Origin of the sequence: Rhodoblastus sp. (assembly GCF_019449565.1) — a bacterium.
Classification (GTDB): domain Bacteria; phylum Pseudomonadota; class Alphaproteobacteria; order Rhizobiales; family Beijerinckiaceae; genus Rhodoblastus.
In genome coordinates, this window is record NZ_JAGRPM010000038.1 from 55315 (window position 1) to 168084 (window position 112770).

A 112770-nucleotide genomic window follows, 5' to 3' on the forward strand; every position below is an offset into this window, starting at 1 on the left:
CGAAACCGGCGGCATCGAATTGCTGTGGGAGGAAACAGGCTGTAGCTCGACCGCGATCTCCCATTTCACCGGCTTTGGAAAATCCTTCGTGCAGGTTCTGCTGCCCCGCGCCACGGGAGGGCGCTCGGACATCAACTGGACCTCGGATGGCCTGACTTGGCGTTTATGGATGCCCGAACATAATTTCGTTTCGAACCGGGCTTGATCGTAGCCCGCGCGCCCGGCGAGGGTCGCGCATCGAAAATCAGCGTTCGCTTTCCGCCTGGTTGCGAATTTTCCTCTTGAGTTCGTCGATTGCGACATCGCTCATTTCTTCCGCCGCGATGGCGGCGTTATTCGCCTGCCGAACGGACAGGATCAGCTCGTCGAGCTTGAGCTGAATCGCCGCGGTGTCGCGATCCTGAGTCGACTGAATCAAGAAAACCATAAGGAAGGTGACGACGCTCGTGCCGGTGTTGATTACCAGCTGCCAGGTGTCGCTGAACCGAAAAAGAGGACCGGTGAGCGCCCAGACGAGCACCACGGCAAGCGCCAGGCCGAAGGTCGCCGGCCTCCCCATCAAGTGAGCCGTCATTACGGAAAAGGCGCGAAAGCCCTCGCTGATTGGCGAAGGCTTCGTCCCTTCGGTCGAAGAGGAAGGAAGCGGCGTACGCATTTTGGCCTCCATGCCGGTGGGGCTGAAGCCCTGGAGCGCCAACGGCGACGACATCAAAATGTTCCGCGCCGCCTGCGACGTGACGCCCGCGTCGAACGCCGCCCGGGCGCAGCCCGCCGTCACGGGCGCAAAACGGCGTGTTATCGACCAGAATTCACGCCGAAACCTGATCCCGAACGGCGTTTGCGCGGGCAAATGCCGGTAAAGCATGCGGCGGCCAGGAAATCGTCGCCACCACCTTTCCGACAAACAAAAATCGCTTTTATGGGAACATTTCAGTATATTAAACGTTATATTGCAAACCATAAAGATATGGTGGCGCAAAGAAATAGACGCCAAATATATCAACACTCTGAGAAGAGGACATAAATCATGCGACATATTGCTGCTTTGAGTACGGTTACGCTTCTGTCACTCACCGGCCTCGCGATCTCGCAGACGAACGCGCCCGCGATGAAGCCTGCGGCCACAAGCGCCATCACCGTCAGCGATCAGGCACCGAATCAGGTGCTCGCCAGCAAGCTGGTCGGCGCGACCGTTTATTCGCCGAGCGACGAAAAGGTCGGAAGCATCGAGTATCTCGTGATGAACAAGTCGGGCCAGGTCGATGCGGTCGTCGTCGGCGTGGGCGGTTTCCTGGGCATCGACAAGAAGGATGTCGCCCTGACCTTCAGCTCGCTGAACGTCGCCTATGACGTCGATAATTCGGTCAAGAAGATCACCGCGAATGTGACCAAGGAGAGCATGAAAAACGCTCCGGCCTATTCATACCTGAAAAAGTCATAAGGACCTTCGCAACGCGATTTCATCTTCGCGATGAGATTGGCGGAAGAGGAAATGACGAAAGAGGGAATCATGTCCAGCACCACCGATAAAATTCGCGGCTTCGCTAATCAGATCGCGGGCAAAGCCAAGAAAGCCGTCGGCAATGCCGCCGATGACGACAAACTGCGCGTCGAGGGCGCCGCGCAGGAAGCCAAAGGCGAAGTCCAGCAGGCCTCGGGCGAGGCCAAGGACGCGATCAAGAAATTCATCGACGGGTGACGCCGCTGGCGTCGCCTCGCGCGACAAACGCCCTTGAGACGACAAGCCCGCGCCCGGCAAGGGCGCCGCGTTTTGTCGCCGCCCCAGCGCCGCTGTCGGCGAATTACCAAATGGAGAATTTCTATGAATCTGCAATCCGCAAGCAGCAGCCGCGGCGCCGAGACTGAGACCACCCGCCAGGCTCTGGCTTCCATTGGAGCGCGTCATATGCTGCCGGCACTCGACGATCTCGGGCAATATTGCATCTTTCTCGACCTGGACGGCACCCTGGTCGAGATCGAAGACCGCCCCGACGACGTTCGGGTTGACGCAGCGACTCTTCAGTTCATCGAGAGACTGCATAACAGGGTCGGGCGGGCGCTGGCGGTCGTTTCGGGGCGCGATATCTGCGTCATCGACCGCCTGCTCCATCCCCTCGTCCTGCCAGTCGCCGGCGTCCACGGCCTGCAACGCCGCGACGCCGCCGGCCGGCTGCATTCCCCAATCATCGACCAGGGGGCCGTCGAAACCATCGCGACCCGCGTCGAAGCCGCCTTTCTTTCCGAGCCGGGGGTCGTCATCGAACGTAAAGCCGGCGCCGTGGCCATTCACTACCGGCTTCGCCCCGATTTCGAAAGGCGATGCCAGGCCGTCGCCCAGAAGATCGTCCGCGACCGGGCGGACCTCAATCTGATCACCGGCAAGATGGTTTGCGAGATCAGGCTGCATGGCAACAACAAGGGCGGCGTCATCGCCAGCTTCCTCGAAGAGCGTCCATTCAAGGGCAGGAGGCCGATTTTCGCCGGTGACGACGTGACCGACGAATCGGGCTTCCTCACCGTCAACGCCTGCGGCGGGATTTCGATCAAGATCGGGGAGGACCTTACCGCCGCGCGCTATCGGGCGGCGAATGTTCAGGAATTGCGCAAATGGTTCGACACGATGATCGCCGCGCCTGGCGATCTCGCGCCGCCTAAGGCGGCCGGTCTCAAATGAGCGATCTCGACCTCGGAGTCATCGGAAACTGCGCGGTCGCGGCACTGGTGGATCGGGACGCCCGTGTGGTCTGGTATTGCCTGCCGCGTTTCGATGGCGACCCTGTTTTCCACGCCCTGCTCGGCGCCCCGAAAGACGCGCCGGACGATGGCGTTTTCGCCATAGAACTCGAAGACCATGTCCACAGCGAACAACATTATATCGAGAACACCGCCGTCCTTGTGACGGAACTGCACGGCAGGCAGGGTTCGCTGCGCATCACCGATTTTGCGCCACGCTTCGTCTGGCGGGATCGCCTGTTTTATCCCCAGGCCCTTGTGCGCCGGCTCACGCCGATTTCCGGCAGTCCGCGTATCAAAATTCGGCTCAGGCCGCGTTTCGAATATGGCTCGGTCGCCCCTGCGCGCACCTATGGATCGCATCATATTCGCTATGTCGGCCCGCAGACGACCATGCGCCTGACCACTGACGCGACGATCGATTTCATTCGCGACGAGACCTTTTTCAATCTCAGCGCGCCGCTCGATCTTTTCCTCGGCCCCGACGAAACCTTGCAGCTTGGCGTCAAGGAGACCGCCGATCGGCTGGAGGAGCGCACGCTCGTCTATTGGCGCACCTGGACCCATCGTCTCGCCACGCCATTCGAATGGCAGGACGCGGTCATTCGCGCCGCCATAACGCTCAAGCTCTGCACCTACGAGCCGACGGGCGCGATCGTCGCGGCGCTCACCACCAGCATTCCCGAGAGCCCCGGCACCCAGCGCAACTGGGACTATCGCTTCTGTTGGCTGCGCGACGCCTATTTCGTCGTGCGCGCGCTCAACCGCCTCGCCGCGGTGCGGAAAATGGAGAATTACTTTCGCTGGCTGATGAATATTGTCGCGTCCCTGCATGAGAACGACATCCAGCCCGTCTACGGGATCGGGTTGGAAAACAAGCTGATCGAGCGGGAGATTCCCGACCTGCCCGGCTATCGCGGCATGGGACCGGTGCGCGTCGGCAACCAGGCCTATGAGCATCTCCAATATGACAATTACGGCAATGTCATTCTGGGCGTCGCGCAAATGTTTCTCGACCGCCGCCTGCTTTCGCCGCCAAACAGGGCGGATTTTCAGCATCTCGAAGCGCTGGGCCGCAGGGCGCTCAAATTCTATGATCAGCCGGACGCAGGCATGTGGGAATATCGCACCCGCGCCAGTGTCCACACCACGTCCAGCCTGATGTGCTGGGCCGCGGCCGACCGTCTGGCGCGCATCGCCCTCCATATTGGCGAGACTCAGCGCGCAAGCGAATGGCGCGCCAGCGCCGACCGCATTCGGGAAGTCATTCTGGAGCGATCGTGGTCGAAGAAGCGGCAAGCCTTCGTCGATTCCTTCGAGGGCGAATATCTCGACGCCGGCGTGCTGCTGATGACGGAAGTGGATTTCATCGACCCGCGCGACCCCCGCATGGTTTCGACCGTCAAGCAATTGGAGAAGGTGCTCGGGCGCGGCCCGCACATGATGCGTTATGAAGCGGCCGATGATTTCGGCGCGCCCGGCACGGCCTTCAACACCTGCTCCTTCTGGCGCATCGACGCCTTGGCGCGCATGGGCCGCGTCGAGGAGGCGCGCGAATATTTCAGCGAATTGCTGAAATTGAGGAATCGCCTCGGGATGATGTCCGAGGACGTCGACACCAAGAGCGGCGAAATGTGGGGCAATTATCCGCAGACCTATTCGCTTGTCGGCATCGTCAATTGCGCCGTGCGCCTCTCCCGTCCTTGGGAGGCCATCATTTGACCAGGCTCGTCGTCGTCTCGAACCGCGTTTCCGATCCCGGCCCTGGCCAGGCCGCCGGGGGTCTGGCGGTCTGCCTGCTCGACGCCATGCGCGATCGGGGCGGGCTGTGGTTCGGCTGGAATGGGGATATTGTCGCGGAGGAGTGCGAAATCGCGATCTCTTCCGCGAAGCATGGCCGCTGCACGATGATGACCGCCCCGCTCACCGAGCGCGATTATCGTGAATTCTATCTCGGCTTTTCCAACGAAGTCCTGTGGCCGATCCATCATTACCGGCTCGATCTCGCCCGTTTCACACTCGAGGCCGGCGAAGGCTATCGACGGGTCAATGCCCGCTTCGCCGACCTGCTGACACCGCACCTGCGCCGCAGCGATCTCATCTGGGTCCATGATTATCATCTGATCCCGCTCGGCGCCGATTTGCGGGCGCGCGGCGTTGGCAACCAGATCGGGTTTTTCCTGCATATTCCCTTCCCCCCGCCGGATATTCTGACGGCCGCGCCCGAATATGAGCGGCTGGCGCAGACCCTGCTCGATTACGATCTCGTCGGCTTTCAGACCGCCTCCGACCAGGCGAATTTCTCCCGTTTCGTCAGCGAAGTTCTGGGCGGCGAGATCGTCGCGCCGGATATTGTGAGGCTTGAGGGCAAGGTTCTGAAGACCGGCGTCTTCCCGGCCGGGATCGACGTCGACGCCTTCGTCGCGATGGCGGAAGATCCCGAGGGCGCGAATAAAATTCGCCAATATGAGCGTCATGGCGCAACGCGCCTCTATGCCATAGGCGTCGACCGGCTGGACTACAGCAAGGGCCTGCCGGAAAAATTCCGGGCCTTCCGGCGGCTGCTCGATTCCTATCCCGAAAACGACAAGCCGATGACCCTGATCCAGGTCGCCTCGCCCACCCGCGATGATTTGCAGGCCTATATCGACATCCGCCACGAACTCGAAGCCCTGTCCGGCAAGGTCAACGGCAAGTTCGGCGATTTCGACTGGACGCCGCTGCGCTACATCCATCGCTCCGTGCCGCGCGAAACCATCGCCGTGCATTACCGCGCCAGTCGCATCGGCCTCGTCACGCCCTTGCGCGACGGCATGAATCTCGTCGCGAAAGAATATATCGCGGCGCAGGACGAAACCGATCCCGGCGTTCTGATCCTGTCACGCTTCGCGGGCGCCGCGGAGGATCTGCAGGAAGCCCTGATCGTCAATCCCTATGACATCGACGAGGTCGCGCATGCGATGCGGCGGGCGATTGAAATGCGGAAGGAAGAGCGCATCGAGCGCCATCAGATGCTCATGAAGCGTATTCGTCAGCACGACGCCTGCAACTGGATGGTGAGTTTCTTGCGCGCCTTGCGCTCCTGTCGCGGAATGGAGGATCCGCGCGACCAAGAAAAACAACTACGAGAAATTTGAAGCGCTGCTGTAGACCGCGCCGCGTCACGATCGGTCACATAGCCAAGTCTATGTCAATTTCTTTCAAGTCTGTCTCAATTTTTGGAGAGCCGAGCCCAAGGCTTTGAAACCACTTGCGGGCTTGAGCGTTATTCTAACAGCATAGGAGGCATTTCAGCATGAAAATCGGTCAGATCGCCCCACCAATGGAAAGTGTGCCTCCGAGACTCTACGGTGGGACGGAGCGCGTTGTTTCCTATCTCACGGAAGAACTCGTCAATATGGGCCATGATGTCACCCTTTTTGCGAGCGGGGACTCCCTGACATCGGCCAATCTTGTTTCTTGCGCTCCGGCAGCCTTGCGTCTCAACGACCAGGCGCGGGACGCGATTCCTTATTACGTGATGATGCTTGAGCGCGTGCGGCAGCAGGCTCACAACTTCGACATTCTCCATTTTCACATCGACTATTTTCACTTCCCGCTGTTTCGCTCGATTGCGCGGCGCACGGTGACCACCTTGCACGGACGGCTGGATTTGCCGGATTTGCCGGCCTTCTACAGCGCCTTCGAGGGCATGCCCTTGGTGTCGATTTCGGACGCGCAACGCGTGCCCCTTCCGAAGGTGGATTTCGCCGCGACCATTCATCATGGCTTGCCGCTGCAGTTTCACAGTCCGACCTTCGATCCGCGCGGAGGCTATGTCGCCTTCCTGGGCCGCATCTCTCCCGAGAAAGGTCCAGAACAAGCCATTCAGATCGCCCGGGATCTGGGGATTCCCCTCAAGATCGCCGCAAAGGTCGACAAGGTGGACGAGGCTTATTTTCGCGAGCGCGTCGCGCCCTTGCTCAATAGCCCGGGCGTCGAATTCATCGGCGAGATCAACGAGATGCAAAAAACGAAGTTTCTCGGCGAGGCGCTGGCGCTTCTGTTCCCGATCGACTGGCCCGAACCTTTCGGATTGACCATGATCGAAGCCATGGCCTGCGGAACGCCGGTGCTGGCGTTTCGAAGGGGCTCTGTTCCCGAGATCATCGACGAGGGCGTGACTGGCGTTATCGTCGACGGCATGGAGCAGGCCGCAGCAGCCCTGCCCCGGGTGCTGGGCCTTGACCGCCGCGCCGTCCGCCGGCGTTTCGAGGAACGGTTTTCGTCGCGCTCGATGGCGAAGAATTATGTGAACCTCTATCGCTCCCTGCTGGCGCCAGCTCCCGAGCTGGAGCTCGACAGGAAAAGGGAGGTTGTGGCGCAGCGAAGAGTCAGTACATCGGGGGCCGCGCTTTGAAAGAAGTCCCGGCGCCACACACCGCCGAGTCGCTTGATCCGGCGCCGGACGCCGATTTCTACATTCCGGCGACCGGCCCGACGCGGCATCGGCGCAATCTCAAACATGACGACACCTTCACCGTCGTCGACAGTCATGGCGACATCGGCGCCAGCGTCGGGGGCGCCGATGGGATTTTTCGATCCGACACCCGATATCTGTCCTATTTCGAATTCCTGCTTAATGGCATGCAGCTTCTGCTGCTGAGTTCGAATGTCCGGGACGACAACTCCAATCTTTCGGTCGATCTGACCAATCCCGACATTTATCGTGAGAACAAGCTCGTCCTGCACAAGGATCTCGTCCACATCGTCCGGACCTTGTATTTATGGCGCGGCGCCGCCTATCAACGCTTCGGCGTTCAAAACCATGGCGATGAGAAAGTATCGCTGCGGCTGGCCTTCGCTTTCGCCAGCGATTTCGCCGATATCTTCGAGGTGCGCGGCATAAGGCGCGAGCGGCGCGGCGTCGCCTCCGCCTGCGTGGTCGACGAGAAAACCGTCCTGCTGCGCTATGAGGGTCTCGATGGCCTCACGCGCTCCACCACGCTGCTTTTCGATCCGCCGCCCACCCAGCTGACCACCAGCGTCGCATCCTTTTCGATCGTGCTGGCGCCGGGTGAGCGGCTTTCATTATTCGCCACGATCTGCTGCGACGACACGTGTCAAACTCCGCCCGCGCCATTCCTTCGCGGACTGGTCGCGGCGGCGCGCGAGGCGAAAGCCATGAGCGCCAATATGGCCAGCGTCGAAACCTCCAACGACCTGTTCAATCAGATCCTGTGCCGCTCGGTGGCCGATATCAAAATGCTGACGACGGAAACCGCGCAGGGGCCGTTTCCCTATGCGGGCATCCCCTGGTATTCGACTACCTTTGGCCGCGACGGCATCATCACGGCAATCGAGCTGCTATGGTGCGACCCCGGCGTCGCGCGCGGCGTTTTGTGGCGTCTCGCGGCGTTTCAGGCGAAGGGCTTCGACCCGGTCAGCGACGCGGAACCGGGAAAAATCCTGCACGAAATGCGTTCGGGCGAAATGGCGATCCTCCATGAGGTTCCGTTCGCGCTTTATTATGGCAGCGTGGATTCGACGCCGCTTTTCGTCATGCTGGCGGGACTCTATTTCGAGCGCACGGGCGACAGCCAGACCATCCTGGAATTATGGCCCCATATCGCGGCGGCGCTGGCGTGGATCGATGGGCCGGGCGATCCCGACCGTGACGGCTTCGTCGAATATCATCGCCAAACCGATCAGGGCCTCGCCAATCAGGGCTGGAAGGATTCCCACGACGCCGTCTTCCACGCCGACGGGCAGCTGGCGCAGGGACCGATCGCTCTCGCGGAAGTGCAAGGCTATGTCTTCATGGCCAAGCAACTTGCGGCGCGCCTCGCGCGGCGGCTTGGCAATGAGGCTCTTGCGGACGCGCTCGACCGGCAGGCGAGCGAACTCGCGGCCCGTTTCGAAGAGCGTTTCTGGTGCCCGGAAATTGCGAGCTATGCGCTGGCGCTCGATGGCGCGAAGCGGCAGTGCAAAGTCCGGACTTCGAACGCAGGGCAGCTTCTTTTCACGGGCGTCATCTCGCGCGCGCGCGCTGCCCAAGTCACGGAATGTTTGATGCGGCCCGGCTTTTTTTCCGGTTGGGGCATTCGCACGCTGTCGCAGGCGGAACGGCGCTATAATCCCATGTCCTATCACAACGGATCTGTCTGGCCGCATGACAACGCTTTGATTGCGCTAGGTTTTGCCCGCAACGGGCTGTCGCGCCCGATCGAGCGTGTCTTCACGGGCCTGTTCGACGCCGCAACCTATATGGACGCCAGCCGCCTGCCAGAGCTGTTTTGCGGCTTCCAGCGCCGGAGGGGGCGCGGTCCGACGCTCTATCCCGTCGCATGCGCGCCGCAGGCCTGGGCCGCAGCCGCGCCTTTCGCACTGTTGCAGGCTTCGCTCGGACTCAGCTTCAATCCCGAATTAAATGAAATCCGGCTGCTGAATCCGCGCCTGCCATCATTCGTCGATGAAGTGATTCTGCGTCAACTTCGTCTCGGCAATTCAAGCGTCGATCTCGCGATCGGCCGTCACGGCGAAGAGGTCTCCCTCCGGGTGCTGCGACGCGAGGGACAGCTTCGCGTGACCGCCATACACACTTGAATTTTCGCTGAATATCGGGGCTGGCCGTTCTTTTCGGCGCCGGTCACGTCACCGCTCTGATTGGTTCCACGAATGACGTCTTTTGAATCAGCCGGCGCCTTCCGAATTGAAAGGACGCAGCTCGCCGGATGGATGAAGCTTAAGTCGCACGATAAGTCCCGGCGCATTGTCGATCAGTTCGACACGCGCCCCATGAAGAAGCGCGACCGCGGCGACGAGGCTGAGGCCTAACCCGTTGCCCGGGCTTTGGCGGCTTCGCTCGAGCCTGTAGAAGCGCTGGAACACACGCTGATGTTCGGATAACGGAATTCCCGGTCCGTCGTCGGCGACGGAAACGACCGAAACGCCGTCGCTCTTTTTGACTTCCACCGACACCTGGCCCTTGGGGCGACCATGCTTGACGGCGTTGTCGACGAGATTGGCGACGGCATCGAACAGCAGATCCCGGTCGCCCATTGCGACGACGTCGGGATCGCCAATGACTTTGAGATGAACTCCCGATTCTTCGGCCGCGGCGTCGAATAATTCGACGACCTCATTCGCTATGGCGAACAAGTTGACCGGTCGAAGCGGCGTCGATGGGGTGTTTGCTTCGATTTGGGAGATCCGCGTAAGCGAGGCGAACATCCGCAGGACGCCGTCAAGTTCGATGATGGCTTCCCCAATCACGGACTGGTCGCGCGCGGCTTCGCGCTCCCCATGATATGCTTTTTCGAGTCGTCCACGCATGCGGGCGAGCGGCGTGCGGAGATCGTGCGCCACATTGTCGCTCACCTGTTTCACTTGCTCCATTAATTCTTCGATGCGGTCGAGCGACCGATTGAGGTTTGCAGCCAGTTCATCCCATTCGTCATGCGTCCCGCGCAGCGGAATGCGCTGACCCAGACCACATTGCATGATTGCGCGGCTGGTCGCATTGACGGCCTCGATGCGCCCCACCGTTCGCCGCGTCACAGCCACGCTGGCGAAAACTGCCAGCGCGAAGATCAACAACAGGCAGAAAACGAAGGCCGCCTTGATTTTTTCGGTGAAGCGGCTGAGCTCGGCGATGTCCCGACCGACAAGCAGATGGCTGCCGTCAGGAAGCGTCGCGGCGGCTGCTCCCAATAGTGGCGCGCCATCGCGGGTTCTGAATTCCACCCATCCGACCGAGATTTTCGCGGACGGCGGCCACGCCGCGAGATTGCCGGCAACAGGCGCAAAAGACGGATCGGCGAGCAAATAGACATTGCTTTTGGATGCCGGGACGACAGCTTTCTGCGACAGCGCTGCGATCAACGCGTCTCGCCCCTTCGTCACAAAGACGTCCCGCAACTCGCCCATCTCGATTTCGGCCGCGTTTGCCGATTGGCTCGTGACATAGGTTGCCGTCGCCCGATAGACATAGGCGAACAGCCCGAGGACGATTGCGCCAAAGATCAGGATCGAGGCCAAAGCCTGCCTGAACGTGGAGGATCGCAGCGTCTTAGCCAGGAGCGCGGACACAGAACCCTATGCCTCGTATCGTATGAATGAGCGGATAAGCTTGACCGGCGTCGACCTTGCGCCGCACGCGGCCGACGTAAACGTCGATGATATTGGTCATGGGATCGAAATGCAGATCCCACACATGTTGCAGAAGCATCGCCCGCGGGACGACATGACCCTGGTTGCGAACGAGAAACTCAAGCACCTGAAACTCTCTCGGCAGTAAGTCGATCTTCTGGTTGCGGCGGCTAACCGCCCGCGACACCAGGTCGAGTTCGAGATCGCCGACGCGCAAGACGATTTCCTTGCCGGAGTTTTCGCTTCGCCGCACGAGCGCTTCGACACGCGCAAGGAGTTCCGCGAAGGCGAATGGCTTGACGAGGTAATCGTCGCCGCCGGCGCGCAAGCCGCGCACGCGATCGTCAACCTCGCCAAGGGCGCTGACGATCAGGGCGGGCGTGAAAACGCCCTCTTCCCTCAGCAGTCGGATCAGTGAAATTCCGTCGATCCCAGGGAGCATGCGGTCTATCGTCATTGCGGCGTAATCGACTGAACGGCCGCGCTTCAGACCCTCTTCCCCATCGAGCGCAAGATCGACGTTGTAGCCATGCGTCGCAAGCGAATCCACGAGCTGCTCAGCCGTCTCGCAGTCGTCTTCAATGACAAGAATGCGTGATGGTTTGCCGATCATTTCGCGGCATCTCTAAATTTGCGCCGGAAGCTGCTTGCGATGATGATCCTGTCACAACAATAGACATCCGAAAACTAACTTTTTTGTCAGAAACTGTCGGATTAGTCATTTGTAATTATTTGACTATTCTGGTTCCATCTGATTTCGCGATCTTGGGGCGCCGGTGCGCCCGTCTCGCTTATCGAGGATCGGGTCATGAAAAACCGACGGTTGATTGGCTTGGCCGCTGCGGCGCTCGGAGCGGCGATGATGGTTGCGGCGCCGGCGGAGGCGTTCCGCGGCGGCGGGGGCTTTGGGGGCATGCATGGCGGCGGAATGCATTTCGGCGGCGGCGGCTTTGGCGGGATGCGTGGCGGCGCGGCGCATTTTGGCGGCGGCGGATTTCGGGGGGGCGGATTTCGCGGGGGGATGGCGTTTGGCCCGAGAGGCGGAGCGCCATTTGTTCACCAGCGCGTCGCCTTCCATAATTTCGCCTTCCGGCGGCATCACCGTTTCAACAATGTCGTGTTCGTCGGCGCGCCCTTTGTCGGCGTAGGCTATTATGGGGATACGTGCTGGCGCCGCGTCTGGACTTATTACGGCTGGCAGTGGGCCAATATTTGTAATGACTACGGCTATTGAGCCGCCCGACCGGCCATGGCCACGATCAGAGGCTTGACGATGCCTGGATGGAGCGGTTGGCGCCCAAAGGCCGGTCACTGGGCGTCATTCGCCCTGGCGGCCGCAATTGGCGTAGGCGTCGTCCTGGGATCGTCCGCACGCTTCAGCGGCGCTGCGGCGGCTGAGATCGATCCGCAGGACGCCGAATTTCTCGCTACCATCAACAGGATCATCATGGAATCCGGCGCCCAGCCTGCGGCGCAGACGCATCACGCTTGCGATCGGATTGTGACGACCGCGATCAATATGGACGCCGTCGCCCAGAGCGCGACGGGACCGATCTGGGTCCGCATGTCGCCCCAGCAGCGCGCCGCATTTCGCGCGGCTGCGCGACGATGGGCGATCCGTGATTGTGTCCGGCAAAACCAGGGCGCCGAGGGAAGCCCTCTCCAATTGATTGGATTGAAGCAAGGCGAGGACAGCGCGCGTCTCCTCGCCACGCGTTCCAGCAAACCGGCCCACATGATCATCTGGCGTCTTCACGGCGCCGGAAAAGCACAGGCCGTGGATGTCGTGGTCGATGGCCGCAGCTCGGTCATTTCACTGCGGAACGAAACGAAGGCTCTTCTCGGCCGCAACAATGACGACATTGACGCCGCGACGGAGATGCTGGGCCGCTAAATGCGGGATCGTGTTTGAGAGACCTTTCGATATGACGGCTTCGTCTCCATTGATGCGCCTCGAGAATGTCAGCCGCAAATTCGATGACGGCGCGGTTGTCGCATTGTGCGACGTGAGCCTCTCGACCTATGCGAGCGACTGCATCGCCCTCCTGGGCAAGAGCGGCAGCGGCAAGAGCTCTCTCATTCATATGCTGTCCGGCTGCGACGAGGCGACGACCGGCAAAGTCTTTTGGCGCGAGGAACAGGTATGCGACCAGCGCGGGTGGCGAAGGCTTCGTGGGCGGCATATCGGCATCGTGTTCCAGGAATTTTATCTGCTGCCGACTTTATCCGCGATGGAAAATGTCGAATTGGCGCTGATGGACGGACGCTCGTCGCGCGAGCGCCGGCGCCGCGCCGCCGAACTGCTGGCGAGGGTTGGATTGGAAGCGCGCATGCGTCATCTTCCGGCGGCTCTATCAGGCGGCGAGCGCCAGCGCGTCGCAATCGCCAGAAGTCTGGCAAATACGCCGGCCTTATTGCTCGCCGACGAGCCGACTGGCAATCTCGATTCCGCCAATACCGCTTCGATCATGGAGCTCCTTCTGGAGATCCAGCAAACGCACGGCATGGCTCTGGTCATAGCGACCCATGACGAAAATCTCGCCGGGCGTTGTCGCCGCCGCGTCACGATCAGGGATGGGCGCATAGTCGACGACTCGAGCGCTCCGCTGGCGGCCCTTGAAATTGGGAAAGCGCGTCAGGAACGAATGAAGGGGACGTCGCCGTGAACCTGATTACGCTCGCGCTTCGCAACCTGCAACGGAGAGCCTCGCGTACGGCGGTCGTCTCGTTCAGCGTCGGCCTCGCTGTCGCCTCTGCTCTGAGTTTGGTCGCGCTTGCGGACAGCATCAGCCGTGGCGTCGCAGAAGGAGCGGACGAGCGCGGCGCCGACCTCACAGTTCTCTCACGCAACGCCTCCGATATTTTTTCCGGCTTCATTGCCGAAGATGTCCAGAACAGGCTGGCGTCGCTCCACGGCGTCCAGGCTGTCGCAGGCGAGCTCTTGATGTATGCGCCAGTCGATCATGATCAACAGAAAGTCCTGACCGGCTGGGCCGCAGACAGCTTCTTCTGGAATGGAATGCCAATCGCCAGCGGCCATGTTCCCGGGCCGCACGAAGGTCGGGGCGTCGTCCTCGGGGCCGGAGCAGCGGAATCCTTGCACAAGGATGTCGGAGACACGCTCGACATCCTCGACACAAGGTTCCGCGTCGTCGCGATCGCGAATTATCAGTCCGCGCTCAACCGCTCGATGATCTACATGGCCTTGTCCGAGATGCAGGAGATCGCCTACAGGCAAAATCAGGTCACGATGTTTGAGATCAAGCTTCAGCCGACGCTCCTGCCGGCCGCGATCGAGGCGATCAAGTCGGAGATCGGGCGAATGGATTCGCTATTCGCCACGCCGACAGATCAATTGCTCCAGCGCGACCGCAATCTTCTGGTCATGAAGGCCATATCGCGCTCGGTATCGCTGATCGCGCTCACGATGGGGGGGCTGAGCGTCCTCAATTCACTGCTGATGGCGGTGCAGGAGCGCACGCGGGAGATCGGTATCCTGTCGGCGATCGGATGGTCCAGGTCGCGAACAATGGCGTCGATCGTGTTCGAGGGCGTCCTGATCGGGATAGCGGGCTGTTTTATTGGGATTCCGCTGTCCTACGCCATATCGCTGCTGTTCAGATACCTCCCGGCCATTGGCGATATTCTATCTTTTCACCCCAGCCTCTCGATGACGCCTCCGACATTGCTGGTCTCAATCGCCCTCTGCGCGGTCGGATCGCTTTATCCTGCCTGGCGCGCGGCGTCGATGAGCCCGGCGGAAGCGCTGCGGCGACTTTGAATGCAGGCTGTCTCGGCGAGGCGGCCGCCGAGGACACACTGCTCGCAAAACGAGAGGAGAGAATGAAATGGCGTCTTTGTCGGACTACGAAATTCTTCTCGCTCCCGCGCGCAAACGCTTCGACGAAAGCTTTGGCGTGAGAAGCTTGCAGGCAATGGAGGATGCGGCCCGCGCGGAACTGTTCCTGATGTATTTCTGCGCCTTGGGCGCGCATATGACCCAGCCGGTAGAGGGCTGGATTCGCCGTGCGGGGGTTCGCTGCGAGCAGATGGGGTTCACGCAGGTCGGACGCGCATTGGCGCGTCATGCCTCCGCTGAGGCGGATCATCACCTCTTGATGATCGCCGATCTGCGGTCTCTCGCCGCGCGATGGAACGTAACCCACGCGCCCTCCGTCGACGCCGACGACATGCTCGATCAGGCGCCCAGCCCCGGCGTCATGACATATTGCCAGCTGCACGAAGAAAACATCGCGGGCGAAACGCCATTCGCTCAGGTCGCGATCGAATATGAAATCGAGATGCTGCCCTTGCGTTATGGCCAGCAGATTGTCGGGCGCTGCATCGAATTGCTCGGTCCAGACATTATTTCCTGCCTTAGTTTTATCACGAAGCACATCATGCTCGATGGCGCCCACACGGATCTCAATGCACGGGCGCTGAACGATCTGATCGAGCGCGCGCCCTGGAGTCTTTCCGCGCTCGCAGCAGCGGGGAAGGCGTCGCTAGACGCTTATGCAAGCTTCCTTGGCGACTGCGTGCGGCTCGCAGATGCGCGAGCGAAGGGCGCCCAAAGCCATTTCGTCCCTCGACCGTCGCTCAGTTGGCGGCTGAAGGAACCGCCCGGTTGGAAACTGGATCGGGACAATAATGGGCCAACTCTCGATTGGCTCGCTGAGGTCAGGGCTCTTCGCGGGAAGGCTTTTTACGAAGACGGCCGCCGGCCGGCGTTCAGAACTCCGGCAGGCGCCTTTCTCGATCCTGACCCAATTGATCGCCACGCCTTTCATGTCCTGGCCTATGATGGCGCCAAACTCGTCGGTTGCGTGCGCCTCTATCATCTCGATCGCGATGGACCCGCATGTCTCACCGAAAAAAGTCTCGGCGCGGAAATGTTTTCACAGATGCTGCGAACATTGGGAGCAAGACAAGATGAAATTGTGGAAATCGGTAGATGGGTCGTCGACCCCGAATATCGAGCGAAAAATCGCGATTTTGGACTGAGCGTTCAGTTGGCGGCGGCATCGGCCGTCGTTGCTGACGCTATCGGGAAAGCTTCCCGCGCGGAGCATGGCTTCGCGATTTGCGCCGCGGGAACAAAAGATCGTCAAGACAGGATGCTGACCCGGCTTGGCATGGCGCCGATCGCCGGAATCGGCCCCGTTTACTGCGAAAAATATCGCGACACTATCAGCGTGCTCTGTTGTTCCTCGGCACAGCGATTGTCTCCGCTGTTAACAGGGCTAATCGATAAAATGGCGGAAAAAATTGGACTGCTTAACGCCCTCGGGAATCCATTCCTTTTCGGACAGGAACCTGTCCGGCACCCAGATCCTAGTTCGCATCCTGCTGGATGACAAACTTTGCAATCAGTCTGAAATTCACGTGGCTCCGTCTGGCGTTGCGAGCGCAAGCGCGGCCAAGACTCGTTCTGTGATCCCGCGACACCTCGCGCCTTCGAATGAGAACGCTTCGTTCAGGCTGGCTCCGAGGCGTTGTTCGAGCGCCTTTCTGAGCCTGGCGCGAGCGCGATGCAGCCGGGTCTTTACTGTAGCCTGCGGCAAATCCAGCGCGGCGGCCACCTCATCGACGGTCATGTCCTCGACGGCGCGCATCATGAAGACCGTCCGAAACGGCTGCGGAAGATCGTCGATGGCGTTTTCGAGCATTTTACGGATCTGCGCACTTTCCGCGTCGTTTTCCGGATTGCCTCGGCTTGAAGGGAAAGCGATGACCTCGGCCGCGAGCCGCCCGTCCAGCTTTTCGATCTCGATCATGGGACGTTCCTTCCTTCGCCGCCCGAAAGCTTCGTTGAGGACAATCCGCACCAGCCAGGTCGACACCCGGGATTCGTCGCGAAAGCCGTCTGCGCCCGCAAAGGCATGCGTCCAGCCCGCCTGGACGATGTCCTCGGCCTCGACGTCGTTGCCGGCCACCGCACGCGCAACCCGATAAAGGCGGCGATTGTGCCGCTGCATCAAGGCGACAAATGCCGGCGTGTCGCCGACCCCCGTACGCGCCAACAGTTCGGCGTCTGAAACGGCGTCAAGAATCGTTGCCCGCACAGTGCTGTCTTTCATCGAACTCCCCCCGTCTGCTTGGCCCGCAATGTTGATCCGCGCACGGCGCACGAAAAAACGCGGAGCGGCCTCCATCGAAGATTTGACGGCCGCGCCGGGAAAAAGTTCCCGGGAACCTTTTTTCAGGACTGGCATCCAATGGCCGCTGTCAAAAATGGGCGGACCTTGTTGGCCCGCCTCTCCCCAAGGAGAACGACCATGATTCATGCACGAAGCATCCTCGCGGGCGCGGCCCTGTGCGCTTTGGCGTTCGCCGTGCGAGCGCAATCGCCTTCGCCGCTAACCGACCCGCAAATTGCTCACATCGCCTATACCGCGGGACAGATTGACATCGAGGCGGCGAACCAAGCGCTGCAGAAGTCGAAGGATAAAAACGTCCGCGCATTCGCGGAAGAAATGGCCAGAGATCATGCCGCGGTCAACAACCAGGCGCTTGCGCTGGTCAAGAAGCTCAATGTCAAGCCCGAGGACAACGCCACCAGTCAATCCCTCGTGCAAGGCGCCGACAAGAAAAGGGGGGAATTGGCTAAACTGAGCGGTTCAGCTTTCGACAAGGCCTATGCCGAGAACGAAGTCGCCTACCACAAGACGGTGAACGGCGCCCTTGCCAGTAGCTTGATTCCTTCGGCGAAAAACACCGAACTGAAGGGGCTCCTCGATACTGGATTGAAGCTTTTTACGGAACATGAAAAGCACGCCGAGCATCTTGTTGGCGAGCTGAAATAGGCCGGCGGCATGACAAAACCCAAATTCACAATGGCGTTGGCGGCGGCCCTTGTCGCCTTTATGGCGGCGGCGGACGCGAGCGCTGATCCTTCGACGCATTTGATCGTCGTGAATCATCTCGCATATGGCCGGGCGCCAGAAGGGCTGCGGATTGGCGACATCATTGAGTGGAGCAACGCCGATATCTTCCGGCATACCGCGACCGCCACGGACGGCAGTTTCGATATCGATCTGCCGCCCGGGGCAAAGGGCAGGACTGTGCTTAAACGAGAAGGCGCCATCCAATATTTTTGTCGCTTTCATCCTGGAATGAAAGGCGCGTTGAATGTCGGCCCCTGAGCCGAAGCAGAGCTCGCGCGTGGCAAATTCCGCCGTCAACCCGAAGCGGCCGGTCGGACAGATCCTGCTGCAATAGCCAGCGAAGCGGCCAATTGTGGCGAGCGCCGCATCGTGACGCCCGGAGCTCTGTTGCGCCGAGGCTGCGTGCAAGTTGAATAAACAAACTGCGCAAACTGCCGATTATTTATGCATATTGAGACTTCCCATTTTTCGCGTCAGCGCGTTACCCTAAGGCCTAGAGTTGGCGGCTAGGGTTCCGGTCTCATCAAGAGGCGCTGGTCCGAGAGCCGCCCCCCGAAGGGAGACATCCTTCGGGCGCACGGCGGGACAAAAGCCCGGGAGACCTCGTAAGCCAAGGGATTGGCAATACGATGGTCTTCGCCAATCCCTCTCCATGTCTGGATTTTTGAGGGATAGCCGTATGCGCAAGAACTCTTTCCTTCGCACGATTGTCGTTGCAGGCTCCGTCCTCGCCCTGAGCGTTGGCGGCGCGGCGGCAGAAGCCAAGAAAAGCTTCAAGGTCGCCTGGTCGATCTATGTGGGCTGGATGCCCTGGGGCTATGCCGCCGACTCCGGCATCGTCAAGAAATGGGCTGACAAATATGGCATTTCCATCGAAGTAAAACAATTCAACGACTATGTTGAATCGATCAATCAATATACTGCCGGCGGCTATGACGCCGTGACGATCACCAATATGGACGCGCTTTCCATCCCGGCGGCGGGCGGCGTCGACACGACCGCGATGATCGTTGGCGACTTCTCCAACGGCAATGACGCTGTCATCCTCAAGAACAAGACCAAGCTGACCGACATCAAGGGACAGAATGTCAATCTGGTCGAATTCTCGGTCTCGCATTACCTGCTCGCGCGCGCGCTCGACAGCGCCAAAATGTCCGAAAAGGACGTGAAGGTGGTCAATACCTCTGATTCCGACATGGCCGCCGCCTACAAAACGCCGGACGTCACCGCCGTCGTCACCTGGAACCCGATCGTCCTGGAAATCCTCGGTTCGCCGGACGCCCATAAAGTGTTCGATTCCTCGCAGATCCCGGGTGAGATCATGGATCTCATGGTCGCCAATACTGGCGTCCTGAAAGACAATCCCGCGTTCGGCAAGGCGCTGGTCGGCATCTGGTATGAGACTTTGACCAAAATGCTCGCCGACACCGCCGAGGGCAAGGCGGCTCGCGAAGCGATGGCCAAGGCTTCAGGCTCCGACCTCGCCGGCTTCGAAGCCCAGCTCAAGACCACCAAACTTTTCGCAACGCCCAAGGAGGCCGCGGCCTTCACGGAAAGCAAGGACGTTGCGACCACCATGGACCATGTGCGCGAATTCCTCTTCGCCAAATCCCTGCTCGGCAAGGACGCCAAAAGCGCCGGCGCCATCGGCATCGAACTGGCCGACAAGAAAGTCCTCGGCGACGCCAAGAACGTCAAGTTCCGCTTCGACCCGAGCTTCATGCTGCTCGCGGCTGAAGGCAAGCTTTGATCGGCAGTTCCTGACTTTTGTCATCGCGCGGGGAAGAGAATGCGTTTTCTCAACGTCAAACCCTCAAGGGGCCAAGCCCTCTTTCTGGCCGCCCTTCCCTTCGCGCTGACCTTCGGGGCCTATCTGCTGTTCTCGCATCTCCGGCTGGCGGAAAACCCCAACGACAAATTGCTCCCCTCCTTGGGGAGCATGATCCAGGCGGTGAACGATCTGGCCTTTCACGCCGATCCTCGAACCGGAAATTACATTTTGTGGCTCGATACGGCGGCGAGCCTGCGGCGGCTCCTCATCGCCCTGACGATCTCGACACTATCCGCCCTGATCATCGGCGTCGCCACGGGCTTGCTGCCCATGGCGGGCGCCTTGCTCAACCCCTTCGTCGCCGTGATCTCCATGGCGCCGCCACTGGCCCTTCTGCCCATTCTGTTCATCGTGATGGGGCTCGGCGAAGCGTCCAAAATCGCGCTGATCGTCATCGGCACCGTCCCGGTGCTCGTGCGCGATCTCGCGATGCGGGTGTCGGAATTGCCGCGCGAACAATTTCTGAAGGCGCAGACGCTCGGCGCCTCGACCTGGCAGATCGCCCTGCGCATGGTTTTGCCGCAAATGTTGCCGCGCCTGGTGGATTCGCTGCGGCTGCAACTCGGCCCAGCCTGGCTGTTCCTGATCGCGGCCGAAGCCATCGCGGCGGATGCCGGTCTTGGCTATCGCATCTTTCTGGTGCGCCGTTATCTGTCAATGGACGTGATACTGCCCTATGTCGCCTGGATCACGCTGCTGGCCTATCTCTCCGACGCCGCGCTGCGCTGGGTTCAGAACCGCGCCTTTCCCTGGTTCGCCGCAGCGAGGGCGTCATGAGCTTTATCCGCGTCGAAAATGTCTGGAAGGAATATGCCGACCAGATCGTCCTGGAGGACATTTCGTTCGAGATCGAGCGGCGCGCCTTCCTGATGCTGGTCGGTCCCTCGGGCTGCGGTAAAACCACCTTCCTGCGCATGCTGCTCGGCGAGGACGCGCCGACGCAAGGCAGAATCATTTTCGACGGCGCGCCGCTGGTCGCCGAACCCGACGCCAGTCGCGGCGTGGTGTTTCAGCGCTATTCGGTGTTTCCCCATCTCACGGCGTTGCAAAATGTCATGCTCGGCGCGGAGCTGGCGCAATCCCCGCTTCTCGGCAAGCTGTTCGGCGCCAAGCGGCGCGCGGCGGCCGAGCAGGCCCGCGCCCTGCTCGACGAGGTTGGCCTATCGGGCGCGGCCGACAAATATCCAGCTGCAATGTCGGGCGGCATGCAGCAGCGCCTCGCCTTGGCCCAGGCGTTGATGCGGCAGCCGAAAGTGCTGCTGCTCGACGAGCCTTTCGGCGCGCTCGATCCCGGTATTCGCTCCGACATTCAGGCCTTGATGAAAAGTCTGTGGAACGAGACCGATCTGACCGTCGTGATGGTCACCCATGACCTGCCGGAGGCCTTTCGCCTCGGCACGCGTATCCTCGCCTTCGAACGCCGCCGCAATCGCCCGGAAGAGCGTGAGCGCTATGGCGCAACCATCGCCAAGGACATCGAAATCTGGCCGCCGCGCGTCGCCGGCGCCGCCAAACCCTTCAGCCGCCCTGGCCGGGACGACCCGGCCAAGACAGGGGCAGAGCCGGGACGGCCCGGATTTCAAGCCTCGTGAGGAAGAAACATGATTCTGACCGAAGCGCAGAAGGCGGAAATCGCCGTCAATCGCGCGAATTATGAAAGGCTCAAGGCCGCGGGCCAGGGCGCCGCGCCGCGCGCTCTGCCTGAACTGACGAAGAAGGACGGCGCCCCCATTCTCGAAGGCGCGATCATCGCGCGCGAAACCGTTCCCGGCGGCTGGTATTTCTATGGCCGCATCGCACGCGGCGAGACTTTGCGCCTGTTCAGCGCCCACGGCCGCGCTTCGGTCTCCGTCGTCGCCTGGAACGCGCATGACGTCAGCGAACGGATCAACCACGCCGATAGCGTAAAGGTGCAATGGAGCGCGAGCCTGCGCAAAGGCCGCGTCATCCTCTCCGACATGGGCAAGGTGGTTTTCTCGATCGTCGAGGACACCAACGGCGCCCATGACGCTCTGGTCGGCGGCTCGACTGCCGCCTCCAACGCCAGGAAATACGGCGGCGACCATCGCAACACCCGCGACAATTTCATCCTCGCCGCCGGCAAGCTCGGTTTTTCACGCGCGGACATCCCATTGCCGGTGACGTTTTTCGCGCCGATCGATGTCGACGCCGATGGCCGCTTCGTCTGGAATGAATCAAGGCGCGCCAACAATGATTTCGTCGATCTGCGCGCGGAAATGGACCTGCTGATCGCTCTGTCCAATTGCCCCCACCCGCTCGATCCCGCGCCCGATTACGCTCCCGGGCTGCTGGAGCTGACGCGGTTTCGCCTCCCCGTCCCGCCCGATGATTTCTGCCGCACCGGCAGCGCGGAAGCGATCCGCGCCTTCGAGAACAACGCCGCCGCTCTGGCCTGAGGAGGGGATGATGAGCCAATTCACTTGCGTCCCGGCCGCCCGCGCCGCCGCCGAAGCGATTTACGATTTCGAAATTCCCGCGCAAAAGCCGTGGTCCCATATTGTGCGCAAGGGACAGGTTTTGCGCATTGTCGACAGCTATGGCCAGCAGGCCGTGGACACCCTGTTCTATCGCGCCGACGATTTCAGCGAGCGCTACAGCGCGCAGGACACATTGCGCGAACAGGGCTCGGCCTATGTCGTCGAAGGCACGGCTTTGATGTCGAACGAAGGCCGCGTGATGGCGCGCGTCGTCGCCAATACCGGCGGCGCCCATGACACGTCGGCGGGGGCCTGCTCTTGCGAGAGCAATACGGTGCGTTTCGGCCATCACGTCAAATACCAGCACGCTTGCCGCGAGAATTTCGTGATGGAAGTGACGAAGCACGGCATGTCGAAACGCGATGTCGCGCCCAACATCAATTTCTTCATGAACGTGCCGGTCGAGCCCACCGGCAATCTGGCCATTGTCGACGGCGAGTCGAAACCCGGCGATTATGTCGAGCTGGTCGCGGAAATGGACATTCTCTGCGTCATTTCCAATTGCCCGCAAATCAACAACCCTTGCAACGGCTTCCATCCGACGCCGGTGCGGGTTCTGATCTGGGACGCTCCGGAGGCCTGAATGTTCACGAAAGTCCTGATCGCCAACCGGGGCGAAATCGTCGGCCGGATCGCTCGAACCTTGTGCAAAATGGGCGTCAAGAGCGTCGCGGTCTATTCGGACGCCGACCGCTTCGCCCGGCCGGTTCTCGACGCCGACGAAGCTTTTCGGCTCGGCCCGGCGGCGGCGAACGAAAGCTATCTGCTGGCCGAGAAAATCATTGAAGCGTGCAAGCAGACCGGAGCGCAAGCGGTCCATCCCGGCTATGGCTTCCTGTCCGAAAATGTCGCTTTCGCCGAGCGTCTCGCGGCGGAAGGCATAAAATTCATCGGCCCGCGCCCGGACCATTTGCGCGCCTTCGGCCTCAAGCACACGGCGCGCGAAATCGCGGAAAAGGCCGGCGCGCCGCTGCTGCCGGGCTCCGGCCTGCTCGACGATGTCGAGCAGGCGCTAAAGGAAGCCGAGCTTATTTCCTATCCGGTCATGCTGAAAAGCACGGCGGGCGGCGGCGGCATCGGCATGCAGCTCTGCGAAGGCCCGGAATCGCTGCGCGAAAAATTCGAGAGTGTGCGCCGCACCGCCAAGGCCGGCTTTGGCGACGCCCGGCTCTATCTGGAACGTTTCGTCGCTTTGGCGCGCCATGTCGAAGTGCAGATTTTCGGCGACGGCAAGGGCCGCGTCGTCGCGCTCGGCGAGCGCGATTGCTCGCTCCAGCGCCGCAATCAGAAAGTGGTCGAGGAGACCCCGCCGCCCGGGCTTTCCGACGCCATGCGCCGCCGCCTGCGCGAGGCGGCCGTCGCGCTGGGCCAGAACGTCAATTACGAATCCGCCGGCACGGTCGAATTCATTTATGACGTCGCGCGGCAGGACTTTTACTTTCTCGAAGTCAATACGCGCCTTCAGGTCGAGCATCCGGTGACCGAGGCTGTCTTCGGCGTTGATCTGGTGGAGTGGATGATCCGGCAGGCGGCAGGCGAAGACGTGCTGTCCGGAGCCGAAAAGCTGACGCCGCGGGGCGCGGCCATGGAAGCGCGCATTTATGCGGAAAATCCCTCGGCGGGTTTTCGCCCCAGCGCCGGGCTGCTGACCGACGTGGTCTTCCCGTCCGACGCCCGCGTCGACGGCTGGATCGAAAAGGGCGCCGAAGTCACGGCGAATTACGATCCGATGCTCGCCAAGATCATCGTCCATGGCGCGACTCGCGACGAGGCTCTGGCGAAATTGCGCGCGGCCCTGGCGCAAACCCGCATCGCCGGCATCGAGACCAACCTGTCCTATCTGCGCGCCATAGCCGGGTCTGATTTTTTCGCGCGCGGCGATGTGGCGACCAATGTGCTGCCGCATTTCGCGTTCCGTCCGCGCTCGCTCGACGTGTTGAGCCCCGGCGCGCAATCGACCATTCAGGAACTGCCCGGCCGCCTTGGCCTGTGGGACGTCGGGGTGCCTCCGAGCGGCCCGATGGACGAGAAGAGTTTTCGCCTCGCCAATCGAATCGTCGGCAATCCGGAAACCGCAGCGGCGCTGGAGCTGACCGCGCGCGGCCCGGTCCTGCGCTTCAATGTCGACACCCTGTTCGCTTTGGTCGGCGCCCGGATGAGGGCTCGGCTGGACGGCGTCGAAATCCCCAATAATGCGCCGGTCGAGGCCCAGGCTGGACAGGTGCTTGAACTCGGCGCCGTGGACGGACCCGGCCTGCGCGCCTATCTTGCCGTTCGCGGCGGCTTCGACGCCCCCTTGTTCCTCGGTTCGCGCGCGACCTTCACGCTCGGCGGCTTCGGCGGCCACGCCACCGGCGCCCTGAAGGCTGGCGACGTTCTCCATCTCGCCGACGCGCCGGCGGGCGAAGCGCGGGCGCTGGCGCCTGAGGACGCGCCGCCGCTGACCCACGACTGGCGTTTGTCGGTGGTCTATGGCCCGCATGGCGCGCCGGACTTCTTCCTCGACGAGGATATAGAGACCCTGTTCTCGTCCGAATATGAGGTCCATTTCAACTCGGCGCGCACCGGCGTGCGCCTCGTCGGCCCCAAGCCGACCTGGGCGCGTCGCGACGGCGGCGAAGCCGGCCTCCATCCGTCCAATATTCACGACAACGCCTACGCCATCGGCTCGATCGACTTCACGGGCGACATGCCGATCATTCTCGGCCCCGACGGTCCGAGTCTCGGGGGGTTCGTCTGTCCGGCGGTCACCGCCCGCGAGGATATGTGGAAGCTCGGCCAGCTCAAGCCCGGCGACAAATTGCGTTTCATCGCGGTCAAGCGCGACGCCGATCCGATCACGGGGCCGACCGTTTTGCGCGCGCCGGAGGAGCTCGGTTCGCCGATCGTCGGGCGCAATGAGCAAGGCCCGACGCCGGTGGTCTATCGCCGGAGCGGCGACGATAATCTGCTGGTCGAATATGGGTCGATGAGCCTCGACATCGGCTCGCGCATGCGGGTCGGCCTGCTGGCCGATGCTGTGCGACATGCGAAACTCCCCGGCCTGATCGACATGACGCCGGGCATACGCTCGCTGCAAATTCACTATGACGGAACGGCTCTGTCGCGGCCGAAACTGCTCGACGCCTTGCGCGAGATTGAAGCCTCGCTGCCTTCGATCGAGCAGATGAAGGCGCCGAGCCGGATCGTCCGCCTGCCCTTGTCGTGGAACGATCCGCAGGCCGAACTGGCGATGCGCAAATATCAAGACTTGGTGCGCCCCAACGCCCCCTGGTGTCCGTCGAATATCGAGTTCATCCGCCGCATCAACGGCCTCGACGACGAGGCGGCGGTCAAGGAGATCATTTTCGACGCCTCCTACCTCGTCCTCGGCCTGGGCGACGTCTACCTCGGCGCGCCGGTCGCGACGCCGGTCGATCCGCGCCATCGGCTCGTCACCACCAAATACAATCCTGCCCGCACCTGGACTCCGGAAAACGCGGTCGGCATCGGCGGCGCCTATATGTGCGTCTATGGCATGGAAGGGCCCGGCGGCTACCAATTGTTCGGCCGCACCATCCAGATGTGGAACTCCTGGCGCAGCACCAGGGAATTCGCGCCGGGCGCGCCATGGCTGCTGCGCTTCTTCGACCAGATCCGCTTCTTCCCGGTCAGCGCCGAGGAATTGCTGGAGGCGCGCGCCGCCTTCCCGCATGGCGCATTTCCGCTGGAAATCGAGGAGACGGAATTTTCCTACGCCGATTATCAGGCCTTTCTCGCGCGCGAGGCCGGCGGCATTGCGGCCTTCAAGAACCGGCAGCAAGCGGCGTTTGAAGCCGAGCGCCAGCGCTGGCGCGACCAGAAAATTGACGAGGCGCCGCTTGACGACGCGGCGGCCGCGCTCGGCTCCGGCGGCGAGGTTCCCGACGGCTGCATCGGCCAATTTTCGGAGGCGCCAGGCAATGTCTGGAAACTGATGGTCGAGGAAGGCGCCCATGTCGAAATCGGCCAGCCGCTCGTGATCATCGAATCGATGAAAATGGAAATTTCGATCGCCGCGACCGCCCGCGGAATTGTCCGCGCCATACAGGCCAAACCCGGCCAGACCCTGCGCGCCGGCGACATCGTCTGCGCCCTGGAGGAAGTGTGATGCCCGCTCTGTTCACGCTCGACGCCTTGCGCGACCGTTACGCGGCGCGACCCGAAGACGTCCTCGATGTGGTCGAGGACGTGCTGGCGCGGATCGCCGCGAGCCGCGATCCGGCGATCTTCATTTCCCGCGTCGCTCCAGAAGAGCTGCGCGCCGCCGCCCGCGACCTGCTCACCCGCGCGCCCGATCCGGCGCGCCTGCCGCTATGGGGCGCTCCTTTTGTGGTCAAGGATAATATTGACGTCTCGGGAAGCGAGACCACCGCTGGCTGCCCGGCCTATGCCTATCGCGCCGAAGCCGATGCGACGGTGGTGGAAAAGCTGAAGGCGGCGGGCGCGCTTCTGGTCGGCAAGACCAATCTCGACCAATTCGCAACTGGCCTCAACGGCACGCGCTCGCCCTACGGCGCGCCGCGCTCGGTCTTCAACGCCGATTACGTGTCGGGCGGGTCAAGCTCTGGCTCGGCGGTGGCGGTTGCCTCCGGCCTGGTCGCCTTTTCGCTCGGCACCGACACCGCCGGATCGGGCCGGGTGCCTGCGGCGTTCAACAACATAGTCGGGATCAAGCCGACGCCGGGCCTCATCAGCGCGGCAGGCGTTGTTCCCGCCTGCCGCAGCCTCGACTGCGTCAATGTCTTCACCGCAAGCGTCGCCGATGGCGTCATGGTGCGGCGAGTCCTTGATGGGTTCGACGCCCGCGACGCTTATTCGGTTCCCCCGGCGCCAAAAGGCCTGCCGCCCAGGCCGCGCGTCGGCGTCCTGGCGGCCAAGGATCGTGAATTCTACGGCGACGCCGAAAGCGCGGCTCTATACCAGCAGGCGATCGCGCGCGCCGAAACGCTCGGCTGGGCGACTGTCGAATTCGATTACGCGCCGTTTCTGGCCATCGCCTCGCTCCTTTATGAAGGGCCGTGGCTCGCCGAACGCCTGGCGGCGATCGAGCCTTTCCTCCACGCCCAGCCGGAAGCGCTCGATCCGACGGTGCGCGGCCTGATCGAACAGGCGCGCAAATTCACCGCCGCCGACGCCTTTCGCGGCCAATATCGCCTGAAAGCCCTGCTGCTCGAGGCTGAAACGGAAATAAAAAAATGCGATTTCCTGCTGCTGCCGACCTCGCCGACGATCTACAAGGTCGAGGCGATGCTTGCCGATCCGGTGCGGCTTAACGCCCATTTCGGCCGCTACACCAATTTCGTGAATTTCTGCCGCATGGCGGCGATCGCCGTGCCTTCCGGCTTTCGCGCCGATGGACTGCCATTCGGCGTGACGCTGATCGCGCCGGGCCAATGCGACGACGCCCTGGCGCCCTTCGCCGCCGCCTTTCATGACGCCACGGGCTGCGGTTCGGGAGCGGCGAAAGAGCCGGTCCCGGCGAAGGTTGCGCCGGTTGCCGACGGGCGGATCGAGATTGTCGTGGTGGGCGCGCATCTCACGGGCCAGCCGCTGAATGGACAACTGACCGACGGCGGCGGCTTTCTGGTTGAATCCACGCGCACGGCTGGCGATTACCGCCTGTTCGTTCTGCCCAACTCGACGCCCGCCAAACCCGGCCTCATCCGCGAACCCGGATTTTCCGGAGCGGGACTGGAGGTCGAGGTTTGGTCGCTTCCGGCGGATTCCTTCGGTCGTTTCGTCAACGGCATCCCTGCCCCGCTCGGCGTCGGCAAAGTCACGCTGGCCAGCGGCCGCGTCGCGACCGGCTTCCTTTGCGAAGCCCACGCCCTGCGCGGCGCGCGGGAAATCACCGAACTCGGCGGCTGGCGCGCCTATCTCGCCACGCTGGCCTGAGAACCAAGCAGCAGGTGCGCGGCGAAAGGTCATGCGCCGCCGATGCTGTTCCACAGTTCGTCGGCGGCGCGATTGCGGCATTCAAGCGACCGGAACAGCCTAATCTCGAGCGGAATGTCGAACTGTTCGGGACCAGCGCGGACGAGACGTCGGCGGGCCATATCCTCATTGGCCAGAGTTTGCGGCAACCAGGCGACCCCGTGACCCTCGCGCGCCATCGTCATCAAGGTGGCGGCGAGGTGAGAGGTGAAGCCGGTCTCGACGTGAAAGATTTCACTCGTTCCCGTGGGATGCGCCGCCAGGATTCGGCCCAGGCCCGAGGCGTGGCTATAGGCGAGTCGCCGCGTCGGCCGCTCTGGCGTTCCGGGCAATGGCCAAGTCGGATGACCCTCGCCGTCAGGCGCGCACAATGGGACCAGCATGTCGTCGCCGACATGGACGCTTGGAAAGCGTTCGGCGTCGAATCGCGTCGGCGCTTCGCGGTGCGCGTGGCACAACAGGAAATGCGCCTCGCCGCCGAGCATGATCTCTTCGCAGGCTTCCATGCTGTCGGAGACGAGATTGAGTGCGCCGAAAGCCTCGAAGCGCATGTGCTTACGGATCCAGCCCGGAAAGAACGTGAAGGATAGCGCATGGGTCGCGGCGATCGACAGGGATAGCGTCTCCCTCTCGTCCACGGCGCGGGTGTCGCGCCTGATCCGGTTCAGATTGCGCAACAGGTCGGAGGCAAGCGGCTGGAAATAAAGCCCCGCCGGAGTCGGGACCGCTCCTTGCGCGCCACGCACGAAAAGCGGCGCGCCGATCCAGTCTTCAAGCGCGCGAATGCGCCGGCTGAAGGCGGGTTGCGTCACATTGCGGGCGTCGGCGGCGCGCGAAAAATTTCTCAGCTCCGCCAAAGCCAGAAAATCCTTGAGCCAGTCGAGTTCCATAAATCGAAATCGCGCCCCATGCCGTTCGCGCATGACCTGAACCGAACATGGCATTGGCCCTGAAGGGGTGTCCAGAATTAACTGATCTCCAAGCTCGCTACCTAGGCAACCGGCGGCAGGCGCGGCCTGCCGCCATCCAAGTCAACATCCAAAGGGGACCAATATGCGTATCGTTGATGTCTGCGAAATCACCAAGCCAATCTCCTCCCCCATCCGCAACGCCTATATCGACTTTTCGAAAATGACCGCGAGCCTCGTCGCCATCGTCACCGACGTGGTCAAGGACGGGCGCCGGGTGGTTGGCTATGGCTTCAACTCGAACGGACGCTATGGACAAGGTGGCCTCATCCGCGAGCGCTTCCGCAACCGCATCCTGGAGGCCGAGCCCGCGAGCCTGCTCAATGAGGCCGGCGACAACCTCGACCCTCACAAGATCTGGGCGGCGATGATGACCAATGAAAAGCCGGGCGGTCACGGCGAGCGCTCGGTCGCGGTCGGCACGCTCGACATGGCGATCTGGGACGCCACGGCGAAGATCGCCGGCAAGCCGCTGTTTCGCATGCTCGCCGAGCAGAAGGGCCGCGAGGCCAATCCGCGCGTCTTCGTCTATGCGGCTGGCGGCTACTATTATCCCGGCAAGGACGACACCGCCCTGCGCGCTGAAATGCGTGGCTACCTCGATCGCGGCTATAACGTCGTCAAGATGAAGATCGGCGGCGCGCCGATCAAGGAAGATCAACGACGCATCGAGGCGGTGCTTGCCGAAATCGGGAACCAGGCGCAGCTCGCGGTGGATGTGAACGGCCGCTTCGACCTTGAGACCGGCATCGCTTACGCCAAGATGCTGCGCCAGTATCCGCTGTTCTGGTACGAAGAGGTCGGCGATCCGCTCGACTATGCCTTGCAGGCAGCGTTGTCCGAATTCTATCCCGGTCCCATGGCGACCGGCGAGAACCTGTTCTCGCATCAGGACGCGCGCAACCTCTTGCGCTATGGCGGCATGCGGCCCGATCGCGATTACCTCCAGTTCGACTGCGCCCTGTCCTATGGCCTGGTCGAATATTTGCGCACCCTCGATGTCCTCGATCAATTCGGCTGGTCGCCATCCCGCTGCATCCCGCATGGCGGCCAACAGATGTCGCTCAACATCGCGGCGGGCCTCGGCCTCGGCGGCAATGAGAGCTATCCCGACCTGTTCCAGCCCTATGGCGGATTCCCTGATGGCGTGAAGGTCGAGAATGGCCATATCGTCATGCCGGAGCTTCCGGGCATTGGTTTCGAGGGCAAGTCTGATCTCGTCAAGGTCATGCGTGAACTGGCGGAATAAACCAGTTCAATATTCAACCGCCGCGACGAGCAAGTGAACGCCGAGTCAGACCGCGACGTCCGCCGCAATATGCGGATGCGGATCATAGCCATCGACTTCGAAATCATCGATCCCGTAGTCGTCGATGCTCGCCGCGCGACGCTTGAGAATCAACTTTGGAAACGGCCGGGGCTCGCGGGTTAGTTGCAGCCGAGCCTGATCCAGATGGTTCAGATAGAGATGAACGTCGCCGCCGACCCAGACAAATTCGCCTAGCTCCAGATCGCATTGCTGCGCGATCATCGCCTGAAGCGCGACGCCAGCGGCCCAGTTGAAGGGGTTCCCGAGCAGTACGTCCACGCTGCGCTGGAACAAGAGGCAGGAGAGCTTATCCTTGGATACGTGAAACTGATAAACCATGTGGCAGGGCGGCAGGGCCATCTGATCGATTTCCGCGACGTTCCAGCCGTGGAACAAAATGCGCCGGCTCGTCGGGTTGTTCTTCAAGGCGTCGATCACACCCGCGATCTGGTCGAATTCGCGGCCGTCCGGCCCCTGCCAACGGCGCCATTGCTTGCCATAGACCGGCCCCAGATCGCCCCAGCGCGCGGCGAAGGCGTCGTCTTCGACGATGCGTTTCTCGAAAACGTCCTGGCTCACGTTCTCGCCGGTTTCCTTGCGATAGCGGGCGAGCGGCCAATCCGTCCAGATCCGCACATTTTCCTTGAGCAGCGCCTGAATATTGGTCTTGCCCGTCAGAAACCACAGCATCTCCTTGATCGCGGTTTTCCAGTACACCCGCTTGGTCGTCAGGATCGGCGCATAAGACCCGACATCGAAGCGCGCCATCGCGCCGAAAATCGAAAGCGTGCCGACGCCGGTCCGGTCAATGCGTCGATCGCCATGCTCCAGAACCTGCTGGAGCAGTTCGAGATATTGATATTCGGGGTGGCGGTTCAACATGCGTCACTCACTTCCATCGGCGCACGCGGCCGAGGCTCCGCCGTTTCGGACCGGCAGTTTAGCGATTCGGCGCGCCGAGGAAACCCGCTCAGGGCTCGATGAGCTTCCTGTACACATGCCAGGAGGCGTGGCCGAGCAAGGGCAGCACCAGAGTCAGCCCCAGCAGGCCGGACAACAGGCCGAAAGCCAGAAACAGCGCGATGAGGAGGGCCCAGGCCAGCAACGGCCAGGGATTCATCAGCACGGATTTCACAGAGGCGATCATCGCCGTCACGAAATCCACATCGCGGTCGAGCAGCAGCGGGCAGGACACCACCGAGATCGAGAAAACGACAAAGGCGATGCCGCCGCCGATCACATTTCCGACCAGGATAAAGGTGATGCCCTTGGGCGTGGACAAGGCCTCCTGAACGAACTGGGCGGGGTCCGGCATATGAGCGCCATAGAACATCAGATAGAGGAAGAAGGAATAATCAATCCAGAGGATGAAGGAAAACAGCGAGATAAGGCACATCCAGCCAAGATCGCGTCCGCCGCTGGTCTTGACGGAACGCAGCACCGCGCCCCATGAGAGCGGCTCGCCAACCTCCAGCCTGCGGCTGACTTCATAGAGCACAGCCGCCGAGAAGGGCACCACCAGCGCGATGCCGGTGAGGAAGGGATAGGTGAAATAGTTCAAGCCGGAAAGCTTGGCGAAAAAGATCGCAATCCAGCCGCAAAGCGTGTGCAGCAAGCCGACGGTGAGGCCGTATTTCGGCGCGGCTTTCAAGTCGTCCCAGCCGGCGACCAGAGAATTGAAAATATCGTCCTTCTGCAGCTGGCGGACGACCACCTCGCGCCGAACGCGAGTCCCGGACTCCCCCGCCGCCGCCTGGGCGTTCTCCTCCATGCCTTCCCCCTGAGTTCCGTCATTTCCGCCCGCTTTTTGCGGGTCTGGCTCTCGACAGATTGCGGCGCCCACGCCAAGGCGGCAAGGGGTCCAGCGGACTTCGCCGGGGTTCGCGAGCAATCAAAAGGGATGAAAGGGCAGAATTTCCAATTCTCCCCTTTCGCCGGAGGGGCGGCTTCTCTATATTCTCCCTGCCGCCCTCGGGCGGCTATGGTGATAAATTGGGATCGGAATAAGCCTTTCGGACCCGGGGGCGGTACCCGGCGCCTCCACCCCGGCCCGTCTGTGATCAGGCGGGCCGCGGCGGGGGCGAAATAGGATCGACGAGGGTGTAAAGGGTCTTCTTTTGCCCGGCATGATACCGCCGTTATCGGGTCAAACCTATAGTTGCCAATGACAACTATGCTCCGGTGGCCGTCGCTGCGTAATGCGGTGATAGTACCGAAATTAAAGTCCTGAGGCTTAGCCGTTTCAGGCGGGGCTCGGAGGCGCCTGGCAACAGAAGCCTCCACTTCCTTCATGCCGGCGCGCGCGGCGGCGAGGCCGGATGTCACCTGGACGTCGCCCTCTGACACTGCGGCCCGGCGAGCGAAAGATGCGACGCCGTCAATGTCGACCGATTTGATTCGATACGATCTTCAGGTTCAGGACGCGCTGCGCGGCGTGGTCCGCAAGGTTCTGGCCGACGCAGCGCGCGACGGCTTGCCCGGCGAGCATCATTTCTACATCACCTTCCGGACCAATGCGCCGGGCGTGAACCTGTCGTCGCGGCTGCGCGAGCAATATCCCGATGAAATGACCATCATCCTGCAATACCAGTTCTGGGATTTGCGGGTCGATGACGAGTCCTTCGAAGTCGGGCTCCATTTCAAGAACATTCCCGAGAAGCTGCACATCCCCTTCGACGCCATCTCCGGCTTCTATGATCCCTCCGTGCAATTCGGCCTGAAATTCGAACCCCAGTCGGATGATGACGACGATCTGGAAGACGAAGAGGAAACCATTGTCGGCCCCGCCGCCAACAGGCCGCGTCCGGTCCCCGCGCCCGAAGCCGCCAAGCCGAAATTGCGCGGCGCGGCCTCCGAGCCCGACGTGATTCCCGCCACCGGCGCTCCCGCCGCCGAACCGACCCAGGCTGCGAAGAATACTGCGAAGGACGATGGCAAGGCGTCGAAGGCAGCCGCCCCGGACGCTTCCGGCGAGGAATCGAAAGTCGTCTCGATTGACGCATTCCGCAAGAAGACCTGAACGCGGCAGGAAGGCCTGACCATGGGAGACATCGTCAATTTCCGCCGCGCCCGCAAGGCCCAGGCGCGCCGCAAGGACGAAGAGCAGGCCCAGGAAAACCGCGTCCGTTTTGGCTTGAGCAAGGCCGAGCGTCAGTTCGCGGAAAAGGCCAAGAGCCTCGCCGAACGTCGGCTCGAAGGCCATCGCCTCGAAGCCGAAATCAAACCCGAGTCTGGCGATTCCAAATGACCGCATCGCCGGCGCCGCGCGAGGCTCCGGGCCGCATGCGCAAACATTCGCTGGTCATCGCCGGCCACAGCACCAGCATCTCGCTCGAATCCGCCTTCTGGGACGCCCTGCGCGAGCAGGCGCGCGAGCGCGGCCTGTCGGTCGCGGCTTTGGTCGCGGAAATCGACGCAACACGCGGCGAGGCCAATCTCTCATCGGCCCTGCGCGTGCATATTTTGCAGGCTTTTCGCGACAAGGCGACGCGCGGCTGAAGCTTCAAGGCTCGGTAGCGGCTGGCGCGGGCTGGGCCGGAGCGTCTGGAACAGCCGGCTGCGCCGAAATGGCCCTCAACCTTTCCAGATCCTGCCGTTTCTGCATTTCGATCCGCGCATGTTCGCGATCCAGCGCGCGCATGGCGACCGCATTGACGAAAGAGGTCGCATCGACGCGGCGGGACGGCATGCGCCATGGCCCGCTCCAAACCACAGCGCCGCGCGGCGCAGGGGCATCCCAGCCCTCCGGAAGCTCCTGCGCGGCGGACGAAAGAGCGAGCGAAAAGCTGGCGTCGCGCAGATCGAACCCGGCTTCTAGCCCCTGCGCGCCCGCGTCGGCCGGCGTGAAGGCCGCCTGCCCGCCCGCGAGACGGAACGTGAAATTCGCCTCGCTTCGCCGCTGGGCCTCGCGCGCAAAAGCCGCGTCAAGGCTTCGGGCGACCTCCTTGGCGTCGAAGGGCGCTTCATTCGCCTCGCTTGCAGCCAAAGCCTGATCCGGCGCGCGCAGCGCGGCGCCCTCTATGGCGAGGTCGAGCAGCCGCGCGGCGCCATCCCCGGCCAGCGATCCGACCAAAGCGGCGGCATTGGCGCCATTGCCCGCGAAATTGAGCTTGAAGCCGAGCCGCGCCGAAAGAGCCGAATTTTTCAGATTGAGATTCTCGCCCTTCGCCTCGCCGCTCAGCGTGACCTGCGCGCCTTCGCGCCGCAGGTTCAGACCGCCGCCAATGACGCCGCCGAAGCCCTCGACGACGGCCTGTGCGACCGACAACTCTCCGGGCCCGAGCGTGAGATCGAAGCGCGCCCGCGCGCCAAAGGGCTGCAAATCGGCGGTTTCGATCGCCAGCCTTGCGCGCGGCGGATCGAAAATCACCGGGGCGAAGGACAGGCTTGGCCACAAGGCCCCGGCCTTGACCGGCGCGGGCGGACCAAGCACCAGCGCCGCGAGCGCCGGCGCAGAAAGGCGGTCGAGCCGCAACGCGCCCTTGAGCCCTTCTCCTTCTGCGGAGAGATCGCCAGACAGCTTGGCGCCAGCCCATTCGCCATTGAGGCTTTGCAGTGTCAGGCCGCCGTCGCGCCAGGCCGCGCGCGCCGCAAGACGCAAAGGCGCGGATGCCGTCGGCGCGGCGGAAAAGCCGCTCAATATCTTGCCGGCGTCGCCCGAAAGCGTGGCGTCGCCAGCGACGGAGAAATCGCCCGCCGGGTCCGCGAGCGCGCCGCGAAATTCCGCGCGCAGCCCCGCGAGATCGGCGGAGGCCGTGACGTTCTGCCCGCCGTCGCGCGACGGATCGGCCTGCGTCCGCGCGGAAACCCGCGCCGGGCCGAGCCGCTGAGTCCAGACCGTCTGCGCGCCGAACTGGTTGAGCAGCGCGCTCGCCTCGGGCGCCGTGAGTTCGAGCGCGACATCGCGTTTTCCGCCCGCCGCAGGAACGAAAGAAGCCGCGAGCTTGGTCGCGCCGAGCGTTCCACTGAGCGTGAAGCCGCCGTCGCCCGCCTTGCCCGCGAGATCGGCGGGCGACAGGTTTTTCGCCCGCGCCGCCAGCGCCTTGCCGGCCGCGCCGGGCCAGAGCCGCGCCAGAGCCTGCGCCAGCGGCCCAAGTTCGCCCGCCTTCAGCCGCGCCTCGCCCTGAAGGCCCGAAAAATCCTTGCCCCACGCGGCGGAAGCGGTGAGATCGGCGCCGCCGATATTGCGTATCTCCAGCCGCTCCAGCCGCGTGGCCTCGCCCGCGCGCAACAGATGCGCCCTGATGCGCCCGCCCTCGCCCGACAGCACGCCCGCCCGCGCGGATTTGACCGTCTGCGCCTCCAGCGACAGGTCGAGATCGAGTCCGTCGAAACGCGTCCCCGCGAAATCGGGGCCGAGGTCGAGGTCGAGCGCCGGGGCGGACAGCCGCGCCCACAGCAGCGGGCGCGCATCGGCCTGTTCCGGACGGAAGCGGATTTCACCGGAAAGCCGCGCGCGGTCCAGCGCGAGGCTGGCGTTGGTCAGCGCCCACTCGCCGGGAGACGCCGCGAATTCGCCGCCTATGTCCAACGCGTGAAGATTGGCGCCCGCCAGCGCCTGGCTGGCTACGGGCGCGGCCTCGCGCAGGGCGGCGGCGAAGGCGGTGAAATCCGAGGCCTTCAGCTGCGCCCTGCCCCGCCAGCCGCTCTTGTCCAGCGCGGCGGAAATCTCGAGTTTGGCGCCGCCCGGCCCCACGGCCCGGACCTGAGCCGGCGCGCCCGCGCGCCAGAAAATCTGCGCCTGCGACCAGGCCATGCCGCGCCAATCCAGAGCCTCGACGCTGGCGCGCAGGTCGAGCGGCGCGCCGCGGTCCTTCGCAGCCAGCGCGGGCGCGGCGAAAAACTCCGCCCAGGGGCCAGACAGGCTGGGCGCATCGAGATTGAGGCCGAGCGTCCCGCTGCGCGTCTCATAGCGGGCGCTGCCGGAAACCTTGTCCGCGAGCGGGCCGTCGCCGAGACGGGCTGAAACCTCTTTCGCCAGCGCGCCATCGAGCCAGAGCAGGACGGAGCCCTGCGCCGTCCAGGGACCGGGCGCGGCCTTGCCCGCCGCCTTGGCCTCGCCTTCGAAAGCAGGCGTCACGGCGAGATCGACGCGGCCGTCGAGGTCCAGCTTTGCGCTCTCTCCAGGCCAGGTCAGGCTGGCCTTCAGCGGCAGGAGATTTTTCGCCACGACGTCCGATGCGAGGGAAAAGGCGAGCCGCTGGCCGCCCCGATCGAAACTGCCGCGTGCGCTGAACGGGCCTTGCAGCGACGGAATCTGCGCCGTGACATTCAGCCCCGAGAGCTCGACCGCCGTCGTCCCGACGCGCGAAACGGTCACATGCGCGCGCCGCAGGATCAGATTGTCGAATTGCAGCGCCGCCGCCTTGGGACGCCGCGCCTTGTCGGAATCGAGGGCGATTTCGGCGTCCTCGAACAGGGCGCGCGAAAATTGCAGCCGCCCCTGCAACAAGGCTGGCAAGGCGAGGGCGAACACGGCTTTTTTGGCGCGCAGACTGCCGAATTCGCCCAAGACTTCGAGGTTATCGGAGCTGAAACGCGGCGTCGGCAGGAAGCGCAGGGCAATGGGGCCGTCGAAGCGGACCCGCGCTCCAGCCGCCTGCGACAATTCCTCGGCGAGGCGCGGACGCATCGCATCGAAATCGACCACGAAAGGCGCGGCGAAAGCGGCGCTCAATACGACGATCAGAGCGATCCCGATATAGGTCAAGAGATCGCGCATGGCTCGCCCAAACCCCGCCGCGTCAGCCGCGCAGCTCCACGAAGGAATCGAGCACGAGTTTGCGGCCGGCCTTGTCGAAGTCAATCGTGAGCTTGGCGCCATCGACCGCCGCGACCGAGCCCGGCCCGAATTTTACATGGAAAATCCGCGCGCCGGGCGCGAATTTGCCCGCCGAATTCGACCGGGACAAAACCTCGCCCTCGATTGTTTTCGGCGCGCGGGATGCTTGCGCCGGAGCGGCGGCGGCGCGGCTTTGCGCCCGCTTCCAGCCCGGCGTTTCGACATGCGAGCCATAGGCGTCGATATTGGCGAAGCGCGATTGCGCATAAGCGCCATAGGAGCCGCCGCTGCGCGCCTCGTCCACCACCTGGACGTGATCGGCGGGCAAGTCGTCGATGAAGCGCGACGGCATCGTGCTCTGCCACAACCCGTGAATGCGGCGGTTGCTGGCGAAAATGATCTTCACGCGGCGGCGCGCCCGCGTCACGCCGACATAGGCGAGGCGGCGCTCCTCCTCCAGCCCGGCGCGGCCGCTTTCGTCGAGCGACCGCTGGTGCGGGAACAGCCCCTCCTCCCAGCCGGGCAGAAAGACCGTGTCGAATTCCAGACCCTTGGCGCCATGCAGGGTCATGATCGAGACGCGCGGGCCGGAATCCTTGTTGTCGACGTCCATGACCAGCGAGACATGTTCAAGAAAGGCGCCGAGATCGGGGAATTCCTCCATGGAGCGGATCAGCTCTTTCAGGTTTTCAAGCCGCCCCTCGGCTTCAGCCGTGCGTTCCTGCTTCCAGAAATCCGTATAGCCGGATTCTTCGAGAATCTGCTCGGCCAGTTCGTAATGCGGCTTGTGCTCGATCTGCGCCGCCCAGCGCGAAAAATCCGCCAAAAGCGCGCGCAGGGTTCCGCGCGGCTTGGGCCTCAGCTCTTCCGTCTCGACCAGGGCGCGAGCCGCCTGCATCAGCGGAATCTGCCGCAGGCGGGCGAATTCATGCACCGTCTGCAGGGTGCTTTCGCCAAGCCCCCTCTTGGGCGTGTTGACGATGCGCTCAAAAGCCAGCCCGTCGGCGGGCTGCGCGACGCAGCGCAGATAGGCCAGCGCGTCGCGGATTTCGAGCCGCTCGTAGAAGCGCGGGCCGCCGATCACCTTGTAAGGCAGGCCGAGATTGATGAAACGCTCCTCGAACTCGCGCATCTGGAAGGAGGCGCGCACCAGAATGGCCATGTCATCCAGCGAAGCGCCCTGACGCTGCAATTGCTCGATGTCCTCGCCGACGACGCGGGCCTCTTCCTCCGAATCCCAGACGCCAGCGACGCTCGGCATCTCGCCTAAATCGCCGTCGGTGAACAGGGTCTTGCCGAGCCGGTCGCGGTTGCGGGCGATGAGATGGGAGGCGGCGGCGAGGATGTGGCCGGTGGAGCGGTAATTGCGCTCGAGCCGGATGACCTTGGCGCCAGGAAAATCCTTTTCAAAGCGCAGGATATTGTCCACCTCGGCGCCGCGCCAGCCATAGATCGACTGGTCGTCGTCGCCGACGCAGCACAGATTCTGCGGCTGGGACGGATCGCTCCGCTGGGCCAGCAGCCGCAGCCAGAGATATTGCGCGGCGTTGGTGTCCTGATATTCGTCCACGAGAATATATTTGAAACGCTGCTGGTACTCGCGCAGCACGTCGGGATTCTCGCGCAACAGGCGCAGGGATTCGAGCAGGAGATCGCCGAAATCCACGGCGTTGAGGATTTTCAACCGCTCCTGGTAAAGCGTATAGAGCGCCGCGCCCTTGCCATTGGCGAAAGACTGCGCCTCGCCCGCCGGGACATGGCGGGCGTCGAGGCCGCGGTTCTTCCAATTGTCGATCAGATAGGCCAGCGCGCGGGCGGTCCAGCGCTTGTCGTCAATGTTTTCCGCCTTCAGCACCTGCTTGAGCAGGCGCATCTGGTCGTCGGTGTCGAGAATGGTGAAATTGGATTTGAGATCGACCAGTTCGGCGTGACGGCGAAGGATTTTGGCGGAAATGGCGTGGAACGTGCCGAGCCAGCCCATGCCCTCGGCACCGGGGCCGATGAGCCCCGCGACGCGCTCCTTCATCTCGCGCGCGGCCTTGTTGGTGAAGGTGACGGCCAGAATTTCATGCGGCCGCGCGCGGCCCAGAGCCAGGATATGGGCGATGCGCGAGGTCAGAACCCGCGTCTTGCCAGTCCCGGCGCCCGCGAGCACCAGAACCGGCCCATCCAGCGCCTCCACCGCCTCGCGCTGTTCCGGATTGAGCGCGGTGAGCCAGTCGGGCGCTCCCCGGCCGGCGAGAGCGCGCGCGGAAATCCCGCCGGGGCGCGGGTGGAAAACGTCATCATCTGAGAACGGATCGGACAAAGCTTGGCCTTGAGCGAACGAAGGGCGAATCGTTAACCGCAATGTGGGACTGGAAGGCCGTCTTGTCGAATCGCGCGGCGAAGTTGGGCCGCAGCGTTCTTGTCAGTTTGGGACAAGCCGCGATCCGCTAAAATTTGAATCAATCTATTGGGCTAATTGAAGGACTCCCCTTTTATTCTGCCCGTTTGAGACCAGGCGGCCTTCCAGCGGACGCCCCGTAAGAAAGCACGACAGGGAGACACGCCGTGCAACGCAGCATCCTTCGACAGAAACTGAGCGCCTTCTCGCGCGAAAGCTCGGGATCGGTCCTGATGTTCTTCGGCCTGGCCCTTATGGGAATTTTCCTCATCGTGGGCCTGGTGCTCGATTATGGCAGAGCCCTCTCCGCCAAGTCCGTGCTCAACACGGCGACCGACGCGGCGGCGCTCGCGGCGCTCAGCGCCGCCCAGGCCGATTATATCGCTAACGCCAGCGCGAGCCAGATGATGACCGACGCCCAGGCCGCTGCGCAAAGAGCCTTCGTCGCCAATGCCGGGCGGAGCTATAATATTCTCAATGGCGCGCCGACAATCACTGTCCAGCGCAACGGCCAGGTCATCACCACCAATGTCAGCTATCAGGCCAGGTCGCCGAATCTGTTCGGCTCGCTGGCCAATGTCGCCAACATGAACCTCTCGCACTCGGCGTCCTCCGCGCTGACCTTGCCAAGCTATCTCAATTTCTATCTGCTGCTCGATGTCTCCGCTTCGATGGGCATTCCCTCGACCGACACCGAGATCAACCGGCTGGCGACGATCAATCCGGATTACCGCAACCGCTTCAGCGGCTTTCCCGGCTATGTCGGCGGCTGCACCATCGCCTGCCATTTCACCGCCTATAAGGCCTGCCAGAACGCCGCCATCGACAACCCCAATCAAGCCGCTCCCGCGGCGGTCTACTGTCAGGGCTACAATCTCACGCGCAATGGCGGCAACGCCATGAACACGCCGGTGACCTATTGCCCGACGCCCGGCACGTCAGCCTGCATCCAGCTCCGCCTCGACGCCGTCGCCTACGCCACGCAGCAATTGATCCAGACGGCGATCGACACCGAGGCGTCCGACCATATTCCCAACCAGTTCGGGGTCGGGCTTTACCCCTTCGTGCGCTGGATGCAGCCGTTTCAGGCGCTCTCGACCAATCTGACGACGGTCAAGAACGCCGCCGCCGGCCTGACCGCGCTGATCGACAACGGCAATGGCTCAAGCACCGTCAACCTGCCGACGAGCGGACTCGGCTCGGGCGGAACGCATTTCGAGAACGCTCTGCCCTCCATGAACACGACCATCACGACGGTCGGCGACGGCAGCAGCGCGACCTCGCCGCGCCCCTTCGTCTTCATGGTGACCGACGGCGCGCAAAACAACCAATATCAGCAGAACAACGGCTCATGGAGCGGCAGCAACAACGCCACGACCCTGGACACGACCAATTGCACGACCATCAAGAACCGCGGCATCACTCTGGCCGTGCTCTACGTCCCCTATGTCCCGATCCCCAATCCGACCACGATCTGGAACGACGAGGACCACGCCGCGAACAACAACATCCAGTATATCGAGCCCTCTCTCAAATCCTGCGCCTCGCCGAACTTCTATTTCAAGGCCTCGACCCCGCAGGACATCGCCAACGCCATGCAGGCCATGTTCAAAATGGCGGTGGCGACGGCGCATCTGACGCAATGATGAATCGGCGCGCAGCGCCGATCGCTCAGGCCTTCTTCAGGAAACTGGCCTTGAGGACCAGGCCCTTGACCTTGTCGGTGCGGCCCTCGATCTCCTCGGGATCGTCGGTCAGGTGAATCCCCCGCACCATCGTGCCGCGCTTGAGCACGGTTGACGAGCCTTTGACCTTGAGATCCTTGATGAGGGTGACATTGTCGCCCTCGTTCAAAATGGCGCCATTGGAATCACGCGTCTCGGACATGGGTTTTTCTCCTCTCTGCTCTTGCGCGGGTAAAGCGGTCCGGCGGGCGAATGTCCAGCGGGAATCGCGCGAAAGCCGCGCTTTTACGCCAAGATGACAGATCGGCGCGGGCAAGCTAAAGAGGCGCATGCTCTACACGCTGCTGGTCGCCCCCTTCCTCGATTTCGAATTCATGCGCCGCGCCCTCGTCGGCGCGATGGCGCTGGCCCTGGCGGGCGCGCCGCTCGGCGTCTTTCTCATTTTGCGGCGCATGTCGCTCTCCGGCGACGCCATGGCCCACGCCATCCTGCCCGGCGCGGCGATCGGCTATCTTGTCGCGGGACTTTCCCTGCCGGCCATGACCATCGGCGGGGTCGTCGCCGGCTTCGCGGTAGCCATCGGCTCCGGCGCCATCGCCCGCGCCACCGCCTTGCGCGAGGACGCCTCGCTGGCCGCCTTCTATCTGCTGTCGCTGGCGCTCGGCGTCGCCATCGTCTCGGTGCGCGGCTCCAATGTCGATCTGCTGCATGTGCTGTTCGGCAGCGTGCTCGCGCTCGACGACGCCACCATGCTGCTGCTCGCGAGCATCGCCAGCCTGACGCTGATCGGTCTCGCCGTGATCTATCGCCCGCTGGTGATGGACACGCTCGACCCCGGCTTTCTCGCGACGGTCAGCGGCGCGGGCGCCTGGACCCACGCGGTCTTTCTTGCTTTCGTCGCGCTGAATCTCGTCGCCGGCTTCCACGCGCTTGGCACCTTGCTGGCCGTGGGCGCGATGATGCTGCCCGCGGTCAGCGCGCGTCTGTGGACGCAGGACATCACCGGGATGATCCTGATCGCCGCTGGCTTCGGCCTGATCGGCGCCTATGCTGGCCTGCTGGCGTCCTTTTACTGGGGCCTGCCCTCCGGGCCAATGATCATCCTCGCCTGCGGCGTTTTCTATGTCGGATCGCTGATCGCTGGGCCGGCGGGCGGATTGTTGCGCCGCCTCACGCCTCGCTCGCATCTGGAAGGGTAGCGTCCCGATCCGATTGGATCGGGACGCTACTTTTTTGCTTTTACGCGTTTTCTTCACGCGAACCGGTACCCACTTCGCTTGAAAACGCTGACGTACAGACGCCGCACAGGCCCTGAATCTCGATCGCGACCCGCTCGGCCGTGAAGCCCCCACGCGCCGCCGCGCGAGACAGCAGCGTCTCGATTTCCTCGTCGCCAAATTCCAGCGTCTTGCCGCAGGACCGGCAGATCATGAAGCCGGCGCGGTGGCGATGGCCGCAGGAATGGCCCGAGCCATGTCCTGAATCCCGGCAGGCGACATAGGCGTTGCGCGTCTCCAGCCGGTGGGCCAGTCCCTCGTCGATCAATTTTTGCAAGGCGCGATAGACGGTCGGCGGCGCGACGCGGCCAAGCTCCTCGCGCAAGGCGTCGATCACGTCATAGGCCGAAAGCGGCTTTTCGGCCTGCGCGAGCAGGTCGCGGATGCGGCTCTGCGTTTCGTTCAAAGGCGCCGGCGCCATTCTGACCCTCTTGACGGATGTTATAATATACGCAAGTCTCTGCGCGAAGATAATGCCCCAAGGATAGGATGCAACCATGCGCCTGCAAAGAGTCCTGACCCGCGCTCTAATGCTGCTTCTCGCATTCTCACCATTGGCCGCCCGTGCGGAAGGTCCGGAAAAGCTGCCGGTCGTCGCGAGTTTCTCCATTCTGGCCGATTTTGTCCGTCAGATCGGCGGCGACAAGGTCGCGGTGAAATCGCTGGTCGGGCCGAATGGCGACGCCCATGTCTTTCAGCCGAGCCCGGCCGACGCGCAGAGCCTCGCCGGAGCGAAGCTGATCGTCGTCAACGGCCTTGCGCTCGAAGGCTGGATATCGCGGCTCATCGCGGCCTCCGGAGCCAAGGCCCCCATCGTCGTCGCAGCCAAGGGCGTCAAGCCGCGAGAAGGCGAGGAAGACGGCAAGAAAGGCGTCGATCCCCATGCCTGGCAGAACATCGCCAATGCGAAAATCTATGTCGAAAACATCCTCGCCGGCCTGATCGCCGCCGACCCCGCCGACGCCGACTTTTTCCGCGCCCGCGCCCAGCAATATGAGCTCGCGCTGAACGAGACCGACAGGAAGGTCCGCGCGGCCATCGCCTCGATTCCGCCCGAAAACCGCAAGATCATCACCACCCATGACGCCTTCGGCTATTTCGGCGAGGCTTATGGCTTCACCTTCATCGCGCCGCTGGGCCTCTCCACCGATTCGGAGCCGTCCGCCCGCGACGTCGCCAAGCTGATCACCCAGATCAAACGTGACAAAGCGCCCGCCGTTTTCTTAGAAAACATTTCTGATCCCCGTCTTATGAAGCGCATCGGTCAGGAATCCGGGGCGAAAATAGGCGGCGACCTTTATTCGGATTCGCTTTCGCCGCCCGACGGCCCGGCGGGCACTTACATTGCGATGATGGAACACAATATAGTCGAGTTGAAGAAGGCGCTGGCCCCCAACACCTGACCGGAGTTCGCATGTCCGTTGAAAAGATACCCGTCACCGTCCTCACCGGCTATCTCGGGGCGGGCAAGACAACGCTGCTGAACCGCATTCTCACGGAGGATCATGGCAAGAAATTCGCCGTGATCGTCAATGAATTCGGCGAAATCGGCATCGACAACGACCTCGTCGTGGACGCCGATGAGGAAGTGTTCGAAATGAACAACGGCTGCATCTGTTGCACCGTGCGCGGCGACCTCATCCGCATTATCGAAGGCCTGATGCGCCGCAAGGGCAAGTTCGACGCGATCCTGGTCGAGACGACCGGCCTCGCCGATCCGGCTCCGGTCGCGCAGACTTTTTTCGTCGACGCCGACGTCCAGAACGAGGCCCGGCTCGACGCCATCGTCACTGTCGCCGACGCCAAATTCCTGGCCGCCCGGCTCAAGGATGCGCCCGAGGCCAAGAACCAGATCGTCTTCGCCGACGTCATCCTGCTCAACAAGACCGATCTCGTGACGCCGGACGAACTCGAGGAAGTCGAGGCCCGCATTCGCGGCCTCAATCCCTATGCCAAGCTGCACCGGACCCGGAATTGCGACATTTCGCTCGACGCCGTGCTCGACCGCAAGGCTTTCGACCTCGACCGCATTCTGGAGCTGGAGCCGGAATTCCTGACCGTCGAGGAACATGACCACGATCACGATCATCATGGCCACGAGCATCAAGGTCATGGCCATGACCACGAACATCACGAGCATGGCCACGATCATGACTGCGGCCCGGATTGCGGCCATGACCACGAGCACAAACACGAGCACGAGCATAAGCATGACCACGGCCATCATGCGCCAAAGGTGCTGCATGACGACGAGGTGCGCTCGGTGGCGTTCCAGCTCGACGGTCCGGTCGATCCGGACCTCTTCCTGCCCTGGATCAACGAGGTGGTGCAGCGCGACGGCCCGGACATCCTGCGCTCCAAGGGCATTCTCGCCTTCCCCGACGAGCCCCGGCGCTATGTCTTCCAGGGCGTGCACATGATCCTCGACGGCGACCTCCAGCGCGACTGGAAGCCCGAGGAAAAACGCGCAAGCCGCATCGTCTTCATCGGCCGCAAGCTCAAGGAAGACGAATTGCGCACCGGCTTCATGGCCTGCGCGGCTTAATCCTAAAACAGGGCGGCGATCCCGAAAGCGAGCGCTGAAAGGATGAAGACGCCGCCCCAGACGGCGCGCGTCGCGTCCTTTTCCGGCAGGCTCGCGCGCAAACCGGGTATGCGCGCCCAGGCCGCGTAAAATGCGATGAGCCCCGCGAGCGCCGCAGGAAAGATTGCGGCGCCGCGCAGATTTCGCGAACAGGCGTCGAGCGCGACAAAGGCGGCGATTGCGGAAACCGGGACGAGGAAGCAAGCCGCCCAGCCGCCCGCGCGCGGCATCTCGCCCATCGCTGCGGCGATGATCAGCAGCAAGATGAGGGAAAGCCAGAGCCCCGCGAGGAGAAACATCCCCTCATAGGCCGCCGCGATCACCGCCTCGCCGCCGCCGGCCCTGATCGTCAGGGCGTCGGCAAGCACCGCGACCCAGAACGCGGCGGTCGCGGCCAGGACGAGCGCGAATCCCAACGGAAATCTCGCCTTGCTTTCGGGCATGTTGGCCGCCCTCCCCGCCGTTATTCCTCCGGCGCGTCCATGATCGGGTCGTGCTGGCTGGCGTCGAAGCCGAACATGTCCCAGCTCTTTTTCATGTGCGGCGGCAGCGGCGCGGTGACGTCGAGGACGCCGCCCTTGGGATGCGGCAGGATCAGCCGGCGCGCCAGCAGGTGCAACTTGTTCTCGACCCCGTCCGGCAGGTTGCGATTGGGGTCCGCGCGGCGGTAGGAATCTTCCTGCCCGTGGCCATATTTCGGGTCGCCGACGATGGGGCAGCCAATGGCCTCGGCATGGGCGCGCAACTGATGGGTGCGGCCGGTCAACGGTTTCATCGACAGCCAGGCGAGCCGGGGGCTGAGCTTGTCCACCACCGCGTAATAGGTCAGTGAATGCTGGGCGTCGTCGTCGCCATGCCTGGCGACGCGCATCTTCTCGATGTCGCGCCGCTCTTCCATGCCGTGACGGCCTTTTTCACGCGGCGGTCGGTTGTCGCCCATGGCTTCGCCCTTGGCGAGATAGAGCGAGATGCGGCCCTGCGCCGGGCGCGGCACGCCCTCAACCATGGCCCAGTAAATCTTCTTGGCGGAACGCGAACGGAAAATCTCGCCGAGATCGGCCGCCATTTTCCGCGTCTTGGCGATCAGCAGCACGCCGGAAGTATCGCGGTCGAGCCGATGAACCAGAACCGGGCGGTCGCCGCGCTCATTGGCGAGCGATTGCAACATGCCGTCGAGATGGACCTTGGTGCCCGATCCGCCCTGCACCGCGAGGCCGAAGGGCTTGTTGAGCACCATCAGGTCGCGGTCGTCGAGCAGGACCATGTCGCGGATGGCGCGGGCGTCGGCCTCGGAATAGACCGCCCGCTTGACCGCCGGCGCCTTCACGCCCTCGATGCTCAAGGGCGGCACGCGAATATTGGCGCCGGCCACGACGCGGGTGGAGGTGTCCACGCGCTTGCCGCTCAGCCGGACCTCGCCCTTGCGGCAGATCTTCGCCAGATGCGACAGCGATAGCGTCGGGATGCGCCGCTTGAACCAGCGGTCGATACGCATGCCGTCCTCGTCCTCGGTGACGATCAGGATTTGCACCGCTCCCGTTTCCTTGTCGGTCGCCGGAGCAGGAATTTCCTTCGCCTCGGCGGCGTGAAATTTCTCCGCCGATTCCCTGACGAGGCGCGCGGCCTTCACCGCATCGAAAGCGTCGTCCTCGGGCCGCGCCTTTTTCGGACGCGCGGCAAAAAAACGCTTGGGCTTGGGGGCTTCGCTTTTGGAGCCGAAGCTCTTGTCGGCGCCCAGCGTCCGCGCGCGCGGGCTGGGAGAGCGCGCCTTGCTTGCCCCTCCCTTGCCTGATGCTCCCTTGCTTGACGCTCCCTTGGGAGAGCCGGTCCGCACACGCGTCATGACAAAGCCCTCACCAAAGCAAGACCGCCGAAAACCCCGGCCAGAGCAAGAAGAACGGAGCCGCCGACATAAGCGGCCATCAGGCCCGTCTCGCCGCGTTCAAACAGCAGCGCCGCATCGAGCGAAAAGGCGGAAAAAGTGGTGTAGCCGCCAAGAATTCCGGTCAGCAGGAACAGCCGCACATGCTGGGTCCAACCCGCCCCCGCGCGGAAGGCAAGATAGCCCGCGATCAGGCCCATGACCAGCGAGCCGGAAATATTGATGACGAAGGTGCCCCACGGAAAATACGTCCCCCACAGCCGCGCTGCGAGGAGATTGACGGTATGGCGAAGACAGCCGCCGAGTCCGGCGCCGAGGAACACGAGAAGATAAGCCTGCATGGGCTTTCTATAGCCAAGCAGCGCGGCGGCGTCATTAAACCTTTTTTCAGCCCTCTTCCCGCTCCCGCCTGAGCTTTTCCCAATAATCCAGCCGCTTGCCGATCTCGCGCTCAAAACCGCGCTCGACTGGCCGGTAAAGCTTCTGCCGCCCCAGCTCCTCGGGCCAGTAGTTCTGGCCGGAAAAGGCGTCGGGTTCGTCATGGTCATAGGCGTAGCCAGAGCCATAGCCCTCGGATTTCATCAGCTTGGTCGGGGCGTTCAAAATCACCTTGGGCGGCATGAGCGAGCCGCGTTCGCGCGCGAGGCGCATCGCCGCCTTGTAGGCGTTGTAATTGGCGTTGGATTTCGGCGCCGTGGCGCAATAGACGACGGCCTGCGCGATGGCCAGTTCGCCCTCCGGGCTGCCGAGAAAATCATAGGCGTCCTTGGCGGCATTGGCGATCACAAGCGCCTGCGGATCGGCGAGCCCGACATCCTCCACCGCCATGCGCACTACCCGGCGAGCAATGAACAAAGGGTCCTCGCCGGCGTCGAACATGCGCGCGAGATAATAGAGCGCCGCGTCCGGGTCCGAGCCGCGCACGGTCTTGTGCAAGGCGCTGATGAGATTGTAATGGCCCTCCTGCCCCTTGTCATAGATCGGCGCGCGGCGCTGCACGATTTCGGTCAGGCTCTTCACGTCGAAAATTTCGCCGGGCCGGGCGGCGCGGAAAATCTCTTCCACCAGGGTCAAAGCGGCGCGGCCGTCGCCGTCCGCCATCCTAGCAAGGCTGGCGCGCGCCTCGGCGTCGAGCGGCAGTTGCTTGCCCTCGGCCTCCTCGGCGCGCTCCAGCAATTTCTCGATCGCCGCCGCGTCGAGGCTGTGGAAGGTCAGCACGCGGGCGCGCGAAAGCAACGCCGCGTTCAGCTCGAAGGACGGGTTTTCGGTGGTGGCGCCGATCAGCGTGACCGTGCCGTCCTCCATCACCGGCAGGAAGGAATCCTGCTGGGCGCGATTGAAACGATGGATTTCGTCGATGAAGAGCAGCGTGCCCTGCCCTATGCGGCGCCGCGCCCTCGCCTCGTCGAAAATCTTCTTCAATTCGCCGACGCCGGAGAAAATCGCCGAGGCCTGGACGAAATTGAGCTTCGTCTCATGGGCCAGCAGTCGCGCGACCGTGGTCTTGCCCGTGCCGGGCGGGCCCCAGAAGATCAGGCTGCCGAGCGAGCCCGATTCGATCAGCCGGGTCAGCGCGCCATTGGGGCCGAGCAAATGGTCCTGCCCCGCCACTTCGGCGAGGCTTTTGGGGCGCAGCCGTTCGGCCAGAGGACGCGGCGCGTCCCGCTCCAGTCCGGCGCTGGCGAAAAGATCGGTCATGCGCCTTTTTCGCGCGTCTCGCGCCAAGGAGCAAGCGGAGTGGCAAGCCGGCGATTGACGGCGCCGGGCTTCCGGCTCTAATCAGGCCGTCCGCGAAAGGAATCCCGCATGTCCGATCTCTCCCCCGCCGCGCTGGAAAAGCAGCTCATCGCCGAAGAAACGGCCAAAATGCTGATCGAGGTCGGCGCCGTCCTGTTCAATTCGGAAAAGCCCTTCATCTTCACCTCGGGCTGGGCCAGCCCCGTCTATACCGACATGCGCAAGCTGATCGCCTTCCCGCGCCTGCGCAACGTGCTGCTGGATTTCGCGGTGAAAACGATCCAGCGCGAGATTGGCTATGAAAGCCTGGACATCATCGCCGGCGGCGAGACGGCGGGCATTCCCTACGCGGCCTGGATTTCCGACCGCCTCGCGTTGCCAATGCAATATGTCCGCAAGAAGCCCAAGGGTTTTGGCCGCAACGCCCGCATCGAGGGCGAAGTGACAGACGGCGCCCGCACCCTGCTCGTCGAGGACCTCGCCACGGACGGCGCCTCCAAGGTCAATTTCTGCTCCGCGCTGCGCGAGGCTGGCCAGAAATGCGACCATACCTTCGTGTTCTTCTTCTATGACATCTTCCCGCAGGCGCGGGCGGAACTGCGCAAGGACGGCATCGAACTGCATCAGCTCACAACCTGGTGGGATGTGCTGAAAGTGGCGCGCGACACCATATATTTGCCGGACACGACGCTGGACGAAGTGGAGAAATTCCTCCACGCCCCGGCGGAATGGTCCGCCGCTCATGGCGGCGCGTCGGAATTCGGCAAGAAGGCCTGATCCGGATGCGGCGACTGGCCTTCGTTCTCGGCGCGACTTTTTCCTTGATCGGCGGTGCTTCTATCGCCGCCGGCGCCTCGTCCGAAGACCGGTTCTGCTCCGGCGCGTCCTTTTCCGACACGCCCACGCTGAACGTCGGCCGGATCAAGGCCGACGCCGGCAAGGTCAATTTCCGCAAGAATGGCGACGCCGCCAACGCCTGCCCCTCGACGGCGGCGGATTGCCAGGAAAAGGCCTATCTCGTGCCGGGCGATCTTGTCGTCCTCGGCGTGACGAAGGGCGATTTCGTCTGCGTCGATTACCAAACCGCCAAGGGAAGCCGCGGCGGCTGGCTTCCCGCCTCCGCCATCGAGCCGGCCCCTGCCGTGAGCGACCCAGCGAGCTGGACCGGCAAATGGAAGCGCATCGAGGCCGATATCAGCATTGAAAACTCGGGCGGCGGCCTCAAGGCCGAGGGGAACGCGACGTTCGGCGCGCTCGACCCCGGCCGCGTGAAACGCGGCGCGGTCAATCTCGGCGAATTCTCCGGTCCTCTGCGCGTCAAGGGCGGCGAGGCGGTTTTCACGGACAAGGACGCCGATCCCAAGGACCCCGACGCCTCCTGCCGCCTGCGTATGGTCCGCGCCGGAGAGGTTCTTTTCGTGCAGGACAATATGCAATGCGGCGGGTTGAACGTGTCCTTTTCCGGGCTCTACCGGCGCGCAGGCAAATAGTCGGCGCGCGCCGCCGCGCGTCTTCTTATATTTTGCATATTCGACCTTTGAACGGCCTCGGCCCCCGTCGCCTCTACTGGCAGGCCGCAGGACTTTCCGCCAATATCCCTGTCAGAACCGGCGCAAGATCCGGCATTCTGGAATGAGGGACGGATGAAAATTTTTGCACTCGCGGCGGCCGTGATCGCCTTTGTCGCAGCGCCGGTTCAGGCGCATGGGCCGACCCGGCAGAAGATCGTCGAAACGGTCGAGATCGCCAAGCCGGTCGATCAGGTTTGGGCCATCATCAAGGATTACGACGCCTTGTCGAAATGGCATCCGGCGGTCGCCTCCAGCGTCGCCGACAAGGGCAATGAGGTCGGCTCCGTCCGCAAGGTCGTGCTGAAGGCGCCGGGCGATCCGAGCTTCGACGAAGTGCTCGAAAAATATGATGCCGCCGAACACAGCTATAAATATGAAATTCCGAAGGTCGATCCAAAGATTCTTCCGGTGAACACCTATACCTCGACCATCAGTGTGCTCGACAATGGCAAGGGCGGCTCGACGGTCGAATGGAAGGGCGCCTTCTATCGCGGCTATATGCTCAACGATCCCCCGCCCGAACTGAATGACGAGGCCTCCGCCGCCGCCGTGCGCGGGGTCTATCGGGCCGGTCTGGACAATATCAAGGCCCTCGCCGAATCCGGCAAATGATCGCGCGTATCGGCTTCGCCCTGCTCGCCCTGATGGGCGCGGCGCGGGCGGAGCCCCTTGCTTACATAACCGACCAGGGCGCCGACGCGGTCTCCGTCATCGATCTCGCCCAAGGCCGCATTGTCGAAACCGTGAAAGTCGGGGAAAAGCCAGCCGGAGTGGCTGTCGCGCCAGGCGGAGGACGGATTTACGTCTCCAATCCCGAAGGCCACAGCATTTCGGTCCTGGCCCGGAGCACGGATGGAACCCATCAGGTTCTTGCCGAAATCGCCGCCGGCCAGGGGCCGCTCGGCCTTGCGCTCGACGCGACGGGTCAGCGCCTGTTCGCTGCCGACTGGTATACGGACCGCGTCAGCGTGATCGATACGGATAAGCTCGCCGTGACCGGGGAAATCAAGGTCGGCCAGTCGCCGTCCGGCATGGCCGTCAGCCCGGATAATCGCTGGCTCTATGTCGCCAATCGCGAGAGCGACAGCGTTTCAGTGGTCGATATGGCGAACCTGCGCAGCGCCGCCGAAATCGCGGTGGGCAAGGCGCCCTTCGGCGTGACCTATGATCCCAATGGCCCCGACGGGCCGCGCGTGCTGGTCGCCAATGTGCAGTCGGGCGACGTCTCGGTGATCGACACGGCCACGCGGCGCGAGACGCGGCGGCTGAAGGTGAAAAGCTTTCCCTATGCCGTCGCGGCGACGAGGGACGGCGCGCGCCTGTTCGTGACCAACCAGCATGACGACAGCGTCTCGGTCTTCGACGGTCGGAGCTATGAACCGCTTGCAACCATCGCCATCTGCGGCTTCCCGGAAGGCTTGGCGGTCTCGCCCGATCAAAGCGAGGCCATGGCCGCGTGCTGGATGGACGATGTTCTCGCAGTCATCGACGTGAAGAGCTTGAAGATGACCAGAAAAATCCCGGCCGGCGCCAGCCCCCGCGCCTTCGGACAATTCATCGCGCCCGACGCGCGATGAGTTCACCACATGTCGAGGGCGACGCGGGCTTCGTCCGACATGCGGCTCTGGTCCCACGGCGGGTCGAACACCATGCTGACCTCGACCCCCGCGACGCCCGGAACGGCGGAAACAGCGTTCTCGACCCAGATCGGCATCTCGCCCGCCACTGGGCAGCCCGGCGCGGTGAGGGTCATGTCGATCTTGACGAAGCGGCTCTCGTCGATATCGACACGATAGATCAGGCCCAGCTCGTAAATGTCGGCCGGGATCTCCGGGTCGTAAACCGTCTTCATCGCCGCGATGATCTCGTCGGTGAGGCGGTCCAGCTCTTCCGGCGCAATGGCGTCCTGCGCGGCGATGGTCGGCCGGTTCGGCTGAACTTCGACTTCGGGCTTGGCATGTTCATTCATTGCGAGCATCCGATCAAGCAAAGAGATGGGCGGCGCGATCCAGCGCCGCAACCAGGGCGTCGATTTCCGCGCGCGTGTTATAGAGCGCGAAGCTTGCCCGGCAAGTGGAGGTGACGCCGAAGCGCGCCAGCAAGGGCTGCGCGCAATGGGTGCCAGCGCGGACCGCCACGCCGGAGCGGTCGATCACGGTGGAGACGTCATGGGCGTGCGCCCCGTTCATCTCGAAGGAGAACAGGGCCCCCTTGCCCGGCGCCGTGCCGAACAGCCGCAGATAGGGCAATTCGCCGAGGCGCTGCGCGGCATAGGCGGTGAGATCGGCCTCATGGGCGTGGATGGCGTCGCGGCCTATGCGCTCCATATAGTCGAGCGCGGCGCCAAGGCCGATCGCCTCGACGATGGGCGGGGTGCCAGCCTCGAAGCGGTGCGGCGGGACGCCATAGGTCACATTGTCCATGGTGACCGTCTCGATCATTTCGCCGCCGCCTGCGAAGGGCGGCAGGCGCGACAGCCATTCTTTCTTGCCGTAAAGCGCGCCGATTCCAGTCGGGCCGTAAAGCTTGTGGCCCGTTACGACATAGAAATCGACATCGAGTTCGCGCACATCCACGTCGCAATGGACCGCGCCCTGCGAGCCGTCGACGAGGACCGGGATGCCGCGCTCATGGGCGAGGCGGACGATCTCCTTGACCGGCGTCACCGTGCCCAGCACGTTGGACATATGGGTGATGGCGACGATCTTGGTCTTGTCGCTCAGCGCCGCCTCGAATTTGTCGAGCGAAAAAGAGCCGTCGTCCTCGACATCGACCCATTTCAGCACCGCGCCCTTGCGCTCGCGCAGGAAATGCCAAGGCACGATATTGGAATGATGCTCCATGATGGAGAGCACGATCTCGTCGCCCTCACCGATATGGGCCAGCCCATAGGAGGACGCCACAAGGTTCAGCGCCTCGGTCGCGCCTCGCGTAAAAATGATTTCGTCGGTCGAGCCGGCGTTGAGGAAGGCGCGCATTTTTTCGCGCGCCGCCTCGAAGGCGTCGGTCGCGGCGTTGGCGAGATAATGCAACCCGCGATGGACGTTGGAATATTCATGCTCGAAGACATGAACCATGCGGTCCATCACCGCGCGCGGCTTCTGCGCCGAGGCGGCGTTGTCGAGATAGACCAGAGCCTTGCCATAGGGCCGCTCGGCCAGAATGGGAAAGTCCGCGCGGATTTTCTCGATGTCGTATGGGGCGATTTTCACCGACTGGTTCATGTGAATGCTCCATCGGCGAGAAGAAGAGCGAGATCGGCGCTGAGCAGGTCGCGCAGGCGCTCGTCCTTCAGATCATCGAAGGCCTCGGCGGCGAAGGCCTCGACCAGAATGGCTTGCGACTCGGCGCGCGGGATGCCACGCGATTCCATATAGAAAAGCTGGCTTGCGTCCAGCTTCGCGCAAGCGGCCCCATGGCCGCAGGCAACGTCGTCGGCGAAAATCTCCAGCTCGGGCTTGGACGACATCGCGGCGTCATCGGACAGCAGCAGCGCGCGGCAAAGCATTTTGCCGTCGGTCTTCTGCGCATGCGGCGGAACGACGATCTTGCCCTGGAATACGCCATCGGCCTGATCGGCGAGCACATATTTGAATGTCTCACGGCTGAGGCAGGCGGGCGCGTCATGATCGAGCGTCAAAGTGACGTCGGCATGCTCCCGCCCGCGCAGCAGGGTCGCGCCGCTCAGGTGGATTTGGCCATTGGCGCCGTCGCAGGAGACGAAATACTGACGGCGCAGGAAGGGCGCGCCAGCCAGCAGCGAGACGGCGCGCAATTGCGCCTCTGAGCCGAGACGCGCGACGAAATTCTGCACCTCGACCGCGCCGCCTTCCAGCGAGCGGCAGGCATAATCGAGTTGCGCGCCGCGCCCGAGCGAGACGAAAAGCGCGCTGTCGCCGAAGCCCTCAGCGCCCTCGGCGCGCGTCTCCACGAGCGAGGCGTGCGCGCCTTCGCCCAGCACGACGAGATGATGCGCGAAGCGGCTCAGCGCGCCCGAAGCGCTGTCGAGCGCGACCAGCTCCAGGATTTTTTCAACCTGCGCCCCGGCCGCGATTTCAATCGCGACGCCGCCCTGCGCGAAGGCCGCGTTGAGGTCGAGCAGAGCGTCGTCCGCTCCTCGCGAGAGACTCTTCAGCGCAGGCTCGTCCGCCTTGAGCGCACGCACGCTCAGGCCCGGAGTCGACGATAGGTCATCCGACAGTTCGCGAATGAAATAGCCGTCAACGGTGACGATGCTGAGCCGGTCGGAAGGCGCAAGTTTTTGCTTGGCGCGGGCCAGAGCCGCAGCGTCCGGCCGCGCCGCCAGCGGCGGGGCCGCGCGCAATTTGGCACGCAGATCGGTGTAATGCCAGGCCTCGTTGCGGCGCGACGGCAGGCCCGCGCGGGCGAAACGCTCCGCCGCCGCCTGGCGTTCGCCATCGACCGGCTCAAGCGCGAAGCGCGCAAGAAAGTCCTGCTCGGCTTGCGTGGGATTTTGCAATAGCGCGCCCATCACGCGGCCTCTTCGATGTAATCGGCATAGCCGCTCTTTTCGAGTTCGAGCGCAAGCTCCGGCCCGCCGCTTTTGACGATGCGGCCCCTGGACATGACATGCACCGAGTCCGGCGCGATATAGTCGAGCAGGCGCTGGTAATGGGTGATGACCAGCAGACCGCGATCCTTGGAGCGCAAGGCGTTGACGCCCTCGGCGCAGACCCGCAAGGCGTCAATATCGAGGCCCGAATCCATCTCGTCCAGAATGGCGAATTTCGGCTCCAGCAGCGCCATTTGCAGGATTTCCATGCGCTTCTTTTCGCCGCCGGAAAAGCCCAGATTGACCGGGCGCTTGAGCATGTCCAGCGGAATATTGAGTTTGCTCGCGGCCCCGCGCACCCGTCTCATGAAGTCCGGAATCGAAAGCTCGTCCTCGTTACGCGCCTTGCGCTGGGCGTTGAGCGCCGCCTTGAGAAAGGTCATGGTCGTGACGCCGGGGATTTCCAGCGGATATTGAAACACGAGAAACAGTCCGAGCGCCGCGCGCTCGGACGGCGTCTTGTCGAGCAGGTCCACGCCGTCGAGCCGGATCGAGCCTTCCGTCACTTCATAATCGGCCCGGCCGGCGATAACGTAAGAGAGCGTCGATTTGCCGGAGCCGTTCGGCCCCATGATCGCGGCGACCTCGCCATCGGCGACGGTCAGGGAAAGGCCGTCGATGATCTTCTTGCCGGCGATGGAAATGTGGAGATTGTTGATTTCGAGCATGGTTGAACCTTGAAAAAAGAGCGCGAGGGCGCGGGCGTCAGCCGACGCTGCCCTCAAGCGAAATGGCGATCAGTTTTTGCGCTTCGACGGCGAACTCCATCGGAAGCTGCTGCAACACGTCGCGCACAAAACCATTGACGATCAGCGCCGTCGCCTCCTCGGCGGAAAGGCCGCGCTGCATGCAATAGAACAGCTGGTCGTCCGAGATTTTCGACGTCGTCGCCTCATGCTCGAACAAAGCGGAGGAATTCTTCGCCTCAATATAGGGCACGGTGTGAGCGCCGCATTTATTCCCGATCAGCAGGGAATCGCATTGCGTGAAATTGCGCGCGTTGACCGCCTTGCGATGCGCAGAAATCTGGCCGCGATAGGTGTTCTGCGAATGGCCGGCGGCGATGCCTTTGGAAATCACCCGGCTCGACGTATTGGCGCCGAGATGCAGCATTTTGGTGCCGGAATCGACCTGCTGCCAGCCGTTGGAAATGGCGATCGAATAGAATTCTCCGCGCGAGTCATCGCCCCGCAAAATGCAGGATGGGTATTTCCAGGTGATTGCCGAGCCGGTCTCGACCTGTGTCCAGGAGATTTTCGAGCGGTCGCCGCGACAGTCGCCGCGCTTGGTGACGAAGTTGTAAATGCCGCCTTTGCCCTCGCTGTCGCCGGGATACCAGTTCTGCACCGTGGAATATTTGATCTCCGCGTCGTCATGCGCGATCAGCTCGACCACGGCCGCATGGAGCTGGTTCTCGTCGCGCTGCGGCGCGGTGCAGCCTTCGAGATAGGAGACGTAAGAACCCTTGTCCGCGATGATGAGCGTACGCTCGAACTGGCCGGTGTTCTTCTCGTTGATGCGGAAATAGGTCGAAAGCTCCATCGGGCAGCGCACGCCCGGCGGCACATAGACGAAGGAGCCGTCGGAAAACACCGCCGAATTGAGCGTGGCGAAATAATTGTCGGTGACCGGCACGACCGAGCCGAGATATTTCTTCACCAGCTCAGGATGGGTCTGGATCGCCTCCGAAATCGGGCAGAAAATGACGCCGGCCCTGGCCAACTCCGCCTTGAAGGTGGTCGCCACCGAAACGGAATCGAACACGGCGTCGACCGCGACCTTGCGCGCGTTCGGGTCCGGCTGCACGCCAGCCAGAAGCTCCTGCTCGCGCAGGGGAATGCCGAGCTTTTCATAAACGCGCAGCAGTTCGGGATCGACCTCATCGAGGGATTTGGGGCCCTCTGCGCTTTTCGGCGCGGAATAATAATAGAGGTCCTGATAATCGATGGGCGGATAATGCACGCGCGCCCATTTGGGCTCGGTCATGGTCAGCCAACGCCGGAAGGCGTCGAGTCGCCATTCCATCATCCATTCCGGCTCGTTCTTCTTCGCCGAAATGAAGCGGACCGTGTCCTCATCGAGACCTTTTGGGGCCTTATCGGATTCGATATCAGTGAAAAAGCCGTATTTATAAGCGTCGACGTCAAGCGTCTTTACCTTGTCGACAGTCTCCTGGACAGCCGCCATCTTGATTCTCCTCACCTAACGCGGGTTCAAGGCCCGCTGGTTGAGTCCATGTCTGAAGCGGATCAGGATTTGAGCCGTCGCCGCATTCTCTCGCGCACCTTAGCCAATATTTCCAGAAAACGCACGCCCTCTTCCCGGGTCGAACCCCAACCGAGGCTGATACGCAGAGCCGCGCGCGCCAGATCGGGCGAAACGCCCATGGCTGCGAGCACATGGGAGGGCGCCACCTTGCCCGACGAACAGGCCGAACCGGAGGAAAGCGCCACGCCTTCCACGTCGAAGGCCGCGACCAGCGTTTCGGCGGCGAGATCCGGCAAGGCGAAAGCCAGACTATTGGCGACGCGAGGCGCCTCTCTCCCGAATATGGCGGCTTCGGGCGCGATTTCCAGCACGCCGGCCTGTAAAAAGTCGCGTATTTCCGCTAGCCGCGCGGCCTCCGCCTCGCGCGAGGCCTCCGCCTCGACCAGGGCGGCGGCGAATCCCGCGATGGCGGCGACATTTTCCGTGCCGCCGCGCAAGCCCCGCTCCTGCCCGCCACCACGAATATAGGCCGCCTTGGGCGCCAGATCGCGCCGGGCATAGACGAGCGCGCCGGCGCCCTTGGGACCGCCGAGCTTGTGGCTTGAGAGGAACAGAACATCGGCGCCGGTCACCGCGAAGGCGCAGGGAATGCGCGCAAAACCCTGCACAGCGTCGTAAACCATGACGCCCCCTGCCGTGTGAACCAGCGCCGCCGCCTCGACGAAAGGCTGAATCACGCCAGTCTCATTATTCACCGCCTGAAGCGCAAGAACCGGACGCTGACCCGGCGCCTGCGCCAGACGGCCCCGAAGATCGTCGAGATCGAGCCTGCCCTGCGAATCGAGGCGGATAGTGGCGACATTTTCGGCCGGAAAGGAGTGACCCGCCTTGACGCAGATATGTTCCCCGGCGCCGATCAGCAGGCGATCGCCCTCGCCCGGACGCAAGGCGGTCGCGGCGGCTTCGGTCGCGCCGGATACGAACAGCACATGGTCAGGCTTGACGCCGAGGGCGCCGGCGACCGCGACCCGGGCCGATTCGATCAGCGCGCGCGCGGCCCGCCCCTCGGCGTGCACGCTGGAGGCGTTGCCGGCGTCGAGCGCGCGCAGCATCGCCTCGCGGGCAACGGGGCGCAGCGGCGCCGTGGCGTTATAGTCGAAATAGATCCGGTTCATCGGCCCGATGTGGAAAAGCTGCTCGACGAGGCGGCTTATCGCCCGCGGCGCGGCGCGACAACCGAATTAAAGGCCTGCGGCACGAAAAAGGCGCCGCCGCGATCGACGCGGGGCGCCATGTTTCGGGGAAGCCATCCGATCAGACCAGATGGATCAGTCGGAACAGGAATGTCTGGTCGCCAGCGATGTAAGTGCTGACGACGCTGATAACGCAGCCCAGCGCGATGATCGTCGCGGTCGTCCTCACGACATAGGCGCAGGACGCCACGAGGTCTCGTTCATCGCGCAAGGGCCTGGTCTGATCTTCAAACTGAAGAATGAAACGCCCCATCGCCTGTCTCCCGCCAGGAACGCGCCACAGCCGCCAATACTGCCATAATCAAGTCTGCCACATATCGTCAGATTTTGCGCGACAATTAGACGCGAAACTTAATCAAGCAAAGTTAGCTTTTAGCTAACAAAATAAAAGTTTCAAATGCTATTTTTATCAGATCAGACTCTAGTTAATCTCATGTAGAAGTCATAATGACTATTTTATTAAAATTATAAAAATAATCCTCGATTGGGCTTCAGACATTGACGATCTTTCGCCCGAAGTCGGTGCGCACCTGCCAACCATTGCGCACGAGCTCGGGATCGAGATGTTCTTCTTCCGGCCAGCCAAGGCAAAGGTAGGCAATGAATTTATAGGACGGCGGAGTCTCGAGCGCGGCGCAGACCTGCGCGGGATCGAGGATCGAGACCCAGCCAAGACCAAGCCCGGCGGCCCGCGCCGATAGCCACAGGCCCGCAATCATGCCGACAACCGAATAATCCAGCATTTCGGGCATGGTGCGGGAGCCAAGCCCGTGGCCCTGTTCGGTCGCATGATCGCAAAACACCGCAAGCTGCACTGGCGCGGCGTCGATGCCCGCGAGCTTCAGGCGCGCGTAAATCGCGGCGTGCTCGTCGCTCTGCGCCGCAAGCGCCTCCGCATTGCAGGCCATGAAATTGCGCCGGATTTCAGCGCGCTTTTCCGCGCTCACGACGCGCAGGAAGCGCCAAGGCTGGCTATTGCCGACCGAAGGCGCGATCTGGGCCAGATCGAACAGCAAGTCGAGCAGGTCCTCGGGCACGGGATCGGTGCGGAAGCGTCGGACGTCGCGCCTCCAGCGCATGAGTTCGGCGAGCTCGGCGCGGAAATGCGAATCGAAGACAGGTGTCCGCGTCATCATGCAACCTCGGCGACGCAATGGAAAAAGCTGCCCGAAACGAGCCCTCGTCGCGAGCCCGAGGGCGCCGGCGCGCCGCCATAGGCGTCGACCGCGACCGCCATGGGCGCGTCGTCGCCAAGCGCGGCGATACTGGCGTAGTGGAATTCATGGCCGCGAAATCTTTGCCCTTTCCGGCCCAGCGCGCAATCGGCCAAAAGAGTCGCGTCGCGGTAGCCGAGCGTCATTTTGCGGCGGGCGAAAGAGGTTTGCACGGACAGCAGCCCGGCCATGCGATGAATGGCGCCTGCGGCGTCGGTGAGGCTTTCGCCCAGCACCATATAGCCGCCGCATTCGCCATGGACTGGCCTTTCGCCTGCGAATTCGCGCAAGCCGGCGAAAAAACGCGCGCTCGCCGCGAGCCGTCCGGCATGAAGCTCGGGATAGCCGCCGGGCAGCCAGACGCAATCGGCGTCAAGCGGCGGCGGCTCGTCGGCCAACGGCGAAAAAAACGCAATTTCCGCGCCCCGCCCGCGCCAGCCGGCGAGGATATGCGGATAAAGGAAGGAAAAGGCCGCGTCGCGCGCGACGGCGATTCGCTGGCCCGGCGGCGCGAGCGCCACGCGCGGCGACGCCGCTGCCACAAAAGGCGCGGCGAGCGCGAGCACGGCGTCGAGATCGACATGGGCCGCGACGAAATCCGCGAGCGCGTCGAGCCTGGCCTCCAGCTCCGCCGTCTCCGCCGCCTGGACGAGGCCAAGATGACGCTCGGGCAAAACGACGTCCGCCTGTTTCGGCAAAGCGCCGAGAACCTTGAGGCCAGCGGCCTCGACACCCTCCCGCGCCAGCCGCAAATGACGCGGGCTGCCGATCTTGTTGAGCACGACCCCCGCGACGCGCAGGCGCGAGTCGAAACTCGCGCAGCCCTTGGCCACCGCCCCTGCCGATTGCGCCTGGCCCGAAGCGTCGAGCGCCAGCAGAACAGGCAGGCCCAAAGCGGCGGCGACATCGGCGGAGGCGCCCGAGCGGCCGGGCGGCGCCGGGACGCCGTCGAACAGGCCCATCGAAGCCTCGGCCAACAGCAGCTCGGCGCCATCGGAAGCCCGGGCCGCGAGCGCGGCGAGCAGATCTTCGTCCATGGCCCAGGAATCGAGATTGAGGCTGTCGCGCCCCAGCGCCGCCTGATGGAAGGCCGGGTCGATATAGTCCGGCCCGGACTTGGCCCCGGCCACCTTGACGCCACGCCGGCGCAGGGCGCGCATCAGGCCGAGCGTAAGCGTGGTCTTGCCGGAGCCTGAGCGCGGCGCGGCGATCAGCAGGCCGGAGGGGCGCATCACGTCGCTCATGCGAAAAAATCCTTTTGCGAGCGGGCTGCGGCGCGGTAGCACGAGATATGGACGAGAACGCCCCCAATCTGCGACGCGGCTGGACCACCGGCGCCTGCGCGGCCGCCGCCGCCCGCGCGGCTTTTGCGGCGCTGATGGGCGGCGATTTCCCCGACCCCGTGACCATCCGTCTTCCCGGCGGCCAAACGCCCGCCTTCGCGCTGGCGCTCACCGAACGCGGCGAAAATTTCTGCCGCGCAGGCATAGTCAAGGACGCCGGCGACGACCCGGACGTGACCCATGGCGCCTTGATCGTCGCGCGCGTCTCGCACGGGGCGCCCGGCGCGGGCGTGACCTTTTCGGCGGGAGAAGGCGTCGGAACCGTCACCAAGCCCGGACTTCCCCTGCCCGTCGGCGAACCGGCGATCAACCCCGTGCCGCGCCAGATGATCCGCGCGGCGCTCGCCGCCGAGGCCGCAGGCGGGGCGACCGACATTCACGTCGAAATTTCCGTACCCGGCGGCGGGAAGATCGCCGAGCGCACGCTCAATGGAAGGCTCGGCATTATCGGCGGCCTGTCCATTCTCGGCACGACCGGAATCGTCACGCCCTTCTCCTGCGCCGCGTGGATTTCCTCGATCCATCGCGGCATCGACGTCGCGCGCGCTCTCGGGCTGAAGACCGTCGCGGGCGCCACCGGCTCGACCTCCGAAGCCGCGGTCAAGGCGCTCCGTGACTTGCCCGAGGAAGCCCTGATCGACATGGGCGATTTCGTCGGCGGCATGCTGAAATATCTGCGCAAACATCCTGTCCGGCGCGTGATCGTCGCGGGCGGCATGGCCAAGATGACCAAGCTGGCGCAGGGCCTGCTGGACCTTCACTCCAAACGCGGCAGCGTCGATCTCGATTTTCTCGCGAGCTTCGCAGACGGCGAAACGGCCGAGGCCATCCGCGCCGCCAATTCCGCCAAGCACGCTTTCGAGATCGCCCAAAGCGCGGAGCTCGACATCGCGCGCGCCGTGGCGGACGCCGCCTGGACGACGGCGGCCCAGGCGCTGCGCGGCGCGCCGGGCGAATTGGAAATCGTGGTGTTCGACCGCGACGGCGGTCTTCTGGCGAAGACCGGTTTTCGCAAGATCGGCTGAGGCAAAGGCGATCATTCGTCCTCCACCACGCCATCCGGCCGGACATAGCCGCCGCGATAACGGCGGCGGTAATCTGGATCGTACAGCGCGCTCTCTCGAAAATTGCTCGCGCCCAAGGCTGGGCCGACGAGGATCAGCGCCGTCCGCGTCATCGGGTCTTCGCGAGTCGCCGCGACGATGGTCGCGAGCGTCGCCTGCACGATCCGCTCGTCGGGCCAGCTCGCGCGAAACACCAAAGCGATCGGGCAATCCGGCCCGTAAAAGGGCAGCAGTTCCGCGACGATCTTGTCCAGCACATGGATGGAGAGATGGATCGCCAGCGTCGCGCCGGTAGCCGCGAATGCGGCGAGCTTTTCCTTCTCCGGCATGGCCGAGGCGCGGCCCGAGGTGCGCGTCAGCACCAGAGATTGCGCGACTTCGGGCAGGGTCAATTCGCGCTGCAAGGCCGCCGCCGCCGCCGCGAAGGATGGCACGCCGGGCGTGACGTCATAAGCAATTCCCAAGGCGTCGAGGCGGCGCAATTGCTCGCCCATCGCGCTCCAAACCGAGAGATCGCCCGAATGCAGCCGCGCGACGTCGAGGTCTTCGTCGCGCGCGCGCAAAAATTCGGCGGCGATTTCATCGAGCGTCATCGGCGCCGTATCGACAATGCGCGCTCCGGGCGGGCAATAGGCGAGCAGTTCTTTCGGCACCAGCGAGCCGGCATAGAGACAGACCGGGCAGCGCGCGAGCAGGTCGCGGCCGCGCAGGGTGATGAGATCGGGCGCGCCGGGACCGGCGCCGATGAAATGCACTTTCATAGGTTCAACTCGTCTGCGGGCGCGGCAAGCGCGCAGGTGACATTGTTTTGCGCGCGGCGCGGCGCGATCAACACGGCCTTGGGTCCGCCGCCCATCAAGGCGGCGGCCTCCGCGACGCTGGCAAAGCCGGTTTTTGCTTGCGCCAGCGCGGAAGCCGTCGCGCCGCGCGCGAGAAACTCCTTTTGGCGCGCGGAAAATTCCACCTCGTCAAGGGAAACGACATCCACGCCGAGGCGCGCGGCGGCTTCGCGCAGCGCGGGCGTCTCCGCCTTGCGCGCAAGCGTGAAAATTTTCGCGCCGGCGTGCGGCGGCGCCTGTTCCAGCATCGCCCGCGCGAGGGCGAAAATGTCTTCCGCGCGCGCGCTGGTTGCGGCGCCGATCCCGATGGCGATGGCGCTTAACATGGCTTGTCGAAGGTCCATTGCACGATGGGCAAAGCAGGCCGCAGGGCGAAGAAGCCGCCGAGCTTTTCCGCGCGCGAAATCTGCGCCGAAATCAGATCGCCGCCAAGGGCGCCGTGACGCGCGATCAGCAGGGCCTGCGTCTCCAGCGTCACACCATTCGCGACGAGCCGGCCGCCCGGCGCCAGGGCGTCGAGCGCCGCGTCGAGAAGTCCCGGCGCCGTGACGCCGCCGCCGATGAAGATTTTTTGCGGACGCGGGAGATCGCGCAAGGCTTCTGGCGCCCGGCCTTCAATCACTTGCAGGTGCGGGGTTCCCAACGCCAAGGCGTTGCGATGGATGCGCGCCGCCCGCTCCGCATTGGCCTCGATGGCGATGGCGGCGTTTTTCTCATCAGCCAGAAGAAATTCGATCGCGACCGAGCCCGACCCCGCGCCAATATCCCACAGCAATTCGCCCTTGCGCGGCGCCAGAGCGGACAGGGTCAGCGCGCGGATTTCGGCCTTGGTGATCTGACCGTCATGTTCGAAAAACGCGTCCGGCAGTCCCGGCGCGCGCGACAGGATTTTCGCGTCACGATCCGCGACGAGATCGAGCGCGATGGTGTTCAGCGCCGCGACATCCTCAAGAGTAAAATCGCGCGCCAAAACCGCCCGCAGTTTTTCGCGCGGGCCGCCGAGATTTTCGCAAATGGTCAGGCGCGAGGCGCCGAAGCCGTGCCGCGCCAGCAGCGCCGCCAATTTCCCCGGCGTCGCGCCATCCCATGACAGCGCGATGATCTTCGCATTGTCGAAAAGATGCGGGATGATCCTTTCCAGCGGACGGCCGTGCAGCGTCACCAGCGCGCAATCCTGCTGCGCCCAGCCAAGCCGCGACGCGACCAGGCTAAAGGCTGACGGCGCCGGCAGGCAGCTCATCTCCTCCGCCGAAATGAAGCGCGCCAGCACGGAACCGACGCCATAGAAAAACGGATCGCCCGACGCCAGCACGACGACCTTCTCGCCGCGCCGCGCCAGAATTTGCGGATAGGCCTGATCCATTGGCGAGGGCCAGGCGCGCGTCTCGCAGGCGAGCGGCGCGACCAGCGCGAGATGGCGCGCGCCGCCGACGACCAGCGTCGCTTGCGCCAACGCCGCATTTGCGGCAGGAGACAGACCGTCGCGCCCGTCCTCGCCAAGACCGATCAAGGTGAGCCAAGGTCCAGCAAGAGACGTCGCGCTCATGAGCCTTCTCCAAGTGGAGCGCGCCGTTGCGCATATAGAAGTGGAGCGCGCCCTTGCGCAACTTGATCCGCATTTTGATTCTTGGCGGCACGACGCAAGCGAGCGAACTGGCCCGCGCGCTCGTCGGCCGCGCGGATATTTCGCCTTTGCTCTCGCTCGCAGGACGCACGCAGAACCCGGCGCCGGCGCCGATCCCCTGCCGCATCGGCGGCTTCGGCGGCGCCGAGGGGCTGGCGCGATTCCTGCGCGAGGAAAAGTTCGACGCGCTGATCGACGCCACCCATCCCTTCGCGGCGCAGATTTCCGCCAACGCCCGCGCCGCGAGCGCGACAAGCGGCGTTCCCCTGCTGGTCTTTTCGCGACCAGCCTGGGAGCCCGGCGAAGGCGATCAATGGCGCGAGGTCGCGACTATGGTCGATGCGGTGACCGCGCTCGGCGAAGCGCCGCGCCGCGTGTTTCTCACTCAGGGCCGCTTGCAGCTCGCGGCCTTCGCCGCCGCGCCGCAGCACTTTTATTTCGTGCGCGCCATCGACGAACCGGAGGAGCTGCGCCTGCTCCCGCAACACAAATTCATTTCCGCGCGCGGCCCCTTCACGCTTGAAGGCGAGCGCGAGTTGATGCGCGGCGAGGGAATTGAAATCCTTGTCTCCAAGAACAGCGGCGGCGGCGCGACGGCGGCCAAGCTGGTCGCGGCGCGCGAGCTGCACATTCCGGTCATTCTCGTCGCCCGACCTGAAGCCGAAGGCGCCGAGGAGGCCTCCCGGCTCGATGAGGTGCTGGACTGGATCGAGGCTCATCGCCCCGCCCCATAGCTGCGCGGCGTCAACAGCCACGGCTCGGCGTCGGGACGCTTAATGAGGCGTGTTTCCGACGAACCGATCAGCACCAGTGTCGCCATATCGACCAGCCCCGGATCGGCGGAGGCGAGGTCGCTCAGGATGACGCGCTCGTCCGGCCGCCCGATGGCGCGGGCGAAAGCGACCGGCGTCTCTCCGCTCTTCACCTCTCGCAACAGATTGAAAGCGTCGAAGATCTGGCGCGGCCGCGCCTTGGACGCGGGATTGTAGAGCGCGATAACGAAATCGCCTTCCGCCGCCGCGCGCAGGCGCCGCGCGATGATCTCCCAGGATTTCAGATTGTCGGAAAGCGAAATCACGCAGAAGTCATGGCCGAGCGGCGCCCCGAGACGCGCCGCCGCCGCCAGAACGGCGCTGACTCCCGGCACGATTCGAATATCCAGCGCGCGCCATTGCGGGTCGCCGGTCTCGGCCGCCTCCAGCACCGCCGCCGCCATGCCAAACACCCCGGCGTCGCCTCCGGACACCACAGCGACCTTGCGGCCCTCGCTTGCGAGCTGCAAGGCATGGCGGGCGCGATCGAGCTCGACCCGATTGTCGGTGGGGAAACGCTCCAGCCCCGCGCGTTCCGGCACGCGGTCCGTATAGGGCTTGTAGCCGATCAGCGCGTCCGCCTCGGCCAGCGCCGCGCCAGCCTCCGGCGCGAGCCATTTTTCAGGGCCGGGGCCAAGGCCGATGATGAATAATTTGCCGCCGTCCCTGCTCATGGTCTCCGCCCCTGCCCGCTCACGAGAACAATGGCGAAATAGGGCGCGGAATCATCCGGCTTGTCGCTGAGCTTCATGATTTTCTCGCCCGCCATGGCGCCGCGCTCGACATAGATGGCGCGTTCGTAATGGCCGCTGTCGCGCAGGGCCTGGCGGATCTTGGCGAAATTCTTGCCGACCTTCATGATCACCGCAGCGTCCGTGCGCCGCAGGCTTTCCGTCAATGCCTGTTGCGGCAAGGTGCCGGGCAGGATCGTCATGACGTCGTCGCCCCAGGTCATGGCCTCGCCCGCCGCAGCCCAGCAACCAGCCATGCCGGGGACGCCCGGAATGATGGTGACCGGAAAACGATCCTTCAACCTGATGTAAAGATGCATGAAGGACCCATAGAACAGAGGGTCGCCCTCGCTCAGAATCGCCACATCGCGCCCGGCGGCAAGCTCGGCGGCGAGGCTTTCCGTCGCCTCTTCGTAGAAATTTCGCAGCGCCTCATTATAAGCCGGATCGCTCACCGGAATTTCCGTCGTCACCGGATAGAGCAGCGGCATTTCCTGCGCGCTCGCCGGAATCCAGCGGTCGGCTATGGCGCGCGCATTGCCGCGCCGCCCCGCCTTGGCGAAGAAAGCGATGACCGGCGCGCTCTCGATGACGCGCACGGCCTTCACGGTCAGGAGTTCGGGATCGCCGGGACCGAGCCCGACGCCATAGAGCCGGCCCACGCTCATTCCTTTTCGCTCGCGAGCGCGTTGATCGCAGCCGCCGCCATTGCGCTGCCGCCCTTGCGCCCGCGCATGGCGATGACCGGCACACGGCCATCAGCAATCGCCGCATCCTTCGATTCGGCCGCGCCGACGAAGCCGACCGGCATGGCCAGGATCAAGGCCGGCGCAGGCGCTCCGGCGTCGAGCATTTCCAGCATGTGAAACAGCGCGGTGGGCGCGTTGCCGAACGCCACCACGGCGCCGGCGAGATGCGGGCGCCACAGTTCCATCGCCGCCGCCGTGCGGGTCGTGCCCATCTCTTTCGCGAGTTCCACAACGCGCGGATCGGCGAGAGAGCAGATCACTTCATTCTTGCTCGGCAGGCGCGCGCGGGTGACGCCGAAGGCCACCATATTGGCGTCGCACAGGATTGGCGCCCCGGCGGAAAGCGCTTCGATTCCCGCCTTGGCGGCGCCGGGCGAAAAGAACAGGTCGGGCGCGATGTCCACCATGCCGCAGGCGTGAATGACGCGCACGGCGACGCGTTCCTCGAACGGATCAAACCGCGCGAGATCCGCTTCGCGCCGGATGATCGCGAAAGAGTTTCTGTAAATTTCCGCTCCGTCGCGGATGTAATCGTAACCTGTCAAACCCGCATCCCTTGAGCGAGAGAAGTCAGCCGCGATCGCAGCGCGGCGAGGTCGAGCCCGCGCGCGGACGGTTTTTCGCGCGCCAAGCCAAAATCAATGAGCGCATAGCCATCAGCCTCCGCGACGAGCGTCAGCGCCGGCGAATTGAAGGCGCAGCCTTTTTCGCAGCCGGAAATGTGAACGCGATCGGCCTGCGCGGACCAGTACGGCGCGAGCGCCAGCGCCAGCGCCCGTACGTCGCCACGCGCGGAGGAACAGGCCGGGGCGCCGGGACAGGCGGCGAAGGCCAGCCGCGAATCCTGCGCATCGAGCAGAAAGCCGAGCGCGGAAAGCCGCGGGACAAGCTCGACCGCCGCCGCACGCTCCAGCCCCACGGCGAGGATCGCGCGCCACGGCGTCAGGCGTAATTCCGCCGCGCCGGAGGCTTGCGCCTGTTCGGCCAGAGCTTCCAGGGCGTCAGCGTCGATGCGCCCGAACAACAGGCCCGCGCCGACGAAATTTTGTCCGCCGCATGGCTGCGCGCCCAGGATGTTGTCGTATTGCGCCGCCGCCTCTTCACGCGTCGGCGGCGGCGCGACGACAGCGACACCCTCCAGCAAGGGCGCGACGCCAAGCCGCGCGACGACAGCGCTCATGCGGCGATCCTGTCCCCGCAGGCGCAGGAAATTGCGCGCGAGACTCTCGGCGACGACGCAAAGGTCTTGCGCCGCCAGTTCGCCCGCTGGCCTGCCGCCGAGCGACAGGGCGAGACGCGACGGCGCGCCGGGCAATGCAGCGAAGGCGATGTCCGTCTCGACGCCCCGCAGCGGCAGGAACCCGCCGCCATCGACGGAAAAGCCGAATTTCGCGGGCAGATCATGCAAGGCTTCTTCACGCGCCAGCAGGGCCTCCAGCGCCGCGACCAGCGGACGTGCGTCGAGCGGCGCCGATGGATCGAAACCGGCCAGCGGACTCGGGACGACATTGCGAACGGCCTCGGCGCGGGCGTCAGCGTCGAGCAGGCCAAGAGCACGCAATTCGTCCTGCAGGTCCGCAATATTTTCGCCCGCAACGCCGCGCATTTGCAAATTGGCGCGCGCGGAAAGATCGACGGCGCCATTGCCGAAACGACGCGCGAGATCTGCGAAAATCTTCGCGCGCTCGAAGGGCAGGATTCCATTGGTGAGGCGCAGGCGGAATATATAGCCGTCGCCGCTGAGCATGGGCGCGAGCGCGCCGGGACACCAGCCTTTGCGTAAGGTCTCGGTCATGAATCGCCCCTCATCTCGGCGAGGATCGCGGCTGTGGAATTGCGCCGCGATTGCCAAAGCCCGCGTCGCTCGGCTTCGCTGAACTTCTCCGCGATGGACGTCGCCGCGCGCGGATTTTCCTTTTCAAGAAAGGTCCGCACCGCCTCATCGCCGCAAACGGCGTCGAACAACAGGTCGAAATGGCGCGCCTTTACGGCGTCGGTCAAAGCAGCGAAGGCGAAGAGATTGTCGACCGTCTCGGCGATCTCCGCCGCGCCATTGGCGCCATGGCGCATCATGCCTTGGAGCCAGCGCGGATTGGTGGCGCGCGCATGGACGACGCGCGAAATCTCTTCTTCAAGACTGCGCACTTTCGCGGCGTCCGGCCGGGTGGCGTCGACATGATAAAGGCTAGGCGCAGCGCCCAGAAATTCCGCCGCCGCCGCGAAGCCGCCCTCATGGGTAGCGAAGGAATCGGCGTTGAGTATGTCCTGCCCCGCAAGATCCTGCACATGGACGAAGGCGTCGGCGGCGCGGATGCGCGCGGCGAAATCCCCGTCCCCCGCGAGCGGCGCGCCATCGCGCCCATAGCTTTGCCTATTGGCGGCGAGATATTTTTGCGCCAGCTCCGAGCGACTGCGCCACTCCGCGCTGGCGAAAGCGCCCGACAGATCGACGCCATAAGCGCCCGGCGCCGCTCCGAACACCCGGCGCGGTTCAGTCTCGCCGACCAGAGGATTTTCTTCCCTTGGCTCGTCGAGCTGCGCCAGGGCGCGCACGGCGGAATCGAAGGCCTCGATCTGCTGCGGAAATACGTCGCGGAACAGGCCGGAAATGCGCAGCGTCACGTCCACGCGCGGGCGGCCGAGCTGCGCCAACGGCAGGATTTCATAGCCGCTCATCCGCGTCGAGGCGGCGTCCCAGAGCGGCCTTGCGCCGAGCAAGGCGAAGGCCTGCGCCAGATCATCGCCGCCCGTGCGCATGGAGGCGCTGCCCCACAGGTCGAGCACGATGCGGCGCGGCCAGTCGCCGTGATCCTGGAGATAGCGCTCGATCACTTCGCTTGCGAGCTTCTGGCCGATCTCCCAGGCCGTGCGCGTGGGAATGGCGCGCGGATCGACCGAGAACAGATTTCGGCCGGTGGGCAGCACGTCCCTGCGTCCCCTGCCCGGCGCGCCGGACGGGCTTGGCGCCACGAAGCCGCCGCTGAGCGCATGGACCAGAGCGCCCATTTCCGCCGCCCCGCAGGCGTCGAGCCTTTCCGCGAGATCGCTTGCCTCGTAGCCGGAGAGCGTCTCCTCGCGCAGCGCGCCTTCGGGCGATTGGCCGAAGACATGCAGCCCGTCATTGATCCGCATTTCCTTGAGATCGCACAGCCAAGCGTCGAGCTGGATCAGCGCGTCCTCGCCCTCTCCTGCTCCGCATTCGCGCAGCAGTCCGGCGGTGTCCGCGCGTTGCAGGATCAGCTCGGCCAGCATTTTGGCGCGGCGCGGATCGAGCCCCTGCGCCTGTGCATATTCGTCGAACAGGCTTTCGAGTTCGGCCAGCGCGCCATGCGCCCCCGCCTTGACCAGCGGCGGCGACAGATGACTGACGATGACCGCCGCCGAGCGGCGCTTGGCCTGCGCCGCCTCGCCCGGATTATTGACGATGAAGGGATAGACCAGCGGAACCGGGCCGAGCGCGATTTCCGGGGCGCAATCCTCGGCCAGCGCGACGCTCTTGCCCGGCAGCCATTCCAGCGAGCCATGAGCGCCGCAATGGATCAGGGCGTCGATCTTCTCGCGCTCGCGCAGCCAGAGATAGAAGGCGAGAAAAGCATGGCGCGGCGGCAGCGCCATGTCGTGATAATCCGCTTTGCGATTTTCCGACGAGCCGCGATCGGGCTGGAACGCGACGACTAGCTTGCCGAAGCGAAGAAAGCGGAAAACGAAGGCGCCCTCGCGGACGGAGGCATCGCCTTCCGGCGCGCCCCAGCACGCCTCGAGCGCTGCAACGAAGTCCGGCGGCAAGCCCGCGAGAAAGGCGCGATAGGCGCGCAGCGACAAACACGCGGCGAGAGGCGCGGACTGCAAGGCTTCGAGCAGTTTTTCCGGGGTCGCCGCTGCGTCATAGCCCTCTGCGGCGAGGCGCCCGACAATCGCGCGCGCGCTCGCCTGCGTATCGAGGCCCACGGCATAGCCGGCGCGGCCGCCCTTGGCCGGATAGTCCGACAGGATCAGCGCCAGTTTCTTCTCGTGATTGCCGAGGCGGCGCAGGCGCGCCCAGCGCGCGGCGAGCGCGGCCACGAAACCAACGCGTGAGGCGTCCGGCTCATGGCGCGCCGGGGCGTATTCGAGTGCGTCGGCGCGGTCCTGCGCGCGCTTGAAGGAGATGGCGCGTGTGACAATGCGCCCGTCAACTTCGGGCAGCACCACATTCATCGCCAGATCGGCGGCGGACAGGCCGCGCCGGGACTCGCGCCATTGCTCGGCCTGCGCGCCGGAGAGGATGACCTGAAAAACCGGGGCGTCCGCCGCGTCGAGCACGGCGCCGCCGTCGAGCCGCGCGGAAAAGGCGGTCGCGTTGAGAATGACATCGGGCTTGTCCGCCGCGAGGCGTTCCGCGAGCAGCGCGCAGGCCGCCGGGTCTTTCAAGCTCGAAACAAAGCAGCTGACGACGCGAAAATTTTCGCGCGCAAGCGCCTCGGCGAGCGCCCGGATCGGCGCGTCATCCCCGGCCAGATAAGCGCTGCGATAGAACAGGACCAGCGCCGTCGGCGCGTCCGCCGGGGCGGGAACACAGCCCGGCGTAAAGAGGCCGAAGGGCGCGACCGGACGTGGCGGCGCAGCCACGCCTTCGCCGGAGATTTTCGTTGCGATGAAGTCGAGACAGGCCGAGATGTTCTCCGGGCCGCCTTCGCGAAAATAATCCCAGATTTGGCGCAACGCGTCGGGCGGAAGCGTCGAGGCCGCGTCGAGCCGCGCGTCTTCCATGCAGTCGCCGGGTACGACTGCGAAGCCGAAGCCGTGCTTGCGCGACGCGGCGGCAAGCTCCTCGACGCCATAGCGCCAGTAATCCATCCCACCGAGCAGGCGCACCAGCACGAAGCGCGCCTTGGCGCAGACCTTTTCGATATAAAGATCGACGGAAAAAGGATGTTTCAGCAAAGCGAGCGGCGCCAGCCGAAGGCTGGGATGGCGCGGCGCGTGGGCGCTGGCGAGCAGCGACAGGTCGCTGTCGGCAAAGGAGAGCGCGACGATATCCGCAGGCGATTGCTCGAGATCCACGGCCTGCGCCGTCTCGTCGAGCGATCGTTGATCCGTGCGGACAAGATGCATGATCTTAGGCCGATATTGCCGCTTCGACGGCGGCGCGATCGAAGCCCTTTTGGCCGATCACCACGAGGCGGCCCGAGCGGTTCTCGCCCGCGCGCCAGGGCCGGTCGAACTGATGCGAGAAACGGCCGCCCACGCCCTGCACCAGCAGGCGCATCGGCTTGCCGCTGACTTCGACGAAGCCCTTCATGCGCAGCACGTCATGATCGCGGGCAATAGCCGCAAGTTTTTCCGAAAGGGCGGCGGGATCGGCCACCGACGGCAGCGGCGCGACGAAAGAGTCGAAATCATCGTGGTCATGCCCCTCCTCGTCATCGTGATGCGAGGGGCGCGCGGCGAGATCGTCCTCCGCCGCAGCCGCAAGCCCGAGCAGCACATCGACGTCGAGCCGGCCTTCGCGCGTCGGCACGATCTTCACCGCGCGCGGCACGGCGGCGGCGATTTCCGCGCGCACTTTCTCAAGCGCGGCTTCATCGAGCAGGTCCGCCTTGTTCAGCAGGATCAGATCGGCGCAGAGCAGCTGATCCTCATAGACTTCCTCAAGCGGATTGTCGTGATCGAGCGATGGGTCAAGCGCGCGCTGGGCGGCGAGCTTTTCCTCATCGTCGGCGAAACGCCCGTCGGCCACGGCGGCGGAATCGACCACCGCGATGACGCCGTCTACCGTAAGCTTCGCGCGAATGTCGGGCCAGTCGAACGCCTTCACCAGAGGCTTCGGCAGAGCCAGGCCGGAGGTTTCGATGATGATGTGATCCGGACGCGGCTCGCGCGCCAGCAGGCCTTCGATGGCGGGCAGGAAATCATCCGCAACCGTGCAGCACAGGCAGCCATTGGCGAGCTCGACGATATTTTCTTCCGCGCAGGAATCGACGCCGCAATTCTTCAGGATTTCGCCGTCCACGCCGACATCGCCGAATTCATTGATGACCAAGGCGAGGCGGCGGCCGCGCGCGTTGGTCAGAACATGGCGGATCAAAGTGGTCTTGCCTGCGCCGAGGAAGCCGGTGACGATCGTAACGGGAATTTTCGAAAGGCGCATGTTTCGGGCTCCGGGAGGGCGCCCGGCGAGTGAACCGCCATCCGGCCAAACGGCCGGATCGCGACGAGAGCGCCCCGCCCGTCGCGTGGTCAGTTTGACGGCAGGTCTCCTGGCTCATGGGTTTGGCGCCCCCCGCCGCCTTCCCGGTCGCTGGACCAGTGGCTTTGTGGCGTTCGGCTTCCCATTCACAGTTGCGGGGGCAGCTGCGGTTTGGGGCGTGAGCCCGTCCGCATTCCCTTTCACACCCCTTTGCGCAAGGGGACCGTCTGATGGACTTGTTAGGCGCGGCGGACCCTCAAGTCAATCGCGCGCCGAAAAGGCGGCGCCCTGGCGGCCCTCAAGGGACAGGCCGGAGCCCCAAAAAGAAAAGCCTTCCGGTCCCGAGGGAAAACCGGAAGGCCTTCTGTCCAAACCAACGCGGCAAAAGACGCGCGGTGCAAATTCTCAATAGGCGCGGGCGGCCACGATGACCTTGGTGCCGATCTTGACGCGGTTGTAGAGGTCGATGGCGTCGATATCGCGCATACGAATGCAGCCTGAGGACACGTGCTGGCCGATCTTGTCCGGCTCGTTGGTGCCGTGGATGCGATACATCGTGTCCTTGTTGCCCTGGAAAAGATACATCGCGCGGGCGCCGAGCGGATTGTCGGGACCACCGGGAAGGCCGCCAGCCTCCGCCGTCGGACGCAGATGCGGCCAGCGCTCGAGCATATCGGCCGGCGGCATCCAGCGCGGCCATTCGGCCAGCTTGCCAATGGTGGCTTCGCCGGTCCAGCCCGCCGCTTCGCTGCCCGTCGCGACGCCGTAGCGGATCGCCTTCCCTTTGGGCAGCGAGTAATAGAGGAAGTTTTTGAAGGTATCGACGGTGACGGTGCCCTCGGGCTGGCCCGTCGGATCGTCCACAATATAGCGGCCATATTCGGCCGGCGGATTGCCCTTCGGCGCCAGCGACAGGAACTCGCGATCCCGCGTGGTGAGCGTCGGATCAGGCGTGCCGGCCATGTTGCAGCCCGCCAGGGCCGCAGAAATCAAGCCAATGCAAGCAATCGTCCGCAGGTTCATGGTTCGCCCCAAATCAACGCGCCGCCCCAGCGCCGTCACTTCATAACTTAATTACCATAAAGGGCCAGCTGGTCACGTCCGTACGACATCAAAAGCGTGAATTATCCCGCTTTGTGGCGATTTGGCCACAGTGTGGTCACAATGAGCGCTAATTCGCTAATGATCGAAAACATCATTCCGTATCATTTTCGGCATTGGCGAAAAGTGGCTTGTACTTTGGATCTAAGACCTAAACTTCGTTGGACAGGCGCAAGGAATAGGGCGATGTTCATCGCTAAACCGCGCCGCCCCAGCGCATTTTGATCTGTTCGCCCCATTTCCTTCCTGGTTCAGAGGCGCGATCCGGAAATGCTTGTGGATTTTTGTTTGTGAGCCTGAATTGAACACGCTTCTGCTGACACATCCCTCCGGCCTCGATCATGACAATGGCCCCGGCCATCCAGAGCGGCCGGATAGAGTCCGCGTCATCGAACGCATCCTCGAGCATGAAAAATTCATGACGCTGATCCGGGCGCAGGCGGACGACGGCACGCGCGAGCAGGCGTTGCGGGTCCATCCCGAATCCTACGTCCAGGCCCTTGAGCAGACTTCGCCACGCGACGGCTTCGCCCGGCTCGACAGTGACACGACCATGAGCCCCGGCACGCTGGCGGCGGCCTTTCGCGCCATCGGCGGCGCCTGCCAGGCCGTTGACGAGGTGATGCGGCGCGACGTCGACAATGCGTTCGTCGCCATGCGGCCGCCCGGTCACCATGCCGAACGCGCGACCCCGATGGGTTTCTGCTTCTTCAACAACGCCGCCGTCGCCGCGCGCCACGCCATCGCCGTCCATGGGGCGGAGCGGGTCGCCGTCATGGATTTCGACGTGCACCACGGCAATGGAACGCAGGACATTTTCTGGTCCGACCCCAATTGCATGTATCTCTCAACCCATGAAATGCCGCTCTATCCAGGCACCGGCGCGAGCAACGAGCGCGGCGAGTACAACAATATCGTCAACGCTCCGCTCAATGCCGGCGATACCGGAATGCATTTCCGCGAGGCGATGGAAGTCGCCATCCTGCCCCGGCTAGAGCAATTCCGTCCCGATCTGGTGATCATTTCCGCCGGATTCGACGCGCATCGGCGCGACCCGCTCGCCAATCTCAATCTGGTTGAGGCGGATTTCGCCTGGGCGACGTCGAAACTGATGGACGTGTCCGATCGCGTCTGCAATGGGCGTTTGGTGTCGTTGCTCGAAGGCGGATATGACCTCGACGGTCTGGCGCGCTCGGTCGCCGCCCATGTTCTGACGCTGATGGGCTCCTGACGCGGACGGCCATCCGAGGCAGCCTGTCACCATTCCACGAATTGCGCCAGCGGCGGCTGCGCCGCTCCCAGCACGATTTCGACGATTTCGGGCGGCCGCAGCAGCCGCACCGGCGCGACCGACTCGCCGAGCCCGCCCGAGATAATCAAATGGCGGTCGTCTCGCTGGAGATGTCCGTAAACATAATCGAAGCCGAAGCGAATATCGCCGACGACCGGGCCGAGCAGCGGCAGGTTGACCTGCCCGCCATGGGTATGTCCGCAGAGCGTCAGCGCAACCCGCTTGGGGACGGACGGGAAGATCATCGGCTCATGGGCCATCAGGATGATCGGCGCCGAGTCGGTCACCTTCCTCAGAGTTCCGTCGAGATCGTCCTGGCCGCCCTCGACGCCCCTCGGGCCTTCCCTGCCCCAGGCGTCGATCAACTGATCGCCGAGGCCGGCGATCCAGAATTTGCGCCCGTCCTTCGCCAGCGGAACAGCGTCATTCTCCAGCACCACGATCCCCGCCTGCCCCAACGCCCGGCGAATCGCCACGGCGCCGTCGGATGGCGTGGTCAGCAAGGGTCCATGCGCCCAATCATGATTGCCCAGCACGGCGAAACAGCCGAGCGGAGCGCGCAGGACCGACACGGCCTCGCCGGTCTGCTGCTCGTCGACCGCGCGGGTAATAAAGAAATGGCCGGCGTTGAAATCACCCAGCAATAAAACGGCGTCGGGATTCAGGGCGTTCGCAGCCTCGCAGATGCGGCGGATTCGCGCGGCGCTCATGAAGGGCTCGCCGGCGTGAATGTCCGAAATCACGGCCAGACGCAGGTTCAGGCCCGCCGGCCAATGGGCCGGGGTCAGGGAATAACGCTTGACCTGAAGCAGGAGATTGGGTTCGACCCCGATCGTATAGGCGGCTGTCGCCGCGCCGATCAATGGCAGCGCCAGCCCGCTGGAGAGAAAGCGACGACGATCGATCATTCAGGCTCCCGCGCCGCCAGCGGCCAGAGGAATTCCTTTCACGGAGACCTGATAGGGCGCGCGGGGCGGCTTGCCAACCCCGGCGCGAAGACGAAGCGATCGGTCCGGAGAAGCGTCTTCAGGCGGCGTTCCGCTGCTGAACTAGCGTTTTCACCGGACGCTCGGCGCGCGTCTCGGCGCGAACCGGCGATTCCTTTTCGGAGGTGAACAGCGCGGCCTCGACGGCGGCAAGGCCGATCTCGCGATACAGACGCGATTGCAGGTCGCGGGCGTCCTGGCGGCGGGGCTGCGGCGGAACAATGATCTCTTGCTCGCTCATGACGGGACTCTTCTGACTCGAACCAACTGGGAAAGAACTGGCCGCATGGTTGACGACCCTTGAATTCCATCGGCGACATTGAAGGCTTAAGATAAATTCCGCGTTAAGCCTGTCTCACGCGGCCTGTCCGGAAACGGCGCTTATCGCGCGGGCGGCGCGCGGAATCCACCGGTCAGGTCTTCAATCATGCCGGCGATTGCGATCGCCTCGCGGTCGGCATTGAGCGCGCAGACGATCTGGACGCCGCAGGGCAAGCCTTGCGGATTCAGCGCCACCGGCGCGACCGCCGCGGGCAGGTGCGAGAGCGACGCTACGCTCGCCCATTTCAGCAGATCGTAATAAGGCAGCTCGCCTGCGCTCGTCGGCAGGCGCCGCTCCATAGGGTCCGGCGACAAATCGTGCGGAAAGGCGAGGCAAGGCGCGGCTGGGCAGAGAATCGCGTCATAACGGCTGAAAAACGAGGCGAAAGCCTCGCGGATCGCGGCCCTGCGCTCCACCAGACGGGAAAAACTCGCCGCGTCGATCCGGGCCGCCCGCGCCCGGATCGCCGGATAGGTCTTGTCCTCGGGGGCGAAATCCCTGGCGCTATCGGCGAAGCGCGCCCGTTCGCCCGGCGTTAGACCCGCGAAGCCAATGGCGAAATTCAAGGTCGCATAAATTTCGAAGACTTCGGCGAAGGCGACGGACGGCCTCGCTTCCTCGACCTGCGCGCCGGCGCGACCAAGGACCTCCGCCGCAACCCGGACGGCGGCCTCCACATCGATATCGATGGGGGCGAAATCCGGATCGAGCCAGAGCGCCAGCCGCAGCTGGTCTGGCCGCGTTTTGCGCACCGGAGGAAAATGCCCGCATTCCGTCGCGTTCTGCGGGCCGGCAGTCAGGCAAAGAACGAGATCGAGATCGGCGGCCGAACGCGCGAGCGGTCCGGCGACGGCGAGATCCGGCGGATTTTTAAGCCGCATGGCCGGGAGTGGCGGAATATGTCCGGCAAGGGGAATGCGGCCCCAGCTCGGCTTGAGCCCAAACAGGCCGCAAGCATGGGAGGGCCAGCGGATCGACCCGCCGAGATCGGAGGCCAGATCGAATGCGCAGAACCCCGCGGCGACAGCCGCCGCAGCTCCGCCCGACGAGCCGCCGGGCGTTCGCGAGAGATCCCAGGGATTGGAAGTTACACCGAAGATCGCGTTATGGGTCTGGAAGTCCCCCGTCAGCCGGGGCACATTGGTCTTGGCGAAAATGACGGCGCCGGCGGCGCGCAGGCGCTCGACCGCAACGGCGTCCTGCCGTGGACAATATTCCGCGAGTTCCTCCATGCCGCAAGCGGTCGTCAGGCCCGCGGTCTCGAAACTGTCCTTGATCGTGATCGGCAGGCCTTCCAGCGCACGCGCCTCGCCGCGCGCATAGAGCCGCTCGGCTTCCGCCGCCTGCCGTTCGGCCGCCTCGATATCATAGGCGGCCAAGGCGTTGATGACTGGATTTCGCTGGAGAACCCGCTCCCAGACGGCCGCCAGCAGTTCGCGGGCGGAGAAATCGCGCCGGGCCAGGCCCTCGCGCCAGACGGCGGATGAAGCGGCGAAGAAGGCCTCGTCGAAACCGGTCGGCGCCGTCAAACCAGCGAGCCGGACGCGGTCCATCCGTCCTCAGGCGAAGAACTCACGCCCCCGCGCCTTCCGCCAGCGCGCTGTCTTTCTCGCGAACGAGTTCGCGCGCCTCGACCAGCAATTCCTCGAACAAGGCGAGCCGTTCGGGCGCGATCTTGCCAAAAGTCTGTTCCACGAAGGCTTTCTGCGTCTCGATGCCGCGCCGCGCCAGGTCGCGCCCTGCCGGAGTCAGATGAATCGCGTGGGAACGGCGATCGCCGGCCAGCGTCCGCCGCTCGACAAGGCCGCTGGCGACGAGACGGTCGATCAATCCGGAAATATTGCCCTTCGTGACATAGAGACGCGCCGCCAGTTCCTGCTGGGAGACGCCCTCGCGCTCGGTCAGCGTGGTCAGCACGTCGCATTGAGGGACGGAAAGATCGAGTTCGCGCAATCGATTGGCTATCGACAGGCGGGCGCGGGTTTGCAGGCGAATAAGTCGAAACCAGACCCTCAGGGCGTCGTTTTCTTGATTCATTTTCCTCCCCGGGGGCGTTTTGTTAACCCGCGACGCTAACGCTGCGAACCCGCTGAGGCAAGCTGGACTTTGCAAACGCCGAGGCAAGCTGGACTTGGGGATTTATCCGGCGGCGACGCGCAGATGCGCCTCCGTCAGCGCGACATGGGGAATCGGCTTGCCGTAGAAATAGCCTTGCGCCTGGGTGACGCCAAGCTGGCGCAGGACGAGATGCTGGCGCAGGGTTTCGACGCCCTCGGCCACCAGCTCCAGGTCGAGCTTTTCGGCAAGTACGCGAACGGCCGAGACGATCGCGACGGATTCGCGGCCATCTTCGATATGATCGATGAAGCTCTTGTCGATCTTGATCTTCGAAAAGGGATAGGAGTGGATATAGGACAGCGAGGAAAAGCCGGAGCCGAAATCGTCCAGCGACACGCCGACGCCCAGGCTGGCCAGTTCGACAATGGCGGCCCGGGTCAGTTCGGTGTCCTCCATCATGAGCGTTTCGGTGATTTCGAGGTTCAGGCGCGAGGCGGGAAGCCCCGTGCGGGCCAGTACGTCCTTGACCATCGCCACCAGTTTCTGCGGCTGGCGGAACTGCACGGGCGAGAGGTTGACCGCGACATAAAGCGAACCCGGCCATCTTACGGCGGCCAGACAGGCCTTTTCCAGAATCTGCTCGCCGATGCGGACGATCGCGCCGGTCTGTTCGGAACAGGGAATGAACTTGATCGGGGGAATCATGCCGCGCACAGGATGGGGCCAGCGCGCGAGGGCCTCGTAACCGAGCACCGTGCCGGTTTCGATATTGGCGATCGGCTGAAACCAGGGCTCGAATTCGTTGCGCGCGATCGCGGTTTCGATTTCCAGCTCCATGATGCGCGCTTCGTTGAAGCGGGCCTGCATTGAATTGTCGAACACGCAGACACGATTGCGGCCCTGGCGCTTGGCCTCGTATAGAGCGATATCGACCTTCTTGAGCAATTCCTGGGCGGCGACGCCGTGGTCGGGGTAATGAACAACGCCCAGGCTGCCGCTGATGGAGATCGAGGAAGCGTCGACCACCGCCGGCGCGTCACGCAAGGACGCGACGATCCGCTCCGCCAGCGCAACCGGCGCTTCGGAGTTTTCCTTGCCGCCGCCGCGCGCGAGGATAATGAACTCGTCGCCGCCCAGGCGTCCGACCAGATCCTCGGGATTGACTACCCGACGCAGACGCGCGGCCATTTCCACAATCACCGCGTCGCCGGTGTTGTGGCCGAGCATGTCGTTGATCTCCTTGAAGCGATCGAGATCGACGACGAGCAGGCTGAAAGCCACGCGAGAGCCGATGTCGCAGCGCTCGATTTCGCGATCGAGCGCTTCGGAGAAGGCGAAGCGGTTCATCAGGCCCGTCAGCATGTCGTTTTGGGCCATGTGGCGGGTGCGGAGGTTGGCGCGATAAAGATCGACCACCCGCTCGTGCGCGGCGAAGCCAAGGACGATCGCCATGACGACGAACACCGCGAGCAGAACAGCGTAGGCGGAGCCGTTCGTCACCGAAATGGTCGAATAGGCGACAATCATCGGCCCGCACATGCTCAGGACCTGGGCGATGAACAATTTCATTCGCCCTGCGCTGCGCAGGGCGAAGGCGACCGTGAAGCCGACCGCGACGGCGCTCGCCAGCGTCCAGTCCATCGGTTCGTTTGTCCGGGCCACGAGCAGGTAGTTCTCGAAGCCGATACATGCGGCGAACGCCGTCCACCAGAACAGGAACTGGCGATCGAAATAGACCAGACGCGCGCGTTCGAGCGCTACGCCCTTCAGCCGGCGATATTGCGTGTCGAGGCGTACCCGTTTGATGCCGATGAGCAGATTGAGCGCGGCGAAGAACCCGCAGAGCGGATCCCAGGTCAACATCCAGATGGTGACCGTCAGCACGGTGCTCATGCACATGGCCACGAACAGCGTGCTCTGGGCTGCGCATAGGGAATCGATCAGATGACGAAGTAACTCGTCATCGACACGCCTGTCGGTCAGGGTGGCCGCAGCCGTTTGAAACCATCGCCTTAGCGGAAGGAAGCGCTTGAGCATGCCCCAACCTTGGACGTGGAAGCTTAATAAAATCAAACGATCAGGCTTCACGCCGACGGTCGATGCGAAAAATTGCTGGGAGAAGGCTTAATTTGTTCCGAACGTAACATTCCATTTCTGAATCGATTGATGGTCCGCAAACGCCCGCGCGGCGCGCCTTTCCGGCGCAGAAAACCGCCGAAATCAGGGCGTCGCCGTAAAGATCAGGCCGCACTCTTGACGTGTCGCGTCGGCGTCGCCGGCGCTCCGGTCCACTCTGTGTGAGCCGGGATGGACTCGCCCTTCATGACGATGGTCAGTGGGCCAAGGCGGGCGAAATCGCCGACATGGGTGTCGTAAAGCACGGTCGAACCCGAGCCCACCGTCACGCCGTAGCCGATCGTGACGCGGCCGACCTTCATCACCCGGTCCTCGTAAAGATGGGTCTGCAGGGCGGAAAGCGCGTTGAGATTGCAGAAATCGCCCACTTCGATGCAATCGAATTCGGTGATGTCTGTCATGTCGAGTACGCAGCCCTTGCCGAATTTGGCGCCCAGCAGGCGCAAAGCCCAGGGCAGGAAGGGCGTGCAGCGCAAATGTTCAAGGACGGCCTTGCCGGCGAGGCCCCAATAGAGCACGGCCATGGCCTCGGTGCGCATCGCCCACCAGGACCACATCGGCTTGGTGACCGGCTCGTAGCGGCCCATCGTCGCCCATTTCACGCAGATCACGACGACCATCATGGCCAGCGCGATGAGGGTCGAGGACGCCACGAACATCCACAGGACTTGCCAATAGGCGCCCTCCAGCACGGCCTGGCCGAACCATTCAATCGCCCAGGTGCCGAAGGTGATGTAGAGCATGGTCGGCAGCGAAATATGCACCGCCTCGAAGGCCGCGCGGGCGAATTTCTTCCAGCGCGGCGCCTCATAGGTCCAGTTGGCGCCGCCCGCGTCGAACTTCTGGCGCACTGGCAGCTTGATCGGCGGCGAGCCGAACCAGGTGTCTCCGGGCGACATTTCCTCATTGGCCGGGGGCTTGGATTTGATGCCGATCAGCGCGCCGTCGGGAATATCGGCGCCCGGGGGCAGCACGCCGTCATTGCCGATGAAGACTCGAGAGCCGGTCCTGGTCTTTTCGAGACGCATCCAGCCGCGCCGCACGTCCTCGTCGCCGAGGATCACCTCGTCGGCAATGAAGCATTTGTCGCCGATTTCGACCAGATCATAGCGGCCCGGGATATTGGTCGAGATTTCGGAATCCTTGCCGATCTTGGCCCCCATCATCCGGTACCAGGTCCGCATATAGACTGTGGCGTATAGGGACGAGAGCGTCTCCAGCGTCACCTCGGTGGCGAGCGACACCGCCCATTTGCGCAGATAGAACCAGGAAAAGACCGAATAGACCCCTTCGCGCACGCTCGGCAGCACCGTCCAGCGCACGACGACGATGAAGGCGACCGTCACCAGAACCATCACAAAGGAAGTCGGCCAGGCCATGATCGGGATCGCGGCCATGTAGAGCATGCGGCTGGTCGCCGCGAGGCCCAGAAACTCGTCGATCCGGTCGAACACCCAGAAGGCAGGGAAAAGCGGCAGCAGCCCAACTGGCGGGATGGCCAGCAGCAGAAGCGCGTAGACGAAGGTCTGCAAAGCGCGCTTGCCCGACGAGACTTCGGCGAAGGGGCGCAGCGATTCCTTGTCCACAGAACCGACGCAGCGGCCGGGCGAACCGTCCCAGATTTCCCAGGCGCCGACGCGGGTAAAAGGCTCGAGCGCGGTCAGGTCGCGCAGCTCCGCGCCCTCCTCCAGCACCACGTCATGCTCCAGCGCGGCGGACGAGCCGATATAGCAATCCGGCCCGACCTCGATCGGCCCGACGATCATGTCGCCGCCGACAAAGCTGACATTGGCGAATTTGGTGCGGGCGCCGACGGTCGTGCCGGCGCCGATGGTCAGGAGATCGACGGCGCCGATCTCAAGCTCGGAAATATTGGCGTCCTGGCCGATCTTCGCGCCCAGGGCCTGGAGATAGACGCGCATCAGGGGCGAGCCCTGGAACCACTTGATATGGGTGAGCGTGAGCATGCGCTGCACCACCCACCAGCGGAAATAATAGAGGCCCCAGATGGGGTAGCGCCCTGGCTTGAACCTGCCGATCACCAGCCATTTCAGCGCAATGGCGAGGATGACGGTGACGATGTTGACGATGACATAGACGCCGAGCAGGGAGATGATTTCCTGCCAGATGCTGGCGTCCGTATCCGTCAGCAGCATGTAGGAAACGAAAATGCCGAGCCATTGCGCGGTCGCCATGGCGATGAAGAACGGCAGGCAGATCGCCTGGGCCAGGCCGCACAGGAAGCGCCGCAACAGCGGCGGCGGCATGAAGGACAGATCCTTCGGCCCGCCGGTTTCGGCGGCCTTGGCGTCAAGAAGCCCGGCGATGGCGCGCAAGGTGCGAGCCGAATACATGTCCTGCAGCGTGATGCCGGCCAGCGAGGGGGTCAGCCTTACGATGCCAACGAAACGCGCCGCGAGCAGCGAATGGCCGCCAAGGTCGAGGAAGAAATCGGCGTCGAATGGAATGGACTGCGGCGGCAGGACTTTTTGCGCGGCTTCGAGCAGGAGGCGCTCGGTCTCCGTCTGCGGGTCTTCCTGCGCTTCGCCGGCCGATGGCGCCGTCAACGGCTCCTTTTTCAGGACGTTGCGGTTGACCTTGCCCGAGGACAGGCGCGGCAGGACCTCGCGCGGCTCATAACGCGAGGGGACCATATAGGGCGGCAGGACCGCGCGCAGTTCGGCGCGCAAAAACTTCGAATCGAGCGTCTCGCCCTTTTCGGCGACGAGAAAGGCGACGAGCTGGTCGAGGCCGTCGTCATTGCGCAGCACCACCGCGGCCTGGCTGACGCCGGGCAGGACCGAGAGCTTGGCCTCGATCTCGCCGAGCTCCACGCGGAAGCCCCGGATCTTCACCTGATCGTCGATGCGGCCGCGGAAGCCGATCTTGCCATCGGCCTCCAGCACCACGGCGTCGCCGGACCGATAGAGAATCGGGTCGGTCCCCGTGGAATCGAACGGATTGGGAATGAATTTCTCGGCCGTGAGGGCGTCGCGCTTGAGATAGCCGCGCGCCACGCCGGGGCCGCCGATCAGCAATTCGCCCTCGACGCCGCGTTCGAGCAGGTTGTTGGCCTCGTCCGCGACATAGCAGGTGTAATTGGCGATCGGGCCGCCAATGGTCACCGGCTCGTCGGGGCGCACTTCCGCGACGGTCGCCACCACGGTGGCCTCGGTCGGGCCATAGGAATTGAAAATGGTGCGGCCCGGTCTGCACCAGCGGCTGGCCACAGCCGGGGGGCAGGCCTCGCCGCCGAGGATGATGACCCGAAGCGTCTTGATATCGCGCGGCATCAGCGCGAGCAGAGTCGGAACCGTGTCGAGCACGGTGACGCCGACTTCCTCCAGCAGGTCCGGCAAGGCTTCGGCCTCGCCCATCACGGCCGGCGTAGCGACGAAGAGGGTCGCCCCGGCGAGATAGGGTATCCAGATCTCCTCCATCGACAGGTCGAAGGCGATCGAGGCGCCCTGGAAGACGATGTCCGAGCGGCCGATCCTGTAGGTCTCGTTGGCCGAGCGCAGGTAATGGCAAATATTGCGCCCGGTGATGACGATGCCCTTGGGCGCCCCGGTCGAACCGGAGGTATAAATCATGTAGGCCGGATGGTCGGGCGTCGCGCCGGCCTTGCGGGCGTCGACCGGGGTTTCGTCGGCGCGGTCGATCAGATCGACCTCCGTCAGCACCGGGGCGGTCACGACCCCATGCGCCTTGGCGGCGAAGGCCTCGGAGGTGAGCAGCCCTTTGGCCTCGGCGTCGAGCAGGCAGGTTTCGATGCGCTCGACGGGCGCGTCGGCGTCGAAGGGCAGCCAGGCCGCGCCGGTCTTGGCGATGGCGATCTGGCAGATCAGCAGTTCTGGCCCGCGCGGGCCCCAGAGGCCGACGACATCGCCCGGGCCAATGCCGCGCCGGATCAGACCGCGCGCCAGGGCGGCAGCCTCATGGTCGACCTGGGCGAAAGTGAGTTTGCGCTCCATCGTCATCATCGCGACGGCGTGGGGCGCCGAGGCGACGGCGGAAGCGAAGATTTCCGCCAGCAATTCATCGCGGAGGAGATCGGGACGAACGGCGCCGCGCAGAACGGAATGAGACGTCTGGGCGCGTTCCGCCGTGGAGCGCTTTTCCGTCAAAATGCCCGCTTCGAGGTCCGTCATCGCCTGTTCCCAATCCCGCCGCCGGCAGCCCAAAGGCCGCGACCGGGTTCGCATAGCATAGGATCGCCGACGCTCCTACCCGCATGCGCGGGGACCGCCCGGCTAATTCTGGCGCCGCCGCCGCAAGCAGCGCGAGCCTTTCGGCGCGGCAATGCGACCCTGCGTTTCCGCAAGCGACTCTCGCTCCGATTCGCTTGCGGCGCCATATTGAAATGCTAGGCTCCCGATTGTGAACATAAGCCCAACAGTCGCGAGAGCCGCGCCATGACGCAGAATTCCAAGCCGGTGTGGTTGATCACCGGCTGCTCCACCGGTTTCGGCCGTGAACTGTCCAAAATTTTACTGGAGTCCGGCTATCGGGTCGTCGTCACCGCCCGCGACCCGGCCAAGGTCGCCGACATCATCGCGGGCCATCCAGAAACCGGCCTTGCGCTCGCCCTGAACGTGGACCAGCCGGGGCAGATCGAGGCCGCTGTCCAGGCGGCGACGGCGCGATTCGGCCGCATCGACGTGCTGGTGAACAATGCCGGCTATGGCTATCTGGCGGCGGTGGAGGAAGGCGAGGATTCCGAAATCCGCGCCATGTTCGAGACCAATGTGTTCGGCCTCGCCGCCATGTGCCGCGCCGTCCTGCCCGTCATGCGCGCGCAGAAAAGCGGGACCATCGTCAATATTTCCTCCATGGGCGGCGTCTGCGGCTTCCCGGGGATCGGCTATTACAATGCGACCAAATTCGCGGTCGAAGGCCTCTCGGAAGCCTTGGCCAAGGAGCTGGCGCCGCTTGGAGTGAAGGTCCTGATCGTCGAGCCGGGCCCCTTCCGCACCGATTGGGCGGGCCGTTCGCTGAAAACGCCGAAAAACGCCATCGACGCCTATGCCGAAACCGCCGTCGCCCGGCGCAACGCGACCCAGGCCTATAGCGGTACGCAGGCCGGCGACCCGGTGCGCGGCGTCCGCGCGATCATCAGTGCGGTGGAGGCGGAAAGCCCGCCGCTGCGGCTGGTGCTCGGCTCGGTCGCGCAGGATGTCATCACGGCCCGGACCGAGGCGTTTCTCGCCGAACTGCGCGCCGGCAAGGAGGTCGCGCTGGCCTGCGACTTCCCTAAGGGCGAGCCTTCGGCCTGAAGTCCCGCGCTTGACTTGCGCCAGCCGCCCGCGCAAAAAACCTCGCGCAAAAAAAACCTTGCGATTGAGCGCGATCGGCGAGTGGAGATGAATCGTGGCCAAATGGGTTCGGGTGAGCGCAGCCTTGGCGCTGTGCGTTCTGGTCGCCGCCTGCGATCCCTGCGGCGGCCCGCTTAAATTCAACAAGTTTCCGGGCGTCTGCAATTACGACCAGGCGAAATAAGTCGCCCGGCGAGGACAAGACGTGAGCGAACGCCCCCGAAGACGGCCCAAGGCGAGGCCCAGCATCACCATCGGCCTCATCGGCTTTGGCGCCTTCGGCCGGCTGATCGCCGCCCATCTCGGGCCGTTGTTCCCGATTTTCGCCTTTGACCCTGCCGCATGCGAGCCGGCGAAGGGCGTCACCTTGACCGATGTCGCGACGGCCGCCGCCTGCGATCTCGTCATTCTCGCCATGCCTGTCCCCCAGCTCGGCGCGGCCATCGCCGCCATCAAGCCGCATCTGCGGCCGGGCGCTGTCGTGCTTGACGTCTGTTCGGTCAAGGTGCTGCCGGCCCAGCTCATGCGCGCGGAACTGCCCCAGACGGTCGAAATCATCGGCACCCATCCGATGTTCGGCCCGCAAAGCGCGCGCGGCGGCGTCAAGGGCCTGAAGATCGTCATCTGCCCGATTCGCGGCCCGCGCGCCCGGATGCTGGCGGCCTTCCTGCGCAAGACCTTCGGCCTGCAGGCAATTATCGCCACGCCGGAACAGCATGACCGCGACGCGGCCATGGTCCAGGGCCTGACCCATCTCATCGCCAAGGTGCTGGTGGAGATGGAGCCCCTGCCCCGGCACATGACCACCGCCAGCTTCGACCTGCTGATGCGCGCGGTGGACATGGTGCGCTATGACGCGCCGGAAGTCTTCTACGCGATCGAGCGGCTGAACCCCTTCGCGCCCGACGTGCGGCGGAGCTTTTTCGCCCTCGCGGCGGATCTGGCGGAAACGCTGGAGAAGAACGGCGACGCGAAATAGCGCGAGAGCGCTCCCGAAGAAATCCTCTCAGATCCAGTCGAACCTGTTCCCGGAAAACACCAGCACCCGCCCCTGCCAGATATCGGCGGTGGGCGCGCGCTGCTCGCTCAGGTTGCCGATCATCGCCATAAGCGCGCGGGCGACCCCGCCATGCGAGACGATCACGCTCGGCCGGTCTTGTTCGGCCAGCCATGGCGCCAGCCGCTGCGTAAGCTCCGCATAGCTTTCGCCGCCCGGCGGCTTGAAATTCCACTTATCGGCCTGACGCGCGCGGGCTAGTTCGGGATCGCGGACGCAGACTTCAGGCCAGGTCAGGCCTTCCCAGCGCCCGAAGGTGAATTCCACCAGCCTGTCGTCGAAAACGCCGCCCTGCGCGGGCAGACCCAGCTCGCGGCGCGCGATCTCCAGCGTATCGCGGGTGCGGGCCATCGGCGAGCACTGGAAGGAGAGCGCGTCGGGAGCGTGGCCGGCGGACGCCAGCAGCTTTTTCAGCGTCTGGCCCGCGCGCACCGCCTGGGCGCGGCCGAGCGCGTTCAGCGGAATGTCCTGCCGACCCTGAAGGCGCCCTTCGGCGTTCCAATCCGTCTCGCCATGCCGCAGGAAATAGAGTCGCGGGCTGGTCCCGGCGCGCATGGCGGGCGGTCAGGGTTTCTTGATGATATCGGCGATGTCGGGCGCGTTGGGGTTTTTCATGCCGACGATATGATAGCCCGCGTCCACATGCAGGATTTCGCCGGTGACGCCGCGCCCCATCGGCGAGAGCAGGAAGACCGCGCTTTCGCCGACTTCGTCGATGGTCACAGTGCGGCGCAGCGGCGCGTTATATTCGTTCCATTTGAGGATGTAGCGGAAATCGCCAATGCCCGAGGCCGCCAATGTCTTGATCGGGCCGGCGGAAATGGCGTTGACGCGAATGTTCTTCTCGCCGAGATCGGCGGCAAGATAGCGCACGCTGGCCTCCAGCGCGGCCTTGGCGACGCCCATGACGTTATAATGCGGCATCCATTTTTCGGCGCCGTAATAGGTCAGGGTCAGCAGCGAGCCGCCATTCGTCATGAGCTTTTCGGCGCGCTGCGCGACCGCCGTGAACGAATAGCAGGAGATCAGCAGCGAAGTTTTGAAATTCTCCTCGCTGGTGTCGACATAACGGCCGGTCAGCTCGTCCTTGTCGGAAAAGGCGATACAATGGACGACGAAATCAAGCGTGCCCCAGACCCGCTCGATTTCCGCGAAGACGCGGTCGAGAGAAGCTTTGTCGGTCACGTCGCATTCGCCGACGACAAGGGCGTCAAGCTCCGCCGCCAGTGGCCGCACGCGCCGCTCAAGCGGTTCGCCCTGATAGGTGAGCGCGATCTCGGCGCCGGCCTGCCGCGCCGCCTTGGCTATGCCCCAGGCGATCGAACGATTGTTGGCCAGGCCCATGACCAGCCCGCGCTTGCCCCGCATGGGGCCGGTCAGAAGGTTCACGGCGGCGGTTTCCGCTTCTGTCATTGTCATTATTGATCCCAAATGGCTGTCCGGCCATTTAGCCTTGCCCTGCGCCAGAGGCAAGTGGCCCCGACTGAGCCCGCCGCCCGGCGCTCTCGCGAAAAGCTGCATGGAATGTGGGAAACTCTGGGCACAACCCGCCGGGCTATGTTCAATTCGGACCGGAAAGTTTAAAACTCGTTAATATAAAGTGACCGCCTGATTCTCCGCGCGATCAACGCTGCAGGGAATGAAGAAAAGCCAGCGGGGGACCGGTTCGGCCTCATGGAAGCCTATATCGTCGACCAGACGCCGCGATTGCGTCGCTACGCCCATGCGCTGCTGGGGAGCTGGCCAGCGCCTCCGCGCGGCGCGCCAGGAGTTGGGGCGCAAGGGGCTGGGGCGCAAGCGGCCGAAGCGAGAGCGGCTGACGCCAAGGGAGCGGGCGCGAAGAGTGTTGGCGCTCCGGTCGATCAGGACGCCGACGATCTCGTGCACGAAGCCTTGCTCGGCTTCTGGCGGGCGGGGCTTCGCAGGACGAGCGCCGTCGCCGGCAAAAATTCCCCTTGCAGCCTTGGCGAGGCCCTGCGCATCGCTTTGTTGCGGCGGGTGACGGCGCTGGCGCGCGCCCATTTCGCGTGCAAGGCCAGAGAAACCCTGGCCACGGGCGACCGCAAGGAGTCCGGCGTGTCCCCTGCCGACGCGCAAGGTCATTTCGCCTGGGCGCCCGAAGCGCGCGCCCTGCCCCAGCTCACATTGGATCTCCGCGCTCCCCTCGCGCTCGTCGCGCTCGAGCGACTGGACTACGCTCAAGCCGGCGCCGTACTCGACATGCCCGCGGAGCGGATTTTGGCTCGGCTGGCTGTTGCCCGCGCGCGGCTCGCGGGCGCCATTTCCGGCGAGGCGCGGTCTCACCTGCTGGCGCTGCCCTCCCCGCCGGACGCGACGGTCGAAGCCGCCCCCGGCTGGTCCGGCTGCCCGCTCACCGAAGGCGAATTGCATCGTTTCGTCGATGACTTGCTCGACTCGCGCCGGAGCGAAGAAATCGCCGCTCTGCTTACGGCTCGTCCCGACATATCCCGCCGCGCCAGCGAATGGCGGCGGCAGAGCGAGCGGCTGCGACGGGCGTTTGAACCGCTCATGCGCGAACCATTGCCGCTGCTGCTGAATTTCAAGACGCCGGAACGAAGCGACCGGGACAGGAACGGCGCGCGCGGCGCCAGCGGCAGGGCTTTCCAGCGCCTCGTCGAATTTCTCATCGCCCCCGAGTCGCCGGCGCAGACAGCGCAAAGGCCGTTCTGACCGCGCCAAGTGCTTGATCGCGCTTAATGCTTGACCGCGACAGTGAACTCGCCGCCCCGGATACGATCCGGCAGCCGACCCGCGAATTGCGCGACCGCTTCCTCTCCATAAGTTTCGACAAGCTCCTGCAAGGCCGCGAAAAGAGCGGCGTGAGCGAAGCTTTCGCTTTCGATTCCAGCAAGGATCGCCTCGGCGAACGCCTCGGTGACATAGGCCAGGGCCGCGCGGCGCTCGTCGTCCGCGCCGTTGGTTTCGAAAAAGGGAGGTGCCGGAAAGGTCATGATGGCTATGACCTTATCGATCCGGCGGGCGCATTGCGAGCCGCGTCTTAAGAAACGGTTAATATTTTCACTCGCCTCGCGCCGAAATTGCTCTTTTATAACACATTGTTTTATATGCGTAATTTTTCAGCGCTCACGCGACCAGCCCAGGCGGCGCCTCAATTGGCGCGATAACGCGCGGAAATGTCATGCGACAGCTGCGCGCCTTCGTCGAGAAAACGCCGACGGGCGAGCTGCGCATTGGATGTGCAGGCGTGATAGGAGAATTCATAGCCGCGCAGGCCGCGGTTATAGGCGCCGGCGAGTTTTTCCCGGCGCGACGGCCCGGCGGCTTCCGCATTCATCAGATTTTCCATCTGCTCGCGCCAGGCGGCGCCATTGGCGGCGCTTCCGGCGGACGGCGCGCCGCAGATCGTCTGCAGATAGCTCAGGGCGCCCATGATTTCCGACAGGCGCAGCAGTTGCGGCTCATAGGGTGGCGGCGGCCCTTCCACCACGGGCGCCGTGGGATCGATATTGGCGGTTTGGCCTTTTGCGGGTTCCGGAGCCTTTGGCTTTTTGGCGTCCACGCGGGGCTTTTCACGATGCGGCTTGGGCCTGGCCCTCTGCTCCGCCGGACCGCCGTCGCCGCGGCGGCGCCCCCAGAAGTCCGCGTCCGGCCTATTGCTCGGGCGGTTGTCGAAAAAAGGAAAGAAAAATTGCGCCCTGGCGGGGACCAGTGCGGCGCCGGCCCAGGCGAGTCCCAGGACAAGAATCGTGAGACGCGAAACCCGCGCGAAAAGCCTCATCCCGCTCCATCCATGATTCGCAGGGCGTCGGCGACTATATGGGGCAGCATTGGCGTGAGGGAAAGCCCATCATAGTCGCCCGGCGCGCGCCAGATGATTTCGGCGACTTCCGCGCTGGGCCGCCCCTCGCCCGCGATCCAGCGTGCGGCGAAGGACAGGATGACATAATGCCGCTCGACCCGCCCGGCCGCGTCGCGGGAAATATGCTGGACCGTCTGGTTGAAGCCCGACAGCCGGGCAAGCACGCCGGTTTCCTCGCGCAATTCACGCAGGGCGGCGGCCTCGACCGTCTCGCCGGTCTCGACCAGCCCGCCGGGCAAGGTAAACATCCGGCGGTAAGGCTCTTCCGCCCGGCTTGCCAGCAGGACCTTGCCCTCGCGAAACACCGCGATGCTGACGGCCAGAGCGGGTTGCGCCGGGTAATGGCGGCGGGACGGGCTCACGGGTAGAGCGCCTCGCTCGCCCAATCACCCTCCGGCGTCTCGCGGGTGTAGCGCAAGCGCTCGTGCAGGCGGAAGGGCTTGTCCGTCCAGAACTCGATCTCGATCGGCCGGATGCGATAGCCGCCCCACTGCGGCGGGCGCGGCACGTGACCAATGTTGAATCGTGCGGCCTGGACCGCAACCGCCTTTTCCAGAGCGAAACGGCTTTCGAGCGGACGCGACTGCTGGCTCGCCCAGGCGCCGATTCGGCTATCGCGCGGACGGCTGGCGAAATAGGCGTCCGATTCGGCCTCGCTGACCCGTTCGACCAGGCCGCGAAAGCGGAATTGCCGGCGCAGGCTCTTCCAGTGCAGCACGCCCGCCGCGGCGCTGTTGACGGCGAGTTCACGGCCCTTGGCGCTCTCGCCATTGGTGTAAAAGACGAAGCCGTCGTCGTCGAAACCCTTGAGCAGCACCATGCGGGCGTTGGGAAGGCCATCGGCGTCCACGGTCGCAAGGCACATCGCATTGGGATCGTTGATCTCGTGCTTTTCCGCTTCGTCCATCCATTCCCTGAATCGTGCGAAGGGCTCATGCGCGGGGCGATGGTTACGACCCGTTAATGCGTTCATCGGAATATGGCCTTCCAGAAATTTTGTTCGGATAGAGTCCGCTTGCGCCTTTTCCTGTCCCAGCATAGTCAACCGTCGTCGCGCAGGCAGCAATTTTTTCCGCTGGCGCGGCGTCTGATCGGCTGCGCGCTGCTGTGCCAGAGCCTCGCCGCCTGCGCTGTGGCGACGCCTTTCGGCGGCGATTTTGACCCGAACCCCACCGGCTCCATCTCCACGGCCAAGCCGAAAACGGCTGAGCCCGCCGCGCTGCCTGCTTCGCTCGACGAGGAAGACCGCCGCCGCGCCCTTGGCGCCCTCGCCATCGCGCTCGATCCCCAGGGCAACGGCGCTTCCGTGCGCTGGGACAATCCGGTGAGCAAGGCGCATGGGCAGGTGACGCCCGTGGGCTATGCCTATCCCTTGAAAGACGTGATCTGCCGCGATTTTTCCGCGCAATTCGATACGCGCGCCGGCGCGCATGCGGCGCATGGGGCCGCATGCCGCGACAAAAGCGCGCAATGGACCATCGCCGAGCTGCACCCGGCGAAGGCCGAATAGGCTCGCCGCCTCTTGCGCCGGGCGGGTTTAGCGCCCAGATGATGGTCAAGACAGAGCGGCGGCGCCTTGCGGGGGCCGCGAGCGATTTGGGCTTATGAAATATGCGCGATCCCTATCAGGTACTCGGCGTCGCCAAGAACGCCTCGCAGGCGGATGTGAAGAAGGCGTACCGCAAGCTCGCCAAGCAGCATCATCCTGATCAGAATCCGAAGGATTCAAAAGCCAAGGAAAGGTTCTCGGAACTCAACGCCGCCTACGAGATCGTCGGCGACGAGAAGAAACGCGCGCAATTCGACAGCGGCGAGATCGACGCGGAAGGCAAGCCGCGCCATCCCGGTTTTGAAGGGTTCGCCCAGGGCGCGGGACCGGGCGGCTTTCGTCGCGGCCCTGGCGGCGGCGAGCATTTCGAATTTAATTTCGGCCGAGGCGGCGGCGGCGCGGGCTTCGACGCGGCGGATATGTTCGCCGATCTGTTCGGCGCACGCGGCGGAGCGCGCGGCGCGGGGGGCAGGCAGATGCGCGAACCGGGCGCCGATATTGCGCTCGAAACCGCAATTTCGCTCGAAACGGCGCTGCATGGCGGCAAGGCGCGGGTTCTGATGCCCAATGGCCGCACGCTCGAAGTCAATATTCCTGCCGGGATCGAGGACGGCAAGCAGATTCGCCTTCGCGGCCAGGGCCAGCCCAGCCCCATGGGCGGGCCGTCCGGCGACGCCATGGTGACGGTGCGCTTCGAGAAACACGGCCTGTTCCGGATCGAAGGCCGCGACCTGCGGCTCGATCTGCCGATCACGCTTTATGAGGCCGTGCTGGGCGCCAAGGTCGAGGCCCCGACGCTAAGCGGCAAGGTGGAGCTGACCCTGCCGCCGCACTCCAATTCCGGACGAACGCTCAGGCTGCGCGGAAAAGGCCTGCCGGCGGCCGGCGGCCAGCCCGCCGGGGACCTGCTGGTGACCCTGCGAATCGTGCTGCCGGACGGCGCCAATACGGAGTTGGAAGAGCTCGCGCGCCGCATGCGCTCCGACAAGCCCTTTGACCCTCGCAGCGAACTCGCCAAATAAGTGAGGTAAGATGGTGCGGGCGGCCGGGCTCGAACCGGCACGGCCGAAGCCGAGGGATTTTAAGTCCCTTGCGTCTACCAATTTCGCCACGCCCGCGACGGCTTTGTTATAAAGTCGGGCGCGGGCGTGGGCCAAGCGGAATTTCCGCCAAAGGCCCGCCCCCCTCAAGAATCTCAATGAAAATCGCGCGACTTTGGAATCGCCCGCACATTGCGCGGGTGGCGGGCGCGCTCCGGCGCGCCGCGCGCCGTTTCCGAAAGCCGCAAAAGTTCGTCCGAGCGGTCGTAAATGCGCCGCGCCAGCAGATGAACCACGCCCGCCCAGCTTTTCTGCACGCGCCCCTCCACCGCCATCAGTCGCGAGGCCATGGTCGGTTTGCGATAAAGCTCGAACAGGGTCGAATAAAGCGCGACATTGACCACGCCGGTTTCGTCTTCCAGCGTGATGAAGACCATTTTGCCATTGCCCGGCCGCTGGCGCACGATCACGAGGCCCGCCGCCTTTTTCCATTCCCCGTCGCGGCAGGCCGGCAGGTCGCTCGCGCGGATGAAATTTTCGCGCGCAAGGGCCGGACGCAGAACCTGCAAGGGATGCGCGCGCAGCGACAGGCGCAGGGTCTGATAATCGGCGACGACCTGTTCGCCGACCAGCAGGTCTGGCAGTTTCGCATCCGGCTCGGCTCCCAACTCCTCGATTCCGGCGGCGGCGAAAAGCGGCAAAGGCGTCGCGCCGGGCAGCCGTCGGGCCGCCCAGAGCGCCGCGCGGCGGTCGAGCTGTTTCTCCGGCGCGAAAGAGAGCGCGCGGCAGGAGCGGAAGGCGTCCGCATCCGCGAGCGTTTTCAGGCTGCGCCTGGAAAGTTCCGCGCGGGACGCACAGGATTCGATCGTCCCAAAACCTTTTTCACGCGCGGCGACGAGGCGGGTCATGTCGTCCTCGATCAGCCCGCCGATCTGCCGGAAGCCGAGACGCAGCGCCAGCGCGCCATCCGCCGCGCGCTCAAGCGTGTTGTCCCAAAGGGAATGATTGACGTCGACGGGACGGATTTCCACGCCATGCTCACGTGCGTCGCGCACGATCTGCGCCGGCGCGTAAAAGCCCATCGGCTGTGAATTCAACAAAGCGCAGGCGAAAATGGCGGGGTGGCGGCATTTCAGCCAGGCTGAAACATAGACCAGCTGCGCGAAGGACGCGGCGTGGCTTTCCGGAAAGCCATAGGAGCCGAAGCCCTTGATCTGCTCGAAACAGCGCTGCGCGAAATCGCGCGCATAGCCGCGCGCGCACATGCGCTCGACCATCATGGTCTCGAATTCGCTAATGGTTCCGAGATGCCGGAAGGTCGCCATGGCGCGGCGCAGGCGGTTGGCCTCCTCATCCGTAAATTGCGCCGCCACCATGGCGAGGCGCATCGCCTGTTCCTGAAAGAGCGGCACGCCATAGGTCTTGTGAAGCACATCGTATAATTCGTCCGGCGGCCCATGTTTCGGCGAGGGATAACTCACCTTCTCCTCGCCTGCGCGGCGACGCAGATAGGGATGAACCATATTGCCCTGGATCGGCCCCGGACGCACGATGGCGACCTCGATCACCAGATCGTAGAAATTGCGCGGCCGCAGATGCGGCAGCATGTTCATCTGCGCACGGCTCTCCACCTGAAACACGCCGATGGAATCGCCCTTGCACAACATGTCATAGACCGCTTTGTCCTCGCGCGGGACGTCCGCCAAGCCGATGCGTTTGCCCCCGTGATGTGCAAGCAAGTCAAAACCCTTGCGGATGCAGGTGAGCATGCCCAGCGCGAGGATATCGACCTTCATCAGGCCGAGCGTGTCGATATCGTCCTTGTCCCATTCGAGAAAGGTGCGGTCCGGCATGGCGGCGTTGCCGATCGGCGCCAGCGAATCCAGCCGCCCGCGCGTCAGGATGAAGCCGCCGACATGCTGCGAAAGATGGCGCGGAAAGCCCAGGACTTTCCGCGCGAAAAGCAGCACCTGCTCAATGATCGGATTGTCCGGGTCGAGGCCGGCTTCGGCGATATGTTCGTTGCGCAGGCGCGGCGGGCCATAGGCGCCCCATTGCAGCGAGCCGAGCGCGACGATGACGTCTTCCGAAAGGCCGAAAACCTTCGCCACGTCGCGCAGGGCGCTGCGCGGGCGATAGGAAATCACCGCCGCCGCGAGACCCGCGCGCTCGCGACCATATTTTTCGTAAATATGCTGGATGACCTCCTCGCGCCGCTCGTGCTCGAAATCGACGTCGATATCCGGCGGCTCGCGCCGCTCGGTGGAGATGAAACGCGCAAACAGCAGATTGTTTTTTGCCGGATCAACCGAGGTGATTCCGAGCACATAGCAGACCGCCGAATTGGCGGCCGAGCCGCGCCCCTGGCACAGAATGCCCTCGTCGCGCGCGAAAGTGACGATGTCGTGGATGGTAAGGAAATAAGGCGCGTAATCGAGCTTTTTGATCAGCGCCAGCTCCTGCGCGAGGAGGTCGCGCACCTTTTGTGGCGCGCCCTGCGGATAGCGTTCCGGCAGTGCGCGGCGCGTCAATTCCTCTAGCCAATCCTGCGACGTCCAGCCTGACGGAACCGGCTCGTCGGGATATTCATAGGTGAGCTCGCGCAAATGAAATTGCGCCAGCTCCAGAAAATGCGGGATCTCCTCGATCGCCTCCGGCGCATCGGCGAAGAGCCGCGCCATTTCCGGAGGCGTTTTCAAATGCCGCTCGGCATTGCTTTCGAGCCGGCGCCCGGCTTGCGCGAGCGTCAGATGTTCGCGCACGCAGGTCAGCACGTCCTGCAAGGCGCGATCTTCCGGGCCAGCGTAAAGCGTATCGTTCTGGGCCAGCAGCTTGACGCCCTGCGCCTGCGCGAGTTGACGCAAGCGCAGGAGACGTCGGCGGTCGGCGCCGCCGCGCGGCATATTGGCGCCGAGCCAGACCTGGCAGGATTGCGCGCGCAGACGCGCAAGCGTTTGCGCCAGACTCTCGAAAGCCTGCGTCGGCAGCGCGATCAGCAGAAGATCGCTGGCGTCGGCCAGGAGATCATCGAGACGAAGAAGGCACTCGCCCTTTTTGGCGCGACGTTTGCCGAGCGTGAGCAGTCGGCACAATTGCCCCCAGCCGGCCCGATTGGCCGGATAAGCGGCGATGTCCGGTGCGCCGTCCGCAAAGGCCAGACGCGCGCCAGCCAGCAATTTGAATTTTTTTGCGCGCGCGGACATTTCGTTTTCGGCGCGCGAAAAATCTTCCAGCGCGCCAAGCGCGCGCACGACGCCGGCGACGGAATTGCGGTCGCACAGGCCGATGCCAGCGTAATTCATGCGCAAGGCCGCGCCGATCAGATCCGCCGGCGGCGAAGCCCCCCGCAGGAAGGAATAATTGCTGGCGCAAACTAGTTCGGCGTAAGAGGTCACGCGAAAAGCCCGTGCAGAAACCAGCGCGGCGCCTCATCGCCGCGTTCATAGAGGCCGCGCCGGAACAGCCAGAAACGCCGGCCTTCCACATCCTCGACGCGGTAGTAATCGCGCGTCGGCTCTTGCGGCCCGGAATGCGCCCAATCCGGCGCGATGCGTTCCGGCCCTTCCGCGCGCAGCACGTCATGCATCTTCCGACGCCAGCGGAAGCGCGCCGGGGGGCTGTCCGGCGCCAGAGCCAGAACCTCGACCGGCTGTGGGGGATCGAACAGAGTGAGCGGCCGCGCCGGAGGCTCGTCTTCCTGCGGCGTAGGCCAGGTCATGGATTTGGACAGAACCGCCGTCGCGGCGGGGACCGCGCGGCTCTCATGTTCGGGCGCATAAGAGTCCCCCTGCATGAAGCGCAGTACGCGCGCGCGGCCGAAACGCGTCGTCAGGCGATCGAGCAATTCGCTCAATTCCCGCTCCGTTTCCCGAGCCGCTGTCGCATCAAAATCACCTTGCGCGGATTCGAAATTTTCGGCGCGCGGCACGGCGAGGCGCAAGGCGTCGAAACCGAAGCCGGGATCGAGCGGATCGGCCAGGGAATCGAGCTTTTCACGAAACAGCAAAACAAGAATTTTTGGGTCTCGCGTCGGCCGTAAGGTTTCGACCGACAGTCGGCGAACGAAACCATCGGCGCGGAAGAAACTGGCCTCGAAAAGGCGCCCGCCCTGCCCGCGCCGCTCCAGCAGCTCCCGAGCCTCCTGCATCAGATCCTGCAAGACGGCTTCGATGGACTCGCGCTGCGTCAAGGGCTCGATGAAATGCCGCTCGACCATGCAATCGGGCGGCGATCGCATGGGACTGACGCGGAGATCCTCGCGTCCGAGCAGACGCTCGATCTTGTGAGGAAAATCGGCGCCGAAACGCGCGGCGAACGCGCGCGAGGGACGCCGGGCCAGGTCGCCGATCGTTTTCAACCCGGCCCGGCTCAAGGCGAGAAGCGCATCCTCTTCCGCCTCCAGAGCGGCGAGCGGCAGACGCGCGGCGGCGGCGGCCGCATCATCCGGCGAGAAAATGCCGCCAGCGGAGAAACGCGCCAGCGCGCGCGCGCAATCGGGCGTCGGGGCCAGAGCCGCGCGGGCGGAAAAACCCAGCTCCGCCATGTCCCCGAGCGCGCGGGGAAAAAGCCCGGCCTCGCCGCCGAACAAATGGGCGCAGCCCGACACGTCGAGCACGAGGCCATGCGGCTCGTCCAGAGCCGTCAGAGGCGTATAACGCTCGCAACGCGACGCCAGCCGCAGGAGAATTTCGCGGTCCGCCCGCCGATCCGCCTCGGCGACACGAAGCTGCGGCAAACGGGCGCGCGCGTCGGCCAGTGTCAGGCCGACCGCAAGCCCCTGCCGCAAGGCTTCAGGATTGAGTGCATAAAGCCTTTGCGCATTGTTCTGCTTTTCGACAAGCGCGAAGGGCGCCGCCTCATCCGGCGCGCCGCCAGGCCGGGAGAGCCGCCATCGCTCCGTCGGCAGGAAGGGCAGGAACAGAGCCAGATAGCGGCGCATTGTGAGTCTCGACGGTTTCGCGAAACAAGCCTCGGTCACGTTGCCACTCCAAACGCCAGGAACGATCGGCCGCGCCGCCGCGACGCCGCAGCAGCGTTACGGAAAAACAGGGCGCGCCCGGCGCATTGGCGAGCAAGGCCCGGGAGTTCTGCGCGCCCGTGCGCCAACGCGAGACGGCGGCGCTGGGCGGTCCCGTCTTTGCTCCATCGACGCGAATGCGCAGCAGAAAAAGCGTGACGCCGGAGGCCTCCGCCGACCGCGCCAGACGCAGGGTCGCCGTGAGATCAAGCGCGCGCGGGGCGCCGGAAATTTCGATCAGGGCGGCGCCCAGACTCTTGCACCGCGCCGCGTCGACGGCCGCACGCAAGACGGCCTCGGCGTCGCGTCCGCGCACCAGCGACAAGGCCGCGGGATCGGCGCCGAATTCCGCCAGCCCCAAACCGCTCAGACGCCCGGCCTCGCTCTCCAGAAAATCCTGCCGCGCCCAAAGCAGAGGCCGCCCCGGCGCGGCGCGCAATGCGAGAGCCAGACCGAAACCAACTGCCGCTGGCCAATCTGCGTCGCAAGGCGCCTGCACTTCATGCAGGCAGGCGCGCTCCAACCCGCCGCCGAGAAAAACATCCACGTCCGGCGCGCCCAGGGCGAAGAGGCCGGATCGCTCCGCATGATTTCCGTCCCCATGCCTGCCTTCGATCCTGGCAAGAGCCGAACGCAAGGCGGCCAAATTTTTAGCGCGGGACGACGAAGCGTCCCGCCACGCATCGATCCCATGCATGGGTCACATCCTGCTATTGTTCGCTCTTTGTTCTAAAACAAAACCCAAACGCGCCCAGAGTCAAGCGGAGTCTCTCACGAAAGACCGAACTTGGTATAAGTATATGATTTTTTTATGTTTATATGAGAGAAGCTTTCCAAAGCCGGAACGCAAAAAAGCCGCCCGGCTTTCGCCGGGCGGTCTAAAATGCGGAGCCTCAACTCCGCCTATCAAAGCCAGATAGCCTATGCGCCGAAACCTGTTTGCAAATGCGCCTCTGCCAAGGCGCGGCGCAAATTCACCACCTCCTCGCGCAGGGAATGCACTTCGAGGGTGAGATCGTCGACGCGCCTTTCATAGCCGTCGATCAAGGTACGCAAACGCTCGTCGACGGCGGCCTGCATCGCGGGGCCGCGATTGACCAGAGCGAGAACGAAGCCACCCACAGCCGTCAAGGCGCTGGCGCCCAGGGTGAAAAGCCAGTTTGGCAATTCGCCGCCATTCAAATCAGCAGACATTCTAAATTCCACCCGTCAGGACAAAGCTCTCCCCGAACCGCTCAGCGCGCAGCCGCGCCCTGCTTCGCAACGCCGCCGAAACTCCGGCAAATGGCGTCGCTCGCCGCCTGCACGGACGATGTCGCTCCGACACGAACCAGTGGCGTCGCCTTGCCCTGATTGACGGCCTGTTCCACGATGAGGGCGACATTGGCGACATGCGAAACATCGCAAACCACCGCATCACCAAAAGCGAGCGCGGCCTCGATTTCCGAAATGACGTTATTCGACATGGCCGCAGCGGGAGCGGCCGAAATGAGCGCGCAAACAAGCGCGCCAGCGTGAAGCTTGCGAAACATGAAAGAAATCCTTGGCGAGATTTTCAGATAAAAGGCGCGTGCTCATATTGCGGGCCGTCCGATCCGAAAATCGGCGGCGTCGCGCCATGCTGTGTCTTGATGACGTCGAGCTTGCAAAGAACGGCGATGACTTGCGCCGCCTCCTCGAACGGAATGACGCCCGGAATGAAGGGCGCAAGCACTTGAAGAACTTCCGCGATCGTCGAGGCCGTTCTTTCCGGATCGGAAAAATGGCCTTCTAGAACCGAAAGCATATCCGGCCAGGGCAAGGCTTTCGCAATTCCAACGCCACGAACAATCTGTTCGAACGTAACTGATTGCAGCAATGAAGGATCGGCCTTGAGGGCGGCTGTGCTGGCCGCGTCCGTCGCACGCAGCAACTTACCCAGGGCGACGGCTGCGGCCGACCAGTTCACGGCTTTTTTTCCGGAATGACCACGGCGAAAAAGCCGCCGATGGCCGAAAGCAAGGCAATCGCGGCATCGCCCGCCGCGCCGAAATAGGCATGGGCCGCGACCGCCAGGACGCCCGAGCCCGCCCATGTCGAAGGCTCCTCCATTCGAGCCAGCAACCAATGACCCATAATCACAAGACCGTTCATGTTTTGCTCCTTGAGATGAAACGAAAAACTTCGGCGAATGAAATCCGCTGGAGGTCGAGCCTGGCCAGCGCCTCTACTGCCTCCCCAGAATCCGAGAGCGCACCAGATCGAGTGGATAAGCCGGGCCCGGATCGGTCTTGCGCCCGGGCGGCGTGGCGACGTCCTCGTGGCCGACGACGTCCTTGAAGCCATAGGCGCCGTGCAGCGCCTGTCCGATGGCGATGGCGGCCTGCACCTGGGCATCGGGATAGTCCTGCCAATAGGCCCAGCCATGGGTGATGCGGTGCTGGGCATGGAGCACGTCGCTGGCGGGGACGGCCTGCTTGCCGAGCTGGGTCCGGAACGAGCCGTCGGCCATGTGATTGAGCACGCCGGCGTTGACCTGCTCGATCCCGATGCCGAAATCATTGCAGCCCGCCCTGCCCTCCCAGGCGGACTTGCCGACATGCCAGCCAACGACATTGAGCGGCAGCAGCTGCGTCACGCCGCCGTCCTTGTCGAGAACGAGATGCGCCGAGACGCGGTTGCTGGCATGGCCATCGGTGAGCGTTGCGATGGCGCCGGCGGCGGAACTCGAAGCCGTGTAATGCAGCACCAAAAGCTCCGGCCTCATGACGCCGCCATGATTGGGCGACGGCTTTTGCGGCACGGGTTTGCCGTCCTTCTGCAGGACATGATTGACGACGCTGAACATGGCGCGTCCTTTCAGATTCGTGATTTGGAGGAGAAGAGCGTCAGAACCCGACGCAGGCGCTACAGCCCGGCGTCCTGCGTCCAATGGATGCAGCTGACGTTGCCGGCCGTGGCCGACGTTCCCGACGCGCCGATCAGCGCGCCAACCGCCGTAGGAGCGCCAGCGCCGCTCGATGGAACATTCACCGTTAAATCCGCCGCCGCCGTGGTGTCGCGCCAGTTAGCGTTGGCCGCAGAGGGGTTAAAGGTGGTGATGGTCGGCGTCTTGAACATGGGCGGCGCGTTTGAGAGCCAGGCAAAGGGATAAGAGGAATTGACCGGCGCCACTGAGCACGTCGCGCCAGCAACGCCCGCATTCTGCGCAGGCTTGGTCCCATCCGGGAACGACTTGCGATAGTAACGCTGGGCGAGAACCAATTCCTCAGCGATGCTTCGCGGCGCCCAGCCCTGATCCGCCGCCGCCGGGAACAGCCGCACGTTCGATATCGTCATGGTCGTGGCGTTGGGGAGCGACACGAAGTTTGAGGCCGTGGTCAGACCGTAATAAGTTCCGGCAACCCAGGCGTTCGCCGTCGAGGTCTTATTGTTCGTTCCCGACCCGGTGTCGAATGCGGCGCTCAAAGCGACGCCGGCAGTCGGCCCTAGCGCATGGCCGGTGCTTGCAGGGACGCGGTAGGAAAAACACTGCGGCGTGCCCGCCGCCGTCGTCACGGTGTAGGAGACGGGATAGGTATAGCCAGAGTTGCTATTGATGACGACCGCCGAGCCCGTGAAGGGCGGGGCCGAACTCATCGCCACGCAAAAGGAAAAGATCAATCCCTTGCCTTGCGCGCCTTCCCAGCGAAGATCGGCAACGTCACTGTAGGGGATATTCTGGCGGACAAAGAAATAGTCGCCAGAGACGGGCGTGCGGGTGCTGGTCACAGTGAATTTCATGCCATAGGCGCATTGCGCCAGGATCGACTGGACCCTTTGCTCGCTGATCGCGCCGGCGCTTTCCACCGATGTCCATTGATCCGAGACATAGCCAGTCGTGACCGCATTGCCCTCGTTGCGCTGATCTATCTGGCCGCAGGGATTGATAAGGCGGTTGTCTTTCTGCGCCGCCATGAAATCCGCGCCGCCAACGATATTGTAAGCCCCGAGCGTGCCCTGGAAATCATTGACCCCGAGATGAATATTCTTCATCGAGGACGTGTCGGCATAGCCATAGGTCATGACGCCAGACGCGGTGTTGAATGCGACATTGCCTTCGATAGTTGAGCCGTTGCCTGTCTCGGTCCCGTTCTGGCCGGTGGTGATGCCGCTCCGCGTGTAGGAATTTCCGCCACAAGTTCCGGGATCGCGGACGGTGTTGCCGTGGATATGCGACAGGCCGGAGACGCCGATGCCGGAGCCACAGGTGTTGAAGATGTCATTGTTCGCGACGTCTGCCCCGTAAAACCATTGTTCGATGCCGTTCATATAGGTGTTGTTGACATCGACAACGGTTGCGCTGTCGTGAACCTTGTTCCCGTAGACGCTGATATGGTGCGTGTTGGTGTCGCTCGGGCCAAGCGTAATGCCGCCGCCAAAGCCCCAGCCGTAAATCTCATTGTCCGAGACTTCCGTGTTGTCGGCCCAAAAGATGCCGAAGCCGGTATTTTTGCTGACGTTGTGCGAAATACGGCAATGATTGACCGGGTAGCTGGACGACCCGAGATTGATCGCCTGGCTCTGGTAGATCGACGCCGCGTTTTGAGCGAAGCTGTTGCCGGAAATGTCGCACGACGAAAGATTATAGCCGGCGACCAGAATAATCCCGGTTCCGACAGTTGGAGCCGCGCCGTTGGCGATGCTGCTGCCGGTGACCGAGAAAGAGCCGCCGCCAGAATAGAGGACCGACGCGACGCCGGAATAGGTCGCGCCATTCAGGTCGAACGTCATGTTCTTGACGCTGATGGCCGCCGTGCCGCTGCTCCAATGGAACAACTCTCCAGCCATCGTCGCGCCAGAGGCCAGCTTCACGCCGCCGCCCGCAAGGCCCTCGAAAGAGAGCTGCCCGGCGATGGTGTGCGGCGCATAGGTGACGAGGCACGTCCCAGGGAAGGTCAGCGTGACCGGCGTGGTCGAGCCGGCGAGCGCCGTCAGAGCATTGTTGAACGGAGTCGTGTCATCCGTCGCGCCATCGCAGGCAGCGCCGTAATCACCCCGCAAATTATAGACGCGACCGCCGACGCCGAGATTGCTCGCCGCCGCGCCCGGGGCGAGCAAGTAAGCCGTGACGCCGCCGGCGCCGAGATTAGCAGCGGCGGCGCCGCTTGCCAGCATCGACGCCGTGACGCCACCAGCGCCTATATTTGCAGCGGCGGCGCCAGACGCCAGCGAGTTCGCCTTCAGCGCCGGATTGACGCCCTGCGCGAGCGCGGGGGCGGCGAACAGCAGGGTCGCGAAAAGGATTTTCAAGCGTGTGAGCATCATTCGGCCACCACCATATAATTGGAATCGTTGATGAAAGCTTCTCCCGTCGGGACCGGCGCGGGGCCTGATCCGGAATAGACTTTGGCGGAGGCGATCAAGGATTGGAAAAGAGCTTCGCGTTCGGCGATCGGAAGGGCGGCGATCTGGGCCGCCAGGCTCGACGCCGTAACCGAGGCCGCCGCAGCCTGCGCCGCCGCCACAGCCGCCGTCAGCGAGAGCGGCAGCGTGACGGGCTGAGACGACGTTTCTCCATCGACTCTAACCGTGTCGCCTATCCCAGACGTGCCGATCGCCGCGCCATCGGCGCTCGCGCGCGTCAGGCCCGCCGTCCAGGAAATACGGCCAGCGAACACCACAACCGCCGCCCCGTTCTCGAATTCAAGCCGGCAGTCATAATAAAGCGGCTTCGACATTCTCAGCATGTCCGAAAGCGGCGCCAGGAACGTGCAGATATTCGGCTCTATATTGAACGCGATTTGGCCGCCGGTCGAATTATTCGAGCACCATTCATAGACGACAGGCGATGATGCGAGAGGGGAGGCCCGCGCCTGCATCCGGATCGTCGCTGCGTCGACATTATAGACCGCCGCCCATTGCGAGAGATCGCGCGTCCAGCGAAAGGTTGAATTATTGGACGCGCGGAGATTGTATGTTGTCGTCATGGCGCCCAGCCCTTCCACGCTTGGTTCTCGAATAAGACCGGGGCCTTCCCCAGCACTGAACTGTTGCCGACGATCGGCCCAGCCGTATTCATTGCGTCGCGCTGAAAAGCGTAAGTTCCGGGCACGCTATAAGTCGTCGGGCCGCCGTTGCTGTCCCAGGCGATCAGGCCCTGATAGCCGCCGGGGCGCGTGATCGTCGCCGTCCAGATCGAGCCAGTGTCAACGGATGCGCCCGAGATGCACACGGTCACATCGAAGGCATTGCCGACCGTGTAGCTGAAACCAATCTTGGGGATGATGTAGGCCGCCGTGGCATTGGCGACATTGGCCTTCCAATTCCAATAAACCGGCGTCGCCAGCGGAACGACCGGGGCGTTCGAGGCGCCCATCGTCGAGGCCAGATAGCCATTGCCGGAGGTGTATTCGTTATAAGCGAACTGCGCCCCGACATTGTTCATCGAGCCGCCGACAAGGCTGACCGTCGCCCCGATGTTGTATTGCGCGCCGAGCGTCCCCGTCACTTGCCCGTTGCTCTCGAAGGCCAGCGACGTGCTGCCACTCGCGCCGGCCGTGGGCGCGCCATAGATCCGGAACGCCACGCCCGTCGCCGCGCCATTCGTACAGGACCCCACGATCTGCGTCGTGACGCCGAAACCGCTGTCGGGCGCAGTCAGGCCCCAACTGGTCGGGACCGCGCCGCCGGAGCCGATCACGCCGGCCGTGAAGCCGGTTCCGTTTGGGTTGCGCGCCATGTTCGTTGTGGCCGTGCGCGTCGGGCATTGCGTGATCGTCGCGCCAGCAAGCCAGGATTGCATCGCCTTGTAACCCATGCCGCGCCCGTTGAGCGCTGTCGGGTTGGCGGCGCCGAGCCAGTAATCGAGCGACGTGTTGCCGCCAGCCGGTCGGTCCCACGCATAGGGCATGTTGACCGTGGCGAAACAGGCCATGAACAGCGGATCGAGTGCGCCCATCGCAACCGGATCGCTGATCGAGTTCGAATAGCCGCCCTCGGTGACATAGATCGGCTTTCCGGCGCGGCCATATTGCGCCAGCAGAGCCTGGTAGAACCGCGTCGTGTTGTCCCACTGTTCAAGATTGTCCTTGATCGCGACATTGAGCGGATAATTGTGCCAGGCGAAGCCATCGACGCATTGCCCGCCGCCCGACGCAAAATATTTGGCGTGGTAGGTCAGGCCATTGCCGTAATAGGTGCTTGGCGACAGCACCTTCGTTTTCGGCGAAATCGCGTGCGCGACGGCGCACAGGCTGTTCTCCATCGTGAGCAGATCGGCCATCGAGCCGGCATAGCCCGTGACGGAAGTCGAGTCGCTGACCTCGTTCCACACCTCGACGGCGTCGATCTTGTTGGCGTAGCGCGTCAGATAGGCCGTGACCCAATTGGTGTAGTCGGTCAGGTCAGTCGGCGGATATTGCGTCGTCTGGCTGCCATTCGACCAGGTCGGCGCGAAGCCGAGCACATATTCGATGTTGTAATTATTGGCCTGCGCGAAGGTCAGATAGGAATCCATCGCGCCCCAGCTGTAACAGGGGTCGGCCGGGTTGGTCGGGTTGGTCGGCCGGCAGGACGCGATATTGTTCCAGTTGCCGCCGAGGTGTTTCGTCTCGGAGATATAGACCGGCCGGGGATCGCTCTGCGAAGCCAGATTGAAGCCGAAGAAGCTCAGCGGGACAGTGATATTGTCCGCGCTGGCCGCGCCGCACAGCAGCGCCCAGAAGGCGATGACGAAACAGAGGATGGGCATGGCGGCCTCAGTTCGTGCAATAAAACGAGACATAGTTGAGCGTGTCGCCGGAGCCGGCCGTCGCCACTCCGATGCGGGCGTAGGGCCAACTTGTCGTCGTGGAGCTCTGCGCGGTGCTGTTATTGCCGGGGTTCACGGTCGAGCCAGCGTTTGTGTAATTCGCCTTGTCCGGGCTGTACTGGATTTGCCAGACGGCGGCGGTCGTGGTCACGGCGCCGTTGAAGACGAACAATTGGTTGTTTCGACACCCCCCGATGCTCCACGCAGGGGACGCCGAGCCGAGCGTGTTGGGGTCGACGGTGCGGTCAAAGAACTGCCGGATCAGCGGCGCCGAGGCCGTGCCGCGCGTCGTCACAATCGAGAGCGTGAAGGAAGGCGAGGTTCCGCCGACGGTCCATTTCCAGCGCCGGGTTCCGGTCAGCAGCATGTTCGGAACGGTGACCGCCCCTGTCGCGGTGATGCGCTGCAACTGATAAATGTCGTTCCAGGTCGCGCCGGCGTCCTGGCTCTCCTGCAAGGTCAGGTCCAGCGTCGGATTTGTGCCCGAGGCCGCCGTGACATTGACCACCGAGGCAAGCGAATTGCCGCCGTCTAGCGCCAGCGTCGAACCGTTGCCGGTCGTCGTGATCGCCTGCGACGCCAGATCGGTTACGACGACGCTCTGCGCCTTCATCTGGATCGGCGGGGTCAGCGCGGCGGCGGCGATCGCGTTGGCGACCGTGCTATCTTGCACCGCTAGCGGATTGGCGGACCCGAATTTGTTGCCGGCGCCATCCTCGATAACCAGGCCGTTCGTGCAAACTGCGCCGACGCACCATTGCCCGGCCTGAAGGGGCGCGAGGAAGGCGAGCGCCAGCGCGCCCGCAAGAAAGAACCTTGCAAGATTCATGGGTTTTGTCCTCACGATGTCGAAACGGGCAAGAGAAGGATTTTCAGCGACAGGCGCACCGATCCGCCGGTGAACGAGCCGCTGGTCGCCGTGACGATCAGATAGGTTGCGGAATAGCAGCCATAGGGGCCGACGATTCCGAAATTGGTCGAGCCCAACGCGACATTGAGCGCGCCTCCGAATTGGGTTGGGGTTCCGGAGACGCCGACGCCGAAGGACGGCGCGCCGGTCACGGAAGATAGAACGCGCGCCCCGACGCCAAGGACGATGCAATTCGCCGGGATCGGCGTCACGGCCGTGGTCGAGGCGCCCGAAAGCGTCACGGTCTGCTCGATCACCTGGAACTGGATCGCCGCGCCATTGGCGCCCTGCGCGACCTGCTGCAGCGCGCTCGCGCCGAGCGCCTGGTCGATGACGGTCCATTTGCCGGAGCCGTTGCTTTCGAGCGCCAGATAGCCGTAGGCCGTGGCGATCGAAGCCGAGGTCGCGCCGTCGATCGTGTCCGACCCGCTGCGCGCGATCGTCAACGCATTGGTCGTCGAGCAATTGCCGCTTTCGTCGAAGATCGTCAGCGCCGTCCCGGTGGGATAGGCCGAGGCTGCCGGGAGCGTGACGGCGCGCGCCGCCGTCAGCGCCGTATAGGCGACGCTTCGGTCGGTCGCGAGGACCGTATAGGCGGCGTCGGAGACGGCCGTGCGGCCGTTCGTGATGACTTCCGACAACTTCGCCGCGGCAAAGCCCCCGGCGGTCGCGCCGTCGTGGACCGTGACGCGATTATTCGTCGTGTCGACGATCAATTCGCCCTGGGCGCCCACATAGGCGGCGACCGTCGCCGCCGTGTCACGGCGTCGTTTGACTTGAACGGACATGCGTCGTTTCCTGTTAAGAGGTCAGATTGCCGAGGTCGATGATCGAGACGACCGGCGCCGACACGATTCCGAAATCGTCGTTTTCGGAATCGGCCTGGCGGGCGAGGCCGTAATCCATCGCGGTCCCGACCGCCAAAGTCGTGGCGACGGGGCCGAGAACGCCTGTCCCCTGAATCCGGTAAGGATAGGCCGTGCAGGTCGAAATATCCTGCGCCGCGCCACCAAAAATGTTGACGCTCTGGAATTTCAGATAAATCGTCTGGCCGATGTCGGCGTTCGGGATGTCATATTTCAGGATCGCGGAATCGAGCAGGCAGAAGCCCCCACCAATCGCATGGGAGCCGGGCGTCGAGCCGTTCAATCCGCGGTAAAGGCCGCTCAGATTATATTTGCTCGTCGCCGTGAGCGTCGCAGTCGTATAGGTGAGATATTCGCCATCGACATAGCAGAGCGTGACGCCGGCCTCCGCGCTGGCGCTATTTGTCGATTGCAGCGTTCCACCGCTTTCCGTCAGATCGGCCGCGAGCGTGTCGGTCGAATCCGGGTTCGATCCACCATAGGTCGCGAGCGAGGCCGAGAGGACGCCCTGGCGCGCCGGGACGGCGATTGACGACACCTCCGCATAGCTCGTCCCGTCAAGCGAGGCCCAGACGATGCAGCCGCCCCAATTCGGGTCTGCACTTTGCGCGCTGGCGCCAATCCACAACTGCGGGACGCCGCCCGAAAGAGAGGGCGGCGGCTCGATGATGAGCGGCGTGTTGATCGAATTTGGCGTCACATCCCCGGCCGGGACGCCATTGCTTTTGGCCTGGATCGGATAGGCGACGGAGGTCGCTACGCCCTGCGGGAATTCCTCGGCCGTGACCGAGAGCGCCCCGTCGTCGGCTTCCTCAATATCCGTGATCCGGACGACGGTCGCATTCAGCCCGAGCAGCGGATCGGTCAGGCTGACCAAATCCATCGGATCGAGCAGGCAGAATTCAGCCGAAAGCCGGAACTCGAATGTGTTCCGGATATAAAGCCCGCGCTGCAAGATCAATTGCGCGGCTCGTTGCCCGACTGCGATGTCGCAAATTTCATGCGCCGTGACGGTCGAGGCGGCGCGCAGGCCGAAGCGGTCGATCGCCGACTGGTCGAAAGCCGTGATCGGCCCGGTATTGTATGAATCGCTCCGGGCCTGGATTTCGACGCTTTGCTGGTTATAGCCGGCGTAGGGGTCCGACCGCGTGATCTTGACCGGGTCTTCGCCTTCCGAGTGAAGGAAATCCTCATCCGTCAGGGCATAGCGAACCGTAAGGTCCGGGGTCCAGGTCTTGCCGCTCGCCGTGATCGCGCTATCGCCGAGGGGAAGGAATTTGAGCACGCCGCCCGACCAGACCACCGTCGAATTGGTGAGCTGTAGCCAGCGCGAGAGGATCGACGAAGCCGATTCCTTCGTGTTCAGGACCGGGCTGAACGCGATCCCCGCCGTCCAGCAATAGGTCTGGTAGGATGTGTCCCCGGCGTTGGCGTAGAGCGAGCTCGCGTCGATCGAAGCGGCGGGGAAGCCGACGCCATATTGCGAATTGGTCAGGAAATCATAAATCACCTGGGCCGGGTCGCAATCGAGCGCATTGACGCCCGAGCCGGATAGAAAGCCGCAGACCTCGAAATTATTATCGCCGACGCTCGCAGACGCCCCAAGGTCGTAAAACGGATTGCAGACATAGGCGACGCCTGGATAGCCCAAGGCTTCCGAGGGATAGTAGGCGGAGGCCCACGCCCACGGCGCTTGCGGCGTCGTTCCGTTGAACAGGCTCAAGCCGAGCGCCGCCAGATTTGTCGGCGTCGTCGATGACGTCCAGATATTCCCGATTTCCACAATCGGGCCTTCGCATAGCGCCATGATGATCGCGCAACGATAATCATAGCTCGTCGCCTGTTTGCTGCCGCCACCGCCACCTTTGCCGCCGCCCTTACCGCCGGAATATTGCGGCAAGGCGAGGAAATGATTGTACCAGATGACATTCGGCGACAGGATATTGCGGCCCCAGGCGATCGGGACGGGGATGGCGCTCGATGTCGACTGGATTTGCAGGCCGGAATATTTGGTGATCTGGGTCGCCGTGGCGTTGCCCGAGCGCAGAATGCCCATCAGCCCGACACCTTTTTCGCCCAGATCGAGAAGAAGCGCAGCCGGCGCTTGGGATCGGTCAGAACCGGGTTTTGCGTCAGCCCTTCCTCGATGACGGCGCGAGCGTCATGCGAGGCGTGGACAATGCGAACCGGATCGGCCTCGACTACGATTCCGCCATGCGAATAGGTCCGGCCATAGTGGAAAAGCGCAATGTCGCCGACGCCTGGCGCATCGACTGGCGCGCAGCGTTCCTCGAAGAAGGCCAGATATTTTTCTTCGTCCCGGTGAAGCATCCAGTCGGGCGCATAGGGGCGCGGATCGAACGGCTCGACCATCCCGGAGTCGACAAAAACCCGGACGATCAACATGCCGCAATCGACGCCCGAGCCCAAAACGTCGGCGCAGTTGTGATAGGGCGTGGCGATCCATTTACGCGCCTCGGCGACGACGCGATTTCTCTCGTCGGACTGGCGCTGTGCGCCCTCGGTTCGAACGATGGTCATTATTTCCCCCTTCCGCTTGTGGTGGTGGACGAAAGCGGGCCGGTCATGATCTGCGGCGGCGGGACATAGGGGAACCCCTTGAAATTATTCAGATTGTTGAACTTGCTACTGCAAGTTCCCTTGGTGTGGTCACAGCCCTGCGCAGCCGTAAAGGCGTCGCCGACGCTTGGCGCGGTCGGCAGCGGATAGGCGAGCAGCAGCCAGCCGGAGCCCGCCGCCTTGATCGTCGCTTCGACGCCCGCGTTGGCGCCGGACGTGAAGGTGATCGTCCCTTGCTGATAGGCCGAGATCGCCGAGGCCCAGGCGATCTGCGTCCGGTCGGAACCCGCCGCGACTGCGCCCGACGCCGAATATGTCCCGCGCGCCAGGCCGCAGCCCGAGCCGTAAAGGACATGGACGCAATTCGACTGGTAGCAATTGCGCGGCATGTCGATGTCGAGCAGCGTCAAGTCCGACGCGACTGTGACTTTGGCCGTGGTGCGACCGATGTCGTCGATCTGCGCGACGCGGCCCTTGAACAGCACGACCGTTCCAATCGGGATGAGGTTCCCGCCAGAGATCGCCCAGGACGAGAAAAACGCCCGCTCGCGCTGAATAAAGGCGCCGTCTAGAAGCCCCTGCTGCAAGGCTTGAAGGAACGGGACGCCGCCAATCGTGTCCGCCGCGCGCGCGGCGATTACGATCTGCTGCTTGTCGACATTAGGACCGCATGAGGCCTTGTATTTGAGGCCAGCGATCAGGACAGAATTCGCCAGATAGGTCCGCCCATTCCAGAAGGCGGGCGTATCGACGCCGCAATAGGTCAGGATCGTCCCGCTCGCCAGCGTGATCGTGAACAGATCGGCCATATAGAGCGGCGCGTCGCTATTCGCGGTGCGCAGGCCGTTGAGATAGGTCAGGAGTGCGCCCGTCGTCGTTTTCATCGAACCTGCCTGAATTTGACGCTCTTGTTGCTCCAGAGCCCGGACATGAAATTCTCGAAATCCATCTGATCGTCGAGAAATCGACACTGGAAGGCGTAGGAGACATTCGCGACGATCGCCGCGCCATTGGCCGGCGCCGTCGCGAAGGTGATCGTGTTGGGCGCGCTCAGGGTCCACGCGCCTGTCGAGACGCCGGCGACCGTGACCCCCGAGACCGCGACCGTATAGCTGACTGGCTCGGCATAGCCGCCGATCGAGCGAACGAGCGTGAAACTGGTCGTCGCGCCGTCGCCGGTCGCAATGGCCTGGCCGCTGACCACATTGTCGGTCGGATCGACATAGAGGAAGGCGTTCAACTGGCCCCCGAGGCTCAGGAAGAACCCCATTAATGTTTGCAGCGATTGGGATTGCAGGCCGGGAAACACGCCCGAGGAATCGAGCCCGTCAAAGGTCAGTTCGAATTCATAAAGCGCATGGGCGTAAAGCCCGGCGCGGACCTCCCGGCCCGAGGAATGCGCCGAAACCCGGGTCGAGAAGGTCGGCTTTTTGTGGATGCTCCACCCCTGTCCGGGCAGGGTCGGGAAGGTGGGGAGCGTCATCCTCGCACAGTCTCCAATTTCAGTGTTTTGGCAGCCCAGAAATTCGCGACGAATTGCTCGAAATCGAGATCGTCATCCACAAAGCGCGCGACATGAGCGGCGGAAAAGTCGATCGTCATCGCGACGCCGGCAGAGGGCGCCGTGGTGAAGGTGATGGTCGCCGGCAGAATGGAAACCGAATAGAGCGATCCAGAAACCGCAACGCCATTGGCGTAAACAGTCGGCGCGCTGGTAAGGGCCTGGACGCGTTCGCTGTAGCCGGCGATCGCGCGCGAGACGACAAAGGCTTTGGTCGAGCCGTCGCCAGTCCCGAGCCCTACGCCGGAAGCGACGCCAAGGCCGCCGGGCGGCGCGAACAGGAAGGGCGTCGCCTGCCCCGCCTGCGCCAGCATGAAGGCGATCACATTCTGCAATTCGGCGTTGGCGTCCGAGCGCAGGAAGTTGAACGTCAGATCAATATCCCACAGCGGCGAGGCCATCACGCCGGCGCGCGTCTCGCGCCCCGAAACCTTCGCCATCGTCCGCGTCGAGAACCGCGGCGAATAACGCACGCTCCAACCCTCCCCGGTCAGCGCCGGGAAAATGGCGTAGGAGCCCGCCCCGGGCGGCGCGTCAGCCGCCAGAGCCTGGACATAAGGTCCCTTGCCGCCGATC

Annotated in this window: 107 protein-coding genes, 1 tRNA gene, 1 other RNA gene and 2 riboswitches (2 of these 111 cut by a window edge); of the genes, 44 read left to right on the forward strand and 65 right to left on the reverse strand. The window is 63.8% G+C overall.

What is annotated here, in order from left to right; genetic code table 11:
- On the forward strand, positions 1–205 hold the 3' portion of the coding sequence (locus tag QZ409_RS08825) for an HWE histidine kinase domain-containing protein (protein WP_296709556.1). It extends 1178 nt beyond the left edge of the window; the window shows 205 of its 1383 coding nt (coding positions 1179–1383); the start codon falls outside the window, past its left edge; the stop codon is at positions 203–205.
- Between the two features lie 39 nt (positions 206–244).
- On the opposite strand, the gene QZ409_RS08830 is transcribed toward QZ409_RS08825, so the two are convergent.
- The gene (locus QZ409_RS08830) at positions 245–979 is read right to left on the reverse strand and encodes a low affinity iron permease family protein (protein WP_296709558.1); all 735 of its coding nucleotides are present in this window, start codon (positions 977–979) and stop codon (positions 245–247) included.
- 48 nt (positions 980–1027) lie between these two features.
- On the opposite strand from QZ409_RS08830, the gene QZ409_RS08835 reads away from it, so the two are divergent.
- From QZ409_RS08835 to QZ409_RS08865, 7 genes are all read left to right on the forward strand, one after another.
- Positions 1028–1441 (forward strand): PRC-barrel domain-containing protein, encoded by a 414-nt coding sequence (locus tag QZ409_RS08835; protein WP_296709561.1) that lies wholly within the window; start codon positions 1028–1030, stop codon positions 1439–1441.
- A gap of 69 nt (positions 1442–1510) precedes the next feature.
- Positions 1511–1699 carry a CsbD family protein gene (locus QZ409_RS08840; RefSeq protein ID WP_296709565.1) on the forward strand — a complete coding sequence of 63 codons (189 nt, stop codon included), beginning with the start codon at positions 1511–1513 and terminating at the stop codon, positions 1697–1699.
- Positions 1700–1822: 123 nt separating this feature from the next.
- Positions 1823–2674 carry a trehalose-phosphatase gene (gene otsB / locus QZ409_RS08845; protein WP_296709567.1) on the forward strand — a complete coding sequence of 284 codons (852 nt, stop codon included), beginning with the start codon at positions 1823–1825 and terminating at the stop codon, positions 2672–2674.
- Positions 2671–4455 carry a glycoside hydrolase family 15 protein gene (locus QZ409_RS08850; protein WP_296709570.1) on the forward strand — a complete coding sequence of 595 codons (1785 nt, stop codon included), beginning with the start codon at positions 2671–2673 and terminating at the stop codon, positions 4453–4455. Before otsB ends, QZ409_RS08850 begins: the two co-directional genes overlap by 4 nt.
- The gene (locus QZ409_RS08855; protein ID WP_296709573.1) at positions 4452–5870 is read left to right on the forward strand and encodes a trehalose-6-phosphate synthase; all 1419 of its coding nucleotides are present in this window, start codon (positions 4452–4454) and stop codon (positions 5868–5870) included. Before QZ409_RS08850 ends, QZ409_RS08855 begins: the two co-directional genes overlap by 4 nt.
- A 158-nt stretch (positions 5871–6028) precedes the next feature.
- Positions 6029–7132, forward strand: coding sequence for a glycosyltransferase family 4 protein (locus QZ409_RS08860; protein WP_296709576.1), 1104 nt, complete (start codon positions 6029–6031; stop codon positions 7130–7132).
- Complete coding sequence (locus QZ409_RS08865; RefSeq protein WP_296709584.1) at positions 7129–9318, forward strand: amylo-alpha-1,6-glucosidase; 2190 nt, start codon at positions 7129–7131, stop codon at positions 9316–9318. The genes QZ409_RS08860 and QZ409_RS08865 overlap by 4 nt, the downstream gene beginning before the upstream one ends.
- An 87-nt stretch (positions 9319–9405) precedes the next feature.
- On the opposite strand, the gene QZ409_RS08870 is transcribed toward QZ409_RS08865, so the two are convergent.
- Both QZ409_RS08870 and QZ409_RS08875 read right to left on the reverse strand, forming a co-directional pair.
- The gene (locus QZ409_RS08870) at positions 9406–10641 is read right to left on the reverse strand and encodes a HAMP domain-containing sensor histidine kinase (RefSeq protein WP_296710225.1); all 1236 of its coding nucleotides are present in this window, start codon (positions 10639–10641) and stop codon (positions 9406–9408) included.
- Positions 10642–10783: 142 nt separating this feature from the next.
- Positions 10784–11476, reverse strand: coding sequence for a response regulator transcription factor (locus QZ409_RS08875; protein ID WP_296709587.1), 693 nt, complete (start codon positions 11474–11476; stop codon positions 10784–10786).
- Between the two features lie 195 nt (positions 11477–11671).
- Between QZ409_RS08875 and QZ409_RS08880 the strand changes: the two genes are divergently transcribed.
- The 5 genes from QZ409_RS08880 (at position 11672) to QZ409_RS08900 (ending at position 16220) form a co-directional block, all read left to right on the forward strand.
- Positions 11672–12097, forward strand: coding sequence for a hypothetical protein (locus QZ409_RS08880; protein WP_296709588.1), 426 nt, complete (start codon positions 11672–11674; stop codon positions 12095–12097).
- 39 nt (positions 12098–12136) lie between these two features.
- Positions 12137–12757 (forward strand): ABC transporter substrate-binding protein, encoded by a 621-nt coding sequence (locus QZ409_RS08885; protein WP_296709591.1) that lies wholly within the window; start codon positions 12137–12139, stop codon positions 12755–12757.
- Positions 12758–12788: 31 nt separating this feature from the next.
- On the forward strand, positions 12789–13529 hold the full coding sequence (locus QZ409_RS08890; protein ID WP_296709594.1) for an ABC transporter ATP-binding protein: 741 nt from the start codon (positions 12789–12791) through the stop codon (positions 13527–13529).
- Complete coding sequence (locus tag QZ409_RS08895) at positions 13526–14644, forward strand: ABC transporter permease (protein WP_296709596.1); 1119 nt, start codon at positions 13526–13528, stop codon at positions 14642–14644. The genes QZ409_RS08890 and QZ409_RS08895 overlap by 4 nt, the downstream gene beginning before the upstream one ends.
- A gap of 67 nt (positions 14645–14711) precedes the next feature.
- Positions 14712–16220 (forward strand): GNAT family N-acyltransferase, encoded by a 1509-nt coding sequence (locus QZ409_RS08900; protein WP_296709599.1) that lies wholly within the window; start codon positions 14712–14714, stop codon positions 16218–16220.
- Between the two features lie 24 nt (positions 16221–16244).
- Here QZ409_RS08900 and QZ409_RS08905 read toward each other — a convergent pair whose 3' ends face one another.
- Positions 16245–17150, reverse strand: coding sequence for an RNA polymerase sigma factor (locus QZ409_RS08905; protein ID WP_296709602.1), 906 nt, complete (start codon positions 17148–17150; stop codon positions 16245–16247).
- Here QZ409_RS08905 and QZ409_RS08910 point away from each other — a divergent pair.
- The 9 genes from QZ409_RS08910 to atzF all read left to right on the forward strand — a co-directional run bounded on the left by QZ409_RS08910 (position 17142) and on the right by atzF (position 27995).
- A complete protein-coding gene (locus QZ409_RS08910; protein WP_296709605.1) occupies positions 17142–17669 on the forward strand; it encodes a DUF4142 domain-containing protein in 528 nt (175 codons plus the stop codon). The two genes, QZ409_RS08905 and QZ409_RS08910, sit on opposite strands and share 9 nt — an antisense overlap.
- A gap of 30 nt (positions 17670–17699) precedes the next feature.
- The gene (locus tag QZ409_RS08915) at positions 17700–18008 is read left to right on the forward strand and encodes a hypothetical protein (protein WP_296709607.1); all 309 of its coding nucleotides are present in this window, start codon (positions 17700–17702) and stop codon (positions 18006–18008) included.
- Between the two features lie 237 nt (positions 18009–18245).
- A riboswitch (guanidine-I (ykkC/yxkD leader) is annotated at positions 18246–18352 on the forward strand.
- Positions 18353–18429: 77 nt separating this feature from the next.
- A complete protein-coding gene (locus QZ409_RS08920) occupies positions 18430–19500 on the forward strand; it encodes a putative urea ABC transporter substrate-binding protein (RefSeq protein WP_296709610.1) in 1071 nt (356 codons plus the stop codon).
- Positions 19501–19539: 39 nt separating this feature from the next.
- Positions 19540–20358 (forward strand): ABC transporter permease subunit, encoded by an 819-nt coding sequence (locus QZ409_RS08925; protein WP_296709612.1) that lies wholly within the window; start codon positions 19540–19542, stop codon positions 20356–20358.
- On the forward strand, positions 20355–21173 hold the full coding sequence (locus QZ409_RS08930; RefSeq protein WP_296709616.1) for an ATP-binding cassette domain-containing protein: 819 nt from the start codon (positions 20355–20357) through the stop codon (positions 21171–21173). Before QZ409_RS08925 ends, QZ409_RS08930 begins: the two co-directional genes overlap by 4 nt.
- A 9-nt stretch (positions 21174–21182) precedes the next feature.
- The gene (locus tag QZ409_RS08935) at positions 21183–21998 is read left to right on the forward strand and encodes an urea amidolyase associated protein UAAP1 (protein WP_296709619.1); all 816 of its coding nucleotides are present in this window, start codon (positions 21183–21185) and stop codon (positions 21996–21998) included.
- A gap of 10 nt (positions 21999–22008) precedes the next feature.
- Positions 22009–22662, forward strand: coding sequence for an urea amidolyase associated protein UAAP2 (locus QZ409_RS08940; protein ID WP_296709621.1), 654 nt, complete (start codon positions 22009–22011; stop codon positions 22660–22662).
- On the forward strand, positions 22663–26208 hold the full coding sequence (uca, locus tag QZ409_RS08945) for an urea carboxylase (protein WP_296709624.1): 3546 nt from the start codon (positions 22663–22665) through the stop codon (positions 26206–26208).
- Positions 26205–27995 carry an allophanate hydrolase gene (gene atzF, locus QZ409_RS08950; protein ID WP_296709625.1) on the forward strand — a complete coding sequence of 597 codons (1791 nt, stop codon included), beginning with the start codon at positions 26205–26207 and terminating at the stop codon, positions 27993–27995. Before uca ends, atzF begins: the two co-directional genes overlap by 4 nt.
- A gap of 29 nt (positions 27996–28024) precedes the next feature.
- Here atzF and QZ409_RS08955 read toward each other — a convergent pair whose 3' ends face one another.
- Positions 28025–28924 (reverse strand): LysR family transcriptional regulator, encoded by a 900-nt coding sequence (locus tag QZ409_RS08955; protein ID WP_296709627.1) that lies wholly within the window; start codon positions 28922–28924, stop codon positions 28025–28027.
- A 163-nt stretch (positions 28925–29087) separates the two neighbouring features.
- Between QZ409_RS08955 and QZ409_RS08960 the strand changes: the two genes are divergently transcribed.
- Positions 29088–30251: a mandelate racemase/muconate lactonizing enzyme family protein gene (locus QZ409_RS08960; RefSeq protein ID WP_296709629.1), complete on the forward strand. Its 1164-nt coding sequence runs from the start codon at positions 29088–29090 to the stop codon at positions 30249–30251.
- A 45-nt stretch (positions 30252–30296) separates the two neighbouring features.
- Here the strand turns inward: QZ409_RS08960 and thyA are convergent, their stop codons facing one another.
- Positions 30297–31193 (reverse strand): thymidylate synthase, encoded by an 897-nt coding sequence (gene thyA, locus QZ409_RS08965; protein WP_296709634.1) that lies wholly within the window; start codon positions 31191–31193, stop codon positions 30297–30299.
- Positions 31194–31281: 88 nt separating this feature from the next.
- On the reverse strand, positions 31282–32082 hold the full coding sequence (locus tag QZ409_RS08970) for a DUF2189 domain-containing protein (RefSeq protein WP_296709638.1): 801 nt from the start codon (positions 32080–32082) through the stop codon (positions 31282–31284).
- Positions 32083–32236: 154 nt separating this feature from the next.
- On the opposite strand from QZ409_RS08970, the gene ssrA reads away from it, so the two are divergent.
- From ssrA to QZ409_RS08990, 4 genes are all read left to right on the forward strand, one after another.
- Positions 32237–32595: a transfer-messenger RNA gene (ssrA, locus tag QZ409_RS08975) on the forward strand.
- Between the two features lie 96 nt (positions 32596–32691).
- Positions 32692–33330, forward strand: coding sequence for a ClpXP protease specificity-enhancing factor SspB (locus QZ409_RS08980; RefSeq protein WP_296709640.1), 639 nt, complete (start codon positions 32692–32694; stop codon positions 33328–33330).
- 21 nt (positions 33331–33351) lie between these two features.
- The gene (locus tag QZ409_RS08985; RefSeq protein WP_296709644.1) at positions 33352–33558 is read left to right on the forward strand and encodes a DUF4169 family protein; all 207 of its coding nucleotides are present in this window, start codon (positions 33352–33354) and stop codon (positions 33556–33558) included.
- Entirely contained in the window at positions 33555–33809 is a 255-nt protein-coding gene (locus QZ409_RS08990; protein ID WP_296709645.1) for a ribbon-helix-helix domain-containing protein, read from the forward strand. Before QZ409_RS08985 ends, QZ409_RS08990 begins: the two co-directional genes overlap by 4 nt.
- 4 nt (positions 33810–33813) lie before the next feature.
- On the opposite strand, the gene QZ409_RS08995 is transcribed toward QZ409_RS08990, so the two are convergent.
- Together QZ409_RS08995 and QZ409_RS09000 are read right to left on the reverse strand one after the other, a co-directional pair.
- Entirely contained in the window at positions 33814–37032 is a 3219-nt protein-coding gene (locus tag QZ409_RS08995; RefSeq protein WP_296709646.1) for a hypothetical protein, read from the reverse strand.
- 22 nt (positions 37033–37054) lie between these two features.
- On the reverse strand, positions 37055–39400 hold the full coding sequence (locus QZ409_RS09000; RefSeq protein WP_296709647.1) for a UvrD-helicase domain-containing protein: 2346 nt from the start codon (positions 39398–39400) through the stop codon (positions 37055–37057).
- 245 nt (positions 39401–39645) lie between these two features.
- Here QZ409_RS09000 and QZ409_RS09005 point away from each other — a divergent pair, with 245 nt between their 5' ends.
- Positions 39646–41124, forward strand: a complete 1479-nt coding sequence (locus QZ409_RS09005) for a pilus assembly protein TadG-related protein (protein ID WP_296709648.1) — start codon at positions 39646–39648, stop codon at positions 41122–41124.
- Between the two features lie 25 nt (positions 41125–41149).
- Here the strand turns inward: QZ409_RS09005 and QZ409_RS09010 are convergent, their stop codons facing one another.
- Positions 41150–41365 (reverse strand): alkylphosphonate utilization protein, encoded by a 216-nt coding sequence (locus QZ409_RS09010; protein WP_296709649.1) that lies wholly within the window; start codon positions 41363–41365, stop codon positions 41150–41152.
- Between the two features lie 127 nt (positions 41366–41492).
- Between QZ409_RS09010 and QZ409_RS09015 the strand changes: the two genes are divergently transcribed.
- Complete coding sequence (locus QZ409_RS09015; protein WP_296709650.1) at positions 41493–42362, forward strand: metal ABC transporter permease; 870 nt, start codon at positions 41493–41495, stop codon at positions 42360–42362.
- Positions 42363–42402: 40 nt separating this feature from the next.
- Here QZ409_RS09015 and QZ409_RS09020 read toward each other — a convergent pair whose 3' ends face one another.
- Entirely contained in the window at positions 42403–42861 is a 459-nt protein-coding gene (locus QZ409_RS09020) for a Fur family transcriptional regulator (RefSeq protein ID WP_296709651.1), read from the reverse strand.
- 76 nt (positions 42862–42937) lie between these two features.
- Here QZ409_RS09020 and QZ409_RS09025 point away from each other — a divergent pair, with 76 nt between their 5' ends.
- Together QZ409_RS09025 and QZ409_RS09030 are read left to right on the forward strand one after the other, a co-directional pair.
- On the forward strand, positions 42938–43843 hold the full coding sequence (locus QZ409_RS09025) for a metal ABC transporter substrate-binding protein (protein WP_296709652.1): 906 nt from the start codon (positions 42938–42940) through the stop codon (positions 43841–43843).
- 11 nt (positions 43844–43854) lie between these two features.
- The gene (locus tag QZ409_RS09030) at positions 43855–44985 is read left to right on the forward strand and encodes a GTP-binding protein (protein ID WP_296709653.1); all 1131 of its coding nucleotides are present in this window, start codon (positions 43855–43857) and stop codon (positions 44983–44985) included.
- Positions 44986–44987: 2 nt separating this feature from the next.
- On the opposite strand, the gene QZ409_RS09035 is transcribed toward QZ409_RS09030, so the two are convergent.
- The 4 genes from QZ409_RS09035 to QZ409_RS09050 all read right to left on the reverse strand — a co-directional run bounded on the left by QZ409_RS09035 (position 44988) and on the right by QZ409_RS09050 (position 48604).
- Complete coding sequence (locus QZ409_RS09035; protein ID WP_296709655.1) at positions 44988–45467, reverse strand: hypothetical protein; 480 nt, start codon at positions 45465–45467, stop codon at positions 44988–44990.
- Between the two features lie 20 nt (positions 45468–45487).
- Positions 45488–46519: an RluA family pseudouridine synthase gene (locus QZ409_RS09040; protein ID WP_296710228.1), complete on the reverse strand. Its 1032-nt coding sequence runs from the start codon at positions 46517–46519 to the stop codon at positions 45488–45490.
- Between the two features lie 344 nt (positions 46520–46863).
- Positions 46864–47247 (reverse strand): fluoride efflux transporter CrcB, encoded by a 384-nt coding sequence (crcB, locus tag QZ409_RS09045; RefSeq protein ID WP_296709656.1) that lies wholly within the window; start codon positions 47245–47247, stop codon positions 46864–46866.
- 46 nt (positions 47248–47293) lie between these two features.
- Complete coding sequence (locus QZ409_RS09050) at positions 47294–48604, reverse strand: replication-associated recombination protein A (RefSeq protein WP_296709658.1); 1311 nt, start codon at positions 48602–48604, stop codon at positions 47294–47296.
- A gap of 108 nt (positions 48605–48712) precedes the next feature.
- Between QZ409_RS09050 and QZ409_RS09055 the strand changes: the two genes are divergently transcribed.
- From QZ409_RS09055 to QZ409_RS09070, 4 genes are all read left to right on the forward strand, one after another.
- Positions 48713–49420, forward strand: a complete 708-nt coding sequence (locus tag QZ409_RS09055; RefSeq protein WP_296709660.1) for an orotate phosphoribosyltransferase — start codon at positions 48713–48715, stop codon at positions 49418–49420.
- A gap of 5 nt (positions 49421–49425) precedes the next feature.
- Positions 49426–50133 (forward strand): hypothetical protein, encoded by a 708-nt coding sequence (locus QZ409_RS09060; RefSeq protein ID WP_296709661.1) that lies wholly within the window; start codon positions 49426–49428, stop codon positions 50131–50133.
- Between the two features lie 153 nt (positions 50134–50286).
- Positions 50287–50826 carry an SRPBCC family protein gene (locus tag QZ409_RS09065; protein ID WP_296709663.1) on the forward strand — a complete coding sequence of 180 codons (540 nt, stop codon included), beginning with the start codon at positions 50287–50289 and terminating at the stop codon, positions 50824–50826.
- Positions 50823–51791 carry a beta-propeller fold lactonase family protein gene (locus QZ409_RS09070; RefSeq protein ID WP_296709666.1) on the forward strand — a complete coding sequence of 323 codons (969 nt, stop codon included), beginning with the start codon at positions 50823–50825 and terminating at the stop codon, positions 51789–51791. The genes QZ409_RS09065 and QZ409_RS09070 overlap by 4 nt, the downstream gene beginning before the upstream one ends.
- Before the next feature lie 2 nt (positions 51792–51793).
- On the opposite strand, the gene QZ409_RS09075 is transcribed toward QZ409_RS09070, so the two are convergent.
- From QZ409_RS09075 to QZ409_RS09115, 9 genes are all read right to left on the reverse strand, one after another.
- On the reverse strand, positions 51794–52183 hold the full coding sequence (locus QZ409_RS09075) for an SUF system Fe-S cluster assembly protein (RefSeq protein WP_296709667.1): 390 nt from the start codon (positions 52181–52183) through the stop codon (positions 51794–51796).
- A gap of 13 nt (positions 52184–52196) precedes the next feature.
- Positions 52197–53438, reverse strand: coding sequence for a cysteine desulfurase (locus QZ409_RS09080; RefSeq protein WP_296709668.1), 1242 nt, complete (start codon positions 53436–53438; stop codon positions 52197–52199).
- Positions 53435–54706, reverse strand: a complete 1272-nt coding sequence (locus QZ409_RS09085) for a SufD family Fe-S cluster assembly protein (protein WP_296709670.1) — start codon at positions 54704–54706, stop codon at positions 53435–53437. Before QZ409_RS09085 ends, QZ409_RS09080 begins: the two co-directional genes overlap by 4 nt.
- Positions 54706–55455 (reverse strand): Fe-S cluster assembly ATPase SufC, encoded by a 750-nt coding sequence (sufC, locus tag QZ409_RS09090; protein ID WP_296709672.1) that lies wholly within the window; start codon positions 55453–55455, stop codon positions 54706–54708. Before sufC ends, QZ409_RS09085 begins: the two co-directional genes overlap by 1 nt.
- A gap of 37 nt (positions 55456–55492) precedes the next feature.
- The gene (gene sufB / locus QZ409_RS09095) at positions 55493–56974 is read right to left on the reverse strand and encodes a Fe-S cluster assembly protein SufB (protein WP_296709674.1); all 1482 of its coding nucleotides are present in this window, start codon (positions 56972–56974) and stop codon (positions 55493–55495) included.
- Positions 56975–57036: 62 nt separating this feature from the next.
- On the reverse strand, positions 57037–58170 hold the full coding sequence (locus tag QZ409_RS09100; RefSeq protein WP_296709677.1) for a cysteine desulfurase family protein: 1134 nt from the start codon (positions 58168–58170) through the stop codon (positions 57037–57039).
- Between the two features lie 139 nt (positions 58171–58309).
- Positions 58310–58501 carry a hypothetical protein gene (locus tag QZ409_RS09105; RefSeq protein ID WP_296709681.1) on the reverse strand — a complete coding sequence of 64 codons (192 nt, stop codon included), beginning with the start codon at positions 58499–58501 and terminating at the stop codon, positions 58310–58312.
- Positions 58502–58739: 238 nt separating this feature from the next.
- Positions 58740–59381: a 5,6-dimethylbenzimidazole synthase gene (bluB, locus tag QZ409_RS09110; RefSeq protein ID WP_296709683.1), complete on the reverse strand. Its 642-nt coding sequence runs from the start codon at positions 59379–59381 to the stop codon at positions 58740–58742.
- Positions 59381–60694 (reverse strand): cobyrinate a,c-diamide synthase, encoded by a 1314-nt coding sequence (locus QZ409_RS09115; RefSeq protein WP_296710230.1) that lies wholly within the window; start codon positions 60692–60694, stop codon positions 59381–59383. The genes bluB and QZ409_RS09115 overlap by 1 nt, the downstream gene beginning before the upstream one ends.
- A gap of 59 nt (positions 60695–60753) precedes the next feature.
- Here QZ409_RS09115 and QZ409_RS09120 point away from each other — a divergent pair, with 59 nt between their 5' ends.
- The gene (locus QZ409_RS09120; protein WP_296709685.1) at positions 60754–61830 is read left to right on the forward strand and encodes a cobalt-precorrin-5B (C(1))-methyltransferase; all 1077 of its coding nucleotides are present in this window, start codon (positions 60754–60756) and stop codon (positions 61828–61830) included.
- Between the two features lie 11 nt (positions 61831–61841).
- On the opposite strand, the gene cobM is transcribed toward QZ409_RS09120, so the two are convergent.
- Genes cobM through cbiE form a run of 3 tightly spaced genes read right to left on the reverse strand, consistent with a single transcriptional unit; the run spans position 61842 to position 64254 of the window.
- Positions 61842–62630: a precorrin-4 C(11)-methyltransferase gene (gene cobM, locus QZ409_RS09125; protein ID WP_296709688.1), complete on the reverse strand. Its 789-nt coding sequence runs from the start codon at positions 62628–62630 to the stop codon at positions 61842–61844.
- Entirely contained in the window at positions 62627–63034 is a 408-nt protein-coding gene (locus QZ409_RS09130; RefSeq protein ID WP_296709690.1) for a cobalamin biosynthesis protein, read from the reverse strand. Before QZ409_RS09130 ends, cobM begins: the two co-directional genes overlap by 4 nt.
- Positions 63028–64254, reverse strand: coding sequence for a precorrin-6y C5,15-methyltransferase (decarboxylating) subunit CbiE (cbiE, locus tag QZ409_RS09135; protein ID WP_296709692.1), 1227 nt, complete (start codon positions 64252–64254; stop codon positions 63028–63030). Before cbiE ends, QZ409_RS09130 begins: the two co-directional genes overlap by 7 nt.
- A gap of 53 nt (positions 64255–64307) precedes the next feature.
- On the opposite strand from cbiE, the gene QZ409_RS09140 reads away from it, so the two are divergent.
- The gene (locus QZ409_RS09140; protein WP_296709694.1) at positions 64308–65066 is read left to right on the forward strand and encodes a cobalt-precorrin-6A reductase; all 759 of its coding nucleotides are present in this window, start codon (positions 64308–64310) and stop codon (positions 65064–65066) included.
- Here the strand turns inward: QZ409_RS09140 and cobJ are convergent.
- The 7 genes from cobJ to QZ409_RS09175 all read right to left on the reverse strand — a co-directional run bounded on the left by cobJ (position 65048) and on the right by QZ409_RS09175 (position 73816).
- Positions 65048–65818 carry a precorrin-3B C(17)-methyltransferase gene (gene cobJ / locus QZ409_RS09145; protein ID WP_296709696.1) on the reverse strand — a complete coding sequence of 257 codons (771 nt, stop codon included), beginning with the start codon at positions 65816–65818 and terminating at the stop codon, positions 65048–65050. The two genes, QZ409_RS09140 and cobJ, sit on opposite strands and share 19 nt — an antisense overlap.
- Complete coding sequence (locus QZ409_RS09150) at positions 65815–66543, reverse strand: precorrin-2 C(20)-methyltransferase (RefSeq protein WP_296709699.1); 729 nt, start codon at positions 66541–66543, stop codon at positions 65815–65817. The genes cobJ and QZ409_RS09150 overlap by 4 nt, the downstream gene beginning before the upstream one ends.
- Positions 66540–67169, reverse strand: a complete 630-nt coding sequence (locus QZ409_RS09155; protein ID WP_296709701.1) for a precorrin-8X methylmutase — start codon at positions 67167–67169, stop codon at positions 66540–66542. The genes QZ409_RS09150 and QZ409_RS09155 overlap by 4 nt, the downstream gene beginning before the upstream one ends.
- On the reverse strand, positions 67166–68419 hold the full coding sequence (gene cobG, locus QZ409_RS09160) for a precorrin-3B synthase (RefSeq protein WP_296709703.1): 1254 nt from the start codon (positions 68417–68419) through the stop codon (positions 67166–67168). The genes QZ409_RS09155 and cobG overlap by 4 nt, the downstream gene beginning before the upstream one ends.
- Positions 68416–71718 (reverse strand): cobaltochelatase subunit CobN, encoded by a 3303-nt coding sequence (gene cobN, locus QZ409_RS09165; protein WP_296709706.1) that lies wholly within the window; start codon positions 71716–71718, stop codon positions 68416–68418. Before cobN ends, cobG begins: the two co-directional genes overlap by 4 nt.
- Before the next feature lie 4 nt (positions 71719–71722).
- Positions 71723–72754, reverse strand: coding sequence for a cobalamin biosynthesis protein CobW (cobW, locus tag QZ409_RS09170; RefSeq protein ID WP_296709710.1), 1032 nt, complete (start codon positions 72752–72754; stop codon positions 71723–71725).
- An 81-nt stretch (positions 72755–72835) separates the two neighbouring features.
- Positions 72836–73036, reverse strand: a riboswitch (cobalamin riboswitch).
- Between the two features lie 162 nt (positions 73037–73198).
- Positions 73199–73816 (reverse strand): L,D-transpeptidase, encoded by a 618-nt coding sequence (locus tag QZ409_RS09175; protein ID WP_296709713.1) that lies wholly within the window; start codon positions 73814–73816, stop codon positions 73199–73201.
- Between the two features lie 379 nt (positions 73817–74195).
- Between QZ409_RS09175 and QZ409_RS09180 the strand changes: the two genes are divergently transcribed.
- Positions 74196–75125, forward strand: a complete 930-nt coding sequence (locus tag QZ409_RS09180) for a histone deacetylase family protein (RefSeq protein WP_296709718.1) — start codon at positions 74196–74198, stop codon at positions 75123–75125.
- 26 nt (positions 75126–75151) lie between these two features.
- On the opposite strand, the gene QZ409_RS09185 is transcribed toward QZ409_RS09180, so the two are convergent.
- From QZ409_RS09185 to QZ409_RS09210, 6 genes are all read right to left on the reverse strand, one after another.
- Positions 75152–76093: a metallophosphoesterase gene (locus QZ409_RS09185; protein ID WP_296709721.1), complete on the reverse strand. Its 942-nt coding sequence runs from the start codon at positions 76091–76093 to the stop codon at positions 75152–75154.
- A gap of 118 nt (positions 76094–76211) precedes the next feature.
- The gene (locus QZ409_RS09190) at positions 76212–76412 is read right to left on the reverse strand and encodes a hypothetical protein (protein ID WP_296709723.1); all 201 of its coding nucleotides are present in this window, start codon (positions 76410–76412) and stop codon (positions 76212–76214) included.
- A 140-nt stretch (positions 76413–76552) separates the two neighbouring features.
- Positions 76553–78046 (reverse strand): amidase family protein, encoded by a 1494-nt coding sequence (locus QZ409_RS09195; RefSeq protein ID WP_296709725.1) that lies wholly within the window; start codon positions 78044–78046, stop codon positions 76553–76555.
- 19 nt (positions 78047–78065) lie between these two features.
- Entirely contained in the window at positions 78066–78530 is a 465-nt protein-coding gene (locus tag QZ409_RS09200; protein WP_296709728.1) for a MarR family transcriptional regulator, read from the reverse strand.
- A 102-nt stretch (positions 78531–78632) separates the two neighbouring features.
- Positions 78633–80588, reverse strand: a complete 1956-nt coding sequence (locus QZ409_RS09205) for a GGDEF domain-containing phosphodiesterase (RefSeq protein ID WP_296709731.1) — start codon at positions 80586–80588, stop codon at positions 78633–78635.
- Between the two features lie 203 nt (positions 80589–80791).
- Positions 80792–84838, reverse strand: a complete 4047-nt coding sequence (locus QZ409_RS09210) for a Pls/PosA family non-ribosomal peptide synthetase (protein ID WP_296709738.1) — start codon at positions 84836–84838, stop codon at positions 80792–80794.
- A gap of 264 nt (positions 84839–85102) precedes the next feature.
- Between QZ409_RS09210 and QZ409_RS09215 the strand changes: the two genes are divergently transcribed.
- The 3 genes from QZ409_RS09215 to QZ409_RS09225 all read left to right on the forward strand — a co-directional run bounded on the left by QZ409_RS09215 (position 85103) and on the right by QZ409_RS09225 (position 86981).
- A complete protein-coding gene (locus QZ409_RS09215; RefSeq protein WP_296709741.1) occupies positions 85103–85963 on the forward strand; it encodes an oxidoreductase in 861 nt (286 codons plus the stop codon).
- A gap of 94 nt (positions 85964–86057) precedes the next feature.
- Positions 86058–86186, forward strand: a complete 129-nt coding sequence (locus tag QZ409_RS09220; RefSeq protein WP_296709744.1) for a hypothetical protein — start codon at positions 86058–86060, stop codon at positions 86184–86186.
- 21 nt (positions 86187–86207) lie between these two features.
- A complete protein-coding gene (locus QZ409_RS09225) occupies positions 86208–86981 on the forward strand; it encodes a prephenate dehydrogenase (RefSeq protein ID WP_296709746.1) in 774 nt (257 codons plus the stop codon).
- A gap of 27 nt (positions 86982–87008) precedes the next feature.
- Here the strand turns inward: QZ409_RS09225 and QZ409_RS09230 are convergent, their stop codons facing one another.
- Positions 87009–87614 (reverse strand): histidine phosphatase family protein, encoded by a 606-nt coding sequence (locus QZ409_RS09230; RefSeq protein WP_296709749.1) that lies wholly within the window; start codon positions 87612–87614, stop codon positions 87009–87011.
- Between the two features lie 9 nt (positions 87615–87623).
- Positions 87624–88472, reverse strand: a complete 849-nt coding sequence (gene fabI / locus QZ409_RS09235) for an enoyl-ACP reductase FabI (RefSeq protein ID WP_296710232.1) — start codon at positions 88470–88472, stop codon at positions 87624–87626.
- A 261-nt stretch (positions 88473–88733) separates the two neighbouring features.
- Between fabI and QZ409_RS09240 the strand changes: the two genes are divergently transcribed.
- Positions 88734–89750, forward strand: a complete 1017-nt coding sequence (locus tag QZ409_RS09240) for a hypothetical protein (RefSeq protein ID WP_296709751.1) — start codon at positions 88734–88736, stop codon at positions 89748–89750.
- Between the two features lie 23 nt (positions 89751–89773).
- Here QZ409_RS09240 and QZ409_RS09245 read toward each other — a convergent pair whose 3' ends face one another.
- From QZ409_RS09245 to pdxH, 4 genes are all read right to left on the reverse strand, one after another.
- On the reverse strand, positions 89774–90031 hold the full coding sequence (locus QZ409_RS09245) for a hypothetical protein (protein ID WP_296709755.1): 258 nt from the start codon (positions 90029–90031) through the stop codon (positions 89774–89776).
- A 158-nt stretch (positions 90032–90189) separates the two neighbouring features.
- Positions 90190–90819 (reverse strand): TIGR02301 family protein, encoded by a 630-nt coding sequence (locus QZ409_RS09250; RefSeq protein ID WP_296709758.1) that lies wholly within the window; start codon positions 90817–90819, stop codon positions 90190–90192.
- Positions 90816–91262 carry an NUDIX hydrolase gene (locus QZ409_RS09255; protein ID WP_296709761.1) on the reverse strand — a complete coding sequence of 149 codons (447 nt, stop codon included), beginning with the start codon at positions 91260–91262 and terminating at the stop codon, positions 90816–90818. Before QZ409_RS09255 ends, QZ409_RS09250 begins: the two co-directional genes overlap by 4 nt.
- On the reverse strand, positions 91259–91873 hold the full coding sequence (gene pdxH / locus QZ409_RS09260) for a pyridoxamine 5'-phosphate oxidase (protein ID WP_296709762.1): 615 nt from the start codon (positions 91871–91873) through the stop codon (positions 91259–91261). Before pdxH ends, QZ409_RS09255 begins: the two co-directional genes overlap by 4 nt.
- Positions 91874–91915: 42 nt before the next feature.
- On the opposite strand from pdxH, the gene QZ409_RS09265 reads away from it, so the two are divergent.
- Positions 91916–92410, forward strand: coding sequence for an RT0821/Lpp0805 family surface protein (locus QZ409_RS09265; RefSeq protein WP_296709763.1), 495 nt, complete (start codon positions 91916–91918; stop codon positions 92408–92410).
- A gap of 101 nt (positions 92411–92511) precedes the next feature.
- Positions 92512–93471, forward strand: coding sequence for a J domain-containing protein (locus QZ409_RS09270; protein WP_296709768.1), 960 nt, complete (start codon positions 92512–92514; stop codon positions 93469–93471).
- An 11-nt stretch (positions 93472–93482) separates the two neighbouring features.
- On the opposite strand, the gene QZ409_RS09275 is transcribed toward QZ409_RS09270, so the two are convergent.
- From QZ409_RS09275 to QZ409_RS09365, 19 genes are all read right to left on the reverse strand, one after another.
- Positions 93483–93567: transfer RNA gene (locus QZ409_RS09275), tRNA-Leu, on the reverse strand.
- Between the two features lie 77 nt (positions 93568–93644).
- Complete coding sequence (locus QZ409_RS09280) at positions 93645–96884, reverse strand: error-prone DNA polymerase (RefSeq protein ID WP_296709771.1); 3240 nt, start codon at positions 96882–96884, stop codon at positions 93645–93647.
- The gene (locus QZ409_RS09285) at positions 96881–98428 is read right to left on the reverse strand and encodes a DNA polymerase Y family protein (protein WP_296709775.1); all 1548 of its coding nucleotides are present in this window, start codon (positions 98426–98428) and stop codon (positions 96881–96883) included. Before QZ409_RS09285 ends, QZ409_RS09280 begins: the two co-directional genes overlap by 4 nt.
- Complete coding sequence (locus tag QZ409_RS09290) at positions 98346–99203, reverse strand: hypothetical protein (RefSeq protein WP_296709778.1); 858 nt, start codon at positions 99201–99203, stop codon at positions 98346–98348. The genes QZ409_RS09285 and QZ409_RS09290 overlap by 83 nt, the downstream gene beginning before the upstream one ends.
- A gap of 224 nt (positions 99204–99427) precedes the next feature.
- Complete coding sequence (locus QZ409_RS09295) at positions 99428–99700, reverse strand: hypothetical protein (RefSeq protein ID WP_296709779.1); 273 nt, start codon at positions 99698–99700, stop codon at positions 99428–99430.
- 41 nt (positions 99701–99741) lie between these two features.
- Complete coding sequence (locus QZ409_RS09300; protein ID WP_296709781.1) at positions 99742–100038, reverse strand: hypothetical protein; 297 nt, start codon at positions 100036–100038, stop codon at positions 99742–99744.
- Between the two features lie 23 nt (positions 100039–100061).
- Positions 100062–100454 carry a hypothetical protein gene (locus tag QZ409_RS09305; RefSeq protein ID WP_296709783.1) on the reverse strand — a complete coding sequence of 131 codons (393 nt, stop codon included), beginning with the start codon at positions 100452–100454 and terminating at the stop codon, positions 100062–100064.
- The gene (locus QZ409_RS09310) at positions 100451–100639 is read right to left on the reverse strand and encodes a hypothetical protein (protein ID WP_296709785.1); all 189 of its coding nucleotides are present in this window, start codon (positions 100637–100639) and stop codon (positions 100451–100453) included. The genes QZ409_RS09305 and QZ409_RS09310 overlap by 4 nt, the downstream gene beginning before the upstream one ends.
- A gap of 73 nt (positions 100640–100712) precedes the next feature.
- The gene (locus QZ409_RS09315) at positions 100713–101333 is read right to left on the reverse strand and encodes an N-acetylmuramoyl-L-alanine amidase (RefSeq protein ID WP_296709790.1); all 621 of its coding nucleotides are present in this window, start codon (positions 101331–101333) and stop codon (positions 100713–100715) included.
- Between the two features lie 59 nt (positions 101334–101392).
- The gene (locus QZ409_RS09320) at positions 101393–103792 is read right to left on the reverse strand and encodes a hypothetical protein (RefSeq protein ID WP_296709792.1); all 2400 of its coding nucleotides are present in this window, start codon (positions 103790–103792) and stop codon (positions 101393–101395) included.
- On the reverse strand, positions 103789–104454 hold the full coding sequence (locus QZ409_RS09325; RefSeq protein WP_296709794.1) for a hypothetical protein: 666 nt from the start codon (positions 104452–104454) through the stop codon (positions 103789–103791). Before QZ409_RS09325 ends, QZ409_RS09320 begins: the two co-directional genes overlap by 4 nt.
- The gene (locus QZ409_RS09330) at positions 104451–106217 is read right to left on the reverse strand and encodes a hypothetical protein (RefSeq protein ID WP_296709796.1); all 1767 of its coding nucleotides are present in this window, start codon (positions 106215–106217) and stop codon (positions 104451–104453) included. Before QZ409_RS09330 ends, QZ409_RS09325 begins: the two co-directional genes overlap by 4 nt.
- 7 nt (positions 106218–106224) lie before the next feature.
- Positions 106225–107106: a hypothetical protein gene (locus QZ409_RS09335; protein ID WP_296709799.1), complete on the reverse strand. Its 882-nt coding sequence runs from the start codon at positions 107104–107106 to the stop codon at positions 106225–106227.
- An 11-nt stretch (positions 107107–107117) separates the two neighbouring features.
- Entirely contained in the window at positions 107118–107975 is an 858-nt protein-coding gene (locus QZ409_RS09340; protein ID WP_296709801.1) for a hypothetical protein, read from the reverse strand.
- A 13-nt stretch (positions 107976–107988) separates the two neighbouring features.
- Complete coding sequence (locus QZ409_RS09345) at positions 107989–110109, reverse strand: phage tail protein (protein WP_296709803.1); 2121 nt, start codon at positions 110107–110109, stop codon at positions 107989–107991.
- Positions 110109–110594, reverse strand: a complete 486-nt coding sequence (locus QZ409_RS09350) for a hypothetical protein (RefSeq protein ID WP_296709806.1) — start codon at positions 110592–110594, stop codon at positions 110109–110111. Before QZ409_RS09350 ends, QZ409_RS09345 begins: the two co-directional genes overlap by 1 nt.
- The gene (locus tag QZ409_RS09355) at positions 110594–111517 is read right to left on the reverse strand and encodes a DUF2163 domain-containing protein (RefSeq protein ID WP_296709808.1); all 924 of its coding nucleotides are present in this window, start codon (positions 111515–111517) and stop codon (positions 110594–110596) included. The genes QZ409_RS09350 and QZ409_RS09355 overlap by 1 nt, the downstream gene beginning before the upstream one ends.
- The gene (locus tag QZ409_RS09360) at positions 111514–112116 is read right to left on the reverse strand and encodes a DUF2460 domain-containing protein (protein ID WP_296709811.1); all 603 of its coding nucleotides are present in this window, start codon (positions 112114–112116) and stop codon (positions 111514–111516) included. The genes QZ409_RS09355 and QZ409_RS09360 overlap by 4 nt, the downstream gene beginning before the upstream one ends.
- A protein-coding gene (locus QZ409_RS09365) for a glycoside hydrolase TIM-barrel-like domain-containing protein (RefSeq protein ID WP_296709813.1) crosses the window boundary here: on the reverse strand, positions 112113–112770 show its 3' portion. Its footprint extends 1853 nt past the window's final position; the window shows 658 of its 2511 coding nt (coding positions 1854–2511); its start codon lies beyond the right edge, outside the window; the stop codon is at positions 112113–112115. Before QZ409_RS09365 ends, QZ409_RS09360 begins: the two co-directional genes overlap by 4 nt.

Excerpts from the sequence above, each read along its gene's own strand:
- QZ409_RS09325 (WP_296709794.1), bottom strand. The coding sequence starts at position 104,454 with ATGACGACAACATACAATCTCCGCGCGTCCAATAATTCAACCTTTCGC.
- QZ409_RS09025 (WP_296709652.1), top strand. The coding sequence starts at position 42,938 with ATGCGCCTGCAAAGAGTCCTGACCCGCGCTCTAATGCTGCTTCTCGCA.
- QZ409_RS09115 (WP_296710230.1), bottom strand. The coding sequence starts at position 60,694 with ATGCGCCCCTCCGGCCTGCTGATCGCCGCGCCGCGCTCAGGCTCCGGC.
- otsB (WP_296709567.1), top strand. The coding sequence starts at position 1,823 with ATGAATCTGCAATCCGCAAGCAGCAGCCGCGGCGCCGAGACTGAGACC.
- QZ409_RS08905 (WP_296709602.1), bottom strand. The coding sequence starts at position 17,150 with ATGAATCATGGTCGTTCTCCTTGGGGAGAGGCGGGCCAACAAGGTCCG.
- QZ409_RS09075 (WP_296709667.1), bottom strand. The coding sequence starts at position 52,183 with ATGAATGAACATGCCAAGCCCGAAGTCGAAGTTCAGCCGAACCGGCCG.
- QZ409_RS09290 (WP_296709778.1), bottom strand. The coding sequence starts at position 99,203 with ATGCATGGGATCGATGCGTGGCGGGACGCTTCGTCGTCCCGCGCTAAA.
- QZ409_RS09020 (WP_296709651.1), bottom strand. The coding sequence starts at position 42,861 with ATGGCGCCGGCGCCTTTGAACGAAACGCAGAGCCGCATCCGCGACCTG.
- pdxH (WP_296709762.1), bottom strand. The coding sequence starts at position 91,873 with ATGAACGCATTAACGGGTCGTAACCATCGCCCCGCGCATGAGCCCTTC.
- QZ409_RS09205 (WP_296709731.1), bottom strand. The coding sequence starts at position 80,588 with ATGCTCAAGCGCTTCCTTCCGCTAAGGCGATGGTTTCAAACGGCTGCG.
- cobN (WP_296709706.1), bottom strand. The coding sequence starts at position 71,718 with ATGCATCTTGTCCGCACGGATCAACGATCGCTCGACGAGACGGCGCAG.
- QZ409_RS08885 (WP_296709591.1), top strand. The coding sequence starts at position 12,137 with ATGCCTGGATGGAGCGGTTGGCGCCCAAAGGCCGGTCACTGGGCGTCA.
- QZ409_RS09310 (WP_296709785.1), bottom strand. The coding sequence starts at position 100,639 with ATGAACGGTCTTGTGATTATGGGTCATTGGTTGCTGGCTCGAATGGAG.
- QZ409_RS08980 (WP_296709640.1), top strand. The coding sequence starts at position 32,692 with ATGTCGACCGATTTGATTCGATACGATCTTCAGGTTCAGGACGCGCTG.
- QZ409_RS08920 (WP_296709610.1), top strand. The coding sequence starts at position 18,430 with ATGCGCAAGAACTCTTTCCTTCGCACGATTGTCGTTGCAGGCTCCGTC.
- QZ409_RS09080 (WP_296709668.1), bottom strand. The coding sequence starts at position 53,438 with ATGAACCAGTCGGTGAAAATCGCCCCATACGACATCGAGAAAATCCGC.
- QZ409_RS08860 (WP_296709576.1), top strand. The coding sequence starts at position 6,029 with ATGAAAATCGGTCAGATCGCCCCACCAATGGAAAGTGTGCCTCCGAGA.
- QZ409_RS09350 (WP_296709806.1), bottom strand. The coding sequence starts at position 110,594 with ATGACCATCGTTCGAACCGAGGGCGCACAGCGCCAGTCCGACGAGAGA.
- QZ409_RS09070 (WP_296709666.1), top strand. The coding sequence starts at position 50,823 with ATGATCGCGCGTATCGGCTTCGCCCTGCTCGCCCTGATGGGCGCGGCG.
- uca (WP_296709624.1), top strand. The coding sequence starts at position 22,663 with ATGTTCACGAAAGTCCTGATCGCCAACCGGGGCGAAATCGTCGGCCGG.
- QZ409_RS09105 (WP_296709681.1), bottom strand. The coding sequence starts at position 58,501 with ATGGGGCGTTTCATTCTTCAGTTTGAAGATCAGACCAGGCCCTTGCGC.
- QZ409_RS08940 (WP_296709621.1), top strand. The coding sequence starts at position 22,009 with ATGAGCCAATTCACTTGCGTCCCGGCCGCCCGCGCCGCCGCCGAAGCG.
- QZ409_RS08955 (WP_296709627.1), bottom strand. The coding sequence starts at position 28,924 with ATGGAACTCGACTGGCTCAAGGATTTTCTGGCTTTGGCGGAGCTGAGA.
- cobG (WP_296709703.1), bottom strand. The coding sequence starts at position 68,419 with ATGACCGAGACCTTACGCAAAGGCTGGTGTCCCGGCGCGCTCGCGCCC.
- QZ409_RS09200 (WP_296709728.1), bottom strand. The coding sequence starts at position 78,530 with ATGAATCAAGAAAACGACGCCCTGAGGGTCTGGTTTCGACTTATTCGC.
- QZ409_RS09320 (WP_296709792.1), bottom strand. The coding sequence starts at position 103,792 with ATGATGCTCACACGCTTGAAAATCCTTTTCGCGACCCTGCTGTTCGCC.
- QZ409_RS09010 (WP_296709649.1), bottom strand. The coding sequence starts at position 41,365 with ATGTCCGAGACGCGTGATTCCAATGGCGCCATTTTGAACGAGGGCGAC.
- QZ409_RS09335 (WP_296709799.1), bottom strand. The coding sequence starts at position 107,106 with ATGAATCTTGCAAGGTTCTTTCTTGCGGGCGCGCTGGCGCTCGCCTTC.
- cobM (WP_296709688.1), bottom strand. The coding sequence starts at position 62,630 with ATGAAAGTGCATTTCATCGGCGCCGGTCCCGGCGCGCCCGATCTCATC.
- thyA (WP_296709634.1), bottom strand. The coding sequence starts at position 31,193 with ATGTTGAACCGCCACCCCGAATATCAATATCTCGAACTGCTCCAGCAG.
- QZ409_RS09120 (WP_296709685.1), top strand. The coding sequence starts at position 60,754 with ATGGACGAGAACGCCCCCAATCTGCGACGCGGCTGGACCACCGGCGCC.
- QZ409_RS08925 (WP_296709612.1), top strand. The coding sequence starts at position 19,540 with ATGCGTTTTCTCAACGTCAAACCCTCAAGGGGCCAAGCCCTCTTTCTG.
- QZ409_RS08970 (WP_296709638.1), bottom strand. The coding sequence starts at position 32,082 with ATGGAGGAGAACGCCCAGGCGGCGGCGGGGGAGTCCGGGACTCGCGTT.
- sufC (WP_296709672.1), bottom strand. The coding sequence starts at position 55,455 with ATGCTCGAAATCAACAATCTCCACATTTCCATCGCCGGCAAGAAGATC.
- QZ409_RS09015 (WP_296709650.1), top strand. The coding sequence starts at position 41,493 with ATGCTCTACACGCTGCTGGTCGCCCCCTTCCTCGATTTCGAATTCATG.
- QZ409_RS09215 (WP_296709741.1), top strand. The coding sequence starts at position 85,103 with ATGACGCAGAATTCCAAGCCGGTGTGGTTGATCACCGGCTGCTCCACC.
- QZ409_RS09210 (WP_296709738.1), bottom strand. The coding sequence starts at position 84,838 with ATGACGGACCTCGAAGCGGGCATTTTGACGGAAAAGCGCTCCACGGCG.
- QZ409_RS09340 (WP_296709801.1), bottom strand. The coding sequence starts at position 107,975 with ATGTCCGTTCAAGTCAAACGACGCCGTGACACGGCGGCGACGGTCGCC.
- QZ409_RS08900 (WP_296709599.1), top strand. The coding sequence starts at position 14,712 with ATGGCGTCTTTGTCGGACTACGAAATTCTTCTCGCTCCCGCGCGCAAA.
- QZ409_RS09185 (WP_296709721.1), bottom strand. The coding sequence starts at position 76,093 with ATGATCGATCGTCGTCGCTTTCTCTCCAGCGGGCTGGCGCTGCCATTG.
- QZ409_RS09195 (WP_296709725.1), bottom strand. The coding sequence starts at position 78,046 with ATGGACCGCGTCCGGCTCGCTGGTTTGACGGCGCCGACCGGTTTCGAC.
- QZ409_RS09035 (WP_296709655.1), bottom strand. The coding sequence starts at position 45,467 with ATGCCCGAAAGCAAGGCGAGATTTCCGTTGGGATTCGCGCTCGTCCTG.
- QZ409_RS09250 (WP_296709758.1), bottom strand. The coding sequence starts at position 90,819 with ATGAGGCTTTTCGCGCGGGTTTCGCGTCTCACGATTCTTGTCCTGGGA.
- QZ409_RS09190 (WP_296709723.1), bottom strand. The coding sequence starts at position 76,412 with ATGAGCGAGCAAGAGATCATTGTTCCGCCGCAGCCCCGCCGCCAGGAC.
- QZ409_RS08835 (WP_296709561.1), top strand. The coding sequence starts at position 1,028 with ATGCGACATATTGCTGCTTTGAGTACGGTTACGCTTCTGTCACTCACC.
- QZ409_RS09300 (WP_296709781.1), bottom strand. The coding sequence starts at position 100,038 with ATGTTTCGCAAGCTTCACGCTGGCGCGCTTGTTTGCGCGCTCATTTCG.
- QZ409_RS09060 (WP_296709661.1), top strand. The coding sequence starts at position 49,426 with ATGCGGCGACTGGCCTTCGTTCTCGGCGCGACTTTTTCCTTGATCGGC.
- QZ409_RS08990 (WP_296709645.1), top strand. The coding sequence starts at position 33,555 with ATGACCGCATCGCCGGCGCCGCGCGAGGCTCCGGGCCGCATGCGCAAA.
- fabI (WP_296710232.1), bottom strand. The coding sequence starts at position 88,472 with ATGACAGAAGCGGAAACCGCCGCCGTGAACCTTCTGACCGGCCCCATG.
- QZ409_RS08890 (WP_296709594.1), top strand. The coding sequence starts at position 12,789 with ATGACGGCTTCGTCTCCATTGATGCGCCTCGAGAATGTCAGCCGCAAA.
- QZ409_RS09330 (WP_296709796.1), bottom strand. The coding sequence starts at position 106,217 with ATGCCCATCCTCTGTTTCGTCATCGCCTTCTGGGCGCTGCTGTGCGGC.
- QZ409_RS08960 (WP_296709629.1), top strand. The coding sequence starts at position 29,088 with ATGCGTATCGTTGATGTCTGCGAAATCACCAAGCCAATCTCCTCCCCC.
- QZ409_RS09175 (WP_296709713.1), bottom strand. The coding sequence starts at position 73,816 with ATGAACCTGCGGACGATTGCTTGCATTGGCTTGATTTCTGCGGCCCTG.
- QZ409_RS08930 (WP_296709616.1), top strand. The coding sequence starts at position 20,355 with ATGAGCTTTATCCGCGTCGAAAATGTCTGGAAGGAATATGCCGACCAG.
- QZ409_RS09150 (WP_296709699.1), bottom strand. The coding sequence starts at position 66,543 with ATGAGCGTGGGCCGGCTCTATGGCGTCGGGCTCGGTCCCGGCGATCCC.
- cobJ (WP_296709696.1), bottom strand. The coding sequence starts at position 65,818 with ATGAGCAGGGACGGCGGCAAATTATTCATCATCGGCCTTGGCCCCGGC.
- QZ409_RS09345 (WP_296709803.1), bottom strand. The coding sequence starts at position 110,109 with ATGGGCATTCTGCGCTCGGGCAACGCCACGGCGACCCAGATCACCAAA.
- QZ409_RS08995 (WP_296709646.1), bottom strand. The coding sequence starts at position 37,032 with ATGCGCGATCTCTTGACCTATATCGGGATCGCTCTGATCGTCGTATTG.
- QZ409_RS09295 (WP_296709779.1), bottom strand. The coding sequence starts at position 99,700 with ATGTCTGCTGATTTGAATGGCGGCGAATTGCCAAACTGGCTTTTCACC.
- QZ409_RS09230 (WP_296709749.1), bottom strand. The coding sequence starts at position 87,614 with ATGCGCGCCGGGACCAGCCCGCGACTCTATTTCCTGCGGCATGGCGAG.
- crcB (WP_296709656.1), bottom strand. The coding sequence starts at position 47,247 with ATGCAGGCTTATCTTCTCGTGTTCCTCGGCGCCGGACTCGGCGGCTGT.
- QZ409_RS08870 (WP_296710225.1), bottom strand. The coding sequence starts at position 10,641 with ATGGGCGAGTTGCGGGACGTCTTTGTGACGAAGGGGCGAGACGCGTTG.
- QZ409_RS09030 (WP_296709653.1), top strand. The coding sequence starts at position 43,855 with ATGTCCGTTGAAAAGATACCCGTCACCGTCCTCACCGGCTATCTCGGG.
- cobW (WP_296709710.1), bottom strand. The coding sequence starts at position 72,754 with ATGCGCCTTTCGAAAATTCCCGTTACGATCGTCACCGGCTTCCTCGGC.
- bluB (WP_296709683.1), bottom strand. The coding sequence starts at position 59,381 with ATGACGCGGACACCTGTCTTCGATTCGCATTTCCGCGCCGAGCTCGCC.
- QZ409_RS08985 (WP_296709644.1), top strand. The coding sequence starts at position 33,352 with ATGGGAGACATCGTCAATTTCCGCCGCGCCCGCAAGGCCCAGGCGCGC.
- QZ409_RS08935 (WP_296709619.1), top strand. The coding sequence starts at position 21,183 with ATGATTCTGACCGAAGCGCAGAAGGCGGAAATCGCCGTCAATCGCGCG.
- QZ409_RS09355 (WP_296709808.1), bottom strand. The coding sequence starts at position 111,517 with ATGAAAACGACGACGGGCGCACTCCTGACCTATCTCAACGGCCTGCGC.
- QZ409_RS08880 (WP_296709588.1), top strand. The coding sequence starts at position 11,672 with ATGAAAAACCGACGGTTGATTGGCTTGGCCGCTGCGGCGCTCGGAGCG.
- QZ409_RS09245 (WP_296709755.1), bottom strand. The coding sequence starts at position 90,031 with ATGACCTTTCCGGCACCTCCCTTTTTCGAAACCAACGGCGCGGACGAC.
- QZ409_RS09270 (WP_296709768.1), top strand. The coding sequence starts at position 92,512 with ATGCGCGATCCCTATCAGGTACTCGGCGTCGCCAAGAACGCCTCGCAG.
- QZ409_RS08850 (WP_296709570.1), top strand. The coding sequence starts at position 2,671 with ATGAGCGATCTCGACCTCGGAGTCATCGGAAACTGCGCGGTCGCGGCA.
- QZ409_RS08840 (WP_296709565.1), top strand. The coding sequence starts at position 1,511 with ATGTCCAGCACCACCGATAAAATTCGCGGCTTCGCTAATCAGATCGCG.
- sufB (WP_296709674.1), bottom strand. The coding sequence starts at position 56,974 with ATGGCGGCTGTCCAGGAGACTGTCGACAAGGTAAAGACGCTTGACGTC.
- QZ409_RS09315 (WP_296709790.1), bottom strand. The coding sequence starts at position 101,333 with ATGTTCAGCGTCGTCAATCATGTCCTGCAGAAGGACGGCAAACCCGTG.
- QZ409_RS09050 (WP_296709658.1), bottom strand. The coding sequence starts at position 48,604 with ATGACCGATCTTTTCGCCAGCGCCGGACTGGAGCGGGACGCGCCGCGT.
- QZ409_RS09055 (WP_296709660.1), top strand. The coding sequence starts at position 48,713 with ATGTCCGATCTCTCCCCCGCCGCGCTGGAAAAGCAGCTCATCGCCGAA.
- QZ409_RS09040 (WP_296710228.1), bottom strand. The coding sequence starts at position 46,519 with ATGCGTATCGACCGCTGGTTCAAGCGGCGCATCCCGACGCTATCGCTG.
- QZ409_RS09130 (WP_296709690.1), bottom strand. The coding sequence starts at position 63,034 with ATGTTAAGCGCCATCGCCATCGGGATCGGCGCCGCAACCAGCGCGCGC.
- QZ409_RS09065 (WP_296709663.1), top strand. The coding sequence starts at position 50,287 with ATGAAAATTTTTGCACTCGCGGCGGCCGTGATCGCCTTTGTCGCAGCG.
- QZ409_RS09360 (WP_296709811.1), bottom strand. The coding sequence starts at position 112,116 with ATGACGCTCCCCACCTTCCCGACCCTGCCCGGACAGGGGTGGAGCATC.
- QZ409_RS08875 (WP_296709587.1), bottom strand. The coding sequence starts at position 11,476 with ATGATCGGCAAACCATCACGCATTCTTGTCATTGAAGACGACTGCGAG.
- QZ409_RS09285 (WP_296709775.1), bottom strand. The coding sequence starts at position 98,428 with ATGCGCCGCTATCTGGCTCTGTTCCTGCCCTTCCTGCCGACGGAGCGA.
- QZ409_RS09240 (WP_296709751.1), top strand. The coding sequence starts at position 88,734 with ATGGAAGCCTATATCGTCGACCAGACGCCGCGATTGCGTCGCTACGCC.
- QZ409_RS08910 (WP_296709605.1), top strand. The coding sequence starts at position 17,142 with ATGATTCATGCACGAAGCATCCTCGCGGGCGCGGCCCTGTGCGCTTTG.
- cbiE (WP_296709692.1), bottom strand. The coding sequence starts at position 64,254 with ATGAGCGCGACGTCTCTTGCTGGACCTTGGCTCACCTTGATCGGTCTT.
- QZ409_RS09085 (WP_296709670.1), bottom strand. The coding sequence starts at position 54,706 with ATGGGCGCGCTATTGCAAAATCCCACGCAAGCCGAGCAGGACTTTCTT.
- QZ409_RS09100 (WP_296709677.1), bottom strand. The coding sequence starts at position 58,170 with ATGAACCGGATCTATTTCGACTATAACGCCACGGCGCCGCTGCGCCCC.
- QZ409_RS08915 (WP_296709607.1), top strand. The coding sequence starts at position 17,700 with ATGGCGTTGGCGGCGGCCCTTGTCGCCTTTATGGCGGCGGCGGACGCG.